Here is a 115,343-nt window from a genome sequence, read left to right as displayed (position 1 = left end):
GCCGGGTTCGTCGTGCGCCGGGCGGCTGCCGAAGGAGCGCAGGTCGGCGCCGCCGGGCAGGTGGTTGCGGGTCATGAGGTCCACCGTCGCCGGGGCGAGCAGCCGGACGCCGTCGAGTGTGCCGCGGCGCCGCAGCAGCTCCGCGAAGCGGTGCACGTCGTGGGCGGTCGAGACCAGGCCGCCGCTGCCGGACAGGAACCGCGGCCGACCACCCCGCAGCGGCAGCCCGGGGACCGGGACGATGCCGCCGTCCTCCGTCTCGCCGTACAGCTCGGCCAGCCGGTCCGCCTGCGCGTCGGTGACGTGGAACCCGGTGTCCGTCATGCCGAGCGGTCCGAAGATCCGCTCGGCGCAGAACGCGTCGAGCGGGCGCCCCGACACCACCTCGACCAGCCGTCCGAGCACATTGCTGGCGACCGAGTAGTTCCACTCGGTGCCCGGCTCGAACTGAAGGGGCAGGCGCGCGTACAGGTCGACCGTCTCGGCCAGGCCGGCGCCCGGCCGCACCGACGACTCCACACCGGCCGCCCGGTACAGCGCGTCGACGGGGTGGGAGTGGTAGAAGCCGAACGTCAGCCCCGCCGTGTGGGTCAGCAGGTGACGCACGCGCACCGGACCGGCGGCCGGCCGGGTGACGACGTCCGCCCCGCTCCCCTCGACGTACACGCGCGGCTCGGCGAAGGCCGGCAGATACCGGTCCACGGGGTCGTCCAGCGACAGCCGGCCCTCCTCCACCAGAGTCAGCACGGCCACAGCGGTGACCGGCTTGGTCATGGAGTAGATCCGCCACAGGGTGCCGGCCGTCACCGGGAGTCCGGCCGCGACGTCCCGCAGCCCGTGCACGGTCAGATGGGCGACACGGCCGCCGCGCGCGACGGCGACCAGGAACCCCGGCAGCCGGCCCTCGTCGACCTGCCGGGTGAAGTGCAGGTCGAGCCGGTCCAGCGCCTCGGTGTCCAGCCCGGCCGCACCCGCGTCGATCTCCTGCCGCAGGGGTGGCATCGCCATCGCTCTCCTTGATCGTTCTTCGGGGTGGGTCTGGCATACCCCGCACTCGCGCACCCGGAACGCGCGCACCCCCGGAACCCGGGACGCGTCGGCTCGCGGCCGGCGCTCGGGTGCGGGCTTCACTGGCGGCTGACGGTGCGGGTCACACCGGCGACGACGGTGGTGGCCAGGATCCAGCCCATGAGGATCAGGATGTACGACAGGGCCTGGTACCCGCCCTCGGGCGCGAAGGCGCTCTCCTGGCCGAAGGAGATCACCGGCAGCAGCAGGTCCAGCGTGTAGAACACCGGGTTGAAGTCCGGGGCCTCGGCCGGTTTGAGCGGCGGTGGATGATGCAGGCCGTACGCGACCGAGCCGACCGCGAGCAGCGACAGCAGCCAACCGCCCGCGCGCAGCGGACGGAAGCCGTAGCCGACGGCGACGTCCTGGAGATGCCCCCACAGGCGGCCGTACCAGGGCAGGGTGCGCCGCTGGCGGCGCTGCTTGGCCAGCTGGACCAGCCGGGCCGCGTCGTCGTCGCCGATCCGGCGGTATGAGGCGGTCAACTGCTCATAGGTGAAGGGGAGGTAGGCGTCGCCCTTCTCCAGCATCGGCAGCCGTCGCCCGGCGGGCTCGTGCGGGATCAGCGACGTGTAGGTGAGGTCGTTGAGCTGGACCCAGGCCGGCACCATCTCCGGCTGGAGGAACAGCACGTCCACCTGGGTGCGGCGCAGGTTGAGCGTGCCCCGCACCACCGGGCCCTCCCGCAGCCACAGTTCGCCGATCACACAACTGCTGGCGCGCAGCGCGGTGCCCCCGGGGTTGGCCAGGTCGGCGTGCGACAGGTCCAGCCGGCCGGGTATGCGGGCGCCGCGCAGCTCGAGACGGCCCCGGACGTCCGCGCGGCGCATCAGCACGTCGGCCTCGGCCGCGAGGGTCTCGGCCTGGAGCGCCGTGCCGCCCGGCCGGTCGAGCACCGTGTCGTTGAGATTGACCGTGCCCGCCACCCGGGCACCGGTGAGCCTGACCTCGCCGACCGTGCGCATCCCCGGCGCCCACAGGTCGGCGCCCAGCACGGCCTGGTTGAGCTGGAGCACCGGGCCCTCGGTCTCCGGTGCCTGGATGCGGGTGCCCTCCAGGTAGAGGCTGCCCGTGATCTCCGCCCCCGCGAGCCGCACCATGCCGTCGAACCGGGCCACCGGGTCAGCCGCAGTACGCCCTCCACCCGCACGGCGTGCGAGATCAGCCCGGGCAGCACGGACTCGCTCAGGTTCAGCTCGCGCAGCCGGGCCCCGTAGAACCTGGGTGCCTCGTCGAAGTGGCAGTGCCGCAGGCGCACGGGGTGGTCGACCGTCGCGTACTGAAGGTCCAACTGCCCGGTGACGCGCGCCCCGGCGAGACTGAGCGCGGCGACCCGGCCCTCCTCCCGCGGGCCGTCCAGGAGCAGGGAGCGCAGCACGCTCGCGCGCACGGTCCGTTCGGGCCCCCAGGTGCCGCCGCCGGCGGGGTCGTCGGAGTCCGCCGGGGCGGGGCCGGCGGCACGGAAGTCCACGTCGGTGCCCGAGGCGAACGCGCGCCACAGACGCGACTCGGCCGGTGTCAGGTCGTTGATCTCCATCAGGGAGGGACTCTGACCCGAACCGGCCGATCACGTCAACGCGCGCTCGGCGCGGCCTACTTCTCGGCCGACTCCACGGCGTGGCCGCCGAACTGGTTGCGCAGCGCGGCGATCATCTTCATCTGCGGCGAGTCGTCCTGGCGGGACGCGAACCGCGCGAAGAGGGAGGCCGTGATCGCGGGCAGCGGCACCGCGTTGTCGATCGCGGCCTCCACCGTCCAGCGGCCCTCGCCGGAGTCGTCCGCGTACCCGCGCAGCTTCTCCAGGTGGTGGTCCTCGTCCAGGGCGTTGACCGCCAGGTCGAGGAGCCAGGACCGGATGACCGTGCCCTCCTGCCAGGAGCGGAAGACCTCGCGGACGTTGTCCACGGAGTCGACCTTCTCCAGCAGCTCCCAGCCCTCGGCGTAGGCCTGCATCATGGCGTACTCGATGCCGTTGTGGACCATCTTGGAGAAGTGCCCGGCACCGACCTTGCCCGCGTGGACGTAGCCGTAGGGGCCGTCGGGCTTGAGCGCGTCGAAGATCGGCTTGAGGTCGTCGACGTGCTCCTTCTCGCCGCCGACCATCAGCGCGTAGCCGTTCTTCAGCCCCCACACGCCGCCCGAGACGCCGGCGTCGACGAAGTTGATGCCGCGCTTGCCCAGCTCCTCGGCGTGCTTCTCGTCGTCCGTCCAGCGGGAGTTGCCGCCGTCGATGACCGTGTCGCCGGGCTTGAGCAGGGTCGCCAGCTGGTCGACGACGTGCTGGGTGGCGGCGCCGGCCGGGACCATCACCCAGACCGCGCGCGGCCGCTCCAGCCGGTCGACCAGCTCGACCAGGCTGTCGACGTCGGCCCGCTCGGGGTTGGTGTCGTATCCGACGACGGTGTGGCCGGCGTTGCGCAGGCGCTCGCGCATGTTGCCGCCCATCTTGCCGAGACCAACGAGACCGATCTGCATGTCAGTGCACTTCCTTCAGTTCACGGTAGGCCGCCACCAGGGCGGCCGTGGACGGATCGAGGCCGGGCACGTCCGCGCCTTCGGTGAGGGCCGGTTCGACGCGCTTGGCGAGCACCTTGCCGAGTTCGACGCCCCACTGGTCGAAGGAGTCGATGTTCCAGATCGCGCCCTGGACGAACACCTTGTGCTCGTACAGCGCGATCAGCTGGCCGAGGACGGACGGGGTCAGCTCGGCGGCCAGGACGGTCGTGGTGGGGTGGTTGCCGCGGAAGGTCTTGTGCGGGACCAGCTCCTCCGGCACTCCCTCGGCGCGGACCTCGTCCGGGGTCTTGCCGAAGGCGAGGGCCTGGGTCTGGGCGAAGAAGTTGGCCATCAGCAGGTCGTGCTGGGCCTTGAGCTCGTCGCTCAGCTCGCCCACCGGCCGGGCGAAGCCGATGAAGTCGGCGGGGATCAGCTTGGTGCCCTGATGGATCAACTGGTAGTACGCGTGCTGCCCGTTGGTGCCCGGCGTGCCCCACACCACCGGCCCCGTCTGCCACTCCACGGGGTTCCCGTCGCGGTCGACGGACTTGCCGTTGGACTCCATGTCCAACTGCTGGAGGTAGGCGGTGAACTTCGACAAGTAGTGCGAGTACGGCAGCACCGCATGCGACTGCGCGCCCAGGAAGTCGCCGTACCAGACGCCCAACAGGCCGAGGAGCAGCGGCGCGTTGGCCGGGGCCTCGGCGTTGCGGAAGTGCTCGTCGACGATGCGGAAGCCGTCGAGCATCTCCCGGAAGCGGTCGGGGCCGATGGCGATCATCAGGGACAGCCCGATCGCCGAGTCGAAGGAGTAGCGGCCGCCGACCCAGTCCCAGAACTCGAACATGTTCGCCGTGTCGATGCCGAAGCCGGAGACCTTCTCGGCGTTCGTCGACAGCGCCACGAAGTGCTTGGCCACCGCCTTCTCGTCGCCCCCCAGCCCGTCCAGCAGCCACGAGCGCGCCGAGGTGGCGTTGGTGATCGTCTCGATGGTGGTGAAGGTCTTGGAGGCGATGACGAACAGTGTCTCGGCCGGGTCCAGGTCGCGGACCGCCTCGTGCAGGTCGGCGCCGTCCACGTTGGAGACGAAGCGGATCGTGAGCGAGCGGTCGGTGAAGGCGCGCAGCGCCTCGTAGGCCATCGCGGGGCCCAGGTCCGAGCCGCCGATGCCGATGTTGACGACGTTCCTGATGCGCCGGCCGGTGTGGCCGGTCCACTCGCCGGAGCGGACCCGGTCGGCGAAGCCGGCCATCTTGTCGAGCACGGCGTGCACCTTGGGGACGACGTTCTCGCCGTCGACCTCGATCACCGCGTCGCGCGGGGCGCGCAGCGCCGTGTGCAGCACGGCCCGGTCCTCGGTGATGTTGATGCGCTCACCGCGGAACATCGCGTCGCGCAGCCCGAACACGTCGGTCGCGGCGGCCAGTTCCTGGAGCAGGGCCAGCGTCTCGTCGGTGACCAGGTGCTTGGAGTAGTCGATGCGCAGGTCGCCGACGCGCACGACGTACCGCTCCGCCCGCCCGGGGTCCCGGTCGAAGAGCTCACGCAGGTCCGGGTGGGGCAGCGTGCCCTTGGCGTGGTCCGCGAGGGCGGTCCACTGAGGACGCTGGCTGAGCTTCGGGGTGTCAGACATGGACAGGGGTCTCCTTGCCGGCCTCGCCGCGCAGGGCGACGGCGTACATCTCGTCGGCGTCGAGGCGCCTGAGCTCCTCGGCGATCAGTTCGGAGGTGGGGCGCACCTTCAGGGCGACGGAGCGCGGGGGCTGCCCGGGGAGGGTCATCGTGGCGAGCGGGCCCTCCGGACGGTCGACGACGATCTCGCCGTTCGCCGTGCCCAGCCGGACGGCCGTGACGACCGGCCCGTCGGTGATCACGCGGTCCACGCGGACACCCAGGCGGGCCTCCAGCCAGCGGGCCAGCAGCTCGGCGGCCGGGTTGTCCGCCTCGGCCTCCACGACCGCCGAGGTCACCGGTACCCGGGCCTGGTCCAGGGCCGCCGCCAGCATCGAGCGCCACAGCGTCAGCCGGGTCCAGGCCAGGTCGGTGTCGCCGGGCGCGTACGCGCGGACCCGGCGCTCCAGGACCTCCATCGGCCGCTCGACCGTGTAGAGGTCGGTGATCCGGCGCTGGGCCAGCGCGCCCAGCGGGTCCTTCGCGGGGTTGTCCGGCGCCTCCACCGGCCACCACACGACCACCGGCGCGTCCGGCAGCAGCAGCGGCAGCACCACCGAGTCGGCGTGCTCGGACACCTCGCCGTACATGCGCAGGACGACGGTCTCGCCGGTGCCGGCCTCCGAGCCGACCCGGACCTCGGCGTCGAGGTGCGAGCGGGTGCGGTCGCGCAGATTGCGCGGGTGGCGCTTGATGACGACCAGGGTGCGCGAGGGGTGCTCGTGCGAGGCCTCCTCGGCGGCCTTGATCGCGTCGTAGGCGTTCTCCTCGTCCGTGACGATGACCAGCGTGAGCACCATGCCCACGGCCGGGGTGCCGATGGCCCGGCGGCCCTGCACCAACGCCTTGTTGATTTTGCTTGCCGTGGTGTCGGTCAGGTCGATCCTCATGGCCTGCGCCAGCTCCGTCCGTCTCGTGCGAGCATCTCGTCGGCTTCCCGGGGTCCCCAGCCGCCCGACGCGTACTGCGCGGGCTTGTCGTGCGAGGCCCAGTACTCCTCGATCGGGTCGAGGATCCGCCAGGACTCTTCCACCTCCTGGTGGCGCGGGAACAGGTTGGCGTCCCCCAGAAGAACGTCCAGGATCAGCCGTTCGTACGCCTCCGGGCTGGACTCGGTGAAGGACTCGCCGTACGCGAAGTCCATCGACACGTCCCGGATCTCCATCGACGTGCCCGGCACCTTGGAACCGAAGCGCACCGTCATGCCCTCGTCCGGCTGGACGCGGATGACGATGGCGTTCTCGCCCAGCTCCTCCGTCGCCGTGGAGTCGAAGGGGGAGTGCGGAGCGCGCTGGAAGACGACCGCGATCTCCGTGACCCGGCGGCCCAGACGTTTGCCGGTGCGCAGGTAGAAGGGGACGCCGGCCCAGCGGCGGTTGTCGACGCCGAGCTTGATCGCCGCGTAGGTGTCGGTGGTGGAGGCCGGGTCGATGCCCTCCTCCTCCAGATAGCCGGGCACCTGCGCGCCGCCCTGCCAGCCGCCCGCGTACTGCCCGCGCACCGTGTGCCCGCCCAGGTCGTCGGGCAGCCGCACGGCCCGCAGCACCTTGAGCTTCTCGGTGAGCAGCGACCGCGCGTCGAAGGCGGCCGGCTCCTCCATGGCGGTCAGCGCCATCAGCTGGAGCAGGTGGTTCTGGATGACGTCACGGGCGGCGCCGATGCCGTCGTAGTAGCCGGCCCGGCCGCCGATGCCGATGTCCTCGGCCATCGTGATCTGCACGTGGTCGACGTAGGACCGGTTCCAGATCGGCTCGTACATCTGGTTGGCGAAGCGCAGCGCCAGGATGTTCTGGACGGTCTCCTTGCCCAGGTAGTGGTCGATGCGGAAGACCTGCTCCGGATCGAACACCTCGTGGACCAGCGCGTTCAGGTCGCGGGCGCTGTCCAGATCGTGGCCGAACGGCTTCTCGATCACCGCGCGGCGCCAGGAACCGTCCGGGGCGTCGGTCAGCCCGTGCTTCTTGAGCTGCTGCACGACCTTCGGGAAGAACTTCGGCGGCACCGAGAGGTAGAAGGCGTAGTTGCCGCTGGTGCCGCGGGAGGCGTCCAGCTCCTCGACGGCCTTGCGCAGCTGTTCGAACGCGTTGTCGTCGTCGAAGTCGCCGGGGATGAACCGCATGCCCTCGGAGAGCTGCTGCCAGACCTCCTCGCGGAACGGCGTGCGCGCGTGCTCCTTGACCGCGTCGTGCACCACCTGGGCGAAGTCCTGGTCCTCCCAGTCCCGGCGGGCGAAGCCGACCAGTGAGAAGCCCGGCGGCAGCAGGCCGCGGTTGGCCAGGTCGTACACGGCCGGCATCAGCTTGCGGCGGGACAGGTCGCCGGTGACGCCGAAGATGACCAGCCCGGAGGGGCCGGCGATCCGGGGCAGCCGGCGGTCCTGCGGATCGCGCAGCGGATTGCTCCAGTCGAGCGGTGCCGCCGGCTCGACGCCCGCTCCGGCCGCGCCCTTGCCCTTCGCCCCCTTGGCGGCACGGTCCGTCGCGGACTTCTTCCCGCCCCGGGGAGCCTTCGCCCGGCCGGCCGCCTTCGCCGCCCCGGCGGCGCGGGCCTCCTCGGCCTCCTCGGCGTGCAGCGGTCCCGCCGCCTCCTGGGCCGCCCGGGCCTCCTTGGCTTCCTTCGTCGCCTTGGTCTCCTGGACCGCCGTAGCGGGATGCTCCTCGCTCATTCCCCGTCAACTCCCTTGCTGTCGAGGGACTTCGTCACGGCGGCGAGCAGGTCGTCCCAGGCCGCCTCGAACTTCGCCACGCCCTCTCGCTCCAACTGCTCCACCACCTCGTCGTACGACACGCCGAGCCGCTCCACCGCCGCGAGGTCGGCCCGGGCCTGGGCATACCCGCCGGTGACCGTGTCGCCCCGGACCTCGCCGTGATCGGCGGCGGCGTCCAGGGTGGCCTCCGGCATCGTGTTCACGGTGCCGGGAGCGACCAGCTCCTCCACGTACAGGGTGTCCCGGAATGCCGGGTCCTTCACCCCGGTCGACGCCCACAGGGGACGCTGGGGGTTGGCGCGGGCCCCCGCGAGGGCGGTGAACCGGTCGCCCGCGAAGACGTTCTCGTACGCCTCGTAGGCCAGGCGCGCGTTGGCCAGCGCGGCCTTCCCGCGCAGGCCGAGCGCTTCGTCCGTGGCGAGCAGCGTCAGGCGCTTGTCGATCTCGCTGTCGACGCGGGAGACGAAGAAGGACGCGACCGAGTGGATGCCGGCCAGGTCGGTCCCGGCCGCCTGCGCCTTCTCCAGACCGGCGAGGTAGGCGTCCATGACCTCGCGGTAGCGCTCCAGGGAGAAGATCAGCGTGACGTTGACGCTGATACCGGCGCCTATGACCTCGGTGATCGCCGGGATCCCGGCCTTCGTCGCCGGGATCTTGATCATCACGTTGGGGCGGTCGACCAGCCAGGCGAGCTGCCGCGCCTCGGCGACGGTGGCCCGCGTGTCGTGGGCCAGCCGCGGGTCGACCTCGATGGAGACCCGGCCGTCCCGGCCGCCGGTGGCGTCGTACACCTCGCGCAGTACGTCGGCGGCGGCGCGGACGTCGGCGGTGGTCATCATGCGGACCGCCTCGTCGACGGTGACGCCCCGGGTCGCGAGGTCGGCGAGCTGCTCCTCGTAGCCCTCGCCCGAGCCGATGGCGGCCTGGAAGATCGACGGGTTGGTGGTGACGCCGACGACGTTCTTCGTCCGGATCAGCTCGGCGAGGTTGCCGGACTCGATCCGCCGCCGCGACAGGTCGTCCAGCCAGACGGACACGCCCTGGTCGGCCAGGCGCCGCAGTGCTCCCGCGGTCGCGGTTGCTTCGGTCACAGTGATCATCTTCTCTTTCTGCTTCGCGGGGTTCGCAGGGTTCGCAGGGGGCTCAGCCGCAGGCGGCGGCCAGGGATTCCCTGGCGGCGGCGGCCACGTGCTCGGCGGTGAAGCCGAACTCGGTGAACAGGGTCTTGGCGTCGGCGGAGGCGCCGAAGTGCTCCAGGGAGACGATGCGGCCCGCGTCCCCGACGAACCGGTGCCAGGTCAGACCGATCCCGGCCTCCACGGCCACCCGGGCCCGCACGGACGGCGGCAGCACGCTCTCGCGGTACGCGCGGGGCTGCTCCTCGAACCACTCCACGGACGGCATCGACACCACGCGCGTGGCCGTGCCCTCGGCCTCCAGAGCCTCCCGCGCGGCCATCGCGAGCTGCACCTCGGAGCCGGTGGCGATCAGGACGACGTCCGGGGCGCCGGTGGAGGCGTCGGCGAGGACGTACCCGCCGCGGGCCGCGTCCGGGTCCGGCGCGTAGGTCGGTACGCCCTGGCGGGTGAGGGCGAGACCGTGCGGTGCCGGGTGGGTGGAGTGGCGGCGGAGGATCTCCGCCCACACGGTCGCGGTCTCGTTGGCGTCGGCGGGGCGGACCACGTTGAGTCCGGGGATCGCGCGCAGCGAGGCCAGGTGTTCGACCGGCTGGTGGGTGGGGCCGTCCTCGCCGAGGCCGACGGAGTCGTGCGTCCACACGTACGTCACCGGCAGCTGCATCAGCGCGGACATGCGGACCGCGTTGCGCATGTAGTCGGAGAAGACCAGGAAGGTGCCGCCGTAGATCCGGGTGTTGCCGTGCAGGGCGATGCCGTTCATCTCCGCGGCCATCGAGAACTCGCGGATGCCGAAGTGCACGGTGCGGCCGTACGGGTCGGCCTCGGGAAGCGGGTTGCCCGCCGGGAGGAAGGACGACGTCTTGTCGATGGTCGTGTTGTTCGAGCCGGCCAGGTCGGCGGAGCCGCCCCACAGTTCGGGCAGCACCGGGCCGAGCGCCTGGAGGACCTTGCCGGAGGCGGCGCGGGTGGCGACCGCCTTGCCGGTCTCGAACACCGGCAGGGAGTCCTCCCAGCCCTCGGGCAGCCGGCCGGCGACCACGCGGTCGAAGAGGGCCGCGCGCTCGGGGGCGGCGTCGCGCCAGGCGGCGATCCGCTTGTCCCAGGCGGCGTGCGCCTCCGCGCCCCGGTCCAGGGCCCGGCGGGTGTGGGCGAGGACCTCGCCGGAGACCTCGAAGGACCGCTCCGGGTCGAAACCGAGGACGCGCTTGGTGGCGGCGACCTCGTCCGCGCCGAGGGCGGAGCCGTGGGAGGCCTCGGTGTTCCGGGCGTTCGGGGCGGGCCAGGCGATGATCGTGCGCATGGCGATGATGGAGGGGCGCCCGGTCTCGGCCTTCGCCGCCGTCAGCGCCGCGTGCAGCGCGTGCACGTCCACGTCGCCGCTCTCGGCGGGCTCGATGCGCTGCGTGTGCCAGCCGTAGGCCTCGTACCGCTTCAGCACGTCCTCGGAGAACGCGGTCGCGGTGTCGCCCTCGATGGAGATGTGGTTGTCGTCGTAGAGGAGGACGAGGTTGCCGAGCTTCTGGTGGCCGGCCATCGACGACGCCTCGGCGGAGACGCCCTCCTGGAGGTCGCCGTCGCTGACGATCGCCCAGATCGTGTGGTCGAAGGGCGACTCGCCCTCCGGCGTCTGCGGGTCGAACAGGCCGCGCTCGTAGCGGACGGCCATCGCCATGCCCACCGCGTTGGCCACACCCTGGCCCAGCGGTCCCGTGGTGGTCTCCACGCCCGCCGTGTGCCCGTACTCCGGGTGGCCCGGCGTCTTCGAGCCGTGCGTGCGGAAGGCCTTGAGGTCGTCCAGCTCCACCTCGTACCCGGCCAGGAAGAGCTGGGTGTAGAGGGTCAGCGAGGTGTGGCCGGGGGAGAGGACGAAGCGGTCACGGCCGGTCCACTCGGGATCGGCGGGGTCGTGACGCATCACCTTCTGAAAGATCGTGTACGCGGCCGGGGCGAGGGCCATCGCCGTGCCGGGGTGGCCGTTCCCCACCTTCTGCACGGCGTCGGCCGCGAGGACACGGGCGGTGTCGACGGCACGCCGGTCGAGTTCGGTCCATTCGAAGCGGTCCGCGCTGTCCACTGTCTGCTTGCTCGACTGCGTGCTCATCTTCAAGAAATCCTCGATCGGAGCGGAGTAGCTGGTCTGACGTGTTCAAACTTAAAAGTCTGACTTTTGGGAGTGAAGGTCGAGGTGTGCCAGCCTGTGGTGAAACTGGGACACGCCCCGGCCGCGGGGCGCACGGCGGGACGGCGCGAGAAGGACATGGCGGACGAAAACATCCAAGACGGTGGCGACGGCCGGAGCGCCGACGGCGGTGACGGGATCAGAACGTTTCCCTTCCCGGTCGATCTCAGCCTCCTCGGAGTCGGCATGCAGGTCGGGCCCATGGGCGCCGGCCGCACCTGGCACGCGCACGCCCCGCTGCACCGCGTGCACCGCATCGACTTCCACATCGTCATGCTCTTCACCGGCGGCCCGGTCCGTCACATGATCGACTTCGCCGAGTACGAGGCGTCGGCCGGCGATCTGCTGTGGATCCGTCCCGGACAGGTCCACCGCTTCGCGCCCGGGAGCGAGTACCGCGGAACGGTGCTCACCATGCAGCCCGGCTTCCTGCCCCGCGCCACCGTCGAGGCCACCGGCCTCTACCGCTACGACCTGCCGCCGCTGCTCCACCCCGACGAGGCGCGCCTCGCCGGACTCACGGCGGCGCTCGACCAGTTGCGGCGCGAGTACGAGGACGCGGCCACCCTGCCGCTGAGCCTGCACACCGCCGTGCTGCGCCACACGCTGTCCGCGTTCCTGCTGCGCCTGGCGCACCTGGCGGCCGGCTCCGCGCGGGAAGGAAGGGCGGACGCGCCGGGGGACACCACCTTCACCCTCTTCCGGAACGCGGTCGAGCGGGGCTTCGCCACCAACCACAGCGTCAGCGCCTACGCCGACGCGCTCGGTTACTCCCGCCGCACCCTGGTCCGCGCGGTGCGCGCCGCCACCGGCGAGACGCCCAAGGGATTCATCGACAAGCGCGTCGTCCTGGAGGCCAAGCGGCTCCTCGCCCACACCGAGATGCCGATCGGCCGGGTCGGCGCGGCCGTCGGCTTCCCGGACGCGGCCAACTTCTCCAAGTTCTTCCAGCAGCACACGGACCAGACGCCGGCGGCCTTCCGGGCGGAGCTGCGCTGAGCGGACCGGTCCCCGGACGCGACGAAGGGCCCCACGCGACGAAGGGCCCCACGGCGCGTGGGGCCCTTGCGCCCTCCTGCGGGGGCCGGATGCCGCTCAGTGACCGAAGCCGAACCAGTTCACGTTCACGAAGTCGGCGGGCTGGCCGCTGGTGAAGGTCAGGTAGACGTCGTGGGTGCCGGTCACCGGGGTGATGTTCGCCGGGATCGTGCGCCACGACTGCCAGCCGCCCGTGTTGCCCACGGCGAAGCTGCCGACCGGCGTGCTGGAACGGCTGTCCAGGCGCACCTCGACCAGACCGCTGACCCCGGCGGCCGCACCGCTCGCCACCCGGGCCTTGAACTGGGTCGCCGCGCTCGAACCGAACTTCACGCCCTTGTACTGCACCCAGTCGCCGTTCGCGAGGGCGCCGAGGTTGCTCCCGCCGCCCGAGTCCGAGCTGCCCTCGGTCATCGTGCCGGACTGGGCGTCGTACGACTCGGCCTCGATGGCGCTGTAGGCGTCACGGTCGCCACCGGTCGGGGGCGGCGTGGTACCGCTCCCATCGGCCGACAGCACCTGGACGTAGTCCACGAGCATGGAGTGGCCGGGCTGGGTGCCGCCGTCCGGGCCGCCGCCGAAGGCGTCCGGGAAGCCGCCGCCCATCGCCACGTTCAGGATGATGAAGTAGCCGTGGTTCGTGGCGTTCGCCCAGGTCGTCGCGTCGACCTGGTTCTCGCGGACGGTGTGGAAGTTGTTGCCGTCGACGGAGAAGCGGATCTCCTCGACGCTCGTGGAACGGTCCCACTCCACCCGGTAGGTGTGGAAGCCCGCCTGGCAGGTGGCGCCGGGACACGGGGTGTTGCCGCCGATACCGCTGGTCTCGTTGCAGGGGCCGCCGGGGGAGGTGCCGCAGTGCAGCGTGGACCACACCGTGTTGAGACCCTGGGTGTTCTCCATGATGTCGATCTCGCCGACACCGGGCCAGTTCCAGTAGTTGCCCCGGTAGGGCGCGCCGAGCATCCAGAACGCCGGCCAGTAGCCCTTGGCCGCCGCCCCGGTGACGTTCGGGACCTGGATGCGGGCCTCGACGCGCAGCGTGCCGCCGGCCGGGGGCTCGAAGTCGGCGCGCTTGGTCTCGATGCGGCCCGAGGTCCAGTTGCCGGCGCCGTCGCGCCGCGGGGTGATGCGCAGGTTGCCGCTGCCGTCGAGGGAGACGTTGTCCGGGGACGACGTCATCGTCTCGATCTCGCCGGTGCCCCAGTTGGCGGGGCCGCCGGGGTACGAGGTGCCGGTGTCGTACTGCCAGTTCGCGGTGTTCACGCCGGAGCCGGCCGCGCCGTCGAAGTCGTCGGCGAAGACCTGCGTCCAGCCGGACGGGGGCGGGGGCACGGCCGCGCCCGCCGACGGACCGGTCACGGCCGTCGCCGCCGCGGCGAGACCGAGCGTGCCGACGACGGCCACCAGCGCCCGGCGCAGCGGCCGGCGTCTGGGCGGGTTGCCGGATGTCTGACTCATGTGGGGGTCGCCTCTCGATGCGGGAGTGGGAAGCGGTACGCCCGAGCGCGCTCCGGGGCCTCTGGGGACTCCGGGTGAGGAGGGCTTGCCTTTGAGAGCGCTCTCAGAGTGCGGCCAATGTGCTCCCGGCCGCCTCCGCCGTCAAGAGGTGAAGCCGAGAAAGTCCTTGCGGAGCAGGGGAGTTCAGCCCGTGAACGTCGTGAACGTCACGAAAGTGCCGGGCCGGGCGCGTGCTCCGGCCCCGGTGAGGAGGGATGTCCGGGCGCCGGTCCAGTGCACGCGAGCCGGCACCCCGCCGTGCCATGATCGGCGCCGGACGGGAGTGCGGCCGGCGACGGAAGGGTGCGGACGTGAGGCTGACGATGCTGGGCGGCGGCGGATTCCGCGTGCCGCTCGTGTACGGGGCGCTGCTCGGGGACCGCGCCGAGGGACGCGTGAGCGACGTCGTCCTGTACGACACGGACGCGTCCCGCCTGACGGCGATGACCCGGGTACTGGCCGAGCAGGCGGCCCCGGTGCCCGGAGCGCCGGAGGTGACCGCGACGACCGACCTGGACGAGGCGCTGCGCGGCGCCGACTTCGTGTTCTCCGCGATCCGCGTCGGCGGCCTCCAGGGGCGGGCCGACGACGAACGGGTGGCGCTCGCCGAGGGCGTCCTCGGGCAGGAGACGGTCGGCGCGGGCGGCATCGCGTACGGGCTGCGGACCGTGCCGGTCGCCGTCGACATCGCCCGCCGGGTGGCGCGGCTGGCGCCGGACGCCTGGGTCATCAACTTCACCAACCCGGCGGGACTGGTCACCGAGGCCATGTCCCGGCACCTCGGCGACCGCGTCATCGGCATCTGCGACTCGCCGGTCGGACTCGGCCGCCGCGTCGCCCACGTGCTGGGCGCCGACCCGGACCGCGCCTTCGTCGACTACGTCGGCCTCAACCACCTGGGCTGGCTGCGCGGCCTGCGCGTCGACGGACGCGACGAACTCCCGCGGCTGCTCGCCGACCCGGGGCTGCTCGGCTCCTTCGAGGAGGGCCGGCTCTTCGGCCCCGAGTGGCTGCGCTCCCTCGGCGCGATCCCCAACGAGTACCTGCACTACTACTACTTCAACCGGGAGACCGTCCGCGCCTACCAGGAGGCCGACCGCACCCGCGGCGCGTTCCTGCGCGACCAGCAGGCCCGCTTCTACGACGAGATGCGCCGTCCCGACGCCCCGGCCCTGGCCACCTGGGACCGCACTCGCGCCGAACGCGAGGCCACCTACATGGCCGAGAACCGCGAGACGGCGGGCGCCGGCGAACGCGAGGCCGAGGACCTGTCCGGGGGCTACGAGAAGGTGGCGCTGGCGCTGATGCGGGCCGTCGCGCGCGACGAACGCGCCACTCTGATCCTCAACGTCCGCAACCGCGGCACGCTCTCCGTCCTCGACCACGACGCGGTGATCGAGGTCCCCTGCCTGGTCGACGCGAACGGCGCCCACCCGATGGCCGTCGACCCGCTGCCGGACCACGCCACCGGCCTGGTCTGCGCGGTCAAGGCCGTCGAGCGCGACGTCCTGACCGCGGCCGGGACCGGCTCCCGCGCGGCGGCGGTACGGGCCTTCGCCCTGCACCCCCTCGTCGACTCGGTCGACGTCGCCCGCCGCCTCGTCGACGGCTACCGGGCCGTGCACCCGGGGCTGGCCTACCTCAGGTGAGCCCCACCGGCGCGGAGGTCGCCGCCGCCTGCGCGGCCGAAGCCGGCCGTCCCGGTTCCGGTACGGGCGTCGGGGCCGGGACGGCCGAGAGGTCCGGGCGCTGGCCGGGCACCGACACCGGGCGCAGGGGACGCGGCCCGGACACCACCGCGTAGTCCTGCCCCAGGAACGGCGGCTCCAGCCGACCCGGGTCGTCCCCGAGCGCCAGCCGGACCGCCGCCCACGGCGCGTTGACGCCGCACAGCGCCAGCTGGTGCAGCCCCCCGGCCGGGCGGGTGTTGACGTCCATCAGGACCGGCCGGTCGCCGTACATCCGGAACTGCACGTTGGACAGGTGGTGCAGCCCGAACGTCTCGGCGATCCGCCGCGCCGGTGCCAGCCACTGCTCGTGCAGGGTGAACCCGCGGCGGCGGCCGTTCTTGGTGCGGCCCACGGCGAGACGGACCCGGTTGTCGGGCCCGGTGAGGCAGTCCACCGAGACCTCCGGCTCCTCCAGGCGCGGCATCACCAGCCAGTCCACGGGCTCCTCGGCCGCCCGCAGCGCCTCGACGACCAGGGGCAGCGGCACGGTCGGGCTCGGGAAGCCGTTCAGCTGCGCGAGGGAGAAGGGATCCCGGGTGACCATCCGGAAGCCCACACCGCCCGCGCCGGACGCCGGCTTGAAGCACGCCCGGTCGCCGCCCGCCTCCAGCTCCTCCACCGCGTGGACCAGCTCCTCGGCCGTGCGGACCCGCCACCACGGCGGCACCGGCACGCCGACGGCCCGGACCGCCTCGTAGGCGATCACCTTGTCACCGAACAGGGCCACCGCCTCCGGCGACGGCGCGAGCAGGGCCGTACCCGCCGCCTCGAACTCCGCGCGGTGCGCCACGACCGCCGACTGGTGCAGCCGGGGCACGAACACGTCGATGCCGCGCCGCGCGCACTGGTCCAGCGCGTACTCGACGTACCCCGCGGGGGACAGGCCCTCCGGCTCCAGGTCGGCGGTGTCCGCGGCGGCCAGCACGGGGGAGTCCGGATCGCCGTGCGTGGCATGGATCTCGACGGCCCGGTCGGCGGGATTTCTCCGGAGCTGATCAATGAAGAAGACGTTCTCCGCGTACGTGCGGTTGAGCCAGACGCGTACGGGAGAAGCCATGCAAGCCGCCTTCCAGGGTTCGCGGGCAGGGCGAAGCGGGCCGTGCCCGGCCAGGGGTTTGGAGGGTCACCGAGCCGCTCTGCGCGAGGAATGGGGCGTGGCGGTGGTGTTGGGGCGATCATAGGGGTACGCGTGGCCCCGAGCGCAACGCGCGTCACACGGATGCCTCGGCCCGGCCGTGCGGCTGCCTCCGCGGCGGGCGGCGCCGGGTCGCCTTGTGACCGGGGCGGCGCATGTGGTCTCGTGGCGTCGAACGCGCGTCGGGGAAGGGGTGGGGGATGACATCGAGGGCCGTTGCTCCGGGGAAGCTGTGGGCCATCAGTGACCTGCACATCGGTTACGAGGAGAACCGGGCCCTGGTGGAGCGGATGCCCCCCGCATCCGGTGACGACTGGCTCCTGGTGGCCGGCGACGTGGCGGAGACCGTCGCCGACGTCCGCTGGGCCCTCGGGACCCTCGCGGACCGCTTCCGCCGGGTCGTCTGGGTGCCGGGCAACCACGAACTGTGGACGCACCCCAAGGACCCGGTCGCGCTGCGCGGCGTCGCCCGCTACGAACACCTCGTCGAGATGTGCCGCGAGCTGGGCGTGACCACCCCCGAGGACCCCTACCCCGTCTGGGAGGGTGCGGGCGGCCCCGCGGTCGTCGCGCCGCTCTTCCTCCTGTACGACTACTCGTTCCTGCCCCCGGGATGCGCGACCAAGGCCGAGGGCCTGGAGTACGCCCACGGCACCGGCATCGTGTGCAGCGACGAGTACCTGCTGCACCCCGACCCGTATCCCAGCCGCGAGGCCTGGTGCCGGGCACGGGTCGCCGAGACCGGGCGCAGGCTCGCGGAGATCCCAGCGGACCTGCCGGTGATCCCGGTCAACCACTATCCGCTGCACCGGCACCCCACCGACGTCCTGTGGTACCCCGAGTTCGCCATGTGGTGCGGCACCTCGCTGACCGCGGACTGGCACCGCAGGTTCCGGGTCGACACCATGGTCTACGGGCATCTGCACATCCCGCGTACCACCTGGCACGAGGGGGTCCGCTTCGAGGAGGTGTCGGTGGGCTACCCGCGCGAGTGGCGCAAGCGGTCCGGGCCGCCCGGACGGCTGCGCCTCATCCTGCCGACGACCGCGACGGCAGCGGCAGCGGAGTCGGCGGCGGCGAAGTCGGCTTCGGCGCCCGTGGCGCCGTCGGGCCCGGAGGCGACCAGGTGATCGAGGAACTGCTGCCCGGCACCGTCGTCGCGGTCGAGGCGTGCGGCCACGACGACGCCGGACACCTGCCCCTCTACCCGGAGGAGGAGGCGATCGTCGCCCGGGCGGTCGCCAAGCGGCGCCGGGAGTTCACCGTCGTGCGGTCCTGCGCCCGCCGGGCCATGGAGAAACTCGGCGTGCCCCCGCAGCCGGTGACGACCGGCGAGCGCGGCGCCCCGCGCTGGCCGGCCGGCCTCGCCGGCAGCATGACCCACTGCGACGGCTACTGCGCCGCCGCCCTGGTCCGCCTGACCGACCTGGCCTCCCTGGGCATCGACGCCGAACCCGACGGGCCGCTCCCGGACGGCGTCCTGGAGACCATCGCCCTCCCCGCCGAGACGGCCCGTCTGCGGCGACTCGACGGGGCGCGGCCCGGCATCCACTGGGAGCGGCTGCTGTTCAGCGCCAAGGAGTCGGTCTACAAGGCGTGGTACCCCCTCACCGGGCGGTGGCTGGACTTCACGGAGGCGGACATCGAGATCGCCGTCGACCCGGCCGACCCGCGCCGCGGCACCCTGCGTGCCGAACTGCTGGTGCCGGGACCGACCGTCGACGGCAGGCGGCTGAGCCACTTCGACGGCCGCTGGACCGCACGCGACGGCCTGCTCGCCACGGCGATCACGGTCCCGCACACCTGAACGGCGACCGGGAAGCCCCCCGGCGCGGTCAGGCGGGCGGGCACCAGTCCCGCAGCAGCCGGAAGAACGCCTCCTCGTTGCCGGTCAGTCCCGCCGCCTCGAGAGCCTGCTCGGCCTCCGCCAGCACGGAGGGCGGGACGACGGGCGGCCGGGCAGGGACGCCGGGCCCCGCCCCGGAGTCGAGACCGGCCCGCACGGTGTGCAGGAGCCGCAGGTAGGCCTGAACGGCGGTGCGTTCGTGGTCGGTCAGTACGGCGGTGGTCATCGGTCGGCTCTCCCCACAACGACGTCAGCGGTCACGCGCCCCCACACGGCGGCGGCACCCTCCCAGCTTGCCGCTCACCACTGACAATCCCCTCCAGCCGCGCCTGGATCCCGGCTCCGCCCGCACCGATCGGGCCATCGGCCCGGCCGGGCGACAGCCCTACGACTCGGGTCGCTTGACGCTCTCCAGGAGCATGTCCAGCCACTCGGCGACCTTGTCGCGGTGCTGGTCGGTGGGCAGTTGCGCGGCCCGCCAGGCGATGCCGCGCACGGCGTGGTCCTGGAGCAGCCGCTCGAGCGGGTCGTCGGCGGCGGCCGCGGCCTCCCGTTCCCGGTCGGCGAGTTGCTGGAGCAGCTCCTGCTCGGTGCGCTGGAGGGCGCCCGAGAGCGCCTCGGGGTCCTCGGCGGTGAGGAACCCGGCGTGCACCCGGAAGAAGCGCTGAATGGCGTCGCAGTGCTCCATCGTGGGGCGCCGGTCGCCGTTGATGAGCGCGCCGGCCTGCTGCCGCGACATCCCCGCGCCGTCGGCTATCTCCTGCTGGGTGTACTTGCGGCCGTTCGGTTTCAGCCGGGTGTGGCGCAGCAGGTCCAGGCGCTGCACGAACCGGGTCTGGACGTCGGGCTCGCCCGCCGGCCGGCCGCCGAGCAGGGCACCGACGACCGGTTCGGGGACGCCGCAGGCGGCGGAGAGCCGGCCGACGTCGAACACCTCGGTGTGCGGCACGCCGAGCCGGTCCGCGAGTGCGCCGACCCGGGCGACGACGGCGGTCAGCGTGGTGATCGGCATGGTGCCCGGACCTTCGAAGCCACCCGTCACCGACAGCTCTCCTACGTCTCTCACAGGCCTCACAGGCTTCTCACAAGCAGTTGCCGTGAACTTCCCGGAGAGTAGCCTGCCGCTCGAACTCACATCCAGGCATCGCCACAACTGTGGCCTATTTCAGCCGTCAACAGGCACGAAATGCCACGATAGTTGACACGCCCGGCGTCGGGGCGCCAGGATGCGGACGCCGCGAGAAGGCCGCATAGGCAAGAGGGGTGACCTCCCGATGGCATTTCAGGCAGGAGGGCAGCGGTCGGCGCCGCGGCCCGCCCCCGCGACCCCCGAGGCCCAGGCGTATCTCCAGGACTACGCCGCGCTCCTGGACGCCGTCCCCTTCCCCTCTCTCGTCGTCGACCACCGCTGGGACGTGGTGCTCGCCAACGGTGCCTTCCGGACACTCTTCCAGGGTGCGGGACCGCATCCGACGGCCATGCCGGACGACAACTTCCTGCGGTTCGTCCTCTTCCACCCGGACGCCTCCACGGTCCTCGGCGAGCACGAGTCGAGCTGGTGCCTGCCCATGCTGGCCCACTTCGCCGCCACCCTGGAGCGGTACGGCCACGACCCGGGCCTGCAGGCCGTGCGCCGGGACATCGCCCAGGACCCGATCATGGAGGCCGCCTACCGCCAGGGCCTGCCGCACTGGATCCGCGCCGTCGGAGCCCGGGCCGTGGAACACGACGGTGCCGTACGGCCGCTGCACCACCCCGACCCGCGCCGGGGCACCACCGAGTGCCGGGTCGTGGTCGAAACCCCCAGGGCGCTCGAGGAGTCGGGCTACACCCGGCTGACACTGGTCCTGCGGGAGCCGCGCCGCACCGCACACCGGCCGCCACGTGCCCGCCGTGCCTCCTCCCACCTGAGGGTCGTCCCCGCCGGCGAGTGACCGGGAGTCACCGGCGCCGTCCGCGCGGATCCGCGCGTCCCCCACCGGCCCCTCGGCGCCCCGTGCCGCGAAGTTACCCGTGCGTTCCGCACGTCGGAGTGATGACAGCGGCAACTGTGCGCGGCCGCACACCGCGTGACAGCGTCGTCCCCGTCAGCGACCGACGGGAGGGCGAAGGCGTGAACAAGGGCTATGCCGTGTACTGCGACGCGGACCCGTACTTCTACGACGCCCCGCACCGCACGGCTTCCCGCACCGGGGCCCCGGGCTCCCGCTACGCCGCGGCGTCCCGGCCCGTACCGGAGGGATGGCAGCGCCACGAGAGCGGGGACTGGCTCGCGCTGCGCCCGGTCGACGCCGATCTGCCCGACCAGGGGTGGAAGATCCACGTCTCCGCCTGCCTCGACAACGCGGAGTCCGTGCTCGACCGCGTGTGGCGACACTGCGTCGCGGGCGGTACGGCCTTCAAGTTCGTGCCCGGCCGCTACCTGCTGCACCAGCGCAACGCCAAGTACGCCGACCGGGCCGGCAGCGGCAAGTTCGTCACCGTGTACCCGGCGGACGAGGCGGAGTTCGAACGCCTCGTGGGGGAGCTGTCCGAGCTGCTGGCCGGCGAGCCCGGACCGCACATCCTGAGCGACCTGCGCATCGGCGAAGGGCCCGTGCACGTCCGCTACGGCGGCTTCACCCGGCGCGACTGCTACGACGCGGAGGGGGAACCGCGGCCGGCCGTGGCCCGCCCCGACGGCGTGCTGGTCCCCGACCCGCGCGGCCCGGTCTTCCGCGTCCCGGACTGGGTGAGCCCGCCCGCCTTCCTGCGCCCCCACCTCGACGCCCGCTCCGCGGTGACCGTGACCGGCCTGCCGTACACCGTCGAGTCGGCGCTGCACTTCTCCAACGGCGGCGGCGTCTACCTCGCCCGCGACACCCGCACCGGGGATCGGGTCGTCCTCAAGGAGGCCCGTCCGCACGCCGGTCTCGCGGCCGACGGCGCCGACGCCGTGACCCGGCTGCACCGTGAACGCCGGGCACTGGAGCGGCTGTCGGGCCTCGACTGCACGCCCGAGGTGCTCGACCACGTGACGGTGGGGGAGCACCACTTCCTGGTCCTGGAACACATCGACGGCAAGCCGCTCAACACGTTCTTCGCCCGCCGCCATCCGCTCATCGAGGCCGACCCGGGTGAGCGGCGCCTGGCCGAGTACACCGCCTGGGCCCTCGACGTCCACGCGCGGGTGGAACGCGCCGTCGAGGCCGTCCACGCCCGGGGCGTGGTCTTCAACGACCTGCACCTGTTCAACATCATGATCCGGGACGACGACAGCGTCGCCCTCCTCGACTTCGAGGGGGCCCACCACGTCGGCGAAGCCGGCCGGCAGACCGTGGCGAACCCCGGGTTCGTGGCGCCCGCCGACCGGCGGGGCGTGGCGGTCGACCGGTACGCGCTGGCGTGTCTGCGGCTCGCGCTGTTCCTCCCGCTCACCAGTCTGCTGGCGATCGACCGGCACAAGGCCGCGCATCTCGCGGACGTGGTCGCGGAGCAGTTCCCCGTGGACCGGGCCTTCCTGGACACCGCGGTCGACGAGATCACACGCGGGACCGGCGCCCCCGCGTCGCGACAGCCCGGCGGACCGGCGCCGCGACAGCCCGCCGCCCTCGCGACGCCCCGGCCCGCCGGGCCGGTGGTGCCGGTCCGGCCCGACGACTGGCCGCGCAGCCGGGAGTCCATGGCCGCCGCGATCCGCGCCTCCGCGACACCGTCCCGCCCGGACCGCCTCTTCCCCGGCGACATCGCGCAGTTCGCCACCGCCGGCGGCGGGCTGGCCTTCGCCCACGGCGCGGCGGGGGTGCTGTACGCCCTGGCCGAGAGCGGAGCGGGACGGGACGAGGAAGGCGAGCAGTGGCTGCTGGAGCGGACCAAGGAGCCGCCCTCGGGCATGCCCCTCGGCTTCCACGACGGGCTCGCCGGAATCGCCTGGACCCTGGACCGCCTCGGCCACCGCGCCCGCGCCCTCGACCTCACCGAACTTCTCCTGGCCCAGCCCCTCGACCGCCTCGGCCCGGACCTGTACGGCGGCACCGCCGGCCTCGGCCTGGCCCTGGACTCGCTGGCCCGGACCACCGGCGAGGCCGCGCCGCACGCGGCGGCCCTGCGCTGCGCCGAGCTGACCGCCGACGGCGCGCCGGCCGACCGGGTGAGCGGCGGCCGCGCCCGCGCCGGACTGCTCCGCGGCGGCGCGGGGCGGGCGCTGCTCTTCCTCCGCCTGTTCGAACGCACCCGGGACTCCGCCCTCCTCGACCTCGCCCGAGAGGCGCTGCGACAGGACCTCGCCCGTTGCGTCAGGGGCGCGGGCGGCGCGCTGCAAGTGGACGAGGGCTGGCGCACCATGCCCTACCTGGGCGCGGGCAGCGTGGGCATCGGCATGGTCCTCGACGACTATCTGGCGCACCGGGCCGACGAGGAGTTCGCGCAGGCCGGGGACGAGATCGTCGCGGCGGCCCGGGCGATGTTCTACGCCCAGCCCGGCCTCTACCGCGGCGTGGCCGGCATGGTGCTGCACCTGGGCCGCACCACGGCCACCGCGCCCGGTACCGGCCCGCGTGCCGTGCGACGCCAACTCGACGCACTGTCCTGGCACGCCATGTCCTACCGCGACCGGCTGGCCTTTCCCGGTGAGCAGATGATGCGCCTGTCCATGGACCTGTCCACCGGAACGGCGGGCTGCCTGCTGGCCGTCGCCTCCGTCCTCGGCGACGCGCCCGCCGGGCTGCCGTTCCTGCCGCCGCCGCGGAAGCGGGCGGCGGCCCCCGACTCGGCCCCGCCAGGGGTCGTGACACCAGCACACCCGATGCCGAACGAGAGGAAGACATCATGAACCTGTTCGACCTTCAGTCGATGGAGACGCCCAAGGAAGAGGCCATGGGGGACGTCGAGACCGGCAGCCGCGCGAGCCTCCTGCTCTGCGGCGACAGCAGCCTGAGCATCACCACCTGCAACTGACGCAGGGGTTGACGGCCACGGCGGCGTGCTGAGGCACGTCGCCGGGCGCGGGCGCCCCGGGCTGCCGCCCGGGGCGCCGACGTCTGTTCGCGCGGGACGTACGGAGGTTTTCGCTGGTGCGAACGAGCAGGCCCGCGGCGCGTCAGGCACCCGGGAGCCGGAACGGGAGCCCGAAAGGCAGCGGGAACGGCAGCGGGAACGGGAGCCTGAACGGGCGGCGGAGCGGGACCGACGGCTCGGCGCCCGGGCGGTCGCTGGAAGCACTGGTGCTGCTCTGCTCGGCCGGAGCGGCCCTGGCGGCCGTGGCCCAGCCCTTCGTTCTCGGCCGCACCCTGGATCTGCTGCTGCGCGACGGCGACGCGGGCCGGTGGCTCCCGTGGAGCGCCGGGCTGCTCCTGGGCGAACTGCTGCTGGACAGCGCGACCTCCCTGTTCACCGGACGCTGCAACGCCACCTGGACGGCGTCCGTCCGCGCCCACGCCCTGCGCGGACTGCTGCGCACCGCACCCGACCACGCCCTGCCCCACCCGCCGGGGGACGTCGGCACCCGCCTGACCCTCAACGCCGCGGACGCGGGCGGCGCCCCGGCCGCCCGGGCGGCGCTGGCCGCCGCACTGATCACCCCGCTCGGCGCCCTCGTGGCGCTGGCCTTCGTCGACCCGTGGGTGGCCCTCTGCGTGCTGACCGGTCTGCCCGCCCTGGCGCTGGTCCTGCGGTCCTTCGCCCGCGACACCGGCGCCACGGTCGCCGCCTACCAGCGCACCCAGTCCCTGATCGCCTCCCGGCTGCTCGAAGCCCTGGACGGCGCGGCCACCATCGGCGCCGCCGGGACCGCGGACCGCGAACGCGCCCGCGTTCTGGCCCCGTTGACGGAACTGGCCGCCCAGGGCCGGCACATGTGGGCGCTGCACGGACGGGCCCTCGGCAGGAGCGGCGTCCTGGTCCCGGCACTGACGCTGACCGCCACCGCCGTCGGCGGGCTGCGCCTGGCGGCCGGCGAACTGAGCGTGGGCGACCTGCTCGCCGTCGGCCGGTACGCGCAGCTGACCGCCGGCGTCGGCGGCGCCGCGTCCCTGCTCGGGGCGATCGTACGGGCCCGCCAGGCGCGGCACCGGACCCTGGAGCTGGAGCGGATGCCCGCGCAGGCGTACGGAACGCGGCGGCTGCCACCGGGCGGCCCGGGAGAGCTCGAACTGCGCGGAGTGCGCGTGGTGCGGGACGGCCGACTGGTCCTGTGCGCCGACCGGGTGCGGGTACCGGGCGGCAGCACCGTCGCCGTGGTCGGCCGCGGCGGAGCGGGCAAGTCCGTCCTGGCGGCCGTGGCGGGGCGGCTGATCGACCCGGACGAGGGGCAGGTGCTGCTGGACGGCGTCCCGCTCGACCGGTTGACGCACGAGGCGCTGCGCACCGAGGTGACCTACGCCTTCGAACGCCCCGTACTGGGCGACGGCACGGTCGCCGCAGCGATCGCCGCCGGGGCGCGACGGCCGTCGGGGGAGCAGGTGCGGCAGGCGGCCCGCGCGGCGGGCGCCGACGGCTTCGTACGCCGGTTGCCGCACGGCTACGACACCCCGCTGCCGCGGGCACCCCTTTCGGGCGGGGAACACCAGCGTCTGGGACTGGCGAGAGCGTTCGCGCACGCCGGCCGTCTGCTGGTGATGGACGACGCGACGTCCAGCCTGGACACGGCCACGGAGCACGGGGTGAACCTGGCCCTGCGCCGCTCGGTACGCCCCGGGACCAGGCTCGTCGTCGCGCACCGCCCGTCGGTGGCGGACCGGGCGGACCTGGTGCTCTGGCTGGAGGAGGGGCACGTGCGCGCCGTCGGCACCCACCGCGACCTGTGGAACACGGTCGGCTACCGCGCGGTCTTCGCCACCGGCACGGGAGCCGGGACGGCGGGCGCCGACACCGACGACAGCGGGGCCGGGACGCCGGGCGAGGAGACCGTACGCCGTCCCGAGCCCGAGCAGGCGCGTCCGTGACGTCCGCCGGAATCCCCCGCACACCGGTCCCCGACGACGGGGCCCGGGACGCCGGTGCGGGTGCGCTGCGCCGCCTCGCGCCGCCCGCGCGTCGGTTCCTCGCCCACCGCAAGGGCGTGCTGGTGCGGCTCGCGCTCTGGTCGCTGGCCGAGTCCGGGCAGGCGTTCCTGGTGGGTCACGCGGTCGCCCGCTGCGTCGACGACGGGTTCCTCGCCGGTGATCCGCGCCGGGGGTTGCTGTGGCTCGCGGTCGCCCTGGTCGCCGTGCTCTCGGGCGCCCCGGTCGTCCGGGGCGTGTTCGCACAGCTCTCCGGGCTGACGGAGCCGCTGCGCGACGCCCTGGTACGGCGTGCGGTCGACCGGTCGATGGCCCGGGCTGCCCCGGGCGGGCCGGGCGGGACGGACCGGGCGGCCGTGTCGCGGCTGACGAACCAGGTCGAGATCGCCCGGGACAGCTTCGCGGGTCTCGTCCTCACCCTGCGTTCCTTCGTCTTCACCGCCGTCGGCGCCCTGCTCGGCCTGCTGTCCCTGCACCCCGCCCTCCTCGTGGTGGTCCTGCCTCCGCTGGTGGCGGGCCTCGCGCTGTTCCTCGCCACGCTGCGGCCCATGGCGGCCGCCCAACGCCGCGCGCTGGCGGCCGACGAGGCACTGGGCGACCACGCGGCGCGCTCGCGTGCGGCCTTGCGGGACCTCGCCGCCTGCGGGACCGGGCCCGGGGCGGAGCGGCGTGGCGCGGACCTGGTCGCCGACGCCGCGGCCCAGGCCCGGACGCTGGCCGGATGGGCGGCGGTGCGCACGGCGGCGCTCGGGGTCGCGGGCCACCTGCCCGTGCTCGCGCTGCTGGTGGCGGTTCCGTGGCTGCGCGGACGAGGGGTGAGTGCGGGGGCGCTGCTGGGTGCGTTCACCTACCTCGTCCAGTCCCTTCTGCCCGCCCTGCACACGCTGATGACCGCGCTGGGCGCGGCCGGGGCCCGGCTGCTGGTCGTCCTCGACCGGATCCTCGGCCCGGAGCCGGGCGCCGCCGGCCCGCCGGAGGCCTGCGCGGCGAGCACCGCCGAGGGCCGCGACCGGGGCCGGTTGCGCGGCACCGGCGTGCGGACACCGGCCGTCGGCGGGCACCCGGTGCCCCGGGCAGCGGTCCCGGCGGTGGAACTGCGGTCCGTCACCCTGTCCTACGGCGTCCGTGCCGAGCCCGTACTCGACGCGCTCGACCTGCGCGTCGCCCCCGGTGAACACCTCGCCGTCGTCGGACCGAGCGGCATCGGCAAGTCGACCCTCACCCGCCTCGTCGCGGGGACGCTCGCGCCGAGCCGCGGCGAGGTGCGCGTGGCCGGAGGCGTGGTGACGGGGCGCCCCGCCGTCGAACTGGCCGCCCTGCGCGTACTGGTCCCGCAGGAGGCGTACGTGTTCTCCGGCACCGTCGGCGACAACCTCGGGTATCTCAACCCGCACGTGCGCCGGGCCGAACTCGGGGCGGCGGTGCGGGCGTTCGGCCTCGAGCCACTGGTCGAGCGCCTGGGCGGACCGGACGGGTCGGTGCGGCCCGCTGAACTGTCACCGGGGGAGCGGCAGTTGGTCGCGCTGGTCCGCGCGTACCTGTCACCGGCCCCCCTGCTGCTGCTCGACGAGGCCACCTGTCATCTCGACCCGGCCTCCGAGGCCCGGGCGGAGGAGGTCCTGGCGGGACGGCCCGGAACGCTGGTCGTGGTGGCGCACCGCCTGTCCTCGGCGATCCGCGCCGACCGCACCCTGGTGCTGGACGGCGAGCGGGCGGAGTGCGGCACCCACGGCGAGTTGCTGGCCCGTTCGCCTCTCTACCGGGATCTGACGGGCCACTGGCACGCGTGACCGGCGCGGCGGCCGTGGCCCACGGCCGCCGTCCAGGTACGCCGCGGACGGCGCCGTGGCCGCGTCAGGTCCACCCGGCGCTCTGGACGATGCGGATGGCGTCGACCCGGTTGCGGGCGCCCACCTTCCGGACCGCCGTGGCCAGGTAGTTGCGGACCGTTCCCCGGGACAGGTGCAGGCGCGCCGCGATCTCGGCGATCGGCGCCCCCTGCGAGGCCAGGGCCAGGACGCCCAGTTCCCTCGTGGTCAGCGGCATCTCCGCACCCTTCAGCAGGGCCACGGTGAGCGTCTCGTCCAGGAAACGCTCGCCCTTGGCGACCGTGTGCACGGCCGTGATCAGACGGTGGGCCGGGGCGTTCTTGTCGACCAGTCCGAGGGCGCCCCCGTCGAACGCCCGGCGCAGCACTCCGGGCCGCTTGGCGGTGGTCAGGACGACGAGACGGTCTCCGTACCGGGCCCGCAGGAGCGCGGCGCGTCCGCCGTCCGGCCCCGTCAGACACTCCCCGTCCACGACACAGGCGTCGGCCGGCAACGCCTCACGCTCCGGACCCTCGGCCTCCGGACACTGCGGGAACACGTCCAGCGTGTCGTCCGATCTGAGCAGTTGCACCAGCGCCGACCGCAGCAGTTTCTCGTCGTGCACCACGACAATGCGAACCATCTCCCCCACCCCTTGTCAGCGGCGGTCCCGTTCGGACCGCCGGGCTCTTCGCGCGCCCCCGCGCCACCGGCCATGTGCCCCCATCCGGGTCGGCGGAACACCACGCGTACGCGCGTGCGAACCGCATCGGAGTCAATTCGCCGTCGTCAGGGCCCTGTCGGGGGACGTGCCGGAGCGGCGACCGTGTGAAGAAGGGCGGATAACACACCAATCCGCGGGCGGCGCCGTGTCGTGCGGACGCCGACGAGGGGCGGCCGTCTCCGCGTCCCGGGCCCCGGCATCCTGGCCAGGGCGGGTGCCGTCCCCCGGAGCACTCGACGGCCGGGCCGGAACGGACCGGAGTACGACCGCTGCCGGGCCCGGCCGAAAAGCGCCGCCGCCCAATCTGGCGCGAAAGGCACCGCCCCGGTCGGCACCCGGCACTGTCGGTGGCTGCCCCTAGTCTTTGGCCAACGCACAGCGGAGCGTGTCGATTCAGGACCGTTCCGCCTGCTGTGCCGTGGTTCCTGGCGGTGGGGAGAGGCGAAGAACTGATGGGTTGGCTGGCAGCGGGCGACACGTACGAAGTCGCGCTGGTGGAGGGCCGGGTGGTGGCACGGTCCACGTCGGCGGAGTCCCGCACGAAGTCCCCGGCGAAGCCCCCGGGGAAGGTGGAGCGGACCCTGCCCGCGGAGATACGGGACCGTCCCGAGGTGCTCGAACTCCAGCGCTTCGCCGAGTGGCTGGACCGGCACGCCGCCGAGTGCGCGGCCCAGGTCGATCACTGGATGGTGTCCTCGCTGCCGGTGCCGACCGGGCTGCTCGCCCGGGTCTGGCCCGACGAGGCGTGGCAGGCGGCCCTGCGCGACATCGTCGTGGTCGGAGCGGGCCCCCACGAGGTCGGTTTCCTGCGCGACGCCGACGAGACGGACGGACTGCGGGTGGTGAACCTGGACGGCGAGACCGTCCGCCTGGCCGCCCCCACGGTGACCATGCCCCACCCCGTGCTCCTCCCCGGCCTGGAGGAACTGCGCGCCTTCGCCGCCGAGTCGGGCGTGCAGCAGGGTGTCGAGCAGATCCACCGCGCCACTTGGCTGAAGCCCGCCGGCGCCGACGGCCGCGCCCACTCGGTCACCGAGTTCGCGGGCGCCGAGTACCGCTCGTGGTTCCACCTCTCCTCCCGGGCCACCTCCCTCGGCTACCAGGTCTCCCGCAGCAGCGTCGTCGACGTCGTCCGGGACGCCGGACACATCGTGACCGCCTCCGTCGGCATGAGCGACCCCTACACCGAGGAGAAGGCGTGGACCGGCAGCCTGACCTGGCACCACGAGGACGGTCACCACAGCCTCCCGCTGAGCGAGGTCGGCCCCGTCGCCTGGTCCGAGGGCATGCGCATGGCCGCGGCCCTGCACGCGGGCCGCACCGTCCCCACGGACGACGCCCGGTGAACGCCCCGCCCGCACGCACACCCACGAAAGGCACGCGATCATGAGCGACGGCACGACCCGGGACGGGGCGACGGCAGAGGTCGAGGAGCTGCTGCGGGCCGGTGCGGTACTGCCGCCGGGCACCACCGGGGGAGGCGACCGCGCCGTGCCCGTGTACGCCCGGGCCTACCGGCACCCGGGCCTGGACGGCCGGATCGTCGTACGCCTGACGCCCGCGGACCCCTTCGCCGGGGGAGCGGAGGCCGGGGAGCCCGCCGGGGACGACGACGGCGGCTTCCTCGGACTGCGGCCCGAGGGCGAGCCGGTCGAGGTCGGTGTCGGTCAGCACCGGGCCATGGGCTTCCCCGAGTGGGTGCTGGTCCGCCACCCCTCCGACGGCCATCTCGCGATGTCCCTGGTCGAGGAGATGAACAAGGTCGCGCGGACGGTCCGCTCCCGGGCGAAGCGGGCCCGCGCCACCTACGAGTCGATCGGCGAGCGCCTCGCGGGCTCCGTGCCGCACTTCCTGCCCACCTTCTACGAGGAGGCCGGCCGGGTGTTCCTGGCCGCCGGAGAGAAGGCGTACGCCGCCCAGATGTTCGTCAACGCGCGCAAGGCCGAGACGGCCCACGCCCTGCCGTTCGACGAGGCCCGCATGGACGGCGTGTTCCTGGAGTTCGCCCTCGCCGACGCCATGCCCACCAAAGTGCTCTCCAGCTACGCCAAGGGCCTGTCGTCCCGGGTGCCGGCCGCCACCGCCTTCCGGCACCTGCGCGCGCTCTTCGTCCGGCTCGCCGCGCACGGTGTGGCCCCGTCGAGCCCCGGCGCCGGCGACCTGCGCAGACTGGCGAAGGCCGTCGCCGGCAAGAACGCGCTCGCCGAGGAGATGGCCTACCTGCGCGAGGTGCTGCCGCTGCCCGGCACCCTCAAGGCACCGCCCGGCTGGTGGAAGGCCCACCGGGCCGCCCTGCTCGAGCTGACCCGGCGCGAACCCGCCGCCCGCGGCACCCTGCTGGGGCTGCTGCCCTCGGGGTGGGAGCAGGAAGAGCTGGGACAGTGGATCGACCTGCTGGAGAAGACTGGCGCGGCCGAGGGGCTGTGCGACGCCGCACTGCCGGCCGAGGCGCGGGCCCCCGACGGCACGGCCGGCTGGACCCGCAGGTTCCTCGCCCTGTGCCGCACCGACGACTGGCGGCTCGCACCACCGGAGCTGTCCCCGCTCGTCGACCGCATGGCCGACGTCCTGCGCGCCGAACTGCACGCCGAGAACGGCACGTTGCCACCTCCCGTGAGCGACGTCGATCTCCTGGACCAACTCCTCGCCCTGCGCATCCCGGTCGCGGACCCCGCGGAGCGGCCGTGGCTCGACCTTCAGAGCTGGGCGGCCCGCGACGAGCGGCGCGACCTCGTCGCCCTGGAGACCGACACCCGCTTCCGCGGGGTCTTCCGCAGCGGCTGCCCGACCTACGAGCGCGAGGGCATCGACAGGCACACCGTGACCCGGCTCGCCGAGTCGCCGGGCGGCCGCCCGATGCTCGCCGAGTGGCTGGCCGGGATCAGCCGCGAGTACCTCACCAGCGGTCTGGGCGACTTTGCCCTCAGCGGCCCGTTCGAGGCGCTGAACTGGCTGCCGGGCGAGATCCTGGCGACCGCCGAGCAGGAGGTGCGGGACGCGCTGAGCACCGGCATGGCGGCCGTGCTCGCGCGCGCCCTGCGCGACGGGATCGTCGACGAACTGGGCTGGCCCGCCTGGGACGAGGCGATCGGATCGACCGCCTCCCCGGAGGAGGCCCGCGCGACGCTGGTGGCCGAGGCCTGGCCCCACCTCGTCGTCCTCGACGGCACGCACGCGAGGGTGATCGACGCCGAGGGCACGGTCCTCCGTCACGAACTGCGCCTGCCGGACGACGCGGGCCGCCCCGACGTCCGGTACGTGGACGGCGGCCTGCTCGTCTCCTGGCACGTGTCCGCCACGTCCACGTCGTACGGCTACTGGTACCACTCCGACACGGGCGTCTCGCCGCCCACGGAACTCGTCGGCGCCGTCCACTCCTCCCACGCCTGCCACGTGGACGGCAGCGGCGGGACGAACGGCATGCCGCCCGTCTCCCTCCCGCTGCCCGGGGGCGGCAGGACCACCGGCCGCGGCGTGCTGCGGTCCGGGGACACGCACGTCCCGTGGCGGCAGCGGGTGATCGGCGACGGCACCTCGTACTGGGTCTGGGTCGACGACTGGGCCCGCGAGAAGAACAGCACCTGGCACGCCTACGACCCGGCCGACGACGCCGTGGGGGAGCGCGGCGGCCCGGACTGGTTCGCCGAGGGGCTGCGCGCCGCACCGGAGGGCAGCACCCTCGGCACCGCCTGGCTGCTGCCCGCCCCGTCCGCCGAACCGGGCCCGGTGTGCGCCCCGGTGGACGGGCTGCTCGGCTGGCGGGTGATCATCCGGCCCGACGGCTCACGGCACGGTGAGGACCTGGCCGGCCACTCGGTCGTCGTACCGTGGCGCGTGGGCGGCAGCCCGGAGAACGTGCTGCTCTTCCCCGGCACCGACCGGGCCGTCACCGTGATGCGATGGTCGGGCGACCTCCAACTGCGGGACTCCGACCACGCGGTGCTGGCCCACCTCAGGCGCGATCAGACCGCCGGTCCCTTCTCCGCGGGCACCCCGCTGCTGCCGCCCCTGCGCTACTGGCACCTGCTCCGGCCCCGAGACCCGCAGGGCTCCGCGGCGCTCCGCCGGGTCGACGACGGCGTCGCGGCGGAACTGCTGGCGGCGGCCGTGGCCGAGACCACCGGGGACGAGGCGGCGGATGCCGGGGCAGCGGACCGGGACGCGGTGCTCGCACCCGTCCGCACCCTGTTCCCGGAGGTCGGCCACGAGGCGCTGCTCCGGGGCATCACCGGCGTGGCGCGCTACGCCGCCGAGCAGCAGCGCGTCCTGGACGGGCTGCTCGCCCGGCTGGACTCGGCGGTCCGGGGCGTCACCCCGGAGGAACCGCGGCCCGCGCTCGGGAACCGCCTGCTCGCCTCCGCGCTGAACGGCGCCGGCCTGACCGAACGCGACGCACGCTGGTACTACGACTTCGATCACAGCCTCTTCGAACTCCCTCGGTTCCTCGCCCGGTCCATGAAGGGCCTGGCCGAACCGGCTCCCGCGGGCATCTTCCACCTGTCGCTCGACAAGCAGGAGCCGTTGGAGCACCTCAACGGGCTGGCGCTGCCCGAACTGCCCGCCGTACTGGCGCTCCGGGCGGCCTCGGAAGCCACCGTGGAGGAGCACCGGCAAGCCCTGGACACCTTCCTCGGCGAACTGGACGCGCACGGGCTGACGGAGCTGGACCCCAGCCACTGGCGCCGGGTGCACCTGGCCTTCGACCCCGAGACCTTCGACGGGCCGGGCGGCACGTACGGGTACACGAGGGGGACCGTGCTCGATCTGGAAGGCGGCGCGTTCCTTCTCTTCCCCGACGACTGGTACCAGTTCGTCCGCGAGTACGGGCCCCACGAGGTCAAGGGCAGGCACTACGGCGCGGCCTACCACGACCCCTCCGGCCGCTTCGAGGTGCCGGCCCCCTACACGATGGTGTCCGAGGAGCCGTTCGTGCCGGAGCCGACACGGGCGCCCGGCTGGGTCGGCGCCTTCCGCGCCGAACTGGCCGAGCGCGGCCCCGTGCCCTGGCGCGCCGAGGCCGCCGAGGAGTTCGCCCGCCTCACCGGTGTCACCCCGACCCTGGCCCGCCTGGTGCTCGCCGGAATGCCGCAGACCGACGACAAGCGCACCAACGTCCCCTCCGCGACCCTGAAGGTCATCGGGGTGAAGTCGGCCGACGCCCGCGTCTCGAAGGACGAGTTGAGGTCCCTCGACAGCAGTGCCCTGCGGGCCGTGCTGGCCGCCCTGCTGCCCACCGAACCGTCCAGGCTGTGGACCCGAGGCCCGCACGTCGCCCGCGCGGCCGAGGTCTGGAACGAGAGACTGGGCCGGCGCACCCCGCTGCCCGAAGACGTGCTCCACGACGCCGTCCGCACGGTCGAGCCCGTGGGCTGGGCCCCCGCCGACGCCCTCCGGGGCTTCGCGGACCTGGCCACCGAGCCCCGGCTGACGAAGGACCTTACCTGGAGCTTCGGCCGCCACTCCTTGGTGACCGCGGAGAACGGGCCCCGCTTCGACAGTTCGGTCCTCAAGGGGTCGGTGGCCACGGTCGCCTGGCTCGCCCACCGGCTCCCCTCCGGAGACCCGCTTCGGGCCAGGCTGCCCGGTGTCCTGACCGCGTTGCGCGAACGCCTGGCCCACCCCGGCCTGCTGCTCGATCTCGACCGGCGGGGCGTCGACTGGGAGGCGTTCCGGCGGGCGGCCGGAGACCCCACGGAGACCGGCGACGGCTTCGAACGGTACGGCGCGGTCGTGCTGGGCGCCGAGCCCACGGACCCGATCCCGGCCGTCCGGCCCGCCCTGCTGGACGCCTCCGGCAACGACCCCCACCTGGCGGCGCTGTATCCCGGTGAACGGCCGAACGCCCAGGAGACGGCGCTGGGCCTGATCCACGACCGGCAGTTCGCCGAACTGCTCGCCGACCCCGGGAACCCGATCGCGGGCGAACGTGACGCCGACGGGCTGTGGTGGCCCCAGGACCCGGCCCGCTCCGTGCCCGACCTGGTCGGCGAGGCCGCCAAGAGGTACGGGTTCGGCGAGGACGCCGCCGTGCTCTACCTGATGCTGCTCGCCATGCCGGACCCCACCGACCGCAACACCGCGCGCTGGACCGGCTGGGGCGGACAGCGCGGCGGCACCGCCCGGCTGCGGGCCGCCCGCGCCGAACTCGCCGCCACCGATCTCGTGGTCGAGGGCAGCCGTCCCAAGGCCGGCCGCACGCTGTTCCTGCCCGGCGGCTGGACCCAGCCGCCGAACCCGCACCTGCCGCTGGAGCGGTGGAAGCTGCCGCTGTACGACCTGCTGGAGGGCGAGGCGCCCGTCCTGGGCGTCGTCGTACCCACCCGGCCCGTCGCCGCGCTCTACCGGGAGGCCTGGCGGCGCGTCCAGGACGGTCACGGACCGCGCCTGGAGGAACTGGAGGTGCCGCGACCGCGCAAGCGCCGCCGCTGACCTGCGCGCGGAGGGGACGGCCGACGCCCACGGCCGTCCCCGGCCGTCAGCGCTCCAGTTCCTTGTGCGCCGTCTCCGGCAGCCCCAGGTACACCAGCGAGGACAGCAGGCACAGCACGGCGACGTACCAGGGGAAGAGCCCGGAATGCCCCAGGTCCTTGAAGAGCGTGCCCACGTACGGCGCCGTGCCGCCGAACAGTGCCACCGTGAGCGAGTAGGGGAAGCCGATCCCGGCCGCCCGCACCCGGGGCGGGAAGACCTCGGCGTTCACGGCGGCGCTGATGGACGTGAAGCCGGTCAGCAGCACCATCCCGGCGCACTGCACGAGCAGCAGCACGGCGAAGGAGTCGCGCAGGGAGTGCAGCAGCGGCACGCTCAGCAGCGCGAAGCCCACGCCGAAGAAGAGCAGCAGGGGGCGGCGCCCGAACCGGTCGGAGAGCAGGCCGCCGAGCGGCTGGAGCAGCCCGAAGAAGGCCAGCGAGATCGTCCCCGCGAGCAGCGCGTCCGACTTGGCGACACCCGCGTTGAGTTCGGCGTACGTCGGCAGGTACGACGTCCAGGTGTAGTAGGCGATCGTGCCGCCCGCCGTGATGCCGCAGATCAGCAGGGACTCGCGCGGATGGCGGCGCAGTGCCTCGAACAGGGCCGGACGCGGCGCCCGTTGCTGCTCGGCACTGCGGGTCTCCTGGGCGCCCTGCCGGATCCAGAAGCCGACCAGGCTGAGTACGGCGCCGAAGACGAAGGGGATCCGCCACCCCCAGCCGTTCATCCGGTCCTCGCTCAGCGTGTCCACCAGCAGCGTGGCGAGCCCGGAGGCCACCAGCTGCCCCGCGGTGGTCGAGACGTACTGGAAGCTGGAGAACAGGCCGCGACGCCCCGGCCCCGCCGACTCCACCAGGAAGGTCGTCGACGCCGCGAACTCCCCGCCCACCGAGAGCCCCTGGAGCAGCCGCGCCACGACCAGCACCACCGGGGCCAGCACACCGGCCGCCCCGTAGGTCGGGGTCAGCCCGACCAGCAGACTGCTGCCGCCCATCAGCAGAATGGTGACGGTCAGTGCGGCGCGCCGCCCCCGCCGGTCCGCGATCGCGCCCATCAGCAGCCCGCCGACGGGCCGCATGAAGAAGCCCACCGCGAACACGGCGAACGTCGACAGCAGCGGCACCAGCGAGTTGTCCGCGCTCTTCGGGAAGACCTGGTCCGCGATGTAGGTGGCGAGGAAGGTGTAGGCGTACCAGTCGTACCACTCCACGGCGTTGCCCACCGAGGCGGCGAGGAGCTGGCGTACGGGCCGTCGGGCCGTGGTCGCCGGTGCGTCCGTGTCCATGCCTGTCATGATCGCGACCATCCCCGTGCGGCGGGCCCGGCACACCTCCCGTACCGGTGACTTTCACACGAGAGCCACCGGACCCTTCCCTGACGTTTGCTGCTCCTGGAACACTCCTTTCGCGCGCATTCCGTCATCACCCGGCACCGTCCGGCCGGCTGAACCCCCCAAGGCGAGAGGTCCCTCACCCCCATGGCCGAAGTGAACCGGCGCAGATTCCTTCAACTCGCGGGCGCCACGACGGCGTTCAGCGCCCTCTCCGCGAGCATCGACCGGGCGGCGGCGCTCCCGGCGAACCACCGCTCGGGGTCGATCGAGGACGTCGAGCACATCGTCGTGCTGATGCAGGAGAACCGTTCTTTCGACCACTACTTCGGCAGCCTGCGCGGGGTCCGCGGCTTCGGCGACCCGCACCCGGTGGCACTGGACGGCGGCAGGTCGGTGTGGCACCAGCGCAAGGGCGACGGCACGGAGGTGCCGCCCTTCCGCCCGGAGGCCGACGACCTCGGCATGCAGTTCCTCGAAGGGCTCCCGCACGGCTGGTCCGACGGCCAGGACGCCTACCACAACGCCAAGTACGACCGCTGGCTGCCCGCCAAGGGCACCACCACCATGGCGTACCTGACCCGCGAGGACATCCCCTTCCACTACGCGCTCGCCGACACCTTCACCGTCTGCGACGCCTACCACTGCTCCTTCATCGGCTCCACCGACCCCAACCGCTACTACCTGTGGTCCGGGCACACCGGCAACGACGGCCGGGGCGGCGGCCCGGTCCTGGGCAACGACGAACTCGGCTACGACTGGACGACGTACCCCGAGCGCCTCGAGGCGGCCGGGATCTCCTGGAAGATCTACCAGGACGTCGGCGACGGCCTCGACGCGGCCGGGCGCTGGGGCTGGATCGACGACGCCTATCGCGGCAACTACGGCGACAACTCCCTGCTGTACTTCAACAAGTACCGGAACGCGCGGCCCGGCGACCCCCTGTACGACAAGGCCCGCACCGGCACCGACGCCAGGAGCGGCGAGGGCTACTTCGACCGGCTGCGCGCCGACGTCGCGGCGGACCGGCTGCCGAAGATCTCCTGGATGGCCTCCCCGGAGGCGTTCTCCGAGCACTCCAACTGGCCCTCGAACTACGGCGCCTGGTACATCTCCCAGGTCCTGGACGCGCTCACCTCCAACCCGACGGTGTGGGCGAAGACGGCCCTGTTCATCACATATGACGAGAACGACGGCTTCTTCGACCACGTGGTGCCGCCGCTGCCGCCGAAGTCCGCCGCACAGGGCCGGTCCACCGTCGACGTCTCCCTGGACGTCTTCGAGGGCAGCGCCACCCACCGCGAGGGCTTCTACGGGCTGGGCCCGCGCGTGCCCATGCTGGTCGTCTCACCCTGGAGCACGGGCGGTTTCGTCTGCTCCGAGACCTTCGACCACACCTCGGTGATCCGTTTCATGGAGCGCCGCTTCGGCGTGAGCGAACCGAACATCTCACCCTGGCGCCGCGCCGTCTGCGGCGACCTGACCGCCGCCTTCGACTTCTCCCGCAAGGACAGCCGCCCGGCCCGCCTGCCGGACACCGACGCCTACGAACCGCCGGACCGCGAACGCCACCCGGACTACCGTCCGACGCCGCCCGCGGAGCCCGGCATGCCCCGGCAGGAACGAGGGGCGCGTCCCTCCCGCCCGCTGCGGTACGACCCGCACGTGGACGGTGCCGTGGACGCGGCGGCCGGCAAGTTCACGCTGGCCCTCGCCTCCGGGGCCCGGGCAGGCGCCGCCTTCCTCGTCACCTCGGGCAACCGCACCGACGGTCCCTGGACGTACACCACCGAGGCCGGCAAGGACATCGCGGACACCTGGAACTCGGCGTACTCCGCGGGCTCCTACGACCTGACCGTGCACGGACCGGCCGGCTTCCTGAGGATCTTCCGGGGCGCCAACGAGGTCGGGGGACCCGCCGGACCGGAGGTCACCGCGCGGCACCGCGGCGAGGACCTCCGGCTCACCCTCACCAACAGGGGGACCGGCACGGTCCGGCTCCGGATCGCCAACGCCTACGACGGACGCTCCCGGACCCTTACCGTCCGCCCCGGCGCCACCGTGCACCACACCGTCGACCTCACGCGCAGCCGGCGCTGGTACGACGTGACGGTGACCTCCGAGGCCGAACCCGCCTTCCTGCGGCGCTTCGCCGGGCACGTGGAGAACGGCCGTCCGGGCGTCAGCGACCCGGCGATCGTCACGGACTGAGGGTGAGGGCGCTGCGGCCCTGAGGCCCGGAGACCCGGGGGCCCGGGCCGGGAGTCAGAGTCGGGTGAGGTGGTCCGGCCCCGGCTGCCGGGGCACCAGCCCGGACCGCGCCGCACCGGGTCCCGCGGGCTCCGGCTCCGGACCCGCGGGCACTGGCTCCGGACCCGCGGGCACCGGACCCGGTCCCGCGAGCGCCGGACCCGCGAGCACCGGTGCGGTGGTCCCGGTCCGGCCCGGGGTCGCCCGGCTGAGCTGGAGCACCCCCCAGGCGGCCAGCGCCGCACCGGTCAGCGCGAGGAGCACGCCGCCCGCGCCGCCCCTGAGCCGCTCCCCGAGCAGGGACAGCCCGATCACGGCGGCGGCCACCGGATTGGCCAGCGTCACCACCGCCAGCGGGGCGCCCAGACCGCCCCGGTACGCCGTCTGGGACAGCAGCAGTCCGCCCGCGGCGAAGGCGGCCACCAGCAGGGCCACGCCGACCACCTGCACGCTCAGCAGCGGGCCCGACCGGTCGGTGACGGCCACCGTCACGGTCTGGGTGAGCGCCGAGGCGACACCGGAGGCGATGCCGGACGCCGTCGCGTGCCGCAGTCCGGGCCGGGCACCGGGCCGGGACAGCACGCCGATCAGCGCCGCCGTCGCGCCGGACACGGTCAGCGCCTCCGGCACGCTCAGCACGTCGTCCGGCGCGGGCCCGGACGCGGTGAGCAGCAGCGCGCCGAGCCCCAGCAGCGTCAGCCCGGTGCCCCGCCACTCCACCGCGCTCACCCTCCGGCCCGCCAGCCGCGCCCCCAGGGGCACCGCCGCGACCAGAGTGAGCGCGCCGAGCGGCTGGACCACGGTGAGGGGACCGTACTTGAGCGCCACGACGTGCAGCAGCGCGGCCGAGGCGTTGAGGGCGACCGCCCACCACCAGGCGCTCGAGGCCAGCATCCGCAGCGCACCGGCGCCGTTGGCACGCGAGGCCAGCCGCTCCTGGGCGACGGCCGCGGCGGCGTAGGCGCAGGCGGAGACCAGGGACAGCAGTACGGCGACCAGGGCGGCGTTCATCGGCCCGCCCCGACCAGCTCGGGCCGCTCGGCCGGCGACCGGCGCCGGACCTCGGGCCGCCGGTGGGGCAGGGCGCACCGCGGACGGCGGGGCGACCCCGGCAGCCGCAGCACCGCCAGCGCGAGGCCGAGCAGGGCCGCGGCCACGACGACGTCGAGCCAGTAGTGGTTCGCGGTGCCCACGATCACCAGCAGCGTCGCCAGCGGATGCAGCAGCCACAGCAGGCGCCACCGCGTGCGCGTCGCGACGATCAGGCCGATCGCCAGCATCAGGGCCCAGCCGAAGTGCAGTGAGGGCATCGCCGCGAACTGGTTCGACAACGAGTCCGTGCGCGGCGGGCCGTACACCGAGGGCCCGAAGACGTGTGCCGTGTCGATCAGGCCGGTGGCGCCCAGCATGCGCGGCGGGGCGAGCGGGAACAGGAGGTGCAGCACGAGTGCGGCGCCGGTCATGGCGGCCAGGACCCGGCGGGCCCAGACGTAGTGCGCGGGCCGGCGCAGGTAGAGCCAGACCAGGAAGGCCAGGGTGGCCGGGAAGTGGACGGCGGCGTAGTACGTGTTCGCCACGTGGATCAGCGTGTCGCCGTGCAGGAGCAGGGACTGCACCGCGCCCTCGTCGGGCAGCCGGAGCACCCGCTCCCAGTCCCACACGTGGTGTGCGTTGCGGAACGCCTCGGCGGTGTGTCCCGTCGCCAGTTGGCGGCCGAACTTGTACACGAGGAAGAGCCCGGCCACGAGCAGCAGCTCACGGACGAGTGGTGGGCGCGCGGGCGCGTCCGGCCCCGCTGGTGCAGGCTCGCTGCGGGCGTTCATCCCCCGGCCCCTTCGCTGACGGTTGGTGCGTGTGGCTCGTCGGACAGGGGCCGTGTGACGGTTCTCATCGATACGACCTCGTTCCGATACGCCAGTGTACCGATACGGTGGTGTACCGGTACACTGGCGTATCGATAGACATGGGACACACCGGAGAGAGAAGGAGCGGGGACGATGACGTCGCAGGACGCGGACCGACCGGAAACGGTCGGCACCTCGCGCCGCTCCAAGATCACGCCGGAGCGTGAGCAGGAGTTCTTCGACGCCGTGCTCGACCAGCTCCGCTCCTGCGGCTACGACGCCGTGACCATGGAGGGCATCGCCGCCAGCACCCGGTGCAGCAAGTCCACGCTCTACCGGCAGTGGAAGACCAAGCCGCAGTTCGTGGCGGCCGCGCTGCGCTCCAACAGCCGGGTGCGCTTCGCCGACATCGACACCGGGTCGCTCGCCGAGGACCTGCGCCGGGCGGCCGCCGCCGCGGGCGAGGGGGCGGGCAAGGACACCGGGCTGCTCCAGGCGCTCGGCCACGCGGTCATGGAGGACCCGGAGCTGAAGTGCGCGCTGCGCGAGGCGCTCGTCGAGCCGGAGATCGCCGCGCTCCGGGCGATCCTCGCGCGCGGCGTGGCACGGGGCGAGGTCCCGGCCGGGCATCCCGCGCTGGAGTACGTGCCCGCACAGCTCTTCGGCATGCTGCGGATGCGCCCCGTCCTGGAGGGCGAGCAGGCCGACGCGGCGTACCTCGTCCGGTTCGTGGAGGCCGTCGTGCTGCCGGCCCTCGGCCTCCCCTGAAGACCCAGGTCGCCGTCCACGGGATGACTGGACGGTGGCCTGCCCGCGCCGCACCGTGGGGACGGGGGCGGCGCGCACCCCCGGCCGGGTGGGGCACCCTTTGAGCGGAAGGGCGCCCCGCCCGGCCGACAGCTTTCCGGCCCGCCGCTTCGGACGGGGCCGCGGGCCGGGGCCGACGCGTCAGACGTCCTGGCCGCTGCCACCCCCGCCGCCGGAGGTGTCCACCTCGATGCCCTTGGTTATCTCGTCGATGACCGTCTGCTTCTGGTCGACGTCGACACCGAAACGGACGAGGACGATCTGCGAGGGCCGGGCGGGCGAGGGGAACGCCAGCGACTCGACGAAACCGTCGGAGCCCTTGGCGGTGACCACCTTCCAGCGGACCAGGTAGCCCTTCTGCCCGGCGACCGTGACCGCCTTGGAGGCCAGCACGTCGTGCGAGGTGATCTTGCCGTAGGAGTCCTGGCCGTAGGACTGCTCGGCGTTCGCCGCGATGTCGGACTTCGCGACCTCCTCGGCGGTGTCGCCCTCGGACTGGAGCAGCCTCGCCGGAGCCGAGTAGGCGCCGCCCTTGGTGCAGGACTTGGAGGTGTCGCCGGGGCACTTGTAGGCGTCGTCCGACGTGATCTGCGCGCCGATCTCCAGCTCCTGCCCGTACCAGCCGTCCGGAATGGGCAGGCTGATCCCGCTGAGCGGGTCCGTCACCGAGCCGCTGTCCACCTCGGGCGGCTCCGAGGAGTCCGGGGACCCGGGCGAGGGCAACGGACCGTCCTCGCCGCCGTCCTGGCCGTCCTTGCCACCGCCCGAGTCGCCGAAGGGGTCGTTCCGGTCGCCGGAACCCGACCGGTCCCGCTGCGAGCCCGCCGCACTGCCGCCGCCCGAACCGTCGTCGGTCAGCGCGTACACGCCGACCCCGATACCGGCCAGCACCGCCACGGCCGCCGCGACGGCTATGCCCGTCCGCAGCCGCCGCCGTCGCGCCGACGGCGGCTGGACCGGAAAGCCCGCATAGCCCGGGTGCACGGGATACGGACCGGGCGCGGCACCGACCACCGGTGGCTGCACCGGCGGTTGGCCCGGCGGCTGCGCGGGCGGGGCCCAGGCGGCGGCCGCTCCCGCCGGGCGCACCTCGCCGGTCCACGCCGTGCCGTCCCACCAGCGTTCGGTGGCGGGACCGTCATTCTTCTGTCCGGGGTCCGGGTACCACCCGGGAGGAGTCGCCTGCGTCATGTGCACACCGTATGAGGCGTCGGTGAAAGCCGGATGAGAGGCCCGGCCGTAGCACCGGACCGGCCGGTACGGCACCCCGGACCGCGAGAGGTTGACGGGCGCCCGGACGCGCCGCCGCTGATGACGGGCCCGGCGCGTCGTTCACGCTTTACCGCATGTCACCCGTCACGGCAACTGGTCGGCGGAGCGCCCACCACTCGCGCGATCGGAGGGCTAGGCTCAGGCTCTGTACGTCATTCGGGCGACTCGGGGAGGTAGCGGGATGACGGAGGTACGGCGGACGGGTGCCGCTTCGGCCTCCCTCTGGGAGCGCGACGAGGAGGTCGCGACCATCACGCGCGCGGTCGACACCCTGTGCGCGGACCGCTCGTCCCCCGGCACCCTGCTGGAGGCCCGCGGCGAGGCCGGGGTAGGCAAGACGGCACTGCTCGCCGAGACCCGCCGCATCGCCGAGGCCCGGGGCTGCACCGTCTGGTCGGCACGCGGCGGCGAGACCCTCAGGTCCGTCCCCTTCAACGTGGTGCGCCAACTCCTCCAGCCCGCCCTGGTCTCCATGCTCCCCGAGGAGGCCCGCGAGTACCTCGGCGACTGGTACGACATCGCCGGCCCCGCCCTCGGCATAGCGGACCCCGGCGAGCGGCAGGCCGACCCGCAGGGCGTGTGCGACGGCCTCGTCGCCGCCGTGCGCCGGCTCGCGCGCCGGGAGTGGCCGCTGGTGCTGATGATCGACGACGCCCACTGGGCCGACCAGGAGACCCTGCGCTGGCTCGCCGCCCTCGCCGAACGGCTCGACGAGACCTCCGTCCTGGTCGTGATCGCCCGCCGCCCCGGCGACGTCAGCGGTGACAACGCCCGCCACCTGGAGGCGGCCGGCGCCATGGGCCGGCCCCTCGGCCCGCTGAACGCCCTCACCCCCGACGCGACGGCCGGACTCACCCGCGCCACGCTGGGCGCCCACGCCGAGGCCTCGTTCTGCCGCGAGGTGTGGGCCGTCACCGGCGGCAACCCCTACGAGACCGTCGAACTCCTCGCCAAGGTCCAGGACAGCGAACTGCAACCCGTCGAGGCGGAGGCCGCCGAACTGCGCGACCTGAACCGCTCGGCCCGCGGCGGCGGTCTCGTCGCCCGCCTGGAGCAACTCGGCGTGGACTCCACCCGGTTCGCCTGGGCGGCCGCCATCCTCGGCGGCGGCATCACCGTCGACATGGTGGCCAGGCTCGCCACCCTCGACCGCGCCGATGCCGCCCGCTGCGCCGAACTGCTCCGGGGCGCCCGGATCCTGTCCGTACCGGACTCCGCCGGGAAACCGGGCGCGGACGACCTGGAGTTCGTCCACCCGCTGATCGCCACCGCCGTCTACAACTCCATCCCCGACGCCCTGCGCACCGCGATGCACGGCATAGCGGCCCAGCTCGTCACCGACTCCGGACTCGGCGCCGCGGCCGCCTCCCGTCATCTGCTCAAGGTGCACCCCGACGACGACCAGGAGGTCGTGTTCCAACTGCGCGAGGCCGCCCGCGAGCACCTCGCCGTCGGCGCCCCCGACGCGGCCCGTCTCTGCCTCGAACGCGCCCTGCGGGAACCGCCGTTGCCCGAGTCCCACGCACGCGTGCTGTTCGAACTGGGCTGCGCCACGCTCCTCACCGCGCCCGCCACCACCATCGGCCACCTGCGCACCGCGCTCGCCATGCCCGGGCTGGACGGCGAACAGCGCGTGGACGCCGTCTTCCGGCTCTCCCAGGCCCTGCTCCACAACGACCAGTTGGAGGAGGCCGTCCGCACCGTCGAGGCGGAGGCCGCCCGCAATCCGGATCCCTCCGCGCGGCTGCGGCTCCAGGCGGCCCAGTACATGTGGGAGGGCATCCACGCGGGTGAGACCTCCTCGCCCCACCGCTCCGCCCGCCTGGCCGAACTGGCCGCCACCTGCACCGGCCGCGACAACGCCGAGCGCGCCCTGCTCATCCTGCGCGGCTTCGACGCCATGACCCACGGCGAGAGCGCCGAAGAGGTCGTCGAACTGTGCGACCGGGCCCTCGTCAACGGTCGCCTCGCCCCCGGACTCGGCTGGACCGACACCGAGTGGGGCCTGGAACTGCCCATGATGCTGGCCAGTTCCTACGCCTACGCCGACCGGCTGGACCGCGCCGAGGCGCTGTTCACCGAGGCCCTGCGCGCCTACGAGAGCGCCGGCTGGAGCGGCGGCCACCTCGCCCTGGCGCACGCCTACGTCGGTCTCGGCCACCGCAGGAGGGGCCGCCTCAGCGAGGCCGAGGAGTCCCTGCGCGAGTCACTGCGCATCGCCGAACGCGTGGGCCGCGGGCTGCCGTTGTACTGGTCGGCGACCTGCAACCTGGTCGACACCCTGCTCGCCCGCGGGCACGTCGAGGAGGCCCGGACCGTCGCCGACCAGTACGGCTTCGCGCCGCCGTACCCGTCGACGATCGTGCTGCCCGACCCCCGCCCGGTCCGCGGGCGCCTGCTGCTCGCCGTCGGCCGCACCGAGGAGGGCGTCAACGAACTGGAGGCCGCCGAGAAGGCGGCGGCCGCCCGTGGCCGGCACAACCCGGTGGTGGTCCCCTGGGCGACCGAGCTGGCCCGGGCGCTGGCCGGCGAGGACCCCGGCCGCGCCGCCCGGCTGGCCGCCGACGCCCGCCGCCAGGCCGAGCGCTTCGGCACGGACACGGCGATAGGAGAGGCCCTGCGCTGCGCCGCCGCGCTCGAGACCGGTCAGCGCGCGGTCCGGCTCGCCGCCCAGGCCGTCACCTACCTGGAGGCCTCGCCCTGCCAGTACGAGCACGCCGCCGCCCGCGTGGAGTACGGCATCGCGGCCCGCTCGTCGGCCGAGCTGGAGCGGGGCCTGGCGCTGGCCGACTCGTGCGGCGCCGACGGACTCGTGGCCCGCGCCCGCGAGGCCCTGGCGGTGGGACTCACGGGCTGAAGCCCCGTCGGGGCCTGCCGTGGGACCGCGGGACGTTACTCCGCGGCGGGGCCGTCCGCCTCCTCGGCCAGCACCCGCTGGGCCGTCGCGAACGCGGAGTTCGCGGCCGGCACCCCGCAGTACACCGCCGTCTGGAGCAGCACCGCGCCGATCTCGTCCGCCGTCAGCCCGTTGCGCCGCGCCGCCCGCACATGCATGGCCAGCTCCTCGTAGTGGCCGTGCGCGACCAGCGCCGTCAGCGTGACCATGCTGCGCTCACGGCGCGAGAGCGTCTCGTCGGTCCAGATCTCGCCCCACGCGTAGCGCGAGATGAAGTCCTGGAAACGGGCGGTGAACGGTGTCTGCCGCCCCTGCGCCCGGTCCACGTGCGCGTCGCCCAGTACCTCGCGCCGCACCGCCATGCCCCGCCGGGCGCCGCCGTCGAAGTGGGCCCGCAGCGCCGTCAGCACCGCCTCGGGCCGCTCGGCCGGCGCCAGGTGCGACGCACCCGGGATCTCCGTCAGCGTTGCGCCCGGCACCGCGTCGGCGAGCTCCCGCAGATGCGCGGGCGGCGTGGCCGGGTCCTCGCGTCCGGCGATCAGCAGCGTCGGCGCGGCGATCTCCCCGACCCGGGCCCGCAGGTCGAAGGCGGCCAGCGCGTCGCAACAGGCGGCGTACGCGTCCGGGTCGGCGTCCCGGTGGTCCCGGACCAGCCGCGGCACCGTGAACCCGGGGGTGAACCACCGCGCGTCCGCGCTCTCCGCGAGCCGTGCCAGCCCCTCCTCGCGCACCCGCGCGGCCCGCTCCTGCCACGGCTTCGCACCGTTGAAATGCGCCGACGAGCAGACGACCGCGAGGGACGACACCCGCTCCGGGCGGTGCACGGCCAGGTGCAGGCCCACCGCGCCGCCCAGGGACACCCCGGCGTAGGCGAACCGCTCCACCCCGAGCGAGTCGGCGAGCGCGAGCACCAGCTCGGCCAGGTCCGCGACGGTGGCGCCGGGCCCGATCAGGTCGGCCGGCGAGCCTCCGTGTCCCGGCAGGTCCCAGCGGATCACCCGGTGCGCCGCGGACAGTTCGGGCGCCACCGCGTCCCACAGGGCGTACGAGGTGCCCAGCGAGGGCCCGAGCAGCAGCGGGGGAGCGGAGGCGGGGCCTTCGGACTGATGGTTGAGCAGATTCGTCAACGTCGCTCCAGAGCACGATCGGTGAGGGCCGCGGCGGCACCTGTGTAGCGGGCGGGATCGGTAAGGGAGGCCAGGTCTGCGCTCCGCAACTCCGGCACCTCGGCGAGCAGTTCGCCAAGGCTCCGTCCCTCGGCGTACGTACGGGCCGCCAGCTCGGTGAGCAGCTCCTTGGCGCGGGCCCGCCCGAGCACCGGGGCCAGTTCCGCGGAGAGCCGCTCCGACACGATCAGCCCGTGCGTCAGCCCGAGGTGCGCCCGCATCACGTCCGGGCGCACCCGCAGCCCCTCGGTCAGTTCGGCGGCGTCCCTGGTGGCGCCGCCGGTCAGGCGCAGCAGGTCCCGCAGCGGTTCCCACTCGGCGTGCCAGGCCCCGGCCGGCCGCTCGTCCTCGGCGACCAGCGAGCCGTACAGCGTGGCCGCGAGCTGCGGAGCGCGCCGGGCGGCCGCCGCGATCAGCGTGGACCGCACCGGGTTGGCCTTGTGCGGCATCGCCGACGAACCGCCGCCACCGCCCTCGGCGACCTCGCCGATCTCGGTGCGGGACAGCGTCAGCACGTCCGCGGCGATTTTCCCGAGCGCCCCTGCGGTGAGGGCGAGGGCGCCGGCCAGGTCGGCGACCGGGGTGCGCAGGGTGTGCCAGGGCAGCTCGGGTGCCCGCAGGGCCAGTTCACGGGCGTACGCCGCCGGCAGCGCGGCCGGGTCCGTCGCGCCGTACGCCTCGAAGGCGGCCAGGGTGCCCGCCGCGCCGCCGAGCTGGGCGGGCAGCGCGGCACGCACCGCCGCGATCCGGTCCCGGGCGTCCAGCACCAGCGAGCGCCATCCGGCCGCCTTGAGCCCGAAGGACGTCGGCACGGCGTGCTGGGTGAGGGTCCGGCCCGGCATCGGCGTGTCCCGGTGCCCGGCGGCCAGCCGGGCCAGCGCCCGTTCCGTGCGGGCGAGGTCGGGCAGCAGCAGGTCCAGGGTGCGGGCGGCGACCAGCATCGCCGCCGTGTCCAGGATGTCCTGGCTGGTCGCGCCCCGGTGCACATACGGCCCGTACGGCTCGCTGACCGCCTTCGTCAGGTCGGCCACCAGGGCAATGACCGGGTTCCCGCCGCCCCGGGCGCGCTCGGCCAGGGAACGCGCGTCGAAGGCGGCCGGATCGGCGGCGGCCGCGCCCACCGCGTCCGCCGCCTCGGCCGGGGCGAGCCCCAGCGCGGCCTGGGCACGCGTGAGCGCCACCTCCGCGTCCAGCAGGGCCCGCAGATACGCGCGGTCGCCGGTCGCGGACGCGGCCGGCGAGCCCGCCCACCCGGGGGCGAGCAGGCTCGTGCCGGCGGCGGTGTCGGCACCGGCGGGTTCGGCGGAAGATGTCACTGGAACTCCAGGAAGACCGTCTCGCCCTCGCCCTGAAGGCGGATGTCGAAACGGTACGTCCCGTGGCCCTCGTCCGCCGCGACCAGCGTGTCGCGGCGCCCGGCCGGCACTCGGGACAGCAGCGGGTCGGCGGCGAGTACGGCCTCGTCGCCCGGCAGGTAGATCCGGGTGAACAGGTGCACGAGCAGCCCGCGCGCGAAGACGCACACGCTCACGTACGGCGCCCCCCGCCCCCGCGCCCCCGGCCGCAGCGTCCGCGCGTACCAGTGGCCGTTCGCGTCGGTCTGGATGCGTCCGAAGCCGGTGAACTCCACGCCGTTGCGGCCCAGGAAGCCGCCGGAGGCCGGGTCGCGCCGCATCGAACCGTCGGCGGTCGGCACGTTGCCGTCGGGGCCGGGCCCCCACAGCTCCAGCAGGGCGTCGGGCAGCGGTTCGCCCTCGCCGTCGTACACGTACCCGTGCACGGTGACCGTGTCGGGGTGCCCGGCGGGCGCGATGTCCTCGCCGCCGCGGAAGGGCAGCGCGTACCCGTAGAACGGGCCGACCGTGTGCGACGGCGTGGGCAGCACCTGCTCCGGCCTGCTCGTGTCGATCTTCGTCATGGCGGGTCAGCGTCCTTCTTCGATCCAGGTGGCGTTGGGGCCGTCGAGCACGATGTCCCAGTGGTAGCCGAGCGAGAACTCGGGCACGGACAGGCTGTGGTCGTACGTCGCGATCAGCCGCTGCCGCGCCGCGTCGTCCGTCACCGACTGGAGGATCGGGTCGTACGCGAACAGGGGGTCGTTCGGGAAGTACATCTGCGTGACCAGGCGCTGCGTGAACGCCGAGCCGAACACGGAGAAGTGGATGTGCGCCGGACGCCAGGCGCCCACGTGGTTGCGCCACGGGTAGGGGCCGGGCTGCACGGTGGTGAAGCGGTAGAAGCCGTCGTCGTCGGAGAGGGTGCGGCCCACGCCGGTGAAGTTCGGGTCCAGCGGCGCGTCGTGCTGCTCGCGCTGGTGCGCGTACCGCCCGGCCGAGTTGGCCTGCCAGATCTCCACGAGCTGCCCGCGCACCGGCCTGCCGTTCCGGTCGAGCAGGCGCCCGGAGACGGTGATGCGCTCGCCGACCGGCTCCCCGGTGTGCTGCCGGGTCAGGTCGTTGTCGATCCCGGTGATGTCCCGCTCCCCGAAGGCGGGGGAGGACAGCTCCACCAGCTCCGGGTCCTTGGTCACGTCGATGGCGATCGGCGGCTGCTTGGGGTGGCGCAACACCGAGGAGCGGTACGGGGCGTAGTCGCGGCGCGGGTGGTGCTCGACGGGCGCGCCGTCGGCGACCCGCTTCTCGTACGCGGCGTGCTCGGCCGCGATCTCCGCGTCGATGTCGTGCTGGGTGAGAGTCATGGGGGATTCCCTGGGTGACTAGCGGTCGAGGACCAGGGCGAGGCCCTGGCCGACACCGATGCAGAGGGTGGCGATGCCGGTGCCGCTCCCCTTGCGGGCGAGCTGGTGGGCGACGGTGCCGGCGAGGCGGGCGCCCGAGGCGCCGAGGGGGTGACCGAGGGCGATGGCGCCGCCCCGCGGGTTCAGGATCGCGGGGTCGAACTCGGGCCACTCGGCGACGCAGCCCAGCACCTGGGCGGCGAAGGCCTCGTTGAGTTCGAGCACGTCCAGGTCGGCGAAGCTCCGGCCGGCCCTGGCGAGCGCGCGGTTCACGGCCTCGACGGGGGCGAGTCCGAAGTACTGCGGGTCGGTCGCCGAGACTCCGGTCGCCGAGACCCGGGCGAGCGGCTCGCGTCCGGTGGCCCGCAGGCCCTCCTCGTCGACCAGGAGCAGCGCTGCGGCGCCGTCGTTGAGCGGGGAGGCGTTCCCGGCGGTCACCGTGCCGTCGGCCTTCCTGAAGGACGGCCGGAGCTTCGCCATCGCCTCCAGGGACGCGTCCGGGCGTACGCACTCGTCGGCGGCGAAGTCCACCGGGTCGCCCTTGCGGCGCGGCACGGGCACGGGCGCCAGCTCGGCGTCGAACAGGCCGTCGGCCTGGGCGCGGGCGGCCTTGTGGTGCGAGGCGAGGGCGTACTCGTCCTGCCGCTCGCGGGTGATTCCATGCTTGTCCGCGATCAGCTCCGCCGACTCGCCGAGCGGGATCGTCCACTGCGGGTCCATCGCCGGGTTGACCATGCGCCAGCCCAGGGTGGTCGAGTACATCTCGGTGTGCCCGGCGGGGAAGGGCCGGTCCGGCTTGGGCAGCACGTACGGCGCCCGGGTCATCGACTCCACGCCGCCCGCGAGCGCGACCGAGGCGTCACCGACGGCGATGGCGCGGGCGGCCTGGATCACCGCCTCGAGGCCGGACGCGCACAGCCGGTTGACCGTGACGCCGGGGACGGTGGTGGGCAGGCCTGCCAGGAGGGCGGCCATGCGGGCGACGTTGCGGTTCTCCTCGCCTGCGCCGTTGGCGTTGCCGAAGTACACGTCGTCGATCCGGGACGGGTCCAGGCCGGGGGTCCGGCCGAGGAGTTCGCGGATCGCGTGCGCGGCCAGGTCGTCCGGGCGCACGCCCGCCAGGCCTCCGTTGTACTTGCCGAACGGGGTGCGCACCGCGTCGACGATGTAGACGTCCTTCACTTCAGTCCCTCCGCGCTGTTCGCGACGACGAGCTTGGCATCGGTCTTGGCGACGACCTCGTCGACATCCACGCCCGGGGCGGTCTCCACCAGGACCAGGCCGTCGGCGGTGACGTCGAGGACGCCGAGGTCGGTGATGACACGGTTCACACACGCCTTGCCGGTGAGCGGCAGCGCGCACTCCTCGAGGATCTTGGGGGAGCCGTCCTTGGCGGTGTGCGTCATGACCACGATGACCGTGCGGGCGCCGTGGACGAGGTCCATCGCGCCGCCGATGCCGGTGATCATCTTTCCGGGGATGGCCCAGTTCGCGAGGTCGCCGCCCGCGGAGACCTGCATCGCGCCGAGCACCGCGACGTCGATGTGTCCGCCCCGGATCATGCCGAAGGAGAGGGCCGAGTCGAAGAAGGCGGCGCCCGGGCGGACCGTGACCGTCTCCTTGCCCGCGTTGATCAGGTCGGGGTCCACCTCGGCGTCGGTGGGGTACCGGCCGGTGCCCAGGATGCCGTTCTCCGACTCCAGGGTGACCTCGACGCCCTCGGGGAGGTAGTTCGGGATCAGGGTGGGCAGACCGATGCCGAGGTTGACGTACTGGCCGTCCGCCAGCTCCAGCGCCGCCCGTGCGGCCATCTGTTCACGCGTCCACGCCATCAGGAACTCACCGTCCGCCGCTCGATCTTCTTGTCGGTGGCCTGCTCCGGGGTGAGTGCCACCACCCGCTGGACGAAGATCCCCGGCAGGTGCACCGCGTCCGGGTCGATCTCGCCCGGCTCGACCAGCTCCTCCACCTCGGCGATCGTCACCCGTCCGGCCATCGCGGCCAGCGGGTTGAAGTTCCGGGACGACTTCGCGAAGACCAGGTTGCCGTGCCGGTCGCCCTTCGCGGCGCGGACCAGTGCGAAGTCCGTGCGGATGCCGCGCTCCAGGACGTAATCCGTCCCGTCGAACTCGCGGACCTCCTTCGGCGGCGAGGCCAGCGCGACCCCGCCCGACCCGTCGTACCGCCACGGCAGCCCGCCGTCGGCGACCTGGGTGCCGACCCCGGCGGGAGTGTAGAAGGCGGGTATCCCCGCGCCGCCGGCCCGCAGCCGCTCGGCCAGGGTGCCCTGGGGGATCATCTCCACCTCCAGTTCCCCACCGAGATACTGGCGCGCGAACTCCTTGTTGGCGCCGATGTAGGACCCGGTCACGCGGGCGATGCGCCCGGCGGCCAGCAGGACGGCCAGCCCGGAGTCCATCGCCCCGCAGTTGTTGGAGACCACCGACAGCCCGCCGGTCCCGCGCTCGTAGAGGGCCTGGATCAGCACGTTCGGCACACCGCTCAGCCCGAAACCGCCCACCGCGAGCGACGCGCCGTCGGGCACGTCGGCCACCGCCGCACCGGCCGCGGCCACCACCTTGTCCATCCGAGGAGCCCCATCTCTTCCGCGCGCCCCGGGGACAGATCGTCAGGGCACTGAGTATTTCAGCGAGGTTGCCCACACGCTGCCACCGGACGGCCGGGGCGTCAAGGCCCATAAAATGCGAGGTGGATCGTGTGAAGCGCCCCCGGGTGCCGGGACTCGGTGCCGTGTATCGTCAGTGCACCTACGAAAGTGACCACGGGGAGTGCACATGGCAGCGGTCGATCTGGCCACCCACCCCGGCCACCTGGCCCGGCGGCTGCAGCAGGCGCACTACCTGCTGTGGAACACGATGGTCTCCGAGGAGACCACCTCGCCGCAGTACGCCGTCCTCAACGCCCTCGTCGCCGAGCCGGGGCTCGACCAGCGCACCGTGGGGGAGCGGGTGGGCCTGGACCGGTCCACCATCGCGGAGGTGGTCAGCCGGCTCGGCCGTCGCGGGCTGCTCGACAAGGTCCGCGACCCGCAGGACGGCCGCCGGTCCCTGCTCCGGCTCACCGACGAGGGGCTGCGCGTCCACCGCAGGCTGGGCGTGCGCATCGCCCGGATGAACCAGGTCTTCCTGGCCCCGCTCGCCGCCGACGAGCAGGCGGTGTTCATCGACCTGATCCGCCGGGTCGCGGACGCCGCGGAGGGGCTCCGCAACCCGGTCGAGCCGACGGCGGCACCGGGCTGACCGGGACCGCCCCCGTCAGGAGCGCCCGGCTCAGGAGCGCCCGGCGAAGACCACCCACACCTGGCCCTCGGCGAAGTTCAGCGGCTCGCCGTCCCCGGTGGTGAAGGTCGTGCCGTCCCCGGCCGCCCCGCGCTTCCACGTCGCGTCGTACGCGCGCCCGTCGCGCAGCACCTCCGCCTGTCCCGAGCCCACCGACTCGACGTAGGGCGAGTTGCTGCCGCGGAAGTCGCGGAAGTCCGACTCGCGCACCGTCACGTGCTGCACGACGACCGTGGCCGGTGCCAGCCGCCCGCCGTCGGCCGTACGGGCCGGGCTGCCGTCCATGGCGACCAGCCACCGGTCCCGGCTGTCGGACCAGGTGAAGGTGAAGCTCGCCGAGGGATAGCGCACCGTGTGCGAGGGCTCCGCCCGGCCGCCCGCGGGGGCCTTGCCGTAGGTGAACCCGGTGGTGAGGGCCGCGGCGCCCGACGGCTTCCCCAGCAGCTTGTCCGGCCGCAGGTAGAGGTTGTGCGGGGCCTGCCGGTCCCCGGCGCGGACGTAGGCGTCGGAGTCCTCGCGCGCCGGCTCCGCGCGCAGCGGCGCCTTGTCGATGAGCGGCAGCAGTTTGCTCTGCGCCCCGGAGAAGGCCAGCACCGGACGGTCGAACTGGCCGAGCAGCTCCAGGTCGGACTCGCGGGCGCTGCGCACCGGCCCCACCGACTCGGGCAGCTCGGTGGCGTAGATCGCCATCAGCCGGCTCAGCCCGGCCTCCACCGGCTCGGCGTAGACGACGTCCGCGTCCTCCAGGCCCGTCTGGGGGCGGGCCGCGCGTACGTTGTCGACCTTCACGGCGAGCACGGGTCCGGACGCGGGGGCGGCGCTGTGCGTCCGCTCCGGTCGCGGCGCGTGCGACGCCCGTCCGTCGTCCTTCGCGCCGGGCCCCGCCGTGCAGCCCGCCGCGCCCAGCGAGACCGCCACCGCCGCCGTCAGCAGTGCGGCGCAGCGCCCCCTGCGCGTTCCTCTTCGCATCCCGGCCATCCGTCCACCCATCCCGTGTCATTGATTGTGCGCTTCTTGAAGCATTTAGTGCCATACCTGAATGAATCCGATACGGCACACGGAACGGGGCAGATAATCCGCTGTTCGGCCGAAAAGACCGCCGGGTTCGGCGACGGGGGCCCCGGGGTACCCGGCGGGCACGCAGAACCGACGCGCACGGCGACGGAGGGAGCGCGGGCGATGAAGGCAGTGACGTGGCAGGGAAAGCGGGACGTGCGGGTGGAGGAGGTGCCCGACCCGAAGATCCAGGAGCCGACGGACGCCGTCATCCGCGTCACGTCCTCCGGGCTGTGCGGCTCCGACCTGCACCTGTACGAGGTGCTCACGCCGTTCATGACACCGGGCGACATCCTCGGCCACGAGCCGATGGGCATCGTCGAGGAGGTCGGTCCGGAGGTGACCAACCTGAAGCCCGGAGACCGGGTGGTGGTGCCGTTCCAGATCGCGTGCGGCCACTGCTACATGTGCGACACCGGGCTGCCGACCCAGTGCGAGACCACCCAGGTCACCGGCGAGGGCATGGGTGCCCCGCTGTTCGGCTACACCCGCCTGTACGGCGCGATTCCCGGCGGCCAGGCCGAGTACCTGCGCGTGCCCCAGGCCCAGTTCGGACCGGTCAAGGTGCCCGAGGGCCCGGCCGACGACCGCTTCGTCTACCTCTCCGACGTGCTGCCCACCGCCTGGCAGGCGGTCGAGTACGCCGCCGTCCCGCAGGGCGGCAGCCTCGCCGTGCTGGGTCTCGGCCCGATCGGCGACATGGCGTGCCGGATCGCCCGCCTCAAGGGCGTCGACAAGGTGTTCGGCGTGGACCTCGTGCCGGAGCGGCTGGAGCGGGCCCGCGAGCGGGGCGTGGAGACCTTCGACCTGCGGTCCTTCGACAACGAGAAGGAACTCGTCTCGGCGATCCAGGACCGGACGGGCGGTCGTGGCCCGGACGCCGTGATCGACGCGGTCGGCACCGAGGCGCACGGCGGCGCCGTGGCCAAGCTGGTGCAGCAGACCGCCGCGGTGATGCCCCGGGCCATCGGCGGGCCCCTGGCGGAGCGGTTCAGCATCGACCGGCTCGCCGCCCTCTACACCGCGATCGACCTGGTGCGCCGCGGCGGCACCATCTCGCTGTCCGGCGTGTACGGCGGCATGGCCGACCCCATGCCGATGCTCACCATGTTCGACAAGCAGATCCAGCTGCGCATGGGCCAGGCCAACGTACGCCGCTGGAGCGACGAGATCGTCCCGTACCTGACCGACCAGGACCCCCTCGGCGTCGACGGCTTCGCCACCCACCGGGTGCCGCTGGCGGACGCGCCGCACGCGTACGAGATGTTCCAGAAGAAGCAGGACGGCGCGGTCAAGGTGCTGATGAAGCCGTAGGTGCCGTCGGGCCGGCGCGTCAGGGCCCGCCCAGGATCTCCGCCAGGTCGTAGCGGACCGGCTCCTCCAGCTGCGCGTAGGTGCAGCTCTCGGGGGTCCGGTCCGGGCGCCAGCGGCGGAAGCGGGCCGTGTGCCTGAAGCGCGCGCCGTTCTCCATGTGGTCGTACGCCACCTCGACGACCCGCTCGGGACGCAGCGGCACCCAGGACAGGTCCTTCTTGCCCGACCAGCGGCTCGGCGCGCCGGGCAGCCGCGCCGACTCGTGGGCGGCCTCCTCGGCCCACTTCGCCCACGGATGGCCGCCCGCGTCGTCCATGCGCAGCGGCTCCAGCTCCTCCACCAGCTCGGCCCGGCGCTTCATGGTGAAGGCGGCACTCACCCCCACGTGCTGGAGCACACCCCGGTCGTCGTACAGCCCGAGCAGCAGCGAGCCGACCACGGGCCCGCTCTTGTGGAAGCGGTACCCGGCGACGACCACGTCCGCCGTCCGCTCGTGCTTGATCTTGAACATGGCCCGCTCGTCCTGCCGGTAGCGCAGGTCGAGCGGCTTGGCGACGACCCCGTCGAGCCCCGCCCCCTCGTACCGCTCGAACCACTGCCGTGCCACCTCGATGTCGTCCGTCGCCGGCGCCACGTGCACGGGCGGCGTCACCCCGCCCAGCGCCTGCTCCAGCAGCGCCCGCCGGTCGGCCAGACCCACGTCGAGCAGGGACGCGTCGTCCAGCGCCAGCAGGTCGAAGGCGACCAGCGAGGCCGGGGTGCGCTCCGCCAGCGTCCGCACCCGGGAGTCCGCCGGATGGATCCGCTCGGTCAGCGCGTCGAAGTCCAGGTGCCCGTCCCGCGCGATCACGATCTCCCCGTCCACCACGCACCGCTCGGGCAACCGCTCCCGCACCGCCCCCACCAGCTCCGGAAAATACCTGGTCAACGGCTTGCCCGTACGACTGCCCAGCTCCACCTCATCGCCGTCGCGGAACACGATCGCCCGAAACCCGTCCCACTTCGCCTCGTAGTGCATCCCCGGCGGAATCTTCGCCACGGACTTGGCGAGCATCGGCTTCACGGGCGGCATGACGGGGAGGTCCATGGTCCGATTCTGTACGCCGCCGGTGGCACCGCGCCTGTCGAGCCCGACACCCGGAAGCCCCCGTCGGCAGGGGAGCGGACGCGTCTCGTGCGGCTTGATCGGAGCGACTCTGCCGACCCGTTCACTCGAACGGGTCCATCCTGTCGGACCACCTGACAGCTCGACACCGTGACCTCACACTTCCTACACGCTGTCGACGCAAAGGGAGAACCCGTGGCCAGTCCCTACATCAACGCCCCACTCACGCCGGCCCGCCCGCGCATGTATGCGTCGAGCCTGGCCAAGGTGGTCTGGACGCTGGTCCCGATCGTCACCCTGGGACTCGCCGCCGCCGTTCCGTTCGTTGTGGCCGCGGTCAAGGGCGTCGTGAAGCCCTGGCTGGCCGGGGTGTACATCGTCGGGGAGGTCGCCGTCTTCTCCGTCGCTATCGCGATCAGCCCCGACGCCGACGACACCAACCCCGTCCCAGGATTCCTCATGGTTCTGCTGATCATCACCGCTGCCACCCACACCGCGCTCCTCGACAACGACAGGATCAGCATCGGCAAGTAGATGCCCGGCGGCCGCGGAGGCCGTGGTCTGCGTGCTCTCCCCTCCCCGACGTCCGATATGCGAAGCAAAGACGCTGCGCCTACCGTGGCTCGCATGGCTGAAGCGGTGGAGCTGGAGGCGGGCGGCCGGACCGTGCGGCTGTCCAGCCCGGGGAAGGTGTTCTTCCCGGAGCACGGGTACACCAAGCTCGACGTGGCCCGGTACTACCAGGCCGTCGCCCCCGGCATCCTGCGCGCCCTGCGCGAGCGGCCGACGACCCTCCAGCGCTACCCCGACGGGATCACCGGCGAGTGGTTCTACCAGAAGCGGGCGCCCAAGGGGATGCCCGACTGGATCCCGACCGCGCACATCACCTTCCCCAGCGGGCGCAGCGCCGACGAGATGTGCCCCACCGAGGAGGCGGCCGTGCTGTGGGCCGCCCAGTACGGCACCCTCACCTTCCACCCCTGGCCGGTGCGCCGCGACGACGTCGACCACCCCGACGAACTGCGCATCGACCTCGACCCGCAGCCCGGGACGGATTACGACGACGCCGCCCGCGCCGCGCACGAACTGCGGGCGGTGCTGGAGGAGTTCGGCGGGCTGCGCGGCTGGCCCAAGACCTCCGGCGGGCGCGGCATCCACGTCTTCGTGCCGATCGAGCCGCGCTGGACCTTCACCCAGGTGCGGCGCGCCGCCATCGCCGTGGGCCGTGAGATGGAACGGCGGATGCCCGACCGGGTCACCATCAAGTGGTGGAAGGAGGAGCGCGGCGAGCGCATCTTCATCGACTACAACCAGACCGCCCGCGACCGCACCATCGCGTCCGCCTACTCCGTGCGGCCCCGCCCGCACGCGCCCGTCTCAGCCCCGCTGACCTGGGACGAGGTGGGGGTGGCGCACCCGCAGGACTTCGACATCACGACCATGCCCGCGCGCTTCGCCGAACTCGGCGACGTGCACGCGGGCATGGACGACACGAGGTACTCCCTCGACGCGCTGCTGGAGCTGGCGACGAAGGACGAGCACGACCACGGGCTCGGTGATCTGCCGTACCCGCCCGAGTATCCGAAGATGCCGGGCGAACCGAGCCGGGTCCAGCCCAGCCGGGCCAGGAAGAAGGCTCCCGGCCCGGACTGAGCCACGACGCCGACCCCTAGAGGTCCTTGATCCGGACGTCGCGGTACGAGATCACGTCCGACGTGCTGTGCACCTGCAGTCCGACGTAGCCGGAGGCGAACCGCCGCCCGTCCGTGCCCGGGTCGTCCGAGCGCTCGGGGTAGAAGGTCTGCCCGCCGAAGTTGTCGAACTCGTTGATCAGCACACCGTTGCGGTAGATCGAGTAGTGCTGGTCCACCACCCGGATCTCGTAGTCGTTCCAGGTGCCCTTCTCGGTGACGCCCGCGCCGGCCAGGCCGACCCGGTCGAAGCCGTAGACGGACCCGGACTTGTACATGTCGCCGGTCGGGCTGTCGAACGCCTGGATCTCGTGCCCGTACTTGATGGCGACCCACTCCGGACGCGACTCCTCCGGGTGGTCGTGCACCTGCGGGAAGCGCACGAAGACGCCGCCGTTGGTGTTCGCCGTGCCCGCCGCGTCGTCACGCCACTGGAGCTTGAGCGAGAAGTCGCCGTACTTGCGCTCGGGGAACCACAGCATGCCCATGCCGGGCGTGCTGGTGCTGGAGGTGATCGACCCGTCCGCGTTCAGCGCGAACGAACCGCCGCCCACCTGCTCCCACTTGGCGAAGGACTCCTGGCTGCCGTCGAGGATCGTGCGGTAGCCCTCGGTCTGACCGGGCCGGCCGATCTTCGACTGCTTGGCGGCCTTGTTGATCGCCCGGTACTCCCGCTTGTCGACGACGCCCTCGTCCAGGAGCGCGTCCATGACCTCGCGGACGTGCTTGAGGAAGAGCGCCTGGGACGTCCACTCCTTCTCGTCCTCGATCATCTCGTTGATCCGGCACCGGTTGTTGGTGACCCGGTTCGGCACTCCCGAGTCGACCGTGCCGACGATCACCGTGAGGCGCTCGTCGTACTCCGGGCAGGGCGGCGGCGGCACCTGGCCCGCCACCACCGTGAAGCTCACCGTCAGCGGCTCGGAGGTGTTGCCCGCCTGGTCGCTCGCCCGGTAGGCCACGGTGTGCCGGCCCACCCGGTCCACGACCACCGGGTCGGTGTACGCCAGGTAGGGCCCGGCGTCCAGCGAGTACTCCACACCGGCGACGCCGGAACCGCCCTCGTCCGCGGCGTTCACGGTCACCTTCGCGCTGCCGACGTAGGCGCCGTCGGAGTTCTTGGTGCCGTCCACGGTCGCGCCGGTGACCGGCGGGGTGGTGTCCTGCGGGGGAGCGGCCGCCACGGTGAAGGCGACGCTCTTCTCCGCGGCGACGTTGCCCGCCTTGTCGGTGGCCCGGTAGCGCACGGTGTGCTCGCCGACCTCGTGCACCATGACCGGCGCCGTGTACGCCGTCCAGGCGCCGTCGCCGACCGCGTACTCGATGGTGTTGACGCCGGAACCGGTGTCGGAGGCGGTGACGGTCACCGTCGCCATGTCGATGTAGGCGCCCTCGGCGTTCTTCTCGCCGCTGACCGTCGCCGAGGTCTCCGGCGCGGTCGTGTCGTCGGTGTCCGGCGCGGCCACGGCGAACGTGACGCTCTTCTCCTCGGCGGCGTTGCCCGCCTTGTCGAACGCCCGGTAGCGCACCGTGTGCTCGCCGACCTGGTCGACGACGACCGGCGTGGTGTACGGCTGCCAGGCGCCGTCGGCACCGAGCGCGTACTCGATCCGCTCGACGCCGGAGCCGCCCTCGTCGGTGGCGGCGAGCGTCACGGTCGCGGAACCGACGTACGCGCCGTCGGCGTTCTGCGTGCCGCCCACCTCGGCCGAGGTCGCCGGCGCCGTGGTGTCCTCGCCACCGCCGCCCTCGGTCACCACGAGCACGCCCGTCATCTGGCCGTGGCCCGGGATCGTGCAGTGGTACATGTACGTGCCGGGGGTGAGGGTGACCTCGGCGGTGTGCTTGCCGCCCTGGTCGTCGTTCGGGTTGGCCAGGATGTTCAGCTGGACGTCCTGGTTGTACTCGGGATCGCTGGTCACGAACGTCAGCGTGTGCGGCATGCCGGTGGTGTTGCCGGTGGCCTCACTGTTCTCGAAGACGATCGTGGCCGGACCGGCCACCGCCGTCTCGGGCGCCGACGTGTACTTGGTGATGTCGTCACCGGCCGTCCAGGTGAGCACCTGGTCGGCGGCGGCCGCGGTGGGCGCCGCCGCGGGCTGCCCGGAGGCGGACGTCGCCTGCAGACCGAGGACCATCAGCAGGCCGGCCAACAGCGCGGCCCACATTCTTCGTTGGCGTATCACTCGGACCCCCTCGCCAGCTGTCCGGCGGCCGGCGTCGGCCCACCGCCCTCGTAGGTGACCCTCCACAGGGCCGACTTGGAGTCCGAGGTGAAGAAGCCGCGGCCGTAGTCCAGGACGTACAGCGCGCCGTCCGGGCCGAACTTCCAGCCCATCAGGTTCTTGATGCCGTCGTTGCCGACCGGCACGATCTTCTTCAGGGACTCCGAGTGCACCGGCAGACCGCCGTCGCCCTGCGTCTTCGGGTCCATCAGCACCGCGTTGCGCGGCTGGTCGGAGTCGTAGAAGTCACCGACGAACCACTTGCCGTCCCAGTACGCGGGCCACTTGGTGTCACTGGTGCTGTCGGCGTCGTAGCGGTAGACCGGGCCGTTCATCGCGGCCTGGCCGCCGCCCTTGAGCCAGGGCAGCTTGTACGTGGCCTCGTCCTGCTCGTACGACGGGACGCCGTTCTCGTCGCGCGGGTAGTCCGGGCCGCCGCCCTGCGGCGAGTACCAGATGTTGTTGCCGGTCACCGGCGGCAGGTTGACCAGGCCGTCGTTGTTCGGCGACTCGTTCTTCGGGTGGTCGCAGTCGTACCAGCCCAGCGGCTTCGACGGGTCCGGCAGGTTCCGGTCCCGGTACGGCTGCTTGTTGCCCATGCAGTACGGCCAGCCGCGGTTGCTCGCCTCGGTGATGGTGGCGAACGTGTCGTACTTGGCCGGACCCCACGTCGGCGACGGAGCACCGGCGTCCGGGCCGACCCAGCCCGCGTACAGGGTGTCGGTCTTCTTGTCGACGGAGATGCGCGCCGGGTTGCGCACACCCATCACGTAGATCTCGCCGCGCGTCTTGCCACCGCCCTCGGCGGTCTCCTTGCCGGTGAAGAGGTTGCCCTCCGGGAGCGTGTACGTCCCGTCCGGCTCCGGGTGGATGCGCAGGATCTTGCCGTTGAGGTTGTTGGTGTTGCCGGCGGTGCGGCGCGCGTCGGCGAAGGACACGCCCTTGAAGTTGGGCTCCGGGTTGTTGCCGGAGTAACCGTCGCTGAAACCACTGGAGTTGTTGTCACCGGTGGCGATGTACAGGTTCCCCTTGGAGTCCCAGGCCATCCCGCCGCCCGCGTGGCAGCAGCTGTGGATCTGCACCGGCCACTTCAGCAGCACCTTCTCGCTGCCCAGGTCCAGCTTGTTGGTGGCCTTGTCGAGGGTGAAGCGGGAGACCCGCCGCTCGGCCATGTGGGTGTCCCGGTTGATCTGGGAGTGCGGGGTGTAGTGCAGGTACACCCCCCCGTTCTCCTCGAATGCCGGGTCCAGTTCGATGCCGAGCAGGCCTTCCTCGACCTTGGTCAGCTCGTCGCCGCCGCCCTTGTTGCCGAAGACGGTCAGCGCGCCGGCCAGGGTGACCTTGTCGGTCTTCGGGTCCCAGACGTGGATCTCGCCGGTGCCCTTGCCGACGTTCGGGTCGTTCCAGTCGGTCACCACGGGGTGCGAGGAGTCCGTGCCGCCGCGGCCGATGTAGAAGACGCGGCCGTCGGGGGCGGTGACCAGGCCGTGCGGTTCGCCGATCTGGTCGTTCTGGCCGGGCTGGTTGGGCTCGGTGAGCCGCTCGGCCTTGTAGTTGCCGTCGATGGTCGCCTTGCAGTCGGCCTGCGACAGCCGGGTCGTCCACATCAGGGCACCGCGCAGATGGCTGCGGAAGTCGGTCTCGTCGTACGACGACACCGTGCCGCCCATGCCGGTGTAGAAGGACCGGCCGCCGTCGTAGTCGCGGCACCAGCTGACCGGGTGGTCCCAGCCGTTGGCGCTCGCGCCGGGCGCGTACGTCGACTCGCGCACCCGGGCCACGGTGTGCACGTCGCCGGACGGGTTCTCCTTCCAGTTCAGCCACTGGTCGGGGCGCTTCCACTCCAACGGCAGGTCCTTGGTGGCCGGATGCCGCCGGTCACCGACCTCGACCGTGGCACGCTGGACCTTCGTCGGACTGTCGGCGGCCGGACGCGCGCCGACCAGACCGGTGAACCAGTCCGAGTACGGCTCCGCGCGGGCCGCGTCGTGGACGCCGAGGAATCCGCCCCCGGCCTCCATGTAGGCCTCCAGGCCCGCCTCCTGGGCGGGCGTCAGGACGTCGCCGCCGCCGGTCAGGAACACGACCGCGTTGAACCGGCCGAGCTTCTTCCCGTTGGTGAAGACGTCGGCGTTGTCCGTGGCCTCGACCTTGAAGCGTCCCTCGGCCGGGCCGGACAGCCCGATCCGCTCGATGGCCGCGATCCCGGCGTTCACGACCGGAGACTCGTCCCCGGCCGCGGCGGACCCGTAGAAGATCAGCACCCGTACGTTGGCGCCGCCCGGCGGCGACTTGATCGACATCGTTGTCAGGGATGGGTCCGGCGCCGGACGTGCGCTGGCGGCAGGGCCGGCCAGCAGTCCCGCGGCGACGAAAGCGGCGGTGGCGCACGCCGCCCAGCCTCTTCTTCTCGCGCTCAACCCTCTTAAGGGCATGGGCACCTCCTCGGTCACGGCAGCAGCGGAAAGGAAGCTAGACCTCTTTGCGCGGTACGCCAATAGGTATGACCGGGATCGAACGAACTTTGTCCTGACTGTGGATAAACGCGGCGGCAACCGGTACGGTCCCACAGGTTCGTCACAGCCAATCAGGTCCTGGGTGCGCGCACATTCCGTATCGGCGTGGGGAGTTGGGCATGGACAGGCGAGGCTTCAATCGACGGGTACTGCTGGGCGGCGCGGCCGCCGCGACATCGTTGTCCATCGCCCCGGAGGCCGTGGGCGCACCGCCCGCGGCCAAGGGGATCACCGCGAGGACGGCGCCGGCCGGGGGCGAGGTGAGACACATCAAGATGTACGCCGAGAAGCTGCCCGACGGGCAGATGGGCTACGGCTTCGAGAAGGGCAAGGCCTCCGTCCCGGGCCCGCTGATCGAGCTGAACGAGGGCGACACGCTGCACATCGAGTTCACCAACACCATGGACGTGCGGGCCAGTCTGCACGTCCACGGCCTGGACTACGAGATCTCCAGCGACGGCACCGCGATGAACAAGAGCGACGTCGAGCCCGGCGGCACCCGCACCTACACCTGGCGCACCCACACACCGGGACGCCGCAGCGACGGCACCTGGCGGCCGGGCAGCGCGGGCTACTGGCACTACCACGACCACGTGGTCGGCACCGAACACGGCACCGGCGGCATCCGCAAGGGCCTGTACGGGCCGGTGATCGTGCGCCGCAAGGGCGACGTGCTGCCGGACGCCACGCACACCATCGTCTTCAACGACATGACCATCAACAACCGCGCCCCGCACACCGGTCCCGACTTCGAGGCCACCGTGGGCGACCGGGTCGAGATCGTCATGATCACGCACGGCGAGTACTACCACACCTTCCACATGCACGGTCACCGCTGGGCGGACAACCGCACCGGCATCCTCACCGGGCCCGACGACCCCTCCCGCGTCATCGACAACAAGATCACCGGCCCGGCGGACTCCTTCGGCTTCCAGATCGTCGCCGGGGAGGGGGTGGGCGCCGGGGCGTGGATGTACCACTGCCACGTGCAGAGCCACTCCGACATGGGGATGGTGGGCCTGTTCCTGGTGAAGAAGCCGGACGGCACGATCCCCGGGTACGAGCCGCACGACCACGGCGGGACGGCCACGAAGAGCGGGACGGCCACGAAGAGCGGGGCGACGGGGGGCGAGGCACCCGCGGACGAGGCACCCGCACACGACCACGTGCACGAGCACTGAGCCGACGCCGGCCGGCCGATCGCGTCACCGACGGGCCGGCCCGCCGCACACCCGCCCGAGCCGACCACCGCACCAGCACGTTTCCCACCCCGAGAGAGCTCCCTCCCGCGCCGCGGCCTGCCGCTATCCTGAGCCGCAGCCGCCGAGGAGGAGCCGCCCGTGACCGAGACCGCGCCGCGCCCCACGCTCGAGGCCGTGGCCGAGCGCGCCGGGGTCTCGCGGGCCACCGTGTCCCGCGTGGTCAACGGCGCCCACGGGGTGCGGGACGCGCTGGCCGAGCGGGTCAGGCGTGCCGTGGAGGAACTCGGATACGTGCCCAACCAGGCCGCCCGCTCCCTGGTGACCCGGCGCCACCGGGCCGTCGCCGTCGTCGCCGCCGAACCGGAGACACGGGTCTTCGCCGACCCCTACTTCGCCCAGCAACTGCGCGGCATCAGCAAGGAACTGACGGCCCACGACAACCAGCTCGTGCTGCTGCTCACCGAGGGCCGCGAGGACCACGCCCGGGTCGGCCGCTACCTGGCCGGCGGGCACGTCGACGGCGCCCTCGTCTTCTCCCTGCACCTCGACGACCCGCTGCCCGGCCTGGTCCGCGGCGCCGGCCTGCCGACCGTGTTCGGCGGGCGCCCCGACTGGGAGGACGGACGGGGCGAGGTGGTCTACGTGGACAGCGACAACCGCGGCGGCGCCCGTTCGGCCGTCCGGCACCTGGCCGGGCTCGGCCGTACCCGCGTCGCCCACATCACCGGCCCGCTCGACCAGACCTCCGCGGCCGACCGGCTGGCGGGCTTCCGCGAGGTCCGGCCCGACGCCGACCCGGGGCTCGTCGCGCCGGGCGACTTCACCTCGGGCGGCGGGGAGCGGGCGATGCGGGAACTGCTCGACCGGTGCCCCGGCCTGGACGCGGTGTTCGCGGCCAACGACCTCACCGCGGCGGGCGCCCTGCGGGTGCTGCGCGAACGCGGGCGGCGGGTGCCGGACGACGTGGCCGTAGTGGGCTTCGACGACATGCTGCCCGTCGCCGAGGAGACCGACCCGCCGCTGACCACCGTCCGCCAGGACATCGAGGGCATGGGCCGGCTGATGGCCCGCCTGCTGCTGCGCGGCCTGGACGGCGTGACGGTCGACGACGCCCCCCGGACCCCGACCGCCACCGCGCCCGGTGTGATCCTGCCGACCACCCTCGTGCGCCGCGCCACGGCGTGAGCCGGTCGCGCGCCCGCGTCGCCCGGGCCGCACTCCCGGCTCGGACGCGGGGAACGCCCGCGCGCGAGCCGGGCACCGTCCCGCGGGCACGAGAGCGCGACACGCCGGTACCCGGACCCTGGTGCCGGGCCGCGACGTGAGCGCGCGTCGGGGCGCCCCCGCCGGGCGTGCCCCGCTCCCTGCGGCCGGCGCCGCCACAGCGTGAGCCGGTCGCGCGTGCCGGGCCGCGACGTGAGCGCGCACGTCGGACGCGACGCACCCCGTCGGACGCGCCCCCACCAGGCGTGCCCCCGCCAGGCGTGCCCTCGCCCCCTACCCCTGGCGCGGCGCCGGCTTGAGCACCGCGAACCGGGCGCCGTACGGGTCGGCGAGCCGTGCCACGCGGCCGACGCCCGGGATGTCCGTCGCGGGCACGCCCACCGAGCCGCCCAGCTCCGTGGTCCGCGCGACCACGGCGTCCGCGTCGTCGACCGCGATGTACGGCAGCCACCCGGCGTGCGTGCCGGCCGGGTCCTCGGTGAGCGGGACGACGCCGCCGAACATCGCCTCCTCGCCCTCTCCGGCCGGATTGACGCAGGTGTAGGAGCCGCCGGGGAAGGAGACGGCGGAGGTCTCCAGGCCCAGCACCGCCCGGTAGTACGCGGCGGCGGCCGCGATGTCCGCCGTGTGCAGCTCCACCCAGCACAGCGCGCCGGTCTCGCCGGCCGCGTCCAGACCGGCGCGCTGCCCCGGCTGCCAGATGCCGAACGGCACCCCGGCCCGGTCGCTGAGGATCGCCACGGTGCCCTGGTCCATGACCTCCGCCGGCTGCACGACGACGCCGCCGTGTGCCTGCTCGGAGGCCTTGGCGGCGGCCCGGGCGTCCGGGGCCTGGAAGTACACCGTCCAGGACGGCGGGCCCTGCTCCTCGGTCGTCTCCATGCCGCCGGCCACGATCCGGCCGTCCAGCTCGAAGAAGCCGTAACCCCCGGCCTCCGGTCCCGCCGACCGGAACCGCCAGCCGAAGAGGCCGTTGTAGAAGGACGTGGCGCCGTCGAGGTCGGGGGTGCCGACGTCGAGCCAGTTCGGAGCGCCGGTGACGAAACGGGTGGTGAGCATGATCGCCCTCCTCGGAAGGGTCCCGTTGCCTGCACTGACGAGTCTTCCACCGACCACTGACAATCGCTTCCGCGCGCCGCCGTGTGCCGCCGTGCGCGACGGAGGACGATCTGATCGGCTGCGGGTGCCGGACGCCCGGCGTTGATGACGTGTTGATCGAACGTTTTTCGCCTCCCGGCACGCTGCTGCCCATGCACATCGAGACCATCGCGACGCCCGACCTCAGCTGGCAGGAGCAGGCGTTGTGCGCGCAGACCGGCGGCGACTTCTTCTTCCCCGAGCCCGGCAGCTCCGTACGGGACGCGAAGCGCATCTGCGCCCTGTGCCCGATCCGCTCGGCCTGCCTGGAGTTCGCCATCAGCAACGACGAGCGCTTCGGCGTGTGGGGCGGGCTGTCGGAGAAGGAGCGGCTGGCCCTGCGGCGCACCGCAACCGGAGCGGGCCACCGGTAATTCGCTGTGCCGCACCCGCCGCACCGGGCAGAATCCCCGGCATGCCCCGACCCGCCGCACAGCACGAGGCCGAGAGCCTGCTGCACGCCCTCGATCCGCTCGCCCACCCGCAGCGCATGCGGGAACTCGTGGCGCGCACGCGCCGGTCGGCGGATCCGCGGCCGCTGCTCGCCGAGCTGGAGCGGCACGGAGCGTGCGGACGCCGGCTCGCCGTCGTCGCCGCGTCCGCCGTCCGCGACACCGAGTGGATCGCGGACCGGATCGCCGACCCCGACCCGTACGTGCGCGGCCACGCCCTGCGGATGGCCGGCACGCTGGGCGTGCCCGACGCCGCCTTCGAGGCGGGCCTCGCCGACGCCCCCGAGGCGGTCCGCCGGGGTCTGCTGCGTTCCGTCGCCGGCGGCGGACGCCCCGGCCTCGCCGACCGGCTGGTCGACGGAGTGCGCCGCGACTGGGGCGACACCGAGGCGACCCGTCTGCTGCCCGGCTGCACCGCGCCGACGGTCGCCCGTCTGCTGCCCGGCCTCCTGCACGCCGTCCAGTCCTGGAACGCGCTCGCCGGGCGGCACCGCACGACCCTGTTCGACGCGCTGGAGACGGAGCTGGCCGCGCGGCCCGAAGCCCTGCGCGACTCCTGGTGGAGCCGGTACGCGCCCGCGGTGGCCGCGCTCGCGCCCGCCGAACCCGCGCGGGTCCTGCGGCTGCTGGAGGAGCGGGGACCGAGCCGCCTGCCGCACGAACTGCGCGGTCACCTCCCCGCGTTCGCCGGCGCCGACCCGCGGCGCGTGCTGCGCCTCCTGACCACGCCCGCCTGGACCTGTGCCGTCGGCGTCCGCGGGCTGGGACGCACGGCGCTGTACCGGCTGACCCGCACCGACTCGCCCGAACTCCACGCCTACGCCAGGTCCCTGCTCCCCTTCGGCGACCTGCCGCAGCTGCTGAAGGCACTCCCGCCCGCCCGGCGCCACGCCCTGTGGACGGCAGTGCGCGAAGGACGGGGGACCGGCGCCACCGGCGTCGACCAGGCGCTCCTCGAAGTGCTGCCGCGCCGCCACGCCGCGCACGAGGCCCGGGAGGCCGCCGCACGCGCACGGGAGGCGGGCGCGCACGAGAACACGGTCCTCCTCGCCGAGTCCTTCCTCCCCGTGGCCGAGGTCCACGACCGCCTGCTGGCCGCCACCCGGCGCCCGGACGCCGACGACCGCGCCCGTGCCTGGCTCCTGCTGACCGGCAACGCCGCACGCTCCGGCGACCCGGCCGCCGTCACCGCCGTACTGGAGGACATGGCGCGGCTGCGCAACGAGCAGGACCCGGTGCGGAGCACCGCGCTCCGGGCGGCGCACGGCATCCCGGCCGCGCTGTTCACCGAGGAGGCCGCACCCCACCTGGCCCGCCTCGCCACCGACGCCGTCGAGGCCCGCGACTCCTCGCCCCAGACCCGCCGGGCCCTCGGCGAACTGGCCCTGGCCGTGCTGGGCGAGCACGCGGCGGGCGGCACGCGCACGCTGGTGAACTGGGCGCTGCGCACCCTCGTCCGGATATCCGGCACCACCGGCGGCGCCGACCTCGGCCGCCTCGACCGCACCCTGCGGCGCGGCCAGGAGCACCAGGTGTACGAGGCGCTGCGCCCGTGGATCGAGGCGGGCGCCGAGAAGGCCGACTACGGCCTCGCCTTCGCGCTGACCCGCGCGGTGGGCCGGCGCGCCGCCGGCATGGCCGAACTCCAGGACCTGCTGTGGCAGGCCGTCCGCCACGGCAACGACACCACCGCGCGCACCGCGATCGGCCTGTGGCTCGAACCCTCCGCCACCCGCGACGAACGCGTGGCCCGCGTCCTCGCCCGCGAACCCTCGGCGGCCGCGCTGGCGCCGGTGCGCGAGGTGGTCGTCCGGCGCCGCACCGACCTGCTCGACCCGCTGCTCGCCGAGGCTCCGCCCTACGGCCGCTTCCTGACCAAGGGCACTCCCTGGTCCGTGCCCGTGACCGCGCACGAGGTGAGCCGGTGGGTGCCGCGCCAGCAGGCCGCGCTGCTCCGGCAGTGCGCCACCCTGGCCGCCGACGCCGGACTGCCCCTGCACGCCCGCGCGAACGCCGTCACGCAGGCCGCCGCCGTGCCCGGGGGAGGGCGCCGGCCTCGTACGCCGCTGGACCGGATCGCCGGCCGTCGTCCTCGCCGAGGCCGCGCTCGCCGCACTGGCCCGCACCGACCGGGCCGCCGAGGCGGTGCCCGAGCTGCTGGCACACGCCGGCGGCGACCGGGCCCGCGTCGCCGTGTACGCGGTCGGCCAGGCGTCCCGGCAGGCGCGCCCGTCCCGGCTCGCGGGCGCCCTGCGGGACGTACTGGAGGCCCCGGACGCCAAGGTGACCAGCCGCAAGGAAGCGGTCCGGCTCGCCGCGGTCCGCCTCCCGGTGCCGGACGCGGCGGCCCTGATCACCGAGGTCTACGCCCGCCCGGGGACCCACCGCGACGTACGCGCCGCCTGTGTCGCCCGCACGACCGGGCTGCTCGCCCGGGAGGAGGCCTGGGACCTGCTGCACGACGCCGCGGGTGGTGCTCCGGTGCTGCGGGCCGCCCTGCTGCGGGCCGTGCCGCAGGACCTGCCCGAGGACCGTCGCGGCCGGTACGCCCGCCTGGTGTGCGAGGTCGCCGGCACCGACGACCGCGCCACCGCGCTCCTCGCCTTCCACGCCCTGGGCCTGTGGGCCCCGTGGTCGGCCGAGGGCGCCCGGACCCTGGCCGGGACCGTCACGGACCTCACGAACCGCGGAACCTGGCACGCGGCGGCGAACGCGCTGATCAGCGCCGCGTCGAGCGCTCCGGAGGGACTCTCCGCCCTGCTGGACACCCTGCGCACGCTGGCCGCGACGGACGCCGGCGAGGACGACGACGCGGGGGAGCGGCGGGACCGGCCGGCCCGGCAGCGCGTCGAGTACCTCGCCGTCGGTCTCGGGGCGCACGGCTTCCGTCCCGGGGAGGCCGTCCGCCCGGCCGCCCGGGCCGCCGCCGAACTGCTCGCGGGGTACGACGCCCACGCGGCGCAGGCGGCCGTGCTCGCGGCCGGCCACGTCGACCTGACTGCCGTACCGCCCCGCCTGGACCGGGTGGCCGCCCTGGTCGGCACCGACCGCCCTGCACTCGCCGTGCGGATCGCCGGTGAGGTCGGTAACCGCCTGCGGAGCCGGCAGTCGGCCGGCGACGCCGCGGTGCTGCTCGCCGAGGCCGGGGAGCTGGCCGGGCACGGCGGCCACGCCCAGGGACTCCTGGCCGTCGCCGTCACCGGCGCGCTCGGCGAACGCGAGGACTGGCCCGCGCCCTGGCGCGCACTGCTGCGCACCCTGCGCCGCCACCCCGTCCCCGACGTACGCGACGCGGCACTGGAGGAGACGACGGTCCACGAATGAGGCCGGCCCCCGCGCGCCGGGAGGGGCGTGCGGGGGCCGGATGCGGAGGGTGCGAGGGGACCGGGCTCGGTCAGTGCGCCGCGCGGGCCGCCATCCGTGCCTTGCGCGCCGCCAGCTTCTCGTCGAACTTGGCGGCCTCGGCGTCCAGCCCGCCCATGTACAGCCCGAGCTCGTCCTGCGCCTGCTGCCCCTCGGGGCCGAGGCCGTCGATCTCCATGATCTTCAGGAAGCGCAGCACGGGCTGGATCACGTCGTCGTGGTGGATGCGCAGGTTGTAGACCTCGCCGATCGCCATCTGCGCGGCGGCCCGCTCGAAGCCGGGCATGCCGTGCCCCGGCATCCGGAAGTTGACCACGACGTCCCGGACCGCCTGCATCGTCAGGTCGGGGGCCAGCTCGAAGGCGGCCTTGAGCAGGTTCCGGTAGAAGACCATGTGCAGGTTCTCGTCGGTCGCGATGCGGGCCAGCATGCGGTCGCAGGCCGGGTCGCCGGACTGGTGGCCCGTGTTGCGGTGCGAGATGCGGGTGGCCAGCTCCTGGAAGGCCACGTACGCCACCGAGTGCAGCATCGAGTGCCGGTTGTCCGACTCGAAGCCCTCACTCATGTGGGCCATGCGGAACTGCTCCAGCTGGTCCGGGTCGACCGCGCGCGAGGCGAGCAGGTAGTCGCGCATCACGATGCCGTGCCGGCCCTCCTCCGCGGTCCAGCGGTGCACCCAGGTGCCCCAGGCGCCGTCGCGGCCGAAGAGGCTGGCGATCTCGTGGTGGTAGCTGGGGAGGTTGTCCTCCGTCAGCAGGTTCACCACCAGGGCGATCCGGCCGATCTCGGTGACCTTCGACTGCCCCTTCTCCCAGGCCTCGCCGTCCTCGAAGATGCCGGGGAAGTTCCGCGCGTCGCTCCACGGCACGTACTCGTGCGGCATCCAGTCCTTGGCGACCTTCAGATGCCGGTTGAGCTCCTTCTCGACCACTTCCTCCAGCGCGTACAGCAGCCGGGCGTCGGTCCAGTCGGCGGAGGTGCCGAGGTGCGGGGAGACGATCGTCACGGAGAACTCCAGGGGACGTGCGACAGTGCGGAGCAGCCGGCGAGCGGTGCCGGGAACCTACGGGATCGTAGGCTACGAAACCGTAGGTTACGAGGGCGTAGGTTAAACGCACTGTAAAGGTCGCTGATCAGCAGCCGTCCGGCGGGGTTCGGCAAGGCCCCGAGATCCGCAGGTCCGGGCCGGGGAACAGTGCTCCGCGCCGTGCTCAGACGTACAGCTCCCGCAGCCGGACCGAGAGGCACGTCACACAGCCCTCCAGCTTCTCGAACTCCCCGATGTCGACGAGCACCGGCTCGTGACCGAGGTCGGCGAGCAGCTCCGCCGTCTTCGGCGCGCTCGCCGCCATCAGCAGCCTGCCGCCGCCGAGCAGCACCACGTGCGCCCCGGACTCCTCCGGCACCGGCAGGAAACGGGGGAACAGCGACGGCACGTCCGTCATCGGGATGTGCCCGATCACCGTCCCGTCCGGCAGCGCAGTGACCGCCGACTTCAGGTGCAGCACCTTGCTCACGGGCACGGCGACGACCCGCGCGCCGAGCGGCTCGAACGCCTCCCGCAGCTGCTGGACACCGGCCGCGTTGGTCCTCCCGCCGCGGCCCACGTAGATCGTGTCGCCGATCTTCAGCACGTCGCCGCCGTCCAGCGTGCCCGGCTCCCACACCCAGTTGACCGAGCAGCCGAGCCGGGCCACGGCCTCCTCGACCCCGGCCGTCTCCGCGCGCCGGGACTCGGCGCCGGGCCGCGTGATGAGCGCGACGTTGCGGTACATGACGACCGTGTCCTCGACGAACACCGAGTCCGGGCAGTCGTCGGCCGGATCCACCTCCAGCGTCTCCCAGCCGTGCGCTCCCAGGGCCTCGACGTAGGCGTCCCACTGCTCGACGGCGAGACCGTGATCGACCTTCTCCCGCTCGATGTGCGTCACCAGCCCTTCGGCGAGCCGGGGACCGGGACGGCGGACGAGAGCCTTCTTGCTGGGCACGCGGAACCTTTCGCATCGGCGCGCACACGGCGCGGATCGTGGCCGGGGGACCGGCGCCCCTTGCGCGGCGCCGGTTCGCCATCATGCAGCGGGGACCCGGCCCGGCGGAACCCCCGGCAGCCCCTCGTGGCCCTCCTGAGACGCTCGGGGGCGCTAGGCGGGACGTCCGACGGATTCCGGGGTGGTCTCCCTCAGTTCTCCCTCCTCGAACAGCAGCCAGCGGGTGATGCCGAGCGACTCCAGGAACGGCAGGTCGTGGCCGGCCACGATCAGTGCCCCCTCGTAGGACTCCAGCGCCGTCGTGAGCTGCCGTACGCTCGCCATGTCCAGGTTGTTCGTCGGCTCGTCCAGCATCAGCAGCTGCGGCGCGGGGTCGGCCAGCATCAGCGCGGCCAGCGCCGCCCGGAAGCGTTCGCCGCCGGACAGGGTCGACGCCTGCTGGTCGGCGCGGGCGCCCCGGAACAGGAAGCGCGCCAGCCGCGCCCGGACCCGGTTGTTGGTGGCGCCCGGTGCGAACCGGGCCACGTTCTCGGCGACGCTCAGCTCCCCGTCGAGGACGTCCAGGCGTTGCGGCAGGAACCGCAGCGGCACGTGCGCCGTCGCCTCGCCCGCCACCGGGTCCAGCTCCCCGGCGATGGTGCGCAGCAGCGTGGTCTTGCCCGCGCCGTTGCGTCCGAGCAGCGCGATCCGCTCGGGGCCGTGCAGATCGAAGCCGCCCTCCACGCGGGCGCCGTGGGCCAGCTCGAGGTCCCGCAGGGTGAGCACGGTCCGGCCCGGCGGTACGGCCGTGTACGGCAGGTCGACGCGGATCTCGTCGTCGTCCCGCACGGCCTCCACCGCGTCGTCGAGCCGTTCCTTCGCCTCGGCCAGCTTCTCCTCGTGCATGATGCGGTACTTGCCGGCCGACTGCTGCGCCGTGCGGGCACGCAGCTTCATGACCGCCCGGGGTTCGCGCTTGGTGTCGTACATCTTCTGTCCGTAGCGTTTGCGCCGGGCCAGGACGACCTGGGCGTCGGCCAGTTCGCGCTTCTGCTTGCGCAGATCGGACTCGGCGACCCGCACCATCCGCTCGGCCGCCTCCTGCTCCACGGCCAGCGCCTCCTCGTACGCCGACAGGTTTCCGCCGTACCAGGTGACCGAGCCGGAACGCAGATCGGCGATCTGGTCGACCAGTTCCAGCAGCTCGCGGTCGTGGCTGACCACGACCAGCACGCCCGGCCAGGACCGCACGGCCGCGTACAGCCGCCGGCGCGCGTACACGTCGAGGTTGTTGGTGGGCTCGTCCAGGAGCAGGACGTCCGGCCGGCTCAGCAGCAGCGCGGCCAGGCGCAGCAGCACCGACTCGCCCCCCGAGACCTCGCCGACGGTGCGGTCGAGCCCCAGGTGGCCGAGCCCCAGCTCGCCGAGCGCGGCCAGTGCGCGTTCCTCGACGTCCCAGTCGTCGCCGACGGATTCGAAGTGCTCCTCGCTCGCGTCGCCCGCCTCGATGGCGTGCAGCGCGGCCCGCGGCCCGGCGATGCCGAGCGCCTCGTCGACCCGCAGCGCGGTGTCGAGCGTGACGTTCTGCGGCAGGTAGCCCACCTCGCCGGTCACCCGGACGGTGCCCGCGGCAGGGGTGAGCCGTCCGGCGATCAGCTTCAACAGGGTGGACTTCCCGGCTCCGTTGACGCCGACGAGGCCGGTCCTGCCGGGGCCGAAGGCGACGTCGAGGCCGTCGAAGACGGCGGTGCCGTCGGGCCAGGCGAAGGACAGGGACGTACAGGCGAGGGATGTGGGGGAAGTAGACATACGGGGTCTCCGCGGTTGCTCGAAGCGGTCAGGGGCAAACGCGTATCGAGACACCGGAAGCGGGCGGCCACCGTCGGACGAGGGGAGGGCACGAAAGAAGCCCTGCTCCGCAAGGAGGCACGGACGGCTCGAACGCCGAGGTCGCACGCGGCGCCCACACGTGAGATACGTGTGAGGCGGTGTCTCAGGACCTCAGACGAGCAACGTCCTTCTCCAATCGGCGGCAACAAAAGCGGTATCGAAGCTAAAAGAGACCGATCGGCCTGTCAACGCATTTACGCGGACCCCGAGGAGGCCCCGTGCCCAACGGCTCGCTGTCACTGCCGGCCCGGCTCTGCCTGCTGGCCTGGGACCCCGCACGGACCACGGCCGCCGACACCGCCCGGGTCCACCACCTGGTGCGCGCCGGCGCCCTCACCGAACTGGCCCGGCGCGGTCTGCTCACCGACGACGCAGGCATCGTGACGCCTGCCGACCTGGACTCCCGCACCGGCGACGCCGTCCTCGACGGCCTCCTGGAGCTCGTCCGCGAGTCGATGCCGCACCGGTGGCGCACCTGGGTGCGGCTGTACGCCCGGGTCACCTACGAGGCCGCGCGGGAGCAGCTCGTGGCCGAGGGGTACGTGCGTGCGGAGAGGAAGCGGGTGCTCGGCGTGTTCCCGTCGGTGGACTACGTGCTCGAGCGCGTCGCCGTGGCGCGGGCGTTGCGGGAGGAGGCGCGGCACGTCCTGGAGGGGACGCTGCCGGCCGGCCGGCTGTCCGAGCGGGACGCTGCCACGGCCGTGCTGGCGGCCGCCGCCGGACTGGGCGTCCCGGAGGGCGCGGGGAGCGGAGCCCACGGCCGGGACCGGATCGCGGAGCTGACCGGACGGTGCGGCAGCGCGGCGCCCGGCATGCGGAAGATCGTGGGCGAGGTGTGGGGCGCGGTGAGCGACGAGACCGCGCGGACGTCGGCGCCGGCGGGCGGCTGAGCGTCCGCCGACGCGGAACCCGGCGCGGTGGTCAGCAGCTTCCGCGCATCAGCTCCGCGAGATCGTGGTCCAGGTCCAGCTGGAGATGCTCCAGACCCACCGGCACCAGCTCGCCGGCGGCGTGCAGGAACCGGCGCAACTCGCCCGAGCGCACGTGGATCACGGCGGTCCCCTCGGGCGCGTGGAACTCCAGGACGGTGCGGTCGTACCCGTAGGGACGCACCCGGACGTCGCCGTGCCCGTTCGGCTCCCGCATCCCGGCGATGAGCAGCTCCCGGGAGAAGGTCCAGCAGACCTCCACGCCCTCGAGGGTGGCCGGGGCGGGGAAGGTCATGCGGACGGCGAACGGGTCACTGCGGTCGTAGTGCAGGGTGGCGGGGATGCTCGGCATACGCGGCGCGGCGGCGACGAGACGCGCCTCGACGGGCTGATCGATGACGGTGGACAACGCCTTGCTCCCTCGTGACGGCTGGACGGGCTTCGGGGGTGGTGCGGGCCGGGCACTGGAAGAGACGTCGGAATCAGCCCATCCGTGCACACGAGGAGCGAGTGACCTCTGTCACCGCGTTCATGCGCGGGAGTGACGCGGCTCTCCCCGCGTGCCCCGAAGGGCACTTGCGGCACCCGGGCGCCACGCGCGCGTGGCGCACGGATGCGGGGCGACGCCCTCTGGACGGCGCCCGGGCGGTGGGCTAGCTTCGCCCGCCATGAGGCGCTTGGGAAGCACGCGACGCAGGGTACGGTCCGGCCGAACCGGCGGCAGGCGTACGGGGCGGGCGGCGCTCGCGGCGGCGGTCTGCGCGGCGGCGCTGGCCGCGCTGACGGCCGTGCCCGCCCAGGCGCACCAGCGACCGCGGTGGGACGTGAAGGACACCGGGGTGTCCGACGTCCGGTTCCGGGGGCTCGCCGCCGTCAGCCGGCACACCGCCTGGGTGGCCGGCACCCGGGGCACCGTCCTGCGTACCACCGACGGCGGCCGCACCTGGCGCGACGTCTCCCCGCCGGGCGCCGGCGACCTGGAGTTCCGGGACGTCGAGGCCTTCGACGCCCGCCGGGCCGTGGCCCTGTCCATCGGCGAGGGCGAGGCGTCCCGGGTGTATCGCACCGAAGACGGCGGGGCGACCTGGACCGAGTCCTTCCGCAACACCGACGCACGGGCCTTCTACGACTGCCTCACCTTCTTCGACCGCCGGCACGGCCTCGCCATGAGCGACCCGGTGGACGGGAAGTTCCGCATCCTGTCGACCAGTGACGGCGGCCGCTCGTGGCAGGTGCTGCCCGACGCCGGGATGCCGGCCGCGCAGGCGGGGGAGGCCGGGTTCGCGGCCAGTGGCCAGTGCCTGGTCTCCGCCGGGCCGAGGGACGTGTGGCTGGCCACCGGCGGGGCCGCACACGCGCGCGTGCTGCACTCCGCCGACCGCGGGCTCACCTGGACGGCCACCGACGCCCCGGTCCCGGCCGGCGACCCCGCCCGCGGCGTCTTCGCCCTCGCCTTCCGCGACCGCGCCCACGGCCTCGCCGTCGGCGGCGACTACCGCCCCGGTCAGGCCTCGCCGCGAGCCGCCGCCCGGACCACCGACGCCGGCCGCACCTGGCACCCCGCCGACCGCCCGCCGCCCGCCTACCGCTCCGGCGTCGCCTGGCTCCCGCACAGCCGCACCGCCGCCCTCGCCGTCGGCCCCACCGGCACCGACCTCACCACCGACGGCGGCCGCACCTGGCGCACCGTCGACACCGGGTCCTACGACACCGTGGACTGCACCCCGGACCTGGGCTGTTGGGCCGCGGGCGAGCAGGGCCGGGTCGCCCGTCTGGAGCGCTGACACCGGGCGGGTCGGGGTGTTTGTCCGTAACGTGGGTAACCGTTCGCTGTACGTGAGCCGTACGCGAGAGGAAGTGAGCGGACATGCCGAGCGGTTCGAACTCCAAACGGGAGCGGCAGTACGAGCACATCAAGAAGAGCGCCGAGGACCGCGGCGAGAGCACCGGCCGCGCCGAGGAGATCGCCGCGCGGACGGTGAACAAGGAGCGCGCGCAGTCCGGCGAGTCGAAGACCGCCAGCCGCACGTCGACACAGGACAAGTCGCCGAGCAAGCGCGGCGGCCAGCGGTCCGGGAACCGCCAGGGACCCCAGGGGCCCACCTACGACCAGCTGTACCAGGAGGCCAAGCGGCGTGACGTCCACGGCCGTTCGAGCATGAACAAAGGGGAGCTGCGCAAGGCGCTGGGCAAGTGAGCCGCGGCTGACGGGCCGGCCTCTCCCGGAAGCGCTCCGGCGCGGGTGCCGTCTTTGTGGTGACGAACCCGGCGCGGGCTCCCCGGGGGCCCGTCGTAGGCTTGACGCCACCATGACGACCGTGACCGTGCAGATCCCCGCCGACTGGCCCACGACCGAGGAGCGGGCCCGTGCCGTCCAGGACGAACTGCGCGCACGCGTGGTGCTCGACGAGCCCGGTCCGCCGCCCGGCACCGGCCGGGTGACCGGAGTGGACGTCGCCTACGACGACGAACGGGACGTCGTCGCGGCGGCGGCCGTCGTGCTGGACGCCGCGACCCTCGACGTCGTCGCCGAGGCCACGGCCGTCGGGCGGATCTCCTTCCCCTACGTGCCCGGTCTGCTGGCCTTCCGGGAGATCCCGACCGTGCGCGCCGCCCTGGAGGCGCTGCCCTGCCCGCCCGGTCTGGTCGTGTGCGACGGGTACGGTCTGGCCCACCCGCGCCGCTTCGGCCTCGCGAGCCACCTGGGCGTGCTCACCGGCCTGCCCACGATCGGCGTGGCCAAGAACCCCTTCACCTTCACCCACGACGACCCGGACGCCCCGCGCGGCAGTACGTCCCCGCTGCTCGCCGGTGCGGAGGAGGTCGGCCGTGCGCTGCGTACCCGCGACGGCGTGAAGCCGGTCTTCGTCTCCGTCGGGCACCGGGTGAGCCTCTCCAACGCCTGCGCCCACACACTGGCCCTGGCGCCCGCCCACCGGCTGCCGGAGACCACCCGCAGGGCCGACTCACTGTGCCGCGCGGCCCTGCGGGCGGCCGTCCACCCGGCCTGATCCCCTACCCGGCCTGATCCTCGACGGTCCAGCGGCCCACCTCCCGGTACGCCGAGTCGTAGATCTCCGAACCGTCGCCGGGCCGCATGTCGTAGTGCTTCAGGTTGCCGCCCCAGTACCGCAGGATCCGCGCCAGTTCGCCCGCGGGGTCCTCGGTGAGAGCGCCCTCGTCCATGGTGACTTCGAGAAGGAACTTCATGCCTTCAAGGGTTTCATTGAACTCCTTTTTGGCACTTGGCGGCGCGTTGGTGCCGTCTGTACCGGGGAGAGTGCGGGAAAGTCTCAAATCGGCTGTTTTGAGCGCTCAGGCGGATCTGAGTATCCGGACGGATGTTCCGCCGTTCGCGGCCCCGGCAGGGTGGGCGGCATGACGACACACCGCGCACCCCAGCACCGGACAGAGCCCGGACGGCCCGTGGAGCGAGCTGTGGTCGCCGCGCTGGCGCCGGCGGTGGGCGCGGCGCTGGCCTGGATCGGCGGGATGATCTACACGATCGCCGGGTGGTCCGGGTAGGTCACGGCCGCCGGACCGCCGCAACCCCCGCCGGGGCGGCCCGTCAGCGGGTCGCGGCCACCCGGAACCCGATGCCGGCCGCCCGCAGCCGCCCGGTCAGCGCGTCGCCCATCGCCACCGCCGTCGTGACCTGCCCCGCCACCGGCGGAAGGGGATCGAGGGCGAGACACAGCGCCGCCTCGGCGAACATCTTGGCCGTCTCGTCGTACCCGGGGTCGCCGCCCGAGACCTCGGTGAACACCTTCCGGCCGCCGCCCTCGCCCACGAAGCGGACCGAGAACCAGCTCCTCGCCCGCCGCTCGGCGCTCGGCCCCCGGCCCGGCGCGAGCCGCGCGGACAGCCGGCGCCGCGCGGGCGGCACCTGGGCCGCCGCCACCAGCGCGCCCACGGCCGCCACCCCGCCCACCGCGACGGGCAGCCGCCGCACGGCCGCGTAGTGGCGGTAGCGGAAGTCCGGGCCGTAGCGGTCCAGGGCCTTCGCGGACCGGCGCACGACCTGCGCGTCGACGGTCGGCAGCGGCAGCGCCCACGCCCCCACCTCCCCGGCGAACCGCGGCGCCCCCGTCGGCGTCACCACGCGGCGGCCCACCAGGCGGGGCTCGTGCCGACGGCGCTCCACCGCGGCGGCCCGCAGCGCGCGGCCGCGCGCGAACTGCCCCAGCGCGGAGGCGAACGTCCCGCCCGAGAACGTGGCGCTGACGGTCACGAAGCCGTCCACGCTCAGCGGCACGCCCTCGGGCAGCTGCCGCACGGTGAAGTACACACCGAGGTCGTGCGGGACGGAGTCGAAGCCGCAGGCGTGCACCAGCCGCGCGCCGGTCTCCCGCGCGCGGGCGTCGTGGCGGACGTACGTCAGGTCCACGAACTCGGGCTCCCCGGTGAGGTCGAGGTAGTCCGTGCCCGCGTCCGCGCAGGCGGCGACCAGCGCGTCGCCGTAGCGGATGTAGGGGCCGACCGTCGTGGCCACCACGCGCGCGTGCCCGGCGAGTTCGCGCAGGGAGCCGGGATCGGACACGTCCGCGACCAGCACGCCGACCTTCGGGGCGGAGGCCGCACCGGTCAGCCGGTCGCGCAGGCGGCGCAGCTTCTCCTCGCTGCGTCCGGCGATCGCCCAGCGCAGTCCGTCCGGCGCGTGCGCGGCCAGGTACTCCGCCGTCAGTTCGCCGACGAACCCCGTCGCCCCGAACAGCACGAGATCGTACGGCCGGTCGGCCGTCTTCAGCCTGCTCATGACATACCTCCGTCACCCGTCGGCAACCCTTGGGTCCGCAGCACGCGCCGTTGCCGGTGGCTGAGGCTAGCGTGAGGATCGCGCGGCCCGGCGAGGAGCCTGCACCATAATGGGCTAAGCGCTTGCTCGCCCGGGTCTTGTGCCCAGTGGAACACGTTCTTAGCATCACTGGTGTTACATCGGTTGTGTCACAGAGCTGGGGGCCGGATGCCGGAAGCGAAGACGACGACGCGGGAGCCGGGCGCAGAGGGCCCGCTCTCCGGTGTGCGCGTGGTCGAACTGGCCGGGATCGGCCCCGGGCCCTTCGCCGCCATGCTCCTGGCCGACCTGGGCGCCGACGTCGTCCGCGTCGACCGCCCCGGCGGACCGGGCCTCGGCATCGACCCCGCCCGCGACGTCACCAACCGCAACAAGCGCTCCGTGGTCGTCGACCTCAAGGCACCGGACGGACCGGCCCGCGTCCTCGACCTCGCCGAACGCGCCGACGTCCTGATCGAGGGCTACCGCCCCGGCGTCGCCGAACGGCTCGGCGTCGGACCCGGTGACTGCCACGCCCGCAACCCGCGCCTCGTCTACGGCCGTATGACCGGCTGGGGCCAACAGGGCCCGCTCGCCCAGCGTGCCGGGCACGACATCGGGTACATCGCGCTGACCGGCACCCTCGGCATGATCGGCGCCCCCGGCGAACCCCCGGCGGTCCCCGCCAACCTCCTCGGCGACTACGCGGGCGGCTCCCTCTACCTGGTCGTCGGCATCCTCGCCGCCCTGCACCACGCGCGCGCGAGTGGCACGGGGCAGGTCGTGGACGCCGCGATCGTCGACGGCACCGCCCACCTCTCGGCGATGATCCACGGCATGCTCGCCGCCGGAAGCTGGCAGGACCGGCGCGGCGCCAACCTCCTCGACGGCGGCTGCCCCTTCTACGGCACCTACGAGACCGCCGACGGCCGCCACATGGCGGTCGGAGCCCTGGAGCCGCGGTTCTACGCCGAGTTCATGCGGCTGCTCGGCCTCCCCGACCTGGCACCCGCCCGCGACGACATGTCCCGCTGGCCCGAGCTGCGCGCGGCCGTGGCCGCCCGGTTCAAGACCCGTACCCGCGACGCGTGGACGGCCGTCTTCACCGACTCCGACGCCTGCACGGCGCCCGTCCTGTCGCTGCGCGAGGCCCCGCACCACCCGCACCTCGCCGCCCGCTCCACCTTCACCGACCACGACGGCCTCACCCAGCCGGCGCCCGCGCCCCGCTTCTCCGCGACCCCCACCGCCGTACGCACCGGGCCCGCCCTGCCCGGCGACGGCGCCGAGTCCGTGACCCGGGACTGGGACCTGCCCCGCGAGCCGGGCCGGTCCCCGGCATCCCTCCCGAACCCCGCAGTGCACAACCCTCAGTGAAAGGCCTGCCAGTGAGCACCGAAGCGTACGTGTACGACGCGATCCGCACCCCGCGCGGACGCGGCAAGGCGAACGGCGCCCTGCACGGCACGAAGCCCGTCGACCTGGTCGTGGGCCTCATCCACGAGATCCGCGCCCGGTTCCCCGGCCTGGACCCGGCCGCCGTGGACGACATCGTGCTCGGCGTCGTCGGCCCGGTCGGCGACCAGGGCTCGGACATCGCCCGCATCGCCGCGATCGCCGCCGGACTGCCGGACACGGTGGCCGGCGTCCAGGAGAACCGCTTCTGCGCCTCGGGCCTCGAGGCCGTCAACATGGCCGCCATGAAGGTGCGCTCCGGCTGGGAGGACCTGGTCCTCGCGGGCGGCGTCGAGTCCATGTCCCGCGTCCCGATGGCCTCGGACGGCGGCGCCTGGTTCAACGACCCGATGACCAACCTCGCCACCAACTTCGTCCCGCAGGGCATCGGCGCCGACCTGATCGCCACCATCGAGGGCTTCTCCCGCCGCGACGTCGACGAGTACGCGGCCCTCTCCCAGGAGCGCGCGGCGACCGCCTGGAAGGAGGGCCGCTTCGAGCGCTCCGTCGTCCCGGTGAAGGACCGCGCCGGTCTCACCGTCCTCGACCACGACGAGCACCCGCGCCCCGGCACCACCGCCGACTCGCTGGGCAAGCTCAAGCCCTCCTTCGCCGACATCGGCGAACTGGGCGGGTTCGACGCCGTGGCGCTTCAGAAGTACCACTGGGTGGAGAAGATCGACCACGTCCACCACGCGGGCAACTCCTCCGGCATCGTCGACGGCGCCTCCCTGGTCGCCATCGGCTCGAAGGACGTCGGCGACCGCTACGGCCTGCGCCCGCGCGCCCGGATCGTCTCCGCCGCCGTCTCCGGTTCCGAGCCCACCATCATGCTCACCGGACCCGCCCCGGCCACCCGCAAGGCCCTCGCCAAGGCGGGGCTGACCATCGACGACATCGACCTCGTCGAGATCAACGAGGCCTTCGCGGCGGTCGTCCTGCGGTTCGCGAAGGACATGGGCCTGTCGCTGGACAAGGTCAACGTCAACGGCGGCGCCATCGCGCTCGGTCACCCGCTCGGCGCCACCGGCGCGATGATCCTCGGCACCCTCGTCGACGAACTCGAGCGCCAGGACAAGCGCTACGGCCTCGCCACCCTGTGCGTGGGCGGCGGCATGGGCATCGCCACCATCGTCGAGCGCATCTGACCCCCTCCCGACGGATACGACGGCCACGACGGCTGCCACGGCCACGACGGCTGCGACGGCCACGACGGACCACCTGGAGCACACCTCATGAGCACCGAGCCCACCACCATCCGCTGGGAGCAGGACGACACCGGCGTCGTCACCCTCGTCCTCGACGACCCCGACCAGTCCGCGAACACCATGAACCAGGCGTTCCGCGACTCCCTGGCGGCGGTCACCGACCGCCTGGAGGCCGAGAAGGACGCCATCCGCGGCATCATCGTCACCTCCGCCAAGAAGACCTTCTTCGCCGGCGGCGACCTGCGCGACCTCATCCGCGTCACCCCCGAGACCGCCCAGGACCTCTTCGACGGCGGCATGGCCATCAAGCGGAACCTGCGCCGCATCGAGACCCTCGGCAAGCCCGTCGTCGCCGCCCTGAACGGCGCGGCCCTCGGCGGCGGCTACGAGATCGCGCTCGCCTGCCACCACCGCGTCGCCCTCGACGCGCCCGGCTCCAAGATCGGCTGCCCCGAGGTCACCCTCGGCCTGCTCCCCGGAGGCGGCGGCGTCGTCCGCACCGTCCGGATGCTCGGCATCACCGACGCCCTGCTGAAGGTCCTCCTCCAGGGCACCCAGTACAACCCGCGCCGCGCCCAGGAGAACGGTCTGGTCGACGAGGTCGCCGACAGCCCCGAGGACATGCTCGCCAGGGCCCGCGCCTTCATCGACGCCCACCCGGAGTCCGCCCAGCCCTGGGACCGGCCCGGCTACCGCATCCCCGGCGGCACCCCGGCCCACCCGAAGTTCGCGGCCAACCTGCCCGCCTTCCCCGCCAACCTGCGCAAGCAGACGAACGGCGCCCCCTACCCGGCACCGCGCAACATCATGGCCGCCGCCGTCGAGGGCTCCCAGGTCGACTTCGAGACCGCCCAGGTCATCGAGGCCCGCTACTTCGTCGAGCTGGCCGCCGGTCAGACCTCGAAGAACATGATCCAGGCGTTCTTCTTCGACCTCCAGGCCGTCAACTCCGGCGCCAACCGCCCCAAGGGCGTCGAGCCCCGCAAGGTCACCAGGGCCGCCGTGCTGGGCGCGGGCATGATGGGCGCGGGCATCGCCTACGCGTGCGCCCGCGCGGGCATCGACGTCGTACTGAAGGACGTCTCGCTGGAGTCGGCGCTCAAGGGCAAGGCGTACTCCGAGAAGCTGTGCGCGAAGGCCGTGGCGAAGGGCCGTACGAGCCAGGAGAAGGCCGACGCGCTGCTCGCGCGGATCACACCGACCGCCGAGGCGGGAGACCTCGCCGGCTGCGACGCGGTGATCGAGGCGGTGTTCGAGGACACCTCGCTCAAGCACAAGGTGTTCCAGGAGATCGAGCACGTCGTCGCCCCGGACGCGCTGCTGTGCTCCAACACCTCCACACTGCCCATCACCGCGCTGGCCGAGGGCGTCGAGCGGCAGGGCGACTTCATCGGGCTGCACTTCTTCTCACCCGTGGACAAGATGCCGCTGGTGGAGATCATCAAGGGGGAGCGGACGGGGGAGGAGGCGCTGGCGCGGGCCTTCGACCTGGTCCGGCAGATCAAGAAGACGCCGATCGTCGTCAACGACTCGCGGGGCTTCTTCACCTCCCGGGTCATCGGTCACTTCATCAACGAGGGCGTCGCCATGGTGGGGGAGGGCATCGAGCCCGCCTCCGTGGAGCAGGCCGCGGCCCAGGCGGGCTACCCGGCCAAGGTGCTCTCCCTGATGGACGAGCTGACCCTCACCCTCCCGCGCAGGATCCGCGAGGAGACCAGGCGCGCCGTGGAGGAGGCGGGCGGCACCTGGACCGCGCACCCCGCGGAGACCGTCGTCGACCGCATGGTCGACGAGTTCGGCCGCCCCGGGCGCTCGGGCGGCGCCGGGTTCTACGAGTACGGCGAGGACGGCAGGCGGGCCGGACTCTGGCCGGGTCTGCGCGAGCACTTCACCAAGCCGGGACACGAGATCCCGTTCCGGGACATGCAGGAGCGCATGCTCTTCTCGGAGGCGCTCGACACCGTCAAGCTCCTGGAGGAAGGCGTCCTGACCTCCGTCGCCGACGCCAACATCGGCTCGATCTTCGGCATCGGCTTCCCCGGCTGGACCGGCGGCATCCTTCAGTACATCAACGGATACGACGGCTACGCCGGGGCAGGTGCAGGGCTGCCCGGCTTCGTGGCCCGCGCCCGTGAACTGGCCGACCGCTACGGCGACCGCTTCACCCCGCCCGCGCTGCTCGTGCGGAAGGCCGAGAACGGGGAGGTCTTCAGCGACGGACGCTGAGGCGGCGCCCGCGGCGGGGACCGGGGCCACGCCTCAGTCCTCGCCGCCCCCGTCCAGCCACTCCCGCAGCTCCTCGCGCAGCGACCGCTGGAAGGTGGTCAGCAGCGCCTGCACCACCAGCGGGTGCATGTGCGCCGACAGGGAGCGCACGTCCGGCGCGTCCCGCTCGGCCACCGCGTCGCGCAGCAGCCGCGACAGGTCGCGCGCGGCGGCGCGGGAGTGCTCGAGCAGGGCCGTGCGGGCCGCGAGGACCGTGTCGGGCGAGAAGGGCACGTCGAGCAGTTCGACGCCGAGCCGCAGCAGCCCGGCGTCGACCCGGTAGGTGTCACCGGCCGGGTCGTCCGCGTCCCTGACGACGACGTCCATCGCCGTCAGGCGGTCCACCTCCTCGTCGGTCAGCGGCCGGCCCGCCCGACGGCCCAGCTCCTCGCGCGTGACGCGCTCCACCGTCTGAGGCGCCCAGGAGGCCACCACCGCGCGGTGCAGGGCCAGGTCGTGCGGGCTCAGGTCCGCCGGCAGCCGGTTCAGGTACCGCTCGATGGCGGCCAGCGTCATGCCCTGGTGCTGCAACTCCTCGATCAGTGCCAGCCGGGCCACGTGCTCCCGGCCGTAGTGACCCACGCGGCGCGGCCCGAGCACCGGTGGCGGCAGCAGGCCCCTCGTGCCGTAGAAGCGGACCGTGCGCACCGTGACGCCGGCCCGCGCGGCCAGCTCGTCGATCGTGAGGGTCGGCTCCTCGGTGTCGGTCGTCGTCATGTCCAGCAGTATCGCTGTCCCACCAGTGCTGTGAAACCTCTCCCGAGTCGTTCGCAGATCTCTTGGACGCCTGGTGCGGACCGTCGGTGGATCTTGTGAGAAGTCACGCTGTGTGACGTGAACCACCGCATGCCCACGCAGCGTCGTGGGAAGGTGCCGTCTTGGTCTGTGCCGCGTCATTGGGTGGTGCGGGCCCGAGACACACGTACGGACGACTCGGGCACACCCCGCCCGAGCGCACCAGAGAGTGGAACCACCCGTGAGCAAGGACGCCGTCGACACGGCACAGGTCGCCGCCCATCCCCAGGCGACCGGGACCATCCCCGCGGACGCGGGCGACGCCGGTTACAGCAAGGACCTCAAGGCCCGTCACGTCAACATGATCGCCATCGGCGGCGCGATCGGCACCGGCCTCTTCCTCGGCGCCGGCGGGCGCCTGCGCGACGCCGGACCGGCACTCGCCATCGCCTACCTCGTCGCCGGCGTCTTCGCCTTCTTCGTCGTCAAGGCACTCGGTGAGCTGGTGCTCTACCGGCCCTCGTCCGGATCCTTCGTGTCGTACGCGCGCGAGTTCCTCGGCGAGAAGGGCGCCTACGTCGCCGGCTGGATGTACTTCCTGAACTGGTCGACCACCGGCATCGCCGACATCACCGCGATCGCGCTGTACACGCACTACTGGAGCATGTTCACGACCGTCCCCCAATGGGTGCTCGCGCTGATCGCCCTCGCCGTGGTCCTGGCCGTGAACCTCATCTCGGTGAAGATCTTCGGCGAGATGGAGTTCTGGTTCGCGATCGTCAAGGTCGCCACCCTCGTCGGCTTCATGCTGATCGGCATCTTCCTGCTCGCCACCCAGCACGAGGTGAGCGGGCAGACCCCGGGCATGGGCATGATCACCGACCACGGCGGCATCCTCCCGCACGGTGTGATGCCGGTGGTCCTCGTCATGCAGGGCGTGATCTTCTCCTACGCGGCCCTCGAGCTGGTCGGCGTCGCCGCCGGCGAGACCGCCGAGCCGCACAGGATCGTGCCCCGCGCGGTGAACTCGATCATGTGGCGGGTCGCCCTGTTCTACGTCGGCTCGGTCGTCCTCCTGGCGCTGCTGCTGCCGAGCTCGCTCTACTCGGGCGACGAGAGCCCCTTCGTCACGGTGCTGTCGGGCATCGGGGTACCGGCCGCCGGTGACGTGATGAACCTCGTCGTCCTCACCGCCGCGATGTCGTCCCTGAACTCCGGCCTGTACTCCACCGGCCGCATCCTGCGCTCCATGGCGATGGCGGGCTCCGCGCCCAGGTTCACCGGCGTGATGAGCCGCAGCCAGGTTCCCTACGGCGGCATCCTGCTGACCTGCGCGGTCTGCGTCCTCGGTGTCGGGCTGAACTACCTGGTGCCGAACAAGGCCTTCGAGATCGTCCTGAACGTCGCCTCCCTGGGCATCATCAGCACGTGGGTGATCATCATGATCTGCCACCTGGTGTTCGTGCGCCGGGCGCGTGCGGGCCTGGTCGAACGGCCGCACTTCCGGCTGCCCGGCAGCCCCGTCACGGAGATCGTCACGATCGCCTTCCTGCTGGCGGTCATCGGCCTGATGTGGAACGACGCGGAGGTCGGCCGCAAGACCGTGCTGCTGGTGCCCGTGATCGCCGTGCTGCTGGTGGCCGGCTGGTTCGGCGTCCGGCGCCGGGTGGCGGAGAACGCCGAGCAGGAGCCGTCGGCACTGCGGAAGTAGCGGCCCGGGGCCACTGTCAGTGGCGGCCCGTACGGTGGCGTCATGTCGGAGATCAGCTATGTCCGGGGTGACGCCACCGCGCCGTCGGTCAAGGGCGTCAAGGTGATCGCCCACGTGTGCAACGACCTCGGCGGCTGGGGCAAGGGCTTCGTCCTGGCCGTCTCCCGCCGCTGGCCCGGGCCGGAGGCGGCCTACCGCGCCTGGCACCGCGACCGCGCGGCCAACGACTTCGGTCTCGGCGCCGTCCAGTTCGTCCAGGTCGATCCCTACGTGTGGGTGGCCAACATGATCGGCCAGCACGGCATGCGGACGGGCAGCAAGGGCGTCCCCGTGCGCTACGAGGCCATCGGCACCGCCCTCGGCCTCGTCGCCGACCGGGCGGTCGAGCTGGATGCCTCCGTGCACATGCCCCGCATAGGCTGCGGCCTGGCCGGCGGCAAGTGGTCCCGGGTGGAGCCGCTCATATCCGACCGCCTCGCCCGGCGCGGCATCCCCGTGACCGTCTACGACCACGGGGACACCCCCTAGGACGCCAAGTCGTCGGGACGCCGAGTCTGTTCGGAGCCCACCCGGCCCCGGGCGCACCGCAATGTCCACGGCCACTCCGGTCGCACGACCGTCACCCGGCCGTCACGGGTCACCCGCGGTGCCGGGCCACGGTGCCGCCCGACGCCCCGTCACCCCCGATATCCGCCGCCGAGGAGGTGAGTTCCGCGTCTTACGTGGTATGGGCCTAGCGGACGGGTAGTTTCGGCCTCATCGACTGGAAAGGTGCCGCCTGTGACGCAGGACCGACCAAGCGACAAGGAAGAACACGAAAGAAGCACGCTCCCGGGTTCGGAAGCGGGCCTGCCGGGGCACGAGCACAAGCCCCGGACCGACCGCGTCGTCTTCGGCGTCACGGCCGTCCTGACCCTGGCGTTCGTCATCTGGGGCGCCGCCGCCACCGACTCGCTGGAGGACGTCTCGAGCTCCATGCTCGGCGGCCTGCTGCACAACGGAGGCTGGGCGTTCACGCTGGCCGCCTCCGGCTTCGTGGTCTTCGCACTCTGGCTCGCGGCCAGCCGCTACGGCCGCATCCACCTGGGCGCCGAGGGCGAGGAACCCGAGTTCCGGACCGTGTCCTGGGTCGCCATGATGTTCAGCGCGGGCATGGGCATCGGCCTGATGTTCTACGGCGTGAGCGAGCCGCTCGCGCACTACAGCACGCCTCCGCCCGGGACCAGCCCGGCCGACTCCGGCGACCGCATGGCGACGGCCATGGCGACCACCCTGTTCCACTGGACGCTCCACCCGTGGGCGATCTACGCCGTGGTCGGTCTCGGCATCGCCTACAGCACCTTCCGCAGGCGCCGCAGGCAGACCATAAGCGCCGTGTTCACCCCGCTCATCGGCGAGAAGCACGCCAACGGCGCCGGCGGCCGGGTCATCGACATCCTGGCCATCATCGCGACGATCTTCGGCTCCGCGGCCTCGCTGGGCCTCGGCGCGCTCCAGATCGGCTCCGGCATGGAGAAGCTCGACTGGATGGACAAGGTCAGCACCGGACTGCTCGTCGGCATCATCGCGGTGCTGACGGCGGCGTTCGTGGCCTCGGCCATCTCCGGCGTCGAGAAGGGCATCCAGTGGCTGTCCAACACCAACATGGTGCTGGCGCTGCTGCTCGCCGTCTTCGTGTTCGTCGCGGGCCCGACCATCCTCATCCTCGACCTGCTGCCGACGTCCGTCTTCGCCTACCTCGGCGACCTGCCCCAGATGGCCGGCCGCACCGAGATCAGCGGCGGCAAGGGCGTCGCCGACTGGCTGGGCAGCTGGACCGTCTTCTACTGGGCGTGGTGGATCTCCTGGACGCCCTTCGTCGGCATGTTCATCGCCCGCATCAGCAGGGGCCGGACGATCCGTCAGTTCATCGGCGGCGTCATCCTGGTGCCCAGCACGGTCAGCCTGATCTGGTTCGCGATCTTCGGCGGTTCGTCGATGCGGCTTCAGGAGCAGAACCGGCTGGGCGACGACTCGACCCCGGAGGGGCAGCTCTTCGGCGTGCTCCAGGAGTACCCGATCGCCACGGCCACCAGCCTGCTGGTGATGATCCTCGTCGGCATCTTCTTCGTCTCGGGTGCCGACGCGGCCTCCATCGTGATGGGCACGCTCTCGCAGAAGGGCGCGCTGGAACCCAGTCGCTGGGTGGTCGTCGTCTGGGGTGTGGTGACCGGCGCCGTCGCGGCCATCATGCTGCTGATCGGCAGCGGCGAGGGTGACGCGCTGACCGGTCTCCAGAACCTGACGATCCTCGCGGCGGCGCCCTTCGTCATCGTGATGATCTTCATGTGCGTCGCCCTGATGCGCGACCTGCGCCGTGACCCGCTCATGGTGCGTGGCGAGATGGCCAACGAAGCCGTCGAACTGGCCGTCATCGAGGGCCACAAGCAGTACGAGGGCGACTTCGAGATCCGGATCGGACCCGGCCCCGGCACCGACGTGGAGGGCGACCCGATCGGCAAGCACCACCAGGACTGACCCCAGGGAGCCTGTCGACCGGGACGGCGGCGTCAGGAGGCGAGCCGGGCCGCCTCCTGCGCGCAGCCCCAGGCCACGGTGACGCCCGCGCCGCCGTGGCCGTAGTTGTGCACGAGCCGCCGCCCGTCCGGCAGCGTCCCCCGCTCCAGCCGGACCGCGTCCCGGGCCGGCCGCAGCCCCACCCGGTGCGCGAGCACCCGCGCCCCGGCGATCTCCGGACGCAGGGCCGCGCACCGCCGCACGATGGCCTCGGCGACCGCCGGGTCCGGCTCGTCCGACCAGGCGTCGTCCTCCGCCGTCCCGCCCAGCAGGAGCCGGCCGGGCTGCGGAAGGAAGTACGTCGTCTCCCCGGACCCGGCGTCCGCCGAGACCAGCCAGGTGTCGATGCCGGGGTTCTCCACGACCACCAGTTGCCCGCGCACCGGCCGCACGGCCGGGTCCGGCACCAGCTCGCGGGAGCCCAGGCCGGTGCAGTTGACGACGACCGGCGCGTCCGCCTCGGCCAGGTCGGTCACCGCACGGTCCTCCACCGTGCCGCCCGCGGCCGCCAGGCGCTCCCGCAGCCACGGCAGATGAACCGACATGTCGATGAGCGGCAGCCGGGCCCACAGCCCCGTCCCGGCGTACTCGGCCGGGCTCGCCGCGCGCAGCCCGGGCAGCCGGGCCGAGGCCCACGCACCCACCTCGTCCGGGCCGGTCTCGCCGAGCACACCCTCGACCATGCGCACGCCGGTCTCCTCGGACCGCGCCGCCAGCTCCTCGTACACGTCCAGGGAACGCAGCGCCCACGCCTGCGCCAGCGCGACGGGCTCGATCCGGTACGGCCACCACAGTCCGCCCGCGACCACCGAGGTGGTCCGTTCCACGGGCTCCCGCGTCCACAGCCGCACCCGTCTGCCCCGCTCGGCGAGGACCACGGCCGTCGTCAGCCCGATCACCCCGCCGCCGACCACGACGACTTCACCGGTCAGTTCGCCATCCAGTTCGGTTTCCACACCAGGACGTTAACCGAACGCCCCACGCCGGTCCCGGAGCGGGCCCCGCCCCAGGAGGCACCCACCGCGAGGCCGCCGAGCGCACGCCCTTCGGGGCCGGGATCCGGCGCGTCCGGGCGCGGCTAGGATCGACGGTCTGATGACTGCCACCCTCGTCGCCAAGAACCTCGCCGCCGGCCACGGCGACCGCTCCCTGTTCACCGGGCTCGACCTCGTCGTCGCACCCGGCGACGTGATCGGTCTCGTCGGGGCCAACGGCGCGGGCAAGTCCACCCTCCTGCGGATGCTCGCCGGGCTGACCGCGCCGGAGCAGGGCGAGCTGCGCCTGTCCCCGCCCACCGCCACCGTCGGCCACCTCCCGCAGGAGCCGGAGCGCCGCCCCGGCGAGAGCGTCCGGGAGTTCCTGGCCCGCCGCACCGGCGTCACCGACGCCCAGCGCGCCATGGACGACGCCACCCAGGCCCTGGTCGACGGCGCCCCCGGCGCCGACGACGCCTACGCGACCACCCTGGAGCGCTGGCTGGCCCTGGGCGGCGCCGACCTCGACGACCGGGCGGAGGAGACCGCCGAGGCGCTGGGCCTGACCGTCGGCCTGGACCAGCCGATGACGTCCCTGTCCGGCGGCCAGGCGGCCCGTGCCGGCCTCGCCTCCCTCCTCCTCTCCCGCTACGACGTCTTCCTCCTCGACGAGCCGACCAACGACCTCGACCTGGACGGCCTGGAGCGCCTCGAACGCTTCGTGACCGGCCTGCGCCCCGGCACCGTCGTCGTCAGCCACGACCGCGAGTTCCTCACCCGCACCGTCACCAAGGTCCTGGAACTCGACCTCGCCCAGCGCCGGATCAACCTCTACGGCGGCGGCTACGAGGCCTACCTGGAGGAACGCGAGGTGGCCCGGCGGCACGCCCGGGACGAGTATGAGGAGTACGCCGACAAGCGGGCCTCCCTCCAGGACCGCGCCCAGACGCAGCGCGCCTGGATGGACAAGGGCGTCAAGAACGCCCGGCGCAAGGCGGGCAACGACAACGACAAGATCGGCCGCAAGTTCCGCAGCGAGGCCAGTGAGAAGCAGGCCGCCAAGGCCCGCCAGACCCAGCGCATGATCGAACGCCTCGAGGTCGTCGAGGAGCCGCGCAAGGAATGGGACCTGCGGATGGAGATCGCGTCGGCGCCCCGCTCGGGCGCGGTCGTCGCCACCCTGCGCGACGCCGAGGTCCGGCGCGGCGGCTTCACGCTCGGCCCGGTCTCCCTCCAGATCGACTGGGCGGACCGGGTGGCGGTGACGGGAGCCAACGGCGCGGGCAAGTCCACGCTCCTCGGCGCCCTCCTCGGCCGCGTTCCCCTCGACGCGGGGCACGCGGCGCTGGGCTCCGGGGTCCTGCTCGGCGAAGTCGACCAGGCCCGCAAGCTGTTCCACGGCCCCGAGATGCTGCTCGACGCCTTCCGCGCCGCCGTCCCCGACCTGGAACCGGCGGAGATCCGCACCCTGCTCGCCAAGTTCGCCCTCAAGGCCGACCACGTCACACGCCCGGCGTCGACCCTCTCACCCGGCGAACGCACCAGGGCCGCCCTCGCCCTCCTCCAGGGCCGGGGCGTCAACCTCCTGGTCCTGGACGAGCCGACCAACCACCTCGACCTCCCGGCCATCGAACAACTCGAATCGGCCCTGGACGCCTACGAAGGCACCCTCCTCCTCGTCACCCACGACCGCCGCATGCTGAACGCGGTCAACGTGACCCGCCGCCTGGAGGTGACGAACGGCAAGGTAACGGAGGCTCCCGCCTGACTGCGGACAGCCGCCGGCCGCCGCCGCTGCGGGCCATCGTGCCGCTGGGGCGGCACGGGTGGGCGCAGCGGCACCCGGCTAGCCCCGGTCCGCGCAACCCACCCCCCGCCCCAGCGCCGGACGCCTAGGCGAGTCCGGCCCGCCGCAACGCGTCCGCCATCGCCCCGTTGGACGCAGCAGGCGCCGACGAAGACCGCCCCTTACCGCCACCGCCGGAGGCACCGGCACCCCGCTGCTGCCGCTGCCGGGGCGGCTTCCCACCCCGCTCCTTCTTAGGCTCCCCCTGCGCAGCGGCCTCGTCGTCCAACCGCAACGTCAACGAGATCCGCTTCCGCGGAATGTCGACGTCCATCACCTTCACCTTCACGATGTCCCCGGGCTTCACCACGTCCCGCGGATCCTTCACGAACGTCTTCGACATGGCTGACACATGCACCAGCCCGTCCTGATGCACACCGACGTCCACGAACGCCCCGAACGCGGCGACGTTCGTGACGACACCCTCCAGCACCATCCCGGAAGCCAGGTCGGAGATCTTCTCCACGCCCTCCTTGAAGGTGGCCGTCTTGAAGGCGGGCCGCGGGTCGCGCCCCGGCTTCTCCAGCTCCCGCAGGATGTCGGTCACCGTCGGCAGACCGAAGGTCTCGTCCACGAACCGGTCGGGCCGCAGCGACCGCAGCACCGAGGTGTTGCCGATCAGCCCGGCCACCTCCTGCCCGGCGCTCTTCACCATCCGCCGCACCACCGGGTACGCCTCGGGGTGCACGCTGGACGCGTCCAGCGGGTCGTCGCCGCCCCGGATCCGCAGGAAGCCCGCGCACTGCTCGTAGGCCTTGGGACCGAGCCGCGACACCTTCTTCAGCGCGGTCCGCGACGTGAACGGGCCGTTCGCGTCGCGGTGCGCCACGATGTTCTCGGCGAGCCCGGAGGTGATGCCGGAGACCCTGGACAGCAGCGGCGCGGAGGCCGTGTTGACGTCCACCCCCACGCCGTTCACACAGTCCTCGACCACCGCGTCCAGCGAGCGGGACAGCTTCACCTCGGACAGGTCGTGCTGGTACTGGCCGACGCCGATCGACTTCGGGTCGATCTTCACCAGCTCGGCCAGCGGGTCCTGGAGCCGCCGGGCGATCGAGACCGCGCCGCGCAGCGAGACGTCCATGTCCGGCAACTCCTGGGAGGCGAAGGCGGAGGCGGAGTACACGGAGGCGCCCGCCTCGGACACCATCACCTTGGTGAGCTTCAACTCCGGGTGCTTGGTGATGAGTTCACCGGCGAGCTTGTCGGTCTCGCGGGAGGCCGTGCCGTTGCCGATGGCGATCAGGTCGACCCTGTGCTCCTTCGCCAGCCGTGCCAGCTTGGCGATCGCCTCGTCCCACCGGTTGGCGGGGACGTGTGGGTGGATCACGTCCGTGGCCACGACCTTGCCGGTCGCGTCGACCACGGCGACCTTCACACCGGTACGGAAGCCGGGGTCCAGGCCGAGCGTCGCCCGGGTGCCCGCGGGGGCGGCGAGGAGCAGGTCGCGCAGGTTGGCCGCGAAGACGTTCACCGCCTCGTCCTCCGCCGCGGTGCGCAGCCGCAGCCTGAGGTCGATGCCGAGGTGGACCAGGATGCGGGTGCGCCAGGCCCAGCGGACCGTGTCGCCCAGCCACTTGTCGGCGGGCCTGCCGCGGTCGGCGATCCCGAACCGGCCGGCGACCATCGCCTCGTACGAGGACGGGCCCTCCGTGGGCTCCTCGGGCTCCAGCACGAGGTCGAGCACGTCCTCCTTCTCGCCGCGCAGCATCGCGAGGACGCGGTGCGAGGGCAGCGCGGTGAAGGGCTCGGCGAAGTCGAAGTAGTCGGCGAACTTGGCGCCGGCCTCCTCCTTGCCCTCCTTGACCTTGGCGGCGAGCCGCCCGCGCCCCCACATCCGCTCGCGCAGCTCGCCGATCAGGTCGGCGTCCTCCGAGAACTTCTCCGTGAGGATCGAGCGCGCGCCGTCCAGGGCGGCCTGCGGGTCGGCCACGCCCTTGCCGGCGTCGACGAACGCGGCCGCCGCGGCCGTCGGGTCCACCGACGCGTCGGCGAGCAGACCCTCGGCCAGCGGCCCGAGACCCGCCTCGCGCGCGATCTGCGCCTTCGTCCGCCGCTTCGGCTTGAACGGCAGGTAGATGTCCTCCAGACGGGCCTTGGTCTCCGCCGCCCGGATGCGCGTCTCCAACTCCTCGGTGAGCTTGCCCTGCTCACGCACCGAGTCGAGGATCGCCGTCCGCCGCTCCTCCAGCTCCCGCAGGTAGCGCAGCCGTTCCTCGAGCGTGCGCAGCTGCGCGTCGTCGAGCATCTCGGTCGCTTCCTTGCGGTAGCGGGCGATGAAGGGCACCGTCGAGCCGCCGTCCAGCAGCTCGACCGCGGCCTTCACCTGTCGCTCCCGCACGCCGAGCTCGTCGGCGATCCTGCTTTCGATGGACCTTGCGTCGCTGGACCCGCTGGACGTGCTGGACGCGTTGGACCCGGGTGTCGTCACGATCCCGTACCGCCTTCTCACTGAGGTTGCGCGGCAATTGTGGCAGGTGGCGCCGACAATCGGGGATCAGGGCGCCGTCCCGGCCGGTCGGAACCGGTGGGGAGGGGGCCGGGGATCAGACCCGGCGGCCCCGCGTGGCGGAGGAGGCCCCGCCGAAGAGCCGGGCCAGGGCCCGGAAGGGAAGCGTCACCACGGTGGCGACTGCGCCACCGATCTGGCGCAGTACGTCTGCGATGGCACGGAACACGAGTTGCCCCTTTCGTCCACCGGCCGCCCCGGCCGGTAGGCATACGGGTACCTCCGTACCGGCGCCGCATGCCCTCGCGTACGCCCCCCGTGCACGCCCGGGCGTGTCGGCGGCTCGTCAGCGCTTGGCGAGCAGGTCCGCGGGGAAGGCACCGGCCTCGTGCGCCGCACGCGCGAAGGCCGACCCGAGTTCCGTCAGGCGCGCCACGCCCTCCGCTCCCAGGTGCGCGTAGGGGTCGGCGTCGAGCCGGTCGGTCTCCCGCTCGATCCCCTCGCGCAGGGCCGTGCCCTCCTCGGTCAGCTCGCCCGCCGCGTCGACGATCCCCCGCTCGCGCAGCCGGCCGGTGGCCGCGTCCCACTCCTCCTGGGTCCAGCCCCGCGTGGTGAGGATCCACTTCGGTGCCATGCCCTTGCCGGTCGCGGTGTGCGTCACCAGCGCCTCCAGACCGTCCAGTCCCGCGGTCGTCAGCGCGGCGAGGTGGCCGTCGCCGCGGTGCTCGCGCAGCAGCGTCGCCGCGTGCCAGAGGGCCAGGTGCGGGGCGTCGGGCACGGGCAGGTCCGCGTGGGCCGAGTAGAGCGGGCGGGCGCTGCGCGAGCAGCCCCCGGCGGCACGCAGCGCCAGCTCGGCGGCCTCCGCCATCTCGGCCGACGCCACGGCCTGCGCGCCCAGCAGCCGGCGCAGCGTGGCGTCGACGGCGCGCAGACGTGCCGCCAGGGCCTGCTGCGGAGTGACCTTCTCCCACACGGCGGGAACGTGCCGGGCGACCAGGTCGTGCTTGTAGTTGTAGAACGCCGCCGTCACGACGCCGGCGCCGACCGCGCCCAGCGCGGCGGCCCGCACCGCGAAGTTGACGGCCCGGGCGTCGGTGACCCCGAGGGCGCCCAGCTCCCGGCCCAGGTCGGGGGAGAAGTAGTGCGTCGAGTGCAGCGAGTTGAGCGCGTTGTGGCAGCGGCGGCCCGCGCGTGCGTCGAGTGCGGCAGTGGTCATGCCACGCAGGTTACCAACCGCTCAGTACGTTCAGGGGGCCCGCGCGGGCCATGGCAGGAAAGGTGGGGTTCTCGTCATTGCGGCCATCGAGCGGGGGGCGAAGAATCGACGGCATGGCGCAGCGAACCCGGCCGACCGGGCGGACCGTACTGGTACTCCTCTTCGACGACGTGCAGAGTCTCGACGTCACCGGCCCCGTGGAGGTCTTCGCGGGCGCCGAGAAGGACACGCCGGGCACGTACCGCATCCGCACGGCCACGCTGGACGGTGCTCCCGTGCGCACGTCCAGCGGTCTGACCGTCGCACCGGACCACGCGCTCGCCGACGCGCCGGAGCCGGACACCCTGGTCGTCCCCGGCGGCCAGGGCACCCGGGATCCCGACCCGCGCCTGACCGACTGGCTGCGCGGGCACGGGCCGCGGGCCCGGCGTCTGGTCTCCGTCTGCACCGGGGCGATCCTGCTGGCCCGGGCGGGACTGCTGGACGGCCGCCGCGTCACCACCCACTGGGCCTACAGCGGCCGGCTCGCCCGCGACCACCCGGCCGTGGATGTCGACCCCGACCCCATCTACGTCCGGGACGGGCACGTGGCCACGTCCGCCGGTGTCACCTCCGGCATCGACCTCGCCCTCGCCCTGGTGGAGGAGGACCTGGGCCGGGACGTCGCCCTGACCGTCGCCCGGCACCTCGTGGTGTTCCTGCGCAGGCCCGGGAACCAGGCCCAGTTCAGCGCCCAGCTCGCCGCCCAGACCGCACGCCGTGAGCCGCTGCGGGAGATCCAGCAGTGGATCACCGAGCACCCCGGCGCGGACCTGAGCGTCGAATCCCTCGCCGCCCGGGCCAGCCTCTCGCCGCGCCACTTCGCCCGCGCCTTCCAGGCGGAGACCGGCACCACGCCGGGCCGCTACGTCGACCGGGTCCGCCTGGAGCACGCCCGCAGGCTCCTCGAGGACACCGGCGACGGCGTCGAGGAGGTCTCCCGGGCCAGCGGCTACGGCACGACGGAGGCCATGCGCCGCGCCTTCGTCAAGGCGCTCGGCACCTCACCGGCGGAGTACCGCCGCCGCTTCCGGCCCACCCCGGCCCACTGAGGCCCGTACACGCACCGTCGTCCACCGAACCGACCCCGGAAGGAAGAACGTGCAGATCGCCGTCGTCCTCTTCGACCGCTTCACCGCCCTCGACGCCGTGGGCCCGTACGAGACACTCGGCCGTCTCCCGGACGCGGAGACCGTCTTCGTCGCCGAGCACACCGGCCCCGTCCGCACCGACACCGGGAACCTCGCGCTCACCGCCGACCGGGCCCTGGCGGACGTGCCCGCCCCCGACATCGTCGTCGTCCCCGGCGGGCCCGGCCAGAGCCCGCAGATGGAGAACGAGACCCTGCTGGACTGGCTGCGCGCCGCCGACGCCACCAGCACCTGGACCACGTCGGTGTGCACCGGCTCCCTGCTGCTCGCCGCCGCCGGGCTGCTGGAGGGGCGCCGCGCCACCTCGCACTGGCTGGCCCTGGACTTCCTGAAGCGGTACGGCGCCGAGCCGACCGGGGAACGGGTCGTCACCGACGGCAAGTACGTCACCGCGGCCGGTGTCTCCTCCGGCATCGACATGGGGCTGACCCTGCTCGGCCGGATCGCCGGCGACGAGCACGCGCAGGCGGTGCAGCTCCTGACCGAGTACGACCCCCAGCCGCCCTACGACGCCGGATCACCGGCCAAGGCGCCCGCGCACATCGTCGAGAAGCTCCGCGGCCGGAGCCGGTTCATCCGGACGTAGGCCCGCTCCAGCCGAAACGCGGCTGCCTGCGCTCCAGGAAGGCGGCGACCCCCTCCGCGGTGTCGCCGCTGCCGCGTGCCTGCGCGGTCCAGTGGGCGTCCCGGTCCCCGCGGCCGTTCGCGAACTCCTTGGCCGCGGCCTGCGTCAGCAGCGAGCGGGACGTCAGCACCCGGGTGAACTCCGCCACCCGCTTGCCCAGTTCGCCCTCCGGCAGCACCTCGTCCACCAGGCCGGTGCGCAGCGCCCGCGCCGCGTCGATCAACTCACCGCTGAACAGCAGGTACTTCGCGGTGGCGGGCCCCGTCAGCGCCACCAGCCGCCGGGTCGCGGACGCCGGGTACACGACGCCCAGCTTGGCCGGGGTCACCCCGAACAACGCCGTCTCCTCGGCGAACCGCAGGTCGCACGCGGCCGCCAACTGCGCCCCGCCGCCCACGCAGTGCCCCCGGACCGCCGCCAGCGTCGGCTTGGGGAACGCGGCGAGGGCCTCCTCGGCCCGTACCGCCAGCCCTTGCGCCTCCTCGGCCGACTCGCGCAGGGTCGAGATGTCGGCCCCGGCGCAGAACGTGGCGCCCTCACCGGTGAGCACCAGCGCCCGCACCCCCGGATCCGCGGCCAGGCCGTCGAGGACACGGGGCAGCGCCCGCCACATCTCGGCCGTCATGGCGTTGCGCTTGGCCGGGTGGTGGACGACGACGGTGGCGACCGAGTCGGCGACCCGGTGCAGCAGTTGCGGCTCCATGGACCGGATGTTATCCACCGGCCCGTCCGCTGCGGGCGCCCGGGCGGCCGGGCGGGCGGCGGCAGAGGGGTGGCGGTCGGGACAGGAACGGTCGCGTGTCATGCGTCAACGATCAGGAAACGCTCGATATTTGCTGACTTGTGTTCAGTCCCCGGGTGCGGCCCGGCGGGTTACCAACACTCGGGGTGTGGTGACTATCGAGCCCAGGGGTGGCGACCGGACGATGGACGAGACCGGGCCCGCCGGGCCGCTGCCGTACGAAGGTGTCTGGCGGTTCACCGCCCCCGCCGTGGACGCCTCGGTCCCGCAGGCGCGGCACGCCGTGCGCGACCTGCTGACCCGCCAGGGGGTGCCGGTCTCCGACGACGTGACGCAGGCGCTGCTGCTGATCGTCTCGGAACTGGTCACGAACGCGGTCCGGCACGCGGCCGTGCTCTCTCCGGTGCTCGCCGTGGAGGTGGCCGTCGGGCCCGAGTGGGTGCGGGTGGCCGTCGAGGACGACCACCCCTACCGCCCGACCGCCCTGGAGACCGACCACGGCCGCACCGGCGGGCGCGGTCTGCTGCTGGTCCGGGAGGTCACCCGGGAGGCGGGCGGGGCCTGCGACGTCGCCCACACCGCGAGCGGCGGCAAGGTGATCTGGGCCGCCCTGCCGCTCAAGCACACCCCGCGATAGGACCTGCCTGCCGCGGCAGGTGGGCCAGCCGCAGGACCCGCTGCGGCGGCCCCCCGCGACGGGCCCCCGCTCACCAGCCCGCGGACGGGCCCGTCAGCTCGCGGACGGCCGGCCGGGCCGCGTCCAGCACCGTCATGAACCATGCCGAGAAGGTGTCCTTCGCGTGCCGCTCGGTCAGCTCCGCCGGGGACACGAAGACCGTCTCCGCCACTTCCTCCGGGTCCGCGCGCAGCTCGGCCTGCACCAGGCCGACGAAGAGGTGGTTGTACTCCTGCTCGACCAGCCCGGAATCCGGGTCGGGGTGGTTGTAGCGCACCGTGCCCGCCTCGGCGAGCAGGGAGGGCGACACCCCCAGCTCCTCGTACGTCCGCCTGGCCGCGGCCGCGAACGGGGCCTCACCCGGGTAAGGGTGACCGCAGCAGGTGTTCGACCACACACCGGGGGAGTGGTACTTGCCCAGCGCCCGCTGCTGGAGCAGCAGCCGCCCCCGCTCGTCGAAGAGGAACACGGAGAAGGCGCGGTGCAACCGCCCCGGCGGCTGGTGTGCGGAGAGCTTCTCCGCGGTGCCGATCGTCACGCCGTTCTCGTCGACCAGTTCCAGCAAAATCGCGTCTGCGGTGCCGTTCGACGAGCTGGGCGTCGCGGTGGCAGGAGTGATCGGCATACCCATCCTTCACATCGGTCCTCGCGCCCCAAGTGTGCCGTACGAATCCGGCACTCTCGGCACTTCCCGGCACACCCGCATGTCCCGCGTGCCCGCACGGGCACCGGGGGCGGCCGGTCGGACACCGAGCAGGGGTCCGATGGAAGATCATTCCCGGCGTCGCCCCACCGGAACCCCCGGCCCCCGGCCTCCCGGAGGCATCGCGGCGGACCGGAAGCGGACGGGGGCGTGCGACAGCGCGTCCCCGTGTGTGCGCGCCCCCTGAGTACTGGACCGCCCTGAGTACTGGACCGTTCACCGCCCCGGTGCGTCCCGGGCCTCAATGGCACAGCCGCGCCTCGTGCTCCGCGTGACCGCTGGGTTCCAGCTGGAACGTGCAGTGCTCCACGTCGAAGTGGTCGCCGAGGCAGCCCTGCAACTCGTGGAGCATCTTCTCGTGGCCGATCGCGCTCAGCGCCTCGCCGTCGACCACCACGTGCGCCGACAGCACGGGCATGCCCGAGGTGATGGTCCAGGCGTGCAGGTCGTGCACGTCCTCCACGCCGTCCAGGGCCAGTATGTGCGCGCGCACCTCGGCGATGTCCACGCCCTTGGGGGCCGCCTCGAGGAGCACGTCCAGGGTCTCGCGCAGCAACCGCAAGGTGCGCGGCACGATCATCAGACCGATCAGCAGCGACGCGATCGGGTCGGCGGGCTGCCAGCCCGTGGCCAGGATCACCAGCGCCGAGACGATCACCGCCAGGGAGCCCAGCGCGTCGGCCGCCACCTCCAGGAAGGCGCCCCGCACGTTCAGGCTCTCCTTCTGGCCGCGCATCAGCAGGGACAGCGACACCATGTTCGCCACCAGGCCGATCGCACCGAAGACGACGGTCGGCCCGCCCGCGGTGTCGGCCGGCGTGACGAACCGGTCGATCGCCTCGTACAGGACGTAGCCGCCGACCCCGAGCAGCAGCAGACAGTTGGCCAGGGCGGCCAGGATCTCGGCGCGGGCGTAGCCGAAGGTGCGGCGGTCGCTCGGCGGGCGGCTCGCGAAGTGGACGGCCAGCAGGGCCATGCCGAGCCCCAGGGCGTCCGTCGCCATGTGCGCGGCGTCGGCGATCAGCGCCAGCGAGTCGGCGACCAGACCGCCGACGATCTCGACGACCATGACCGTGAGGGTGATCGCCAGCGCCACCCGAAGCCGCCCCCGGTACGCGGCGGTCACCGTCCCGCCGCCGTGCCCTCCGTGTGCGTGCCCGTGATCGTGCCCAGCCCCCATGGGAAAGCCGCCTCCTTGTCCGCAGGGGCGTCCGGCCTTCCGGCGCCCGGATGACAGTCAACTACGGGTAGGGGGTATCGGGCAACGCGGCACTGAACACCGTTGTCATGTGCCCTGACCTGGGGAAACGTTCCGCAGGTCAGCGTGTTGCGGGACCATCGGAGGCGCCTCGTCCGCCGTATGGGGGCAGGTTCCGCCGAGGGCGGTCCTGACCCTGTGCGAACAGGTGCCGACACTGTGCGATGTCCGCGATGCCCGGTCTGGGAGCGCGGTTTGTGGGACGGGGCCCGGATCCACAATGATGATCGCGGCGAAGGTGGGTGCAAGCGGCGTCGACCGACCGTGAAACGGGCGGTGAACACGGCGTTCCCGGCATCCGATAACCTCTGCCGACATGCCGCCCGGGTGCCCCGGGCACGGGCGTTCCACCATGCACAGGCCCGGCGCCGAGGCGCCGGCACCAGGGAGTGAGTTCGGTTGCCGACCGTCATCCTCACCGGTCAGCCGGTCCCCGGTTCGTCGATCGAGAGCGAGCTGCGGTCCCTGGGCTTCGACGTGCACCTCGCCCTCGGCGCCGCCGACACCGAGACCCTGCTGGCCCGGGTCCCGGGCGAGCACCGGGTCGCCGTGGTCGACGCCCGCTTCGTGGGCCACCCGCACGCCCTGCGCCTCGGCCTCACCGACCCCCGCTTCCCGCTCGCCGCGATCCCGGGCGCCGTGACCGCCCAGCCGGCCGCACGCCAGGCGCTGACCCGCGCGATGGCCCGCGAGAACTCGGCGGGCGGCGGCACCGCGCTCGCCGTCGACAGCCTCGCCGACCGGATCACGGCCGCCCTCGACGCCGACGGCGCCGACGTGCACCGCCCCGAGTTGGGCAGCCTCGTCGCCGCCGTCCCCGCCGACCCGCAGGCCCGCAACGAGGCACGGCAGGCCGTCGCCGCAGTCGACGACGAGGCCGTACGCCTGAAGTCGGCGGTCAAGGCCCGCGACGGCTTCGTCACCACCTTCTTCATCAGCCCCTACTCCCGCTACATCGCCCGCTGGTGCGCACGCCGCGGCCTGACCCCCAACCAGGTCACCACCGCCTCGCTGATCACCGCGCTCATAGCGGCCGGCTGCGCGGCCACCGGCACCCGCGGCGGCTTCGTCGCCGCCGGCGTGCTGCTCATCGCCTCCTTCGTCCTCGACTGCACCGACGGGCAGCTCGCCCGCTACTCCTTGCAGTACTCCACGCTCGGCGCCTGGCTCGACGCCACCTTCGACCGCGCCAAGGAGTACGCCTACTACGCGGGCCTCGCCCTCGGCGCCGCCCGCGGCGGCGACGACGTATGGGCCCTGGCCCTCGGCGCGATGGTCCTCCAGACCTGCCGGCACGTCGTCGACTTCTCCTTCAACGAGGCCAACCACGACGCCTCGGCCAACACCAGCCCCACCGCCGCCCTCTCCGACAAGCTCGACAGCGTCGGCTGGACGGTCTGGGTGCGCCGCATGATCGTGCTGCCGATCGGTGAACGCTGGGCCATGATCGCCGTCCTGACCGCGCTCACCACGCCCCGGATCACCTTCTACGCGCTGCTGATCGGCTGCGCGTTCTCCGCGACCTACACCACCGCCGGCCGCGTCCTGCGCTCGCTGACCCGCAGGGCCACCCGCACCGACCGGGCGGCGAAGGCGCTGGCCGACCTCGCCGACTCCGGCCCGCTCGCCGAGGCCGTCGCCAGGGGCCTGCGGTCCACCGCCCGCCGGCTGCCCGGCTTCACCGCCCCCGCCGTCGCCCTCCTCGGCGGCGCCGCCGTCGTCGCCACCGCCGCGCTCACCGGCTTCGGCGGCCCCTGGCCGCTCGTCGCCGCGATCGCCTACCTGCTGACCTCCTCGCTCGCCGTCGCCCGCCCCCTCAAGGGCGCCCTCGACTGGCTCGTCCCGCCGTTCTTCCGGGCCGCCGAATACCTCACCGTCCTCGTCCTGGCCGCGAGGGCCGACGTGAACGGGGCCCTTCCGGCGGCTTTCGGGCTGGTGGCCGCGGTCGCCTACCATCACTACGACACGGTCTACCGCATCCGCGGCGACGCGGGCGCGCCGCCGCAGTGGCTGGTGCGGACGGTCGGCGGGCACGAGGGCCGCACGCTGGTGATCTGCGTGCTGGCCGTGCTGCTCACCGCCACACAGTTCAAGCTCGCGCTCACGGTTCTCGCCGTGGCCGTGGCACTCGTGGTGCTCGTCGAGAGCATCCGCTTCTGGGTCGCCGCCCACAAGGTCGGCGCACCCGCCGTACACGACGAAGGAGAACCCGCATGATCGGCCTCGTGCTGGCGGCCGGCGCCGGACGCCGTCTGCGCCCCTACACCGACATCCTGCCCAAGGCACTGGTCCCGGTCGGCCCCGAGGGCGCGGAGGACAGCATCACGGTCCTGGACCTGACCCTGGCGAACTTCGCCGAGGTCGGTCTGACCGAGGTCGGGATCATCGTCGGCTACCGCAAGGAGGCCGTGTACGACCGCAAGGAGGCGCTGGAGCAGAAGTACGGCGTCAAGCTCACCCTGATCGACAACGACAAGGCCGAGGAGTGGAACAACGCCTACTCCCTGTGGTGCGGCCGTGACGCCCTCAAGGACGGCGTGATCCTCGCCAACGGCGACACCGTGCACCCGGTCTCCGTCGAGAAGACCCTGCTCGCCGCCCGCGGCGACGGCAAGAAGATCATCCTCGCCCTCGACACGGTGAAGAACCTCGCCGACGAGGAGATGAAGGTCGTCGTCGACCCCGAGAAGGGCGTCCAGCGCATCACCAAGCTGATGGACCCGGCCGAGGCGACCGGCGAGTACATCGGCGTCACCCTCATCGAGGGCGAGGCCGCCGCCGACCTGGCCGACGCGCTGAAGGCCACCTTCGAGCGCGACCCGCAGCTGTACTACGAGGACGGCTACCAGGAGCTCGTCAACCGCGGCTTCAAGGTCGACGTGGCGCCGATCGGCGACGTCAAGTGGGTCGAGATCGACAACCACGACGACCTCGCCAAGGGCAGGGAGATCGCGTGCCTGTACTGACGAGGCTCATCCCGTCGCCGGTCGTCGTGGACATCCGCGCGGGTGCCCTCGACGACCTGGGATGCGTACTCGCCGACGAGCGCATCTCCCACTCGGGCAAGCTCGCCGTCGCCGTCAGCGGCGGCTCCGGCGCCCGGCTGCGTGAGCGCGTCGCCCCGTCGCTGCCCGGCGCCGACTGGTTCGAGGTCGGCGGCGGCACGCTGGACGACGCGATCAAGCTGGCCGGCGCCATGAAGGGCGGCCACTACGACGCGGTCGTCGGCCTCGGCGGCGGCAAGATCATCGACTGTGCCAAGTTCGCGGCGGCGCGCATCGGCCTCCCGCTGGTCGCGGTGCCGACCAACCTCGCGCACGACGGTCTGTGCTCCCCGGTCGCCACCCTCGACAACGACGCGGGCCGCGGCTCCTACGGCGTGCCGAACCCGATCGCCGTCGTCATCGACCTGGACGTCGTCCGCGCCGCCCCGGCCCGCTTCGTGCGCGCCGGCATCGGCGACGCCGTCTCCAACGTCTCGGCGATCGCGGACTGGGAGCTGGCCAACCGGGTCAAGGGCGAGCGGATCGACGGCCTGGCCGCCGCGATGGCCCGCCAGGCCGGCGAGGCCGTGCTGCGGCACCCCGGCGGCATCGGCGACAACGACTTCCTCCAGGTGCTGGCCGAGGCACTGGTCCTCACCGGCATCGCCATGTCGGTCTCCGGCGACTCGCGGCCCGCCTCCGGCGCCTGCCACGAGATCAACCACGCCTTCGACCTGCTCTTCCCCACCCGCGCGGCCTCCCACGGCGAGCAGTGCGGCCTGGGCGCGGCCTTCGCGATGTACCTGCGCGGGGCCCACGAGGAGTCCGCCCAGATGGCCGAGGTCCTGCGGCGGCACGGGCTGCCGGTGCTGCCGGAGGAGATCGGGTTCACGCCCGAGGAGTTCTTCCGGGCCGTGGAGTTCGCCCCCCAGACGCGGCCCGGCCGCTACACGATCCTCGAGCACCTCGACCTCAAAACCGACCAGATCAAGGACCTGTACGCCGACTATGTCAAGGCCATCGGTAGCTGAACTACGTCCGGTCGTCCATCCCGCGGGGGTGAAGGACCGGCGCAGCGGCGAGCACTGGGCGGGACGCCTCTACATGCGCGAGGTCTCGCTGCGGATCGACCGCTACCTGGTGAACACCAGGGTCACGCCCAACCAGCTCACGTACCTGATGACCGTCTGCGGCGTGCTGGCGGCCCCGGCGCTGCTCGTGCCGGGCGTCTGGGGCGCCGTGCTCGGCGTCGTCGCGGTCCAGCTGTACCTGCTGCTCGACTGCGTCGACGGCGAGATCGCCCGCTGGCGCAAGCAGTACTCGCTCGGCGGGGTCTACCTGGACCGGGTCGGCGCCTACCTGACCGACGCCGCCGTCCTGGTCGGCCTCGGCCTGCGCGCCGCCGACGTCTGGGGCACCGGACGCATCGACTGGCTGTGGGCCTTCCTCGGCACCCTGGCCGCCCTCGGCGCCATCCTGATCAAGGCCGAGACCGACCTGGTGGGCGTCGCCCGGCACCAGAACGGGATGCCCCCGGTCAAGGAGGCCGCCTCCGAGATCCGCTCCTCCGGCATGGCGCTGGCCCGCCGGGCCGCCGGGGCGCTCAAGTTCCACCGGCTGATCCTCGGCATCGAGGCGTCGCTGCTGATCCTGGTCCTCGCGATCGTCGACCAGGCCCGCGGCGACCTGTTCTTCACCCGCCTCGGCACCGCCGTACTCGCCGGCATCGCGCTGCTCCAGACCCTGCTGCACCTGGTGTCCATCCTCGCCTCCAGCAGGCTGAAGTGAGCGCGCCCATGAAGGTCGGCGCCGTCGTCATCACGATGGGCAACCGCCCCGAGGAACTGCGCGCCCTGCTCGACTCGGTGGCGAAGCAGGACGGCGACCGGGTCGAGGTCGTCGTGGTCGGCAACGGTGCCCCCGTCCCCGAGGTGCCGGACGGTGTGCGCACCGTCGAGCTGTCCGAGAACCTGGGCATCCCCGGCGGCCGCAACGTCGGCATCGAGGCCTTCGGACCCGGCGGCAGCGACGTCGACGTCCTGCTCTTCCTCGACGACGACGGCCTGCTCGCCCGCACCGACACCGCCGAGCTGTGCCGCGAGGCCTTCGCGGCCGACGACGAGCTGGGCATCATCAGCTTCCGCATCGCCGACCCGGACACCGGCGAGACCCAGCGCCGGCACGTCCCGCGGCTGCGCGCCTCCGACCCGATGCGCTCCTCCCGGGTCACCACCTTCCTCGGCGGCGCCAACGCGGTGCGCACCCGCGTCCTCACCCAGGTCGGCGGGCTGCCGGACGCGTTCTTCTACGCCCACGAGGAGACCGACCTGGCCTGGCGGGCCCTCGACGCGGGCTGGATGATCGACTACCGGTCCGACATGGTGCTGAACCACCCCACGACCGCGCCGTCCCGGCACGCCGTCTACCACCGCATGGTCGCCCGCAACCGCGTCTGGCTCGCCCGCCGCAACCTCCCCGCGCTGCTGGTCCCGGTCTACCTCGGGGTCTGGATGGCGCTCACCCTGCTGCGCCGCCCGTCGCGACCTGCCCTGAAGGCATGGTTCGGCGGCTTCCGCGAGGGCTGGGCCACCCCGTGCGGTCCACGCCGGCCCATGCGGTGGCGTACGGTGTGGCGGCTGACCCGGCTGGGCCGTCCCCCGGTGATCTGACAAGCTCGTACCGAGAGCGTTCCGGCCCTCCGGCCGGAGGGCCACCAGGTCCCGTCCATGCCAGGCCCGCGCGGCCGAGCGTTTCGAAGACGAAAGTATCCACCAGTGAGTGAGACAACGCACGACGGCACGGTCGCCATGACCAAGCCCGTGTCGCCCGACGAGGGCCTCACACCGGCCCGGCTCGCCGCCAAGTACGGGCTGTCCGTGAGCGGTGCCAGACCTTCCCTCGTGGAGTACGTCCGTCAGCTCTGGGGACGGCGGCACTTCATCCTGGCCTTCTCCCAGGCGAAGCTGACCGCCCAGTACAGCCAGGCCAAGCTCGGCCAGCTGTGGCAGGTGGCCACCCCGCTGCTGAACGCGTTCGTCTACTTCGCGATCTTCGGTCTGATCCTCAATGCCGGCCGCGGCATGCCCAAGGACGTGTACATCCCGTTCCTGGTGACGGGTGTGTTCGTCTTCACCTTCACCCAGTCCTCCGCGATGGCGGGCGTGCGCGCCATCTCCGGCAACTTGGGACTGGTGCGGGCACTGCACTTCCCGCGCGCCTCGCTGCCCATCTCGTTCGCGCTCCAGCAGCTGCAGCAGCTGCTGGCCTCGATGATCGTCATGTTCGCGGTGGTCATCGGCTTCGGCAGCTACCCCAAGCTGTCCTGGCTGCTGGTCCTCCCGGCGCTCGTCCTGCAGTTCCTGTTCAACATGGGCCTGGCGCTCATCGTGGCCCGCATGGGGGCCAAGACGCCGGACCTGGCCCAGCTGATGCCGTTCATCATGCGGACCTGGATGTACGCGTCGGGCGTCATGTTCTCCATCCCGATCATGCTGGAGGACAAGCCCGCCTGGCTCGCCGATGTGCTCCAGTGGAACCCGGCCGCCGTCTACATGGACCTGATCCGCTTCGCGCTGATCGACGGGTACGGCTCCGACAACCTGCCGCCGCACGTGTGGGCGGTCGGGCTCGGCTGGGCCGTGGTCCTCGCCGTGGGCGGCTTCGTGTACTTCTGGAAGGCGGAGGAGAGGTACGGCCGTGGCTGAGCAGCAGCAGGACCAGCGGGTGCCGACGGTCATCGCGGACGAGCTCCACATCGTCTACCGCGTCAACGGCGCCAAGACCGGGAAGGGCAGTGCCACCGCCGCCCTGAGCCGGATCGTGAAGCGGGGCTCCGGCGACGCGCGGGGTGTGCGCAAGGTGCACGCCGTGCGCGGCGTCTCCTTCACCGCCTACCGGGGCGAGGCCATCGGCCTGATCGGCTCCAACGGCTCCGGCAAGTCGACGCTGTTGCGGGCCATCGCCGGCCTGCTGCCCGCCGAGCGCGGCAAGGTCTACACCGACGGCCAGCCCTCCCTGCTCGGTGTGAACGCCGCTCTGATGAACGACCTGACCGGTGAGCGGAACGTCATCCTCGGCGGACTGGCCATGGGCATGACCCGCGAGCAGATCAAGGAGCGCTACCAGGACATCGTCGACTTCTCCGGCATCAACGAGAAGGGCGACTTCATCACCCTGCCGATGCGCACCTACTCCTCCGGCATGGCCGCCCGGCTGCGCTTCTCCATCGCCGCCGCCAAGGACCACGACGTCCTGATGATCGACGAGGCGCTGGCCACCGGTGACCGCAAGTTCCAGACCCGCTCCGAGGAGCGCATCCGCGAGCTGAAGAAGAAGGCCGGCACCATCTTCCTGGTCAGCCACAACAACAAGTCCATCCGCGACACCTGCAACCGGGTCCTGTGGCTGGAGCGCGGTGAGCTGCGCATGGACGGCCCGACCGACGAGGTGCTCAAGGAGTACGAGAAGTTCACGGGCAAGTAGCCCGACACGCCGGGCCCCGCCGGAACTGTTCCGGCGGGGCTCCGCGTCTGCAAAGGAAGCGTCAACTCCTGGCGTTCGCAGGAATCTTGAAGCCGATGGGTGTGTTGTTGTGTTGCGGCGTGCACCCCGACGGACGCCCGTGAGTTGTACAACGTAAGCTGTACCGGTCCCGAAACGCGGCACATGGGGCGATAATGCCCGACACCCTCGAGCGGGCCTGCCGCGCGGGTGGCAGGGCGGCGTGTCCGAAATAGTGTGTATTGGGTCGGCAGTGTAGAACGGGAGATGTGACGGCAATGGCTACGGAAACTCCCCGGCTCCCCGAGGTGTGCGCCGTCCCCGCCCAAGGCAGCCCGCGATGACGGCCACCGAGACGGCGCACGCCGTCGACCCGGAGCGCGGCACCCTCGCCAAGGCCGCCGACGAGAACTTCCCCGTCGCCCCCTTCTTCCTGCCGCGCGCCTGGCGCACCGACCTCATGGCCGTGTACGGCTTCGCCCGCCTCGTCGACGACATCGGTGACGGCGACCTCGCCCCCGGCGGTGCCGACGCCCGCCTCCTCGGCGTCCCCGAGGACCGCGCCGACGACCGGCTGCTGATGCTGGACGCCTTCGAGGAGGACCTGCGCAGGGTCTTCGCCGACACCCCGCGCCATCCGCTGCTGCGCCGCCTGATGCCCACCGTGCGCCGCCGCGCGCTGACCCCCGAACCCTTCCTCGGGCTCATCGCCGCCAACCGCCAGGACCAGCTGGTCGCACGGTACGAGACCTACGACGACCTCCTCGCCTACTGCGAGCTGTCCGCCAACCCGGTCGGCCGGCTCGTCCTCGCCGTCACCGGCACCTCCACCCCCGAACGGATCCGCCGCTCCGACGAGATCTGCACCGCCCTGCAGATCGTCGAGCACCTCCAGGACGTCGCCGAGGACCTCGGCCGGGACCGCGTCTACCTGCCCGCCGAGGACATGAAACGTTTCCATGTCCAGGAGAGCGACCTGGCCGCACCCAGCGCGAACGCGTCCGTGCGCGCGCTGATCGCCTACGAGGCCGCCCGCGCCCGCGACCTGCTGAATGAAGGAGCCCCCCTGGTGGGTAGCGTCCACGGCAGGCTGCGGCTGCTGCTCGCGGGGTTCGTGGCGGGCGGAAGGGCGGCGCTCGACGCGATCGCCGCGGCGGATCACGACGTACTTCCCGGCCCGCCCAGGTCAGGCAAGGTCCACTTGCTGCGCGAGGCGGGCGTGGTCCTGCGAGGAGAGGGGTGATCGGGTCCGTGGAGTCGTCAGCGAACATGCCGGCACCGGTGCTCGCCGCCTACAGCTACTGCGAGGCCGTCACCGGTCAGCAGGCACGCAACTTCGCCTACGGCATCCGGCTGCTGCCCACGCCCAAGCGGCGGGCGATGTCCGCGCTGTACGCGTTCTCGCGCCGCGTCGACGACATCGGCGACGGGGCGCTGCCGGACGAGGTCAAGGCGGCCCGGCTGGAGGAGACCCGGGCCGTGCTCGCCCGGATCCAGGACGGCGCGGTCGACGAGGACGACACCGACCCGGTCGCCGTCGCGCTCGCGCACGCCGCCCGGCGGTTCCCGATCCCGCTCGGCGGCCTCGACGAGCTGATCGACGGTGTCCAGATGGACCTGCGCGGCGAGACCTACGAGACCTGGGACGACCTGAAGGTCTACTGCCGTTGCGTGGCGGGCGCCATCGGGCGTCTCTCGCTCGGTGTGTTCGGCACCGAACCGGGGGCGCGCGGAGCCGAGCGCGCGCCCGAGTACGCCGACACGCTCGGGCTCGCGCTCCAGCTCACCAACATCCTGCGCGACGTCCGGGAGGACGCCGAGGGCGGGCGCACCTACCTCCCCGCCGACGACCTCGCCAAGTTCGGCTGCGCGGCCGGCTTCGACGGGCCGACACCGCCCGAGGGCTCCGACTTCACGGGCCTCGTGCACTTCGAGGTGCGCCGGGCCCGCGCCCTCTTCGCCGAGGGCTACCGGCTGCTGCCCATGCTGGACCGGCGCAGCGGCGCCTGCGTGGCCGCCATGGCCGGCATCTACCGACGCCTCCTCGACCGGATCGAGCGCGACCCGGAGGCCGTGCTGCGCGGCCGGGTCTCCCTGCCCGGACACGAGAAGGCGTACGTCGCCGTGCGCGGCCTGTCCGGCCTCGACGCCCGGCACGTCACCCGGCGGGCCGTCAGGAGGCGCGCCTGATGGACACACCGGGCACACTCGACACCCAGGACCCGTACGGAACCACCGGCGCACAACAGCGGGCAACCCTGCGGTGGCGGTCGGCGTCCCTGACTGAGACGGTCAGCCGTACGCCGTTCACACACCGCGGCGGCCGGACAGGGAAGGGCGCACCATGACGCAGGGCAAGGGCACGCGCGAGGGCGGAGTGCTCGCGGACGTCTCGTCCCTCGGCCCCGGCGGGCATGCCGTCGTGGTCGGCGGCGGACTCGCGGGGGTCACCACCGCGCTGGCGCTGGCGGACGCCGGCGCGCGCGTCACCCTGCTCGAAGGGCGCCCCCGGCTCGGCGGGCTCGCCTTCTCCTTCCAGCGCGGCGACCTCACCGTCGACAACGGCCAGCACGTGTACCTGCGCTGCTGCACCGCCTACCGGTGGTTCCTCGACCGGATCGGCGGAGCCGCGCTCGCACCCGTGCAGGAACGTCTCGACGTGCCCGTCGTCGACCTGGCCAGGTCCGAGGGCAACCGGCTCGGCAGACTGCGGCGCGACGCCCTGCCCGTGCCCCTGCACCTGGGGCGCAGCCTGGCGACCTACCCGCACCTCTCCCTCGCCGAACGCGCCTCGGTGGGTCGTGCCGCGCTCGCGCTCAAGGGACTCGATCTCGCCGACCCGGCCCTGGACACCCAGGACTTCGGCAGCTGGCTGACCGCGCACGGTCAGTCGGCGCGTGCCGTCGAGGCCCTGTGGGACCTGGTCGGGGTCGCCACCCTCAACGCGGTCGCGGGCGACGCCTCCCTGGGTCTCGCCGCGATGGTGTTCAAGACCGGTCTGCTGTCCGACTCGGGAGCGGCCGACATTGGGTGGGCCCGTGTCCCGCTGGGCGAACTGCACGACCGGCTGGCCCGCAAGGCGCTCGACTCCGCGGGCGTCCGTACCGAGGTCCGTACACGCGTCACCTCCGTCTCCGTAAACGAGAACGGAGGCTGGAGCGTTCAGGTTCCCGGCGAGACGCTCGAAGCGGACGCCGTCGTCCTCGCCGTACCCCAGCGCGAAGCCCACGACCTGCTGCCGGACGGCGCGCTCGACGCCCCGGAAAATCTCCTGGAGATCGGCACCGCGCCGATCCTCAACCTCCACGTGGTCTACGACCGCAAGGTGCTCGCCACGCCGTTCCTCACGGCCCTCGGCACCCCGCTGCAGTGGGTGTTCGACCGCACCGAGGCCTCCGGACTGAAGGAGGGTCAGTACCTGGCGGTGTCCCAGTCGACCGCACAGAACGACATCGACGAGCCCGTGGCCGCGCTGCGCGAGCGGTACCTGCCCGAACTGGAGCGGCTGCTGCCGCGTGCCCGGGGTGCCGAGGTGAAGGACTTCTTCGTGACCAGGGAGCGCACCGCGACGTTCGCCCCCGCTCCCGGCGTCGGGCGCCTCAGGCCCGGCGCCCGCACCAAGGCACCCGGCCTCTACCTGGCCGGAGCGTGGACCGCCACCGGGTGGCCCGCGACCATGGAGAGTGCGGTTCGCAGCGGTGTCGGGGCGGCCGCCGCCGCGCTCGGCACCCTGGGCCGGTCCCGCGGCCTCCTTCCCGATTTCTTCGAGGAGGCGGCGTGAAAGCCGATCCGCGCGGGACCGACTTCCGCACTCCCGGCACCGCAACTGGAGGAAAGACTGTGCCCACTGTGCCCCCGGCCCCGACGGCCGATCGAAGGACCACGGTGGACGTGACCGCGCTTCTGGAGCGCGGCCGGACCCTGGCCACGCCGGTCCTGCGGGCGGCGGTCGACCGCCTGGCCCCTCCCATGGACACCGTCGCCGCCTACCACTTCGGCTGGATCGACGCCCAGGGCAACCCCGCGGACGGCGACGGCGGCAAGGCCGTGCGCCCCGCGCTGGCCGTGCTCTCCGCCGAGGTCACCGGCGCCGCGCCCGAGGTCGGCGTACCCGGCGCGGTGGCCGTGGAACTGGTCCACAACTTCTCCCTCCTGCACGACGACCTGATGGACGGCGACGAGCAGCGCCGCCACCGCGACACCGTCTGGAAGGTGCACGGCCCCGCCCAGGCCATCCTGGTCGGCGACGCCCTGTTCGCCCTCGCCAACGAGGTGCTGCTCGAACTGGGCAGCGTCGAGGCCGGCCGCGCCACCCGCCGGCTGACCAAGGCCAGCCGCTCACTGATCGACGGTCAGGCCCAGGACATCTCCTACGAGCACCGCGACCGCGTCAGCGTCGAGGAGTGCCTGGAGATGGAGGGCAACAAGACCGGCGCGCTGCTCGCCTGCGCCAGCTCTGTCGGCGCGGTCCTCGGCGGCGCCGACGAACACACCGCCGACGTCCTCGAGAAGTACGGCTACCACCTGGGCCTCGCCTTCCAGGCCGTCGACGACCTGCTCGGCATCTGGGGCGACCCGGACGCCACCGGCAAGCAGACCTGGAGCGACCTGCGCCAGCGCAAGAAGTCGCTGCCGGTCGTGGCCGCCCTCGCGGCCGGCGGGCCCGCCTCCGAGCGGCTCGGCGAGATCCTCACCGCCGACGCCAAGGCCAGTGACTTCGCGAACTTCTCCGAGGAGGAGTTCGCGGCCCGCGCCGCCCTCATCGAGGAAGCGGGCGGGCGGGAGTGGACCGCCGACGAGGCGCGTCGCCAGCACACCATCGCCATCGAAGCCCTCGACGCCGTCGACATGCCCGACCGGGTGCGGGACCGGTTCACGGCACTCGCGGACTTCGTCGTCGTACGAAAGAGATGATCATTATCGGTCGAATAGCCCTCGCGTAGTCGCCGGCCGGTGTCGTGGAGACACGAGCACCGGCCGACGGCGGACCCACAGCAGACGCACCACCGTATGCACACTGCACGAAGGGGAAGCCATGACAGCGACGACCGACGGAAGCACCGGGGCCTCCCTGCGGCCCCTGGCAGCCTCGGCCAGCGACACCGCCACCGACACCGACATCACGATCCCCGCCGCGGCGGCCGGGGTACCCGAAGCCGCCGCCCGCGCCACCCGGCGCGCCACCGACTTCCTGCTCTCCAAGCAGGACGCCCAGGGCTGGTGGAAGGGCGACCTCGAGACCAACGTCACGATGGACGCCGAGGACCTGCTCCTGCGTCAGTTCCTCGGCATCCAGGACGAGGAGACCACCCGCGCCGCCGCGCTGTTCATCCGCGGCGAGCAGCGCGAGGACGGCACCTGGGCCACCTTCTACGGCGGCCCCGGCGAACTGTCCACCACCATCGAGGCCTACGTCGCCCTCCGCCTGGCCGGCGACTCGCCCGACGCACCCCACATGACGCGGGCCGCCGAGTGGATCAGGTCCCGCGGCGGCATCGCCTCCGCCCGCGTCTTCACCCGGATCTGGCTGGCCCTGTTCGGCTGGTGGAAGTGGGACGACCTGCCCGAACTCCCGCCGGAGCTCATCTACTTCCCCACCTGGGTCCCGCTCAACGTCTACGACTTCGGCTGCTGGGCCCGGCAGACCATCGTGCCGCTCACCATCGTCTCCGCGAAGCGTCCGGTACGCCCGGCGCCCTTCTCGCTGGACGAACTGCACACCGACCCGGTCCGCCCCAACCCGCCCCGCCCCCTGGCGCCGGCGGCCAGCTGGGACGGCGCCTTCCAGCGCATCGACAAGGCGCTGCACGCCTACCGCAAGGTCGCTCCGCGCCGCCTGCGCCGGGCCGCGATGAACAGCGCCGCCCGCTGGATCATCGAGCGGCAGGAGAACGACGGCTGCTGGGGCGGCATCCAGCCGCCCGCCGTCTACTCGGTCATCGCCCTCTACCTGCTCGGCTACGACCTCGAACACCCCGTGATGCGCGCGGGACTCGAGTCCCTGGACCGTTTCGCCGTGTGGCGCGAGGACGGCGCCCGGATGATCGAGGCCTGCCAGTCCCCGGTCTGGGACACCTGCCTGGCCACCATCGCGCTGGCCGACGCGGGCGTCCCCGAGGACCACCCGCAGCTGGTGAAGGCCTCGGACTGGATGCTCGGCGAACAGATCGTGCGCCCCGGCGACTGGTCGGTGAAACGCCCCGGACTCCCGCCCGGCGGCTGGGCGTTCGAGTTCCACAACGACAACTACCCCGACATCGACGACACCGCCGAGGTCGTCCTCGCCCTGCGCCGGGTCAGGCACCACGACCCGGAGCGGGTGGAGAAGGCCATCGGGCGCGGGGTGCGCTGGAACCTCGGCATGCAGTCGAAGAACGGCGCCTGGGGCGCGTTCGACGTCGACAACACCAGCGCGTTCCCCAACCGGCTGCCGTTCTGCGACTTCGGCGAGGTCATCGACCCGCCGTCCGCCGACGTCACCGCGCACGTCGTCGAGATGCTCGCCGTCGAGGGCCTCGCCCACGACCCGCGCACCCGCCGCGGCATCCAGTGGCTGCTCGACGCCCAGGAGGCGGACGGCTCGTGGTTCGGCCGCTGGGGCGTCAACTACGTCTACGGCACCGGCTCCGTGATCCCCGCGCTCACCGCCGCCGGGATGCCCACCTCACACCCGGCCATCCGCCGCGCGGTGCGCTGGCTGGAGTCCGTCCAGAACGAGGACGGCGGCTGGGGCGAGGACCTGCGCTCCTACCGCTACGTCCGGGAGTGGAGCGGCCGGGGCGCCTCGACCGCCTCGCAGACCGGCTGGGCGCTGATGGCCCTGCTGGCGGCGGGGGAGCGGGACTCCAAGGCCGTGGAGCGCGGCGTCGAATGGCTCGCGGCCACCCAGCGGGAGGACGGCTCCTGGGACGAGCCCTACTTCACGGGCACCGGCTTCCCGTGGGACTTCTCCATCAACTACAACCTCTACCGCCAGGTCTTCCCGCTCACCGCGCTCGGCCGGTACGTCAACGGGGAGCCCTTCGCCAAGAAGTCCCGTACGGCCGAGGCCCTCACCGAGTCCGCTCCGGCCGAGGTGAAGGGCAGCTGATGACTCCGCGGACCGGCCCGTCCCCGCTGCTGATCGCCTGCGCGCTCGGCATCGAGCACCTCGCCCTGCGCACCGGCGACCGCGCCGGCGCGGGCGGGCCGGTCACCGTCCTGCGCACCGGCATGGGCCCCAAGGCGGCCGAACGCTCGGTCACCCGGGTCCTCGCCGACCCGGCGCTCGAGGGCGCCGCCGTGCTCGCCACGGGCTTCTGCGCCGGACTCTCGCCCG

Annotated in this window: 93 protein-coding genes and 1 pseudogene (2 of these 94 cut by a window edge); 51 read left to right on the top strand and 43 right to left on the bottom strand. The window is 73.1% G+C overall.

Features of this window, described 5'->3' with window-relative positions; all coding sequences use genetic code 11:
* The 8 genes and pseudogenes from OHA99_RS04375 to tkt form a co-directional block, all read right to left on the bottom strand.
* Nucleotides 1-1,002, bottom strand: partial view of a serine hydrolase domain-containing protein gene (locus OHA99_RS04375; protein WP_366471741.1) — the 5' portion only. 231 nt of this gene lie to the left of the window's left edge; 1,002 of the gene's 1,233 nt are visible here — the first part of the coding sequence; its start codon is at nucleotides 1,000-1,002; its stop codon lies beyond the left edge, outside the window.
* 125 nt (nucleotides 1,003-1,127) lie between these two features.
* Nucleotides 1,128-2,605: pseudogene (locus tag OHA99_RS04370) on the bottom strand (membrane-associated oxidoreductase).
* Between the two features lie 56 nt (nucleotides 2,606-2,661).
* A complete protein-coding gene (gnd, locus tag OHA99_RS04365) occupies nucleotides 2,662-3,543 on the bottom strand; it encodes a phosphogluconate dehydrogenase (NAD(+)-dependent, decarboxylating) (protein WP_153176907.1) in 882 nt (293 codons plus the stop codon).
* A gap of 1 nt (nucleotide 3,544) precedes the next feature.
* A complete protein-coding gene (pgi, locus tag OHA99_RS04360; protein WP_405694175.1) occupies nucleotides 3,545-5,197 on the bottom strand; it encodes a glucose-6-phosphate isomerase in 1,653 nt (550 codons plus the stop codon).
* On the bottom strand, nucleotides 5,190-6,125 hold the full coding sequence (gene opcA, locus OHA99_RS04355; protein WP_054101838.1) for a glucose-6-phosphate dehydrogenase assembly protein OpcA: 936 nt from the start codon (nucleotides 6,123-6,125) through the stop codon (nucleotides 5,190-5,192). The genes pgi and opcA overlap by 8 nt, the downstream gene beginning before the upstream one ends.
* Nucleotides 6,122-7,900: a glucose-6-phosphate dehydrogenase gene (gene zwf, locus OHA99_RS04350; protein ID WP_405694172.1), complete on the bottom strand. Its 1,779-nt coding sequence runs from the start codon at nucleotides 7,898-7,900 to the stop codon at nucleotides 6,122-6,124. The genes opcA and zwf overlap by 4 nt, the downstream gene beginning before the upstream one ends.
* Complete coding sequence (gene tal / locus OHA99_RS04345) at nucleotides 7,897-9,042, bottom strand: transaldolase (RefSeq protein ID WP_153176901.1); 1,146 nt, start codon at nucleotides 9,040-9,042, stop codon at nucleotides 7,897-7,899. Before tal ends, zwf begins: the two co-directional genes overlap by 4 nt.
* 43 nt (nucleotides 9,043-9,085) lie before the next feature.
* Nucleotides 9,086-11,182 (bottom strand): transketolase, encoded by a 2,097-nt coding sequence (gene tkt, locus OHA99_RS04340; RefSeq protein ID WP_405694169.1) that lies wholly within the window; start codon nucleotides 11,180-11,182, stop codon nucleotides 9,086-9,088.
* Between the two features lie 156 nt (nucleotides 11,183-11,338).
* On the opposite strand from tkt, the gene OHA99_RS04335 reads away from it, so the two are divergent.
* Complete coding sequence (locus tag OHA99_RS04335; protein WP_153181665.1) at nucleotides 11,339-12,259, top strand: AraC family transcriptional regulator; 921 nt, start codon at nucleotides 11,339-11,341, stop codon at nucleotides 12,257-12,259.
* A gap of 96 nt (nucleotides 12,260-12,355) precedes the next feature.
* Here OHA99_RS04335 and OHA99_RS04330 read toward each other — a convergent pair whose 3' ends face one another.
* Nucleotides 12,356-13,756: a glycoside hydrolase family 16 protein gene (locus tag OHA99_RS04330; protein ID WP_153176899.1), complete on the bottom strand. Its 1,401-nt coding sequence runs from the start codon at nucleotides 13,754-13,756 to the stop codon at nucleotides 12,356-12,358.
* Nucleotides 13,757-14,106: 350 nt separating this feature from the next.
* On the opposite strand from OHA99_RS04330, the gene OHA99_RS04325 reads away from it, so the two are divergent.
* The gene (locus tag OHA99_RS04325; RefSeq protein ID WP_194279855.1) at nucleotides 14,107-15,444 is read left to right on the top strand and encodes a 6-phospho-beta-glucosidase; all 1,338 of its coding nucleotides are present in this window, start codon (nucleotides 14,107-14,109) and stop codon (nucleotides 15,442-15,444) included.
* Here OHA99_RS04325 and OHA99_RS04320 read toward each other — a convergent pair.
* Nucleotides 15,437-16,582, bottom strand: a complete 1,146-nt coding sequence (locus OHA99_RS04320) for an ATP-grasp domain-containing protein (protein WP_153176898.1) — start codon at nucleotides 16,580-16,582, stop codon at nucleotides 15,437-15,439. The genes OHA99_RS04325 and OHA99_RS04320 overlap by 8 nt on opposite strands.
* 278 nt (nucleotides 16,583-16,860) lie before the next feature.
* Here OHA99_RS04320 and OHA99_RS04315 point away from each other — a divergent pair, with 278 nt between their 5' ends.
* Nucleotides 16,861-17,790, top strand: coding sequence for a metallophosphoesterase (locus OHA99_RS04315; protein WP_153176897.1), 930 nt, complete (start codon nucleotides 16,861-16,863; stop codon nucleotides 17,788-17,790).
* Entirely contained in the window at nucleotides 17,787-18,467 is a 681-nt protein-coding gene (locus OHA99_RS04310; RefSeq protein ID WP_153176896.1) for a 4'-phosphopantetheinyl transferase, read from the top strand. The genes OHA99_RS04315 and OHA99_RS04310 overlap by 4 nt, the downstream gene beginning before the upstream one ends.
* Nucleotides 18,468-18,495: 28 nt before the next feature.
* Here OHA99_RS04310 and OHA99_RS04305 read toward each other — a convergent pair whose 3' ends face one another.
* A complete protein-coding gene (locus tag OHA99_RS04305) occupies nucleotides 18,496-18,732 on the bottom strand; it encodes a hypothetical protein (RefSeq protein ID WP_153176895.1) in 237 nt (78 codons plus the stop codon).
* Between the two features lie 159 nt (nucleotides 18,733-18,891).
* Nucleotides 18,892-19,548 (bottom strand): helix-turn-helix transcriptional regulator, encoded by a 657-nt coding sequence (locus OHA99_RS04300; protein ID WP_153176894.1) that lies wholly within the window; start codon nucleotides 19,546-19,548, stop codon nucleotides 18,892-18,894.
* 232 nt (nucleotides 19,549-19,780) lie between these two features.
* Between OHA99_RS04300 and OHA99_RS04295 the strand changes: the two genes are divergently transcribed.
* From OHA99_RS04295 to OHA99_RS04275, 5 genes are all read left to right on the top strand, one after another.
* On the top strand, nucleotides 19,781-20,440 hold the full coding sequence (locus OHA99_RS04295; protein WP_164381653.1) for a hypothetical protein: 660 nt from the start codon (nucleotides 19,781-19,783) through the stop codon (nucleotides 20,438-20,440).
* A 179-nt stretch (nucleotides 20,441-20,619) separates the two neighbouring features.
* Nucleotides 20,620-23,316 carry a class III lanthionine synthetase LanKC gene (gene lanKC, locus OHA99_RS04290; protein ID WP_153176892.1) on the top strand — a complete coding sequence of 899 codons (2,697 nt, stop codon included), beginning with the start codon at nucleotides 20,620-20,622 and terminating at the stop codon, nucleotides 23,314-23,316.
* Nucleotides 23,313-23,441, top strand: a complete 129-nt coding sequence (locus OHA99_RS04285) for a SapB/AmfS family lanthipeptide (protein ID WP_003972313.1) — start codon at nucleotides 23,313-23,315, stop codon at nucleotides 23,439-23,441. Before lanKC ends, OHA99_RS04285 begins: the two co-directional genes overlap by 4 nt.
* Before the next feature lie 83 nt (nucleotides 23,442-23,524).
* Nucleotides 23,525-25,426 (top strand): ATP-binding cassette domain-containing protein, encoded by a 1,902-nt coding sequence (locus tag OHA99_RS04280; RefSeq protein ID WP_405698891.1) that lies wholly within the window; start codon nucleotides 23,525-23,527, stop codon nucleotides 25,424-25,426.
* Entirely contained in the window at nucleotides 25,423-27,273 is a 1,851-nt protein-coding gene (locus OHA99_RS04275; RefSeq protein ID WP_405694160.1) for an ATP-binding cassette domain-containing protein, read from the top strand. Before OHA99_RS04280 ends, OHA99_RS04275 begins: the two co-directional genes overlap by 4 nt.
* A gap of 64 nt (nucleotides 27,274-27,337) precedes the next feature.
* On the opposite strand, the gene OHA99_RS04270 is transcribed toward OHA99_RS04275, so the two are convergent.
* A complete protein-coding gene (locus OHA99_RS04270; protein ID WP_194279854.1) occupies nucleotides 27,338-27,943 on the bottom strand; it encodes a response regulator transcription factor in 606 nt (201 codons plus the stop codon).
* A 524-nt stretch (nucleotides 27,944-28,467) separates the two neighbouring features.
* On the opposite strand from OHA99_RS04270, the gene OHA99_RS04265 reads away from it, so the two are divergent.
* Both OHA99_RS04265 and OHA99_RS04260 read left to right on the top strand, forming a co-directional pair.
* Entirely contained in the window at nucleotides 28,468-29,361 is an 894-nt protein-coding gene (locus OHA99_RS04265) for a DUF4132 domain-containing protein (RefSeq protein WP_405694156.1), read from the top strand.
* Nucleotides 29,362-29,401: 40 nt separating this feature from the next.
* The gene (locus OHA99_RS04260) at nucleotides 29,402-34,444 is read left to right on the top strand and encodes a DNA-binding protein (protein ID WP_405694153.1); all 5,043 of its coding nucleotides are present in this window, start codon (nucleotides 29,402-29,404) and stop codon (nucleotides 34,442-34,444) included.
* Between the two features lie 46 nt (nucleotides 34,445-34,490).
* Here OHA99_RS04260 and OHA99_RS04255 read toward each other — a convergent pair whose 3' ends face one another.
* Entirely contained in the window at nucleotides 34,491-35,792 is a 1,302-nt protein-coding gene (locus OHA99_RS04255) for an MFS transporter (RefSeq protein WP_405694150.1), read from the bottom strand.
* 171 nt (nucleotides 35,793-35,963) lie between these two features.
* Here OHA99_RS04255 and OHA99_RS04250 point away from each other — a divergent pair, with 171 nt between their 5' ends.
* Nucleotides 35,964-38,027, top strand: coding sequence for a phosphocholine-specific phospholipase C (locus tag OHA99_RS04250; RefSeq protein ID WP_405694147.1), 2,064 nt, complete (start codon nucleotides 35,964-35,966; stop codon nucleotides 38,025-38,027).
* Nucleotides 38,028-38,081: 54 nt separating this feature from the next.
* Here OHA99_RS04250 and OHA99_RS04245 read toward each other — a convergent pair whose 3' ends face one another.
* Nucleotides 38,082-39,077 carry a hypothetical protein gene (locus tag OHA99_RS04245; protein WP_366471402.1) on the bottom strand — a complete coding sequence of 332 codons (996 nt, stop codon included), beginning with the start codon at nucleotides 39,075-39,077 and terminating at the stop codon, nucleotides 38,082-38,084.
* Nucleotides 39,074-39,889, bottom strand: a complete 816-nt coding sequence (locus OHA99_RS04240) for a phosphatase PAP2 family protein (protein ID WP_405694143.1) — start codon at nucleotides 39,887-39,889, stop codon at nucleotides 39,074-39,076. Before OHA99_RS04240 ends, OHA99_RS04245 begins: the two co-directional genes overlap by 4 nt.
* A 174-nt stretch (nucleotides 39,890-40,063) precedes the next feature.
* Between OHA99_RS04240 and OHA99_RS04235 the strand changes: the two genes are divergently transcribed.
* Entirely contained in the window at nucleotides 40,064-40,678 is a 615-nt protein-coding gene (locus tag OHA99_RS04235) for a TetR/AcrR family transcriptional regulator (RefSeq protein ID WP_164381636.1), read from the top strand.
* 180 nt (nucleotides 40,679-40,858) lie between these two features.
* Here OHA99_RS04235 and OHA99_RS04230 read toward each other — a convergent pair whose 3' ends face one another.
* Nucleotides 40,859-41,908, bottom strand: a complete 1,050-nt coding sequence (locus tag OHA99_RS04230; RefSeq protein WP_164381634.1) for a DUF2510 domain-containing protein — start codon at nucleotides 41,906-41,908, stop codon at nucleotides 40,859-40,861.
* A 262-nt stretch (nucleotides 41,909-42,170) separates the two neighbouring features.
* Between OHA99_RS04230 and OHA99_RS04225 the strand changes: the two genes are divergently transcribed.
* Nucleotides 42,171-44,846 carry an ATP-binding protein gene (locus tag OHA99_RS04225; protein ID WP_405694138.1) on the top strand — a complete coding sequence of 892 codons (2,676 nt, stop codon included), beginning with the start codon at nucleotides 42,171-42,173 and terminating at the stop codon, nucleotides 44,844-44,846.
* Nucleotides 44,847-44,881: 35 nt separating this feature from the next.
* Here OHA99_RS04225 and pcaD read toward each other — a convergent pair whose 3' ends face one another.
* From pcaD to OHA99_RS04190, 7 genes are read right to left on the bottom strand one after another with little or no spacing between them, the layout of a single operon-like run.
* Nucleotides 44,882-46,012 carry a 3-oxoadipate enol-lactonase gene (pcaD, locus tag OHA99_RS04220; protein WP_405694135.1) on the bottom strand — a complete coding sequence of 377 codons (1,131 nt, stop codon included), beginning with the start codon at nucleotides 46,010-46,012 and terminating at the stop codon, nucleotides 44,882-44,884.
* Nucleotides 46,009-47,367, bottom strand: a complete 1,359-nt coding sequence (gene pcaB, locus OHA99_RS04215) for a 3-carboxy-cis,cis-muconate cycloisomerase (protein WP_366471406.1) — start codon at nucleotides 47,365-47,367, stop codon at nucleotides 46,009-46,011. Before pcaB ends, pcaD begins: the two co-directional genes overlap by 4 nt.
* Entirely contained in the window at nucleotides 47,364-47,969 is a 606-nt protein-coding gene (gene pcaG / locus OHA99_RS04210) for a protocatechuate 3,4-dioxygenase subunit alpha (RefSeq protein WP_345961789.1), read from the bottom strand. The genes pcaB and pcaG overlap by 4 nt, the downstream gene beginning before the upstream one ends.
* 6 nt (nucleotides 47,970-47,975) lie before the next feature.
* Entirely contained in the window at nucleotides 47,976-48,749 is a 774-nt protein-coding gene (pcaH, locus tag OHA99_RS04205; RefSeq protein WP_381498706.1) for a protocatechuate 3,4-dioxygenase subunit beta, read from the bottom strand.
* Nucleotides 48,750-48,767: 18 nt separating this feature from the next.
* Complete coding sequence (locus OHA99_RS04200) at nucleotides 48,768-49,970, bottom strand: thiolase family protein (RefSeq protein WP_405694130.1); 1,203 nt, start codon at nucleotides 49,968-49,970, stop codon at nucleotides 48,768-48,770.
* On the bottom strand, nucleotides 49,967-50,620 hold the full coding sequence (locus tag OHA99_RS04195; RefSeq protein WP_345961787.1) for a CoA transferase subunit B: 654 nt from the start codon (nucleotides 50,618-50,620) through the stop codon (nucleotides 49,967-49,969). Before OHA99_RS04195 ends, OHA99_RS04200 begins: the two co-directional genes overlap by 4 nt.
* Entirely contained in the window at nucleotides 50,620-51,375 is a 756-nt protein-coding gene (locus OHA99_RS04190) for a CoA transferase subunit A (RefSeq protein WP_282880540.1), read from the bottom strand. The genes OHA99_RS04195 and OHA99_RS04190 overlap by 1 nt, the downstream gene beginning before the upstream one ends.
* Nucleotides 51,376-51,583: 208 nt before the next feature.
* Here OHA99_RS04190 and OHA99_RS04185 point away from each other — a divergent pair, with 208 nt between their 5' ends.
* The gene (locus OHA99_RS04185) at nucleotides 51,584-52,048 is read left to right on the top strand and encodes a MarR family winged helix-turn-helix transcriptional regulator (protein WP_153176880.1); all 465 of its coding nucleotides are present in this window, start codon (nucleotides 51,584-51,586) and stop codon (nucleotides 52,046-52,048) included.
* Nucleotides 52,049-52,078: 30 nt separating this feature from the next.
* Here the strand turns inward: OHA99_RS04185 and OHA99_RS04180 are convergent, their stop codons facing one another.
* Nucleotides 52,079-53,056 carry a DUF3048 domain-containing protein gene (locus OHA99_RS04180; RefSeq protein WP_405694125.1) on the bottom strand — a complete coding sequence of 326 codons (978 nt, stop codon included), beginning with the start codon at nucleotides 53,054-53,056 and terminating at the stop codon, nucleotides 52,079-52,081.
* A gap of 210 nt (nucleotides 53,057-53,266) precedes the next feature.
* On the opposite strand from OHA99_RS04180, the gene OHA99_RS04175 reads away from it, so the two are divergent.
* Entirely contained in the window at nucleotides 53,267-54,457 is a 1,191-nt protein-coding gene (locus tag OHA99_RS04175) for a zinc-dependent alcohol dehydrogenase (RefSeq protein WP_164381614.1), read from the top strand.
* A 19-nt stretch (nucleotides 54,458-54,476) separates the two neighbouring features.
* Here OHA99_RS04175 and OHA99_RS04170 read toward each other — a convergent pair whose 3' ends face one another.
* Nucleotides 54,477-55,544, bottom strand: coding sequence for an ATP-dependent DNA ligase (locus OHA99_RS04170; protein WP_366471413.1), 1,068 nt, complete (start codon nucleotides 55,542-55,544; stop codon nucleotides 54,477-54,479).
* Between the two features lie 213 nt (nucleotides 55,545-55,757).
* Between OHA99_RS04170 and OHA99_RS04165 the strand changes: the two genes are divergently transcribed.
* Together OHA99_RS04165 and ligD are read left to right on the top strand one after the other, a co-directional pair.
* Nucleotides 55,758-56,096 carry a hypothetical protein gene (locus tag OHA99_RS04165; RefSeq protein ID WP_164381610.1) on the top strand — a complete coding sequence of 113 codons (339 nt, stop codon included), beginning with the start codon at nucleotides 55,758-55,760 and terminating at the stop codon, nucleotides 56,094-56,096.
* A gap of 93 nt (nucleotides 56,097-56,189) precedes the next feature.
* Nucleotides 56,190-57,215, top strand: coding sequence for a non-homologous end-joining DNA ligase (gene ligD / locus OHA99_RS04160; RefSeq protein WP_153176876.1), 1,026 nt, complete (start codon nucleotides 56,190-56,192; stop codon nucleotides 57,213-57,215).
* Between the two features lie 16 nt (nucleotides 57,216-57,231).
* Here ligD and OHA99_RS04155 read toward each other — a convergent pair whose 3' ends face one another.
* Nucleotides 57,232-59,421, bottom strand: a complete 2,190-nt coding sequence (locus OHA99_RS04155) for an OmpL47-type beta-barrel domain-containing protein (protein ID WP_405694121.1) — start codon at nucleotides 59,419-59,421, stop codon at nucleotides 57,232-57,234.
* A 14-nt stretch (nucleotides 59,422-59,435) separates the two neighbouring features.
* Nucleotides 59,436-61,913 (bottom strand): ThuA domain-containing protein, encoded by a 2,478-nt coding sequence (locus OHA99_RS04150; protein ID WP_405694118.1) that lies wholly within the window; start codon nucleotides 61,911-61,913, stop codon nucleotides 59,436-59,438.
* 200 nt (nucleotides 61,914-62,113) lie between these two features.
* Between OHA99_RS04150 and OHA99_RS04145 the strand changes: the two genes are divergently transcribed.
* Nucleotides 62,114-63,175, top strand: coding sequence for a multicopper oxidase domain-containing protein (locus OHA99_RS04145; RefSeq protein ID WP_153176873.1), 1,062 nt, complete (start codon nucleotides 62,114-62,116; stop codon nucleotides 63,173-63,175).
* A 159-nt stretch (nucleotides 63,176-63,334) separates the two neighbouring features.
* On the top strand, nucleotides 63,335-64,381 hold the full coding sequence (locus OHA99_RS04140; protein WP_153176872.1) for a LacI family DNA-binding transcriptional regulator: 1,047 nt from the start codon (nucleotides 63,335-63,337) through the stop codon (nucleotides 64,379-64,381).
* Nucleotides 64,382-64,693: 312 nt separating this feature from the next.
* Here OHA99_RS04140 and OHA99_RS04135 read toward each other — a convergent pair whose 3' ends face one another.
* Nucleotides 64,694-65,479, bottom strand: a complete 786-nt coding sequence (locus tag OHA99_RS04135; RefSeq protein WP_405694115.1) for a VOC family protein — start codon at nucleotides 65,477-65,479, stop codon at nucleotides 64,694-64,696.
* A gap of 191 nt (nucleotides 65,480-65,670) precedes the next feature.
* Here OHA99_RS04135 and OHA99_RS04130 point away from each other — a divergent pair, with 191 nt between their 5' ends.
* Nucleotides 65,671-65,931, top strand: coding sequence for a WhiB family transcriptional regulator (locus OHA99_RS04130; protein ID WP_153176870.1), 261 nt, complete (start codon nucleotides 65,671-65,673; stop codon nucleotides 65,929-65,931).
* 2,223 nt (nucleotides 65,932-68,154) lie between these two features.
* Nucleotides 68,155-69,333, top strand: coding sequence for a hypothetical protein (locus OHA99_RS04125; RefSeq protein ID WP_405694112.1), 1,179 nt, complete (start codon nucleotides 68,155-68,157; stop codon nucleotides 69,331-69,333).
* Nucleotides 69,334-69,403: 70 nt separating this feature from the next.
* Here OHA99_RS04125 and OHA99_RS04120 read toward each other — a convergent pair whose 3' ends face one another.
* The 3 genes from OHA99_RS04120 to OHA99_RS04110 form a co-directional block, all read right to left on the bottom strand.
* Nucleotides 69,404-70,378 (bottom strand): acyl-ACP desaturase, encoded by a 975-nt coding sequence (locus OHA99_RS04120; RefSeq protein ID WP_153176868.1) that lies wholly within the window; start codon nucleotides 70,376-70,378, stop codon nucleotides 69,404-69,406.
* 205 nt (nucleotides 70,379-70,583) lie between these two features.
* Complete coding sequence (ddaH, locus tag OHA99_RS04115) at nucleotides 70,584-71,360, bottom strand: dimethylargininase (RefSeq protein WP_007389047.1); 777 nt, start codon at nucleotides 71,358-71,360, stop codon at nucleotides 70,584-70,586.
* Between the two features lie 153 nt (nucleotides 71,361-71,513).
* Nucleotides 71,514-73,148, bottom strand: a complete 1,635-nt coding sequence (locus tag OHA99_RS04110; protein ID WP_381498732.1) for an ABC-F family ATP-binding cassette domain-containing protein — start codon at nucleotides 73,146-73,148, stop codon at nucleotides 71,514-71,516.
* Nucleotides 73,149-73,447: 299 nt separating this feature from the next.
* Between OHA99_RS04110 and OHA99_RS04105 the strand changes: the two genes are divergently transcribed.
* Nucleotides 73,448-74,119: a GPP34 family phosphoprotein gene (locus OHA99_RS04105; RefSeq protein WP_405694108.1), complete on the top strand. Its 672-nt coding sequence runs from the start codon at nucleotides 73,448-73,450 to the stop codon at nucleotides 74,117-74,119.
* 31 nt (nucleotides 74,120-74,150) lie between these two features.
* Here OHA99_RS04105 and OHA99_RS04100 read toward each other — a convergent pair whose 3' ends face one another.
* The gene (locus OHA99_RS04100) at nucleotides 74,151-74,567 is read right to left on the bottom strand and encodes an SsgA family sporulation/cell division regulator (RefSeq protein WP_007390087.1); all 417 of its coding nucleotides are present in this window, start codon (nucleotides 74,565-74,567) and stop codon (nucleotides 74,151-74,153) included.
* A 259-nt stretch (nucleotides 74,568-74,826) separates the two neighbouring features.
* On the opposite strand from OHA99_RS04100, the gene OHA99_RS04095 reads away from it, so the two are divergent.
* The 3 genes from OHA99_RS04095 (at nucleotide 74,827) to OHA99_RS04085 (ending at nucleotide 77,169) form a co-directional block, all read left to right on the top strand.
* A complete protein-coding gene (locus OHA99_RS04095) occupies nucleotides 74,827-75,942 on the top strand; it encodes a WD40/YVTN/BNR-like repeat-containing protein (RefSeq protein WP_405694104.1) in 1,116 nt (371 codons plus the stop codon).
* 83 nt (nucleotides 75,943-76,025) lie between these two features.
* Entirely contained in the window at nucleotides 76,026-76,355 is a 330-nt protein-coding gene (locus OHA99_RS04090; RefSeq protein ID WP_153176866.1) for a plasmid stabilization protein, read from the top strand.
* A 112-nt stretch (nucleotides 76,356-76,467) separates the two neighbouring features.
* A complete protein-coding gene (locus OHA99_RS04085; RefSeq protein WP_153176865.1) occupies nucleotides 76,468-77,169 on the top strand; it encodes an endonuclease V in 702 nt (233 codons plus the stop codon).
* Between the two features lie 4 nt (nucleotides 77,170-77,173).
* Here OHA99_RS04085 and OHA99_RS04080 read toward each other — a convergent pair whose 3' ends face one another.
* The gene (locus OHA99_RS04080) at nucleotides 77,174-77,368 is read right to left on the bottom strand and encodes a hypothetical protein (protein ID WP_153176864.1); all 195 of its coding nucleotides are present in this window, start codon (nucleotides 77,366-77,368) and stop codon (nucleotides 77,174-77,176) included.
* Between the two features lie 168 nt (nucleotides 77,369-77,536).
* Here OHA99_RS04080 and mmpA point away from each other — a divergent pair, with 168 nt between their 5' ends.
* Nucleotides 77,537-77,683 carry a morphogenic membrane protein MmpA gene (gene mmpA, locus OHA99_RS04075; protein WP_381608053.1) on the top strand — a complete coding sequence of 49 codons (147 nt, stop codon included), beginning with the start codon at nucleotides 77,537-77,539 and terminating at the stop codon, nucleotides 77,681-77,683.
* Between the two features lie 43 nt (nucleotides 77,684-77,726).
* Here the strand turns inward: mmpA and OHA99_RS04070 are convergent, their stop codons facing one another.
* Entirely contained in the window at nucleotides 77,727-78,914 is a 1,188-nt protein-coding gene (locus tag OHA99_RS04070; protein ID WP_381608052.1) for a saccharopine dehydrogenase family protein, read from the bottom strand.
* 207 nt (nucleotides 78,915-79,121) lie between these two features.
* On the opposite strand from OHA99_RS04070, the gene OHA99_RS04065 reads away from it, so the two are divergent.
* From OHA99_RS04065 to OHA99_RS04055, 3 genes are all read left to right on the top strand, one after another.
* A complete protein-coding gene (locus tag OHA99_RS04065; RefSeq protein ID WP_381608050.1) occupies nucleotides 79,122-80,309 on the top strand; it encodes a CaiB/BaiF CoA transferase family protein in 1,188 nt (395 codons plus the stop codon).
* Nucleotides 80,310-80,320: 11 nt separating this feature from the next.
* Nucleotides 80,321-81,535 (top strand): acetyl-CoA C-acetyltransferase, encoded by a 1,215-nt coding sequence (locus OHA99_RS04060; protein WP_153176860.1) that lies wholly within the window; start codon nucleotides 80,321-80,323, stop codon nucleotides 81,533-81,535.
* 87 nt (nucleotides 81,536-81,622) lie between these two features.
* On the top strand, nucleotides 81,623-83,821 hold the full coding sequence (locus OHA99_RS04055) for a 3-hydroxyacyl-CoA dehydrogenase NAD-binding domain-containing protein (RefSeq protein WP_381498736.1): 2,199 nt from the start codon (nucleotides 81,623-81,625) through the stop codon (nucleotides 83,819-83,821).
* A 33-nt stretch (nucleotides 83,822-83,854) separates the two neighbouring features.
* Here OHA99_RS04055 and OHA99_RS04050 read toward each other — a convergent pair whose 3' ends face one another.
* Nucleotides 83,855-84,577 carry a MerR family transcriptional regulator gene (locus OHA99_RS04050; protein ID WP_153176858.1) on the bottom strand — a complete coding sequence of 241 codons (723 nt, stop codon included), beginning with the start codon at nucleotides 84,575-84,577 and terminating at the stop codon, nucleotides 83,855-83,857.
* Nucleotides 84,578-84,836: 259 nt separating this feature from the next.
* Between OHA99_RS04050 and OHA99_RS04045 the strand changes: the two genes are divergently transcribed.
* From OHA99_RS04045 to OHA99_RS04035, 3 genes are all read left to right on the top strand, one after another.
* Nucleotides 84,837-86,306 (top strand): amino acid permease, encoded by a 1,470-nt coding sequence (locus OHA99_RS04045; protein ID WP_153176857.1) that lies wholly within the window; start codon nucleotides 84,837-84,839, stop codon nucleotides 86,304-86,306.
* 42 nt (nucleotides 86,307-86,348) lie between these two features.
* The gene (locus OHA99_RS04040) at nucleotides 86,349-86,834 is read left to right on the top strand and encodes a macro domain-containing protein (RefSeq protein WP_153176856.1); all 486 of its coding nucleotides are present in this window, start codon (nucleotides 86,349-86,351) and stop codon (nucleotides 86,832-86,834) included.
* Between the two features lie 252 nt (nucleotides 86,835-87,086).
* Complete coding sequence (locus OHA99_RS04035) at nucleotides 87,087-88,823, top strand: BCCT family transporter (RefSeq protein WP_153176855.1); 1,737 nt, start codon at nucleotides 87,087-87,089, stop codon at nucleotides 88,821-88,823.
* Between the two features lie 32 nt (nucleotides 88,824-88,855).
* Here OHA99_RS04035 and OHA99_RS04030 read toward each other — a convergent pair whose 3' ends face one another.
* Nucleotides 88,856-89,818 carry an FAD-dependent oxidoreductase gene (locus OHA99_RS04030; RefSeq protein WP_153176854.1) on the bottom strand — a complete coding sequence of 321 codons (963 nt, stop codon included), beginning with the start codon at nucleotides 89,816-89,818 and terminating at the stop codon, nucleotides 88,856-88,858.
* 139 nt (nucleotides 89,819-89,957) lie between these two features.
* Here OHA99_RS04030 and OHA99_RS04025 point away from each other — a divergent pair, with 139 nt between their 5' ends.
* Nucleotides 89,958-91,604, top strand: coding sequence for an ABC-F family ATP-binding cassette domain-containing protein (locus OHA99_RS04025; RefSeq protein ID WP_153176853.1), 1,647 nt, complete (start codon nucleotides 89,958-89,960; stop codon nucleotides 91,602-91,604).
* Nucleotides 91,605-91,728: 124 nt separating this feature from the next.
* Here OHA99_RS04025 and OHA99_RS04020 read toward each other — a convergent pair whose 3' ends face one another.
* From OHA99_RS04020 to OHA99_RS04010, 3 genes are all read right to left on the bottom strand, one after another.
* The gene (locus OHA99_RS04020) at nucleotides 91,729-94,113 is read right to left on the bottom strand and encodes a Tex family protein (RefSeq protein WP_153176852.1); all 2,385 of its coding nucleotides are present in this window, start codon (nucleotides 94,111-94,113) and stop codon (nucleotides 91,729-91,731) included.
* A gap of 115 nt (nucleotides 94,114-94,228) precedes the next feature.
* Nucleotides 94,229-94,360 carry an LPFR motif small protein gene (locus tag OHA99_RS04015; protein WP_007389050.1) on the bottom strand — a complete coding sequence of 44 codons (132 nt, stop codon included), beginning with the start codon at nucleotides 94,358-94,360 and terminating at the stop codon, nucleotides 94,229-94,231.
* Nucleotides 94,361-94,477: 117 nt separating this feature from the next.
* Complete coding sequence (locus OHA99_RS04010) at nucleotides 94,478-95,347, bottom strand: SCO6745 family protein (RefSeq protein WP_405694092.1); 870 nt, start codon at nucleotides 95,345-95,347, stop codon at nucleotides 94,478-94,480.
* A gap of 113 nt (nucleotides 95,348-95,460) precedes the next feature.
* On the opposite strand from OHA99_RS04010, the gene OHA99_RS04005 reads away from it, so the two are divergent.
* Together OHA99_RS04005 and OHA99_RS04000 are read left to right on the top strand one after the other, a co-directional pair.
* Complete coding sequence (locus tag OHA99_RS04005) at nucleotides 95,461-96,438, top strand: GlxA family transcriptional regulator (protein WP_405694089.1); 978 nt, start codon at nucleotides 95,461-95,463, stop codon at nucleotides 96,436-96,438.
* Between the two features lie 49 nt (nucleotides 96,439-96,487).
* Nucleotides 96,488-97,123, top strand: a complete 636-nt coding sequence (locus OHA99_RS04000) for a DJ-1/PfpI family protein (protein ID WP_282880564.1) — start codon at nucleotides 96,488-96,490, stop codon at nucleotides 97,121-97,123.
* Here the strand turns inward: OHA99_RS04000 and OHA99_RS03995 are convergent.
* Entirely contained in the window at nucleotides 97,110-97,865 is a 756-nt protein-coding gene (locus OHA99_RS03995; RefSeq protein ID WP_381498751.1) for an enoyl-CoA hydratase/isomerase family protein, read from the bottom strand. The two genes, OHA99_RS04000 and OHA99_RS03995, sit on opposite strands and share 14 nt — an antisense overlap.
* Nucleotides 97,866-98,088: 223 nt before the next feature.
* Between OHA99_RS03995 and OHA99_RS03990 the strand changes: the two genes are divergently transcribed.
* Nucleotides 98,089-98,541, top strand: a complete 453-nt coding sequence (locus OHA99_RS03990) for an ATP-binding protein (protein ID WP_007389055.1) — start codon at nucleotides 98,089-98,091, stop codon at nucleotides 98,539-98,541.
* Nucleotides 98,542-98,611: 70 nt separating this feature from the next.
* Here OHA99_RS03990 and idi read toward each other — a convergent pair whose 3' ends face one another.
* Both idi and OHA99_RS03980 read right to left on the bottom strand, forming a co-directional pair.
* Nucleotides 98,612-99,205, bottom strand: a complete 594-nt coding sequence (idi, locus tag OHA99_RS03985) for an isopentenyl-diphosphate Delta-isomerase (RefSeq protein WP_153176849.1) — start codon at nucleotides 99,203-99,205, stop codon at nucleotides 98,612-98,614.
* 319 nt (nucleotides 99,206-99,524) lie between these two features.
* Nucleotides 99,525-100,463, bottom strand: a complete 939-nt coding sequence (locus OHA99_RS03980) for a cation diffusion facilitator family transporter (RefSeq protein ID WP_153176848.1) — start codon at nucleotides 100,461-100,463, stop codon at nucleotides 99,525-99,527.
* Nucleotides 100,464-100,940: 477 nt separating this feature from the next.
* Between OHA99_RS03980 and OHA99_RS03975 the strand changes: the two genes are divergently transcribed.
* The 14 genes from OHA99_RS03975 to OHA99_RS03910 form a co-directional block, all read left to right on the top strand.
* A complete protein-coding gene (locus tag OHA99_RS03975; protein ID WP_405694083.1) occupies nucleotides 100,941-102,758 on the top strand; it encodes a DUF5941 domain-containing protein in 1,818 nt (605 codons plus the stop codon).
* Complete coding sequence (locus OHA99_RS03970) at nucleotides 102,755-103,507, top strand: sugar phosphate nucleotidyltransferase (RefSeq protein WP_007389102.1); 753 nt, start codon at nucleotides 102,755-102,757, stop codon at nucleotides 103,505-103,507. Before OHA99_RS03975 ends, OHA99_RS03970 begins: the two co-directional genes overlap by 4 nt.
* Nucleotides 103,495-104,556 (top strand): iron-containing alcohol dehydrogenase family protein, encoded by a 1,062-nt coding sequence (locus OHA99_RS03965; protein WP_054101881.1) that lies wholly within the window; start codon nucleotides 103,495-103,497, stop codon nucleotides 104,554-104,556. The genes OHA99_RS03970 and OHA99_RS03965 overlap by 13 nt, the downstream gene beginning before the upstream one ends.
* Complete coding sequence (locus tag OHA99_RS03960) at nucleotides 104,534-105,313, top strand: CDP-alcohol phosphatidyltransferase family protein (RefSeq protein WP_051005782.1); 780 nt, start codon at nucleotides 104,534-104,536, stop codon at nucleotides 105,311-105,313. The genes OHA99_RS03965 and OHA99_RS03960 overlap by 23 nt, the downstream gene beginning before the upstream one ends.
* Nucleotides 105,314-105,321: 8 nt before the next feature.
* On the top strand, nucleotides 105,322-106,194 hold the full coding sequence (locus OHA99_RS03955) for a glycosyltransferase family 2 protein (protein ID WP_405698889.1): 873 nt from the start codon (nucleotides 105,322-105,324) through the stop codon (nucleotides 106,192-106,194).
* A 105-nt stretch (nucleotides 106,195-106,299) separates the two neighbouring features.
* Nucleotides 106,300-107,229, top strand: coding sequence for an ABC transporter permease (locus OHA99_RS03950; protein WP_042822670.1), 930 nt, complete (start codon nucleotides 106,300-106,302; stop codon nucleotides 107,227-107,229).
* Nucleotides 107,222-108,007, top strand: a complete 786-nt coding sequence (locus OHA99_RS03945) for an ABC transporter ATP-binding protein (protein WP_007389107.1) — start codon at nucleotides 107,222-107,224, stop codon at nucleotides 108,005-108,007. The genes OHA99_RS03950 and OHA99_RS03945 overlap by 8 nt, the downstream gene beginning before the upstream one ends.
* Nucleotides 108,008-108,365: 358 nt before the next feature.
* A complete protein-coding gene (gene hpnC, locus OHA99_RS03940) occupies nucleotides 108,366-109,268 on the top strand; it encodes a squalene synthase HpnC (RefSeq protein ID WP_405694076.1) in 903 nt (300 codons plus the stop codon).
* Nucleotides 109,265-110,215, top strand: a complete 951-nt coding sequence (gene hpnD, locus OHA99_RS03935; RefSeq protein ID WP_381498759.1) for a presqualene diphosphate synthase HpnD — start codon at nucleotides 109,265-109,267, stop codon at nucleotides 110,213-110,215. The genes hpnC and hpnD overlap by 4 nt, the downstream gene beginning before the upstream one ends.
* A complete protein-coding gene (locus OHA99_RS03930; protein WP_153176844.1) occupies nucleotides 110,215-110,373 on the top strand; it encodes a DUF6380 family protein in 159 nt (52 codons plus the stop codon). The genes hpnD and OHA99_RS03930 overlap by 1 nt, the downstream gene beginning before the upstream one ends.
* A complete protein-coding gene (gene hpnE, locus OHA99_RS03925; RefSeq protein ID WP_405694071.1) occupies nucleotides 110,370-111,806 on the top strand; it encodes a hydroxysqualene dehydroxylase HpnE in 1,437 nt (478 codons plus the stop codon). The genes OHA99_RS03930 and hpnE overlap by 4 nt, the downstream gene beginning before the upstream one ends.
* Before the next feature lie 68 nt (nucleotides 111,807-111,874).
* Nucleotides 111,875-112,939 (top strand): polyprenyl synthetase family protein, encoded by a 1,065-nt coding sequence (locus OHA99_RS03920; RefSeq protein WP_042822676.1) that lies wholly within the window; start codon nucleotides 111,875-111,877, stop codon nucleotides 112,937-112,939.
* Nucleotides 112,940-113,060: 121 nt separating this feature from the next.
* Nucleotides 113,061-115,115, top strand: a complete 2,055-nt coding sequence (shc, locus tag OHA99_RS03915; RefSeq protein ID WP_405694068.1) for a squalene--hopene cyclase — start codon at nucleotides 113,061-113,063, stop codon at nucleotides 115,113-115,115.
* A protein-coding gene (locus tag OHA99_RS03910) for a 1-hydroxy-2-methyl-2-butenyl 4-diphosphate reductase (protein WP_153176841.1) crosses the window boundary here: on the top strand, nucleotides 115,115-115,343 show its 5' end (the start). The gene runs 413 nt beyond the window's last position; only the first 229 of its 642 coding nucleotides appear in the window; its start codon is at nucleotides 115,115-115,117; its stop codon lies beyond the right edge, outside the window. Before shc ends, OHA99_RS03910 begins: the two co-directional genes overlap by 1 nt.

Source organism: Streptomyces coelicoflavus, from assembly GCF_045041415.1.
Lineage (GTDB): Bacteria > Actinomycetota > Actinomycetes > Streptomycetales > Streptomycetaceae > Streptomyces > Streptomyces coelicoflavus.
The sequence above is the reverse complement of the archived record's forward strand: the minus strand, read 5'-3'. Positions and strand labels throughout refer to the sequence as shown.

Coding starts and splice junctions, on each gene's coding strand:
- OHA99_RS04265 (WP_405694156.1), top strand. CDS start 28,468: ATGGGTTGGCTGGCAGCGGGCGACACGTACGAAGTCGCGCTGGTGGAG.
- OHA99_RS04245 (WP_366471402.1), bottom strand. CDS start 39,077: ATGAACGCCGCCCTGGTCGCCGTACTGCTGTCCCTGGTCTCCGCCTGC.
- OHA99_RS04320 (WP_153176898.1), bottom strand. CDS start 16,582: ATGGCTTCTCCCGTACGCGTCTGGCTCAACCGCACGTACGCGGAGAAC.
- OHA99_RS04235 (WP_164381636.1), top strand. CDS start 40,064: ATGACGTCGCAGGACGCGGACCGACCGGAAACGGTCGGCACCTCGCGC.
- OHA99_RS03995 (WP_381498751.1), bottom strand. CDS start 97,865: ATGGAGCCGCAACTGCTGCACCGGGTCGCCGACTCGGTCGCCACCGTC.
- OHA99_RS04175 (WP_164381614.1), top strand. CDS start 53,267: ATGAAGGCAGTGACGTGGCAGGGAAAGCGGGACGTGCGGGTGGAGGAG.
- OHA99_RS04335 (WP_153181665.1), top strand. CDS start 11,339: ATGGCGGACGAAAACATCCAAGACGGTGGCGACGGCCGGAGCGCCGAC.
- OHA99_RS04170 (WP_366471413.1), bottom strand. CDS start 55,544: ATGGACCTCCCCGTCATGCCGCCCGTGAAGCCGATGCTCGCCAAGTCC.
- OHA99_RS04005 (WP_405694089.1), top strand. CDS start 95,461: ATGGCGCAGCGAACCCGGCCGACCGGGCGGACCGTACTGGTACTCCTC.
- OHA99_RS03930 (WP_153176844.1), top strand. CDS start 110,215: ATGGACACACCGGGCACACTCGACACCCAGGACCCGTACGGAACCACC.
- hpnE (WP_405694071.1), top strand. CDS start 110,370: ATGACGCAGGGCAAGGGCACGCGCGAGGGCGGAGTGCTCGCGGACGTC.
- tal (WP_153176901.1), bottom strand. CDS start 9,042: ATGATCACTGTGACCGAAGCAACCGCGACCGCGGGAGCACTGCGGCGC.
- OHA99_RS03970 (WP_007389102.1), top strand. CDS start 102,755: ATGATCGGCCTCGTGCTGGCGGCCGGCGCCGGACGCCGTCTGCGCCCC.
- OHA99_RS04080 (WP_153176864.1), bottom strand. CDS start 77,368: ATGAAGTTCCTTCTCGAAGTCACCATGGACGAGGGCGCTCTCACCGAG.
- opcA (WP_054101838.1), bottom strand. CDS start 6,125: ATGAGGATCGACCTGACCGACACCACGGCAAGCAAAATCAACAAGGCG.
- OHA99_RS04055 (WP_381498736.1), top strand. CDS start 81,623: ATGAGCACCGAGCCCACCACCATCCGCTGGGAGCAGGACGACACCGGC.
- OHA99_RS04135 (WP_405694115.1), bottom strand. CDS start 65,479: ATGCTCACCACCCGTTTCGTCACCGGCGCTCCGAACTGGCTCGACGTC.
- gnd (WP_153176907.1), bottom strand. CDS start 3,543: ATGCAGATCGGTCTCGTTGGTCTCGGCAAGATGGGCGGCAACATGCGC.
- OHA99_RS04085 (WP_153176865.1), top strand. CDS start 76,468: ATGACGACCGTGACCGTGCAGATCCCCGCCGACTGGCCCACGACCGAG.
- OHA99_RS04040 (WP_153176856.1), top strand. CDS start 86,349: ATGTCGGAGATCAGCTATGTCCGGGGTGACGCCACCGCGCCGTCGGTC.
- OHA99_RS04255 (WP_405694150.1), bottom strand. CDS start 35,792: ATGGTCGCGATCATGACAGGCATGGACACGGACGCACCGGCGACCACG.
- shc (WP_405694068.1), top strand. CDS start 113,061: ATGACAGCGACGACCGACGGAAGCACCGGGGCCTCCCTGCGGCCCCTG.
- OHA99_RS03960 (WP_051005782.1), top strand. CDS start 104,534: ATGTCAAGGCCATCGGTAGCTGAACTACGTCCGGTCGTCCATCCCGCG.
- OHA99_RS04095 (WP_405694104.1), top strand. CDS start 74,827: ATGAGGCGCTTGGGAAGCACGCGACGCAGGGTACGGTCCGGCCGAACC.
- OHA99_RS04110 (WP_381498732.1), bottom strand. CDS start 73,148: ATGTCTACTTCCCCCACATCCCTCGCCTGTACGTCCCTGTCCTTCGCC.
- OHA99_RS04250 (WP_405694147.1), top strand. CDS start 35,964: ATGGCCGAAGTGAACCGGCGCAGATTCCTTCAACTCGCGGGCGCCACG.
- OHA99_RS04295 (WP_164381653.1), top strand. CDS start 19,781: ATGGCATTTCAGGCAGGAGGGCAGCGGTCGGCGCCGCGGCCCGCCCCC.
- OHA99_RS04155 (WP_405694121.1), bottom strand. CDS start 59,421: ATGTGGGCCGCGCTGTTGGCCGGCCTGCTGATGGTCCTCGGTCTGCAG.
- OHA99_RS04150 (WP_405694118.1), bottom strand. CDS start 61,913: ATGCCCTTAAGAGGGTTGAGCGCGAGAAGAAGAGGCTGGGCGGCGTGC.
- tkt (WP_405694169.1), bottom strand. CDS start 11,182: ATGAGCACGCAGTCGAGCAAGCAGACAGTGGACAGCGCGGACCGCTTC.
- mmpA (WP_381608053.1), top strand. CDS start 77,537: ATGACGACACACCGCGCACCCCAGCACCGGACAGAGCCCGGACGGCCC.
- OHA99_RS04025 (WP_153176853.1), top strand. CDS start 89,958: ATGACTGCCACCCTCGTCGCCAAGAACCTCGCCGCCGGCCACGGCGAC.
- OHA99_RS04180 (WP_405694125.1), bottom strand. CDS start 53,056: ATGCGAAGAGGAACGCGCAGGGGGCGCTGCGCCGCACTGCTGACGGCG.
- OHA99_RS04065 (WP_381608050.1), top strand. CDS start 79,122: ATGCCGGAAGCGAAGACGACGACGCGGGAGCCGGGCGCAGAGGGCCCG.
- OHA99_RS04260 (WP_405694153.1), top strand. CDS start 29,402: ATGAGCGACGGCACGACCCGGGACGGGGCGACGGCAGAGGTCGAGGAG.
- OHA99_RS04305 (WP_153176895.1), bottom strand. CDS start 18,732: ATGACCACCGCCGTACTGACCGACCACGAACGCACCGCCGTTCAGGCC.
- idi (WP_153176849.1), bottom strand. CDS start 99,205: ATGCCGATCACTCCTGCCACCGCGACGCCCAGCTCGTCGAACGGCACC.
- OHA99_RS04050 (WP_153176858.1), bottom strand. CDS start 84,577: ATGACGACGACCGACACCGAGGAGCCGACCCTCACGATCGACGAGCTG.
- zwf (WP_405694172.1), bottom strand. CDS start 7,900: ATGAGCGAGGAGCATCCCGCTACGGCGGTCCAGGAGACCAAGGCGACG.
- OHA99_RS04230 (WP_164381634.1), bottom strand. CDS start 41,908: ATGACGCAGGCGACTCCTCCCGGGTGGTACCCGGACCCCGGACAGAAG.
- OHA99_RS04195 (WP_345961787.1), bottom strand. CDS start 50,620: ATGGCGTGGACGCGTGAACAGATGGCCGCACGGGCGGCGCTGGAGCTG.
- OHA99_RS04090 (WP_153176866.1), top strand. CDS start 76,026: ATGCCGAGCGGTTCGAACTCCAAACGGGAGCGGCAGTACGAGCACATC.
- ligD (WP_153176876.1), top strand. CDS start 56,190: ATGGCTGAAGCGGTGGAGCTGGAGGCGGGCGGCCGGACCGTGCGGCTG.
- OHA99_RS03980 (WP_153176848.1), bottom strand. CDS start 100,463: ATGGGGGCTGGGCACGATCACGGGCACGCACACGGAGGGCACGGCGGC.
- OHA99_RS04190 (WP_282880540.1), bottom strand. CDS start 51,375: ATGGACAAGGTGGTGGCCGCGGCCGGTGCGGCGGTGGCCGACGTGCCC.
- OHA99_RS04145 (WP_153176873.1), top strand. CDS start 62,114: ATGGACAGGCGAGGCTTCAATCGACGGGTACTGCTGGGCGGCGCGGCC.
- hpnC (WP_405694076.1), top strand. CDS start 108,366: ATGACGGCCACCGAGACGGCGCACGCCGTCGACCCGGAGCGCGGCACC.
- OHA99_RS04070 (WP_381608052.1), bottom strand. CDS start 78,914: ATGAGCAGGCTGAAGACGGCCGACCGGCCGTACGATCTCGTGCTGTTC.
- OHA99_RS04315 (WP_153176897.1), top strand. CDS start 16,861: ATGACATCGAGGGCCGTTGCTCCGGGGAAGCTGTGGGCCATCAGTGAC.
- OHA99_RS03990 (WP_007389055.1), top strand. CDS start 98,089: ATGGACGAGACCGGGCCCGCCGGGCCGCTGCCGTACGAAGGTGTCTGG.
- OHA99_RS03955 (WP_405698889.1), top strand. CDS start 105,322: ATGAAGGTCGGCGCCGTCGTCATCACGATGGGCAACCGCCCCGAGGAA.
- OHA99_RS04240 (WP_405694143.1), bottom strand. CDS start 39,889: ATGAACGCCCGCAGCGAGCCTGCACCAGCGGGGCCGGACGCGCCCGCG.
- pcaG (WP_345961789.1), bottom strand. CDS start 47,969: ATGACGAAGATCGACACGAGCAGGCCGGAGCAGGTGCTGCCCACGCCG.
- OHA99_RS04185 (WP_153176880.1), top strand. CDS start 51,584: ATGGCAGCGGTCGATCTGGCCACCCACCCCGGCCACCTGGCCCGGCGG.
- OHA99_RS04225 (WP_405694138.1), top strand. CDS start 42,171: ATGACGGAGGTACGGCGGACGGGTGCCGCTTCGGCCTCCCTCTGGGAG.
- pgi (WP_405694175.1), bottom strand. CDS start 5,197: ATGTCTGACACCCCGAAGCTCAGCCAGCGTCCTCAGTGGACCGCCCTC.
- OHA99_RS04130 (WP_153176870.1), top strand. CDS start 65,671: ATGCACATCGAGACCATCGCGACGCCCGACCTCAGCTGGCAGGAGCAG.
- OHA99_RS04010 (WP_405694092.1), bottom strand. CDS start 95,347: ATGACCACTGCCGCACTCGACGCACGCGCGGGCCGCCGCTGCCACAAC.
- OHA99_RS04285 (WP_003972313.1), top strand. CDS start 23,313: ATGAACCTGTTCGACCTTCAGTCGATGGAGACGCCCAAGGAAGAGGCC.
- pcaH (WP_381498706.1), bottom strand. CDS start 48,749: ATGACTCTCACCCAGCACGACATCGACGCGGAGATCGCGGCCGAGCAC.
- OHA99_RS04330 (WP_153176899.1), bottom strand. CDS start 13,756: ATGAGTCAGACATCCGGCAACCCGCCCAGACGCCGGCCGCTGCGCCGG.